This window comes from Cytobacillus sp. FSL R5-0377 (assembly GCF_038004385.1).
Classification (GTDB): Bacteria; Bacillota; Bacilli; order Bacillales; family Cytobacillaceae; genus Cytobacillus.
Genome location: NZ_JBBORA010000001.1, coordinates 4,665,755 through 4,781,097, shown reverse-complemented (window position 1 = coordinate 4,781,097; position 115,343 = coordinate 4,665,755). Strand labels below are relative to the sequence as shown.

Sequence of the window (115,343 nt, the reverse complement as noted above, 5' to 3'; positions counted from 1 at the left end):
AGCCAATGAAAATAGCACTTACAGGAATGATGAAACCATCTCACTTTTTAATAAGCACTTTACACTCGCTGACGTTATTACCGTGTCTGATGCAAGAGAGTTGAATGAAAGTGAACGGACACATTTAGTGCTGATGTCTCCCCTTGCCTGGGATGCCAATGAGACAGCTTTGCAGGCATTCGTCACCCAAAGCGGCCAAATCACAATCGACGCGGATATATTAATTGGATTAAACCAAAATGAAACGAGGTTATCGTAATGGAAAATGTCCTTTTTGAATTAAAGAATATAGAAGTTTCCTATTTAGATAGAGTGGTATTAAACATTCCCCGGCTGGCTGTTCATCAGTTTGACCGGATTGGAATTGTCGGCAAAAACGGAGCTGGGAAAAGCACTCTTCTGAAACTAATAGCTGGACAGATAAAGCCGGAAAAAGGACTTGTTAACAGCTTTGCTGATTTTGCCTACTTCGATCAGCTGTCAGCGCCGGAAGCGGGTGAAATAGACTATAAACTGGCGGGGAAGCTAGCGATTCCAGACACGGAAGTTGAAAACTTAAGCGGTGGGGAAAGAACGAGGAGAAAATTGGCGCACATGTTTTCCAGCTATTATGAAGGGTTGTTAATTGATGAGCCAACCACCCACCTCGATAAGGAAGGAATCCAATTCATTATTGATGAGCTGACCTATTATTATGGTGCCCTTGTGCTCGTCAGCCATGACCGGTATGTACTTGACCAGCTCGTTACAAAAATCTGGGAAATTGAAGACGGCTCTGTGACAGAATATACCGGTAACTATACTGATTACATGGAACAAAAAGAGCTGAAGCGAAAACAGCAGCTCCAACAGCATGAAAAATATGTGAAAGAGAAATCCCGCTTATTAAAAGCGGCAGATGAAAAAATGAAAAAGGCGGAGAAAATTACTCAAGCCAACGGCCATATCTCCAAAAAGGAAACAAAGGCCAAAGCCAATAAAATGTTTATGACAAAATCCAAGGATACAAGCCAAAAAGCGGTCCAGCGCGCCGCCAAAGCCATTGAACAGCGGGTACAGATGCTCGAGAATGTGGATGCGCCAAAGGAAGAAATGACGATTCGTTTCCACCAGCATCCTGCACTGGAAATGCACAATAAATTTCCCATCATGGGCGACCGGGTAACATTAAAAGCCGGAGGAAGAACACTTCTGGACGAAGCGAGCTTCCAATTCCCCCTTGGCAAAACCATAGCCATTACTGGAAAAAACGGATCAGGAAAAACAACACTGCTCAACTATATCCTGAACCGCGGCGAAAGAATAACCCTCTCTCCTAAAGCGGTAATTGGCGCCTATGAACAGATGGATTACCAATTCGATAAAAGCAAAACGGTGCTGGATTATATGAAAGATAAAAGCGATTATGATGATAGTAAAATTCGTTCGGTGCTGCACTCCATGAGTTTTACAGGAAATGACCTGAAAAAGGATGTGCGCAGTTTGAGCGGCGGAGAAGCGATCCGTCTCGTGCTATGCCAGCTTTTCCTGGGCAGATACAATGTACTGATATTAGATGAACCCACAAATTTTCTGGATATTTATTGCATCGAAGCGCTTGAACGATTTTTAAAAGCCTATAAAGGAACCGTCCTGCTTGTTTCACATGATACGGTATTTATTCAACGGGCAGCTGATTGCGTGTATGTGATAGAAGATCAGATGCTGGTTCTTAAAAAGAACTAAAAAATGGACCCGGCTGCTATTGCAGCAGGGTCCATTTTTTGTGGATTTTATTTCAAATCAAACTCCTTAAACCAAAACTTTAAGGCCTCCATTGGTTCATCTCTCGTATGAACATGATAGATTTTTGCTTCGGTTGGTTTTATGTTCTCCGTGAGTGCAAACGAAAAACTAAACTCCCTGGATGTCTCTATATCAAAAATTTGAGGATCTAATTCTGAAGGATGCTTATTTTTTATTCATTCTTGAACCGAATCTTCAAAGTAACGGCTACCCATTTTTTCATAATCCTTCGATCTATTTCGCTTAACATCCGTGGAAATCTATAAGCATCTAATGGTTTCTTCCAAACGCCTGTCACTGTATATGATTGATTTTCCTATTGGACAGTAAAATTCAATGAATCAGGTGCAGTATGATACCAAGAGTTACAAAACACTTATCCAACAAAAAGGAATATTGCTAATACAGGCAGTATAAAGAGCAGTGACACTATTCTGCTCGTCTTCCATAACCTGATTCCTAAAAATAATTAAACCAAAAAGGACGATAATTGCAAGGATAATAGACATTTAGTTCTCCATTTTCAATTATTCATTCTAATCCAGCTGACGGCAATAAAATAACCAATCATGGGTGAGATTCCATACCCCATGATTGGCATTGGAAAATGACCAAATAGAGTTACAATCATAGTAATTAAGAAATAAACCCCTAAAGATAACGATATAATATTACTTCTGCCGTAATAAAAGAATGGACTTAATAATAACAGCAGCGACAAAATACCTAAAATCAGCCAGACAATACCAAGATCTGCAACCAAAAAGATAATATCTTCTACATAAGGAACTGGTGCTAAATCATCGATAAAAATCCATGAAAGGATAACTGTGACAGCGCAAAGCATAGAGTTAACAACTTTAACTTCCAATTACCAATCTTCTTCCACAAAATAAGAGAAGCTGCACAAGCAAATGAAGTTAATTGACCTGCATCTGGATGGAATAGCAGGATTAATAAGGTTAAAAAATACAGTGCGATTCCGTAGCTAGCAGGATTGTTTAGTTTCCATAGCTGAATAATAATAATTGGCAAAATAATGCTTGCTGCATATATGTTAACCGGTCCTAAAGTTATCCAGCGATGAACACCGCCTGAACCATCAAACAGAAATGGAAGAACTAATAAGGCTACTGCAATGCAGGTTAGAAGAAGATCGCCTTTAATTAATCTTTTTTCCTTATTAGGAACTAAACAATAAGAACACAAAACAGCTCCCACAAACCAGATTAAGATGTTTTGAAGCGATATTCCGGGACTCAGACCATTTGCAGCCATTGCACAAGTTCCTATTAAGATAGCAGGAATCATTAGTAAATAAGAAATAGAATTTTTTAAAGTATTCATGTTAAAATCCCCTTTTGTTATCCTCGAAAATTTTAACATATTAGTCATCAGCTTATTTAATTTACTTAAATAAAAATGAATTATTTAGCTACTGCAGCAACCGCTTCTAACTCAACCAATTGGCCGCTATATCCCAAAACGGTAACACCGGACAATGTGCTCGGAACATCATGGGAACCGAATTCCTCTCTGACTGCCTGCCATGCAGCCACCAAATCTGCCTGATCAGCGGATGCAACAAGAACTCTTGTATAAGCCACATCCTTTAATTCAGCACCACATTCCTGTAAGGCTGCTTTCAGGTTTTCAACACAAAGCTTAGCCTGTTCTTCAATCCTGATTCCCTCAGGCACTCTCCCCTCTTGATCAAGAGGACAGGCACCCGCCATAAAATAAAGGTCCATTCCAGAAGGGACATGGGAGGCGTAAGCATAGTCAACAGCAGGTAAAACCTTAGAATGTATGAGTGAGATTTTCTTCATTTCTTAAATTCCTTTCCTTTAGCATTTTACTAATGTAATTCTAGCTATATATAAGATTTCCTTTTTCAGGTAAACTATTTTTAATAACCATCATAAAAGGCGGGTGGCATAATGCGGAGTTTAAGATTAGTAAGTATAATCGTAATTGCCTCTGTCAGCTTACTGTTTGGCTGTTCAGATAAATCGGTGGATCAAGGGGAATTCCCGCCAGAGAAGAAGGCAACTGCTGTAGTGAATGGAACAGAATATCGAATGGAAAAAGGAAACTTTCAGTGGGTCAGAAAAAAAGGCCTTGAAACGGAATCAATCCAAACTGATCATGCATCCCCGAATCAGATGGCAGTACAGCTTAAACCTATTCTTGTAAAACCGGACCAGAAAGTCAAAGTGAAAATTGAAGATGATCCAGTAATAAAGGTGTATTTATGGAATGAAACGGGAATAGAAAGTGAAATCAAGCTGGAGGATAATCAAATTAACATGCCTGCAGATAAAGGAAAATATATTTATGAAGTTTTAGCAGAATGGCAAAACGGTGAAATCTCTTTTACATTTGTGGCGGAAGTTCAGTAATAACAGGGAAACCAGGACATGGTTTCCCTTGATCCAGCTTACTGCTTAATAATTTTTCTCTCCTTCAATACTTCTAAAGCAATATTCCTGGCCTCAGTGCCTGTTCCATCAATATTCACAGCAAACACCCATGTGCCCTTCTCCGTTTCAACAAAACCAACATACCAGCCAAGTCCCATATCAGAGAGTCTTGTCCCTGTTTTCCCATGTAAAATGAAGTGATCCTGTTCATCCTGAATCATTATTCGTTTGACTGTTTTTTGGTTCTGTTTTGAGAATGGCAAGTCCTCTTCTACTAACTTTTCGATAAAAGCTGCTTGTTCTGCTGCAGATATTCTCAGACTGCTATTCAGCCAGAATCTATCAATTCCGCCAGATATGTCTTGGTTCCCATACCTTATTTTGGCTACGTAATTCTTCATTTTCTTTTCACCAATTGTCCTTGCCAGGTCCTGATAAAACCAGATAGCCGATTCCCTCATGGCAGAAGCAAGTGAGTGATCCCGGTTCCAGCTTTCGAATTCCCTTTCCACTCCATCCCACCGTTTCACTTCGTATTCATCTCTGACAGCAGCTGTTCCCAGCCCAACTAGAGCATTGGCGACTTTAAAGGTCGATTCTGGCGTCAGTCTCTCTTTGCTCCGCTCCTTGTTATAAACATACACCTTGTCATTATTAAGGTTTTTTAGGACCATCGTGCCCTCTTTACCAGCAAAAGCCTCTTCAATGCGCAGCTCTTTCGTATTTTCTTTTCCGCCTAATACATCAGCACCTGTTCCTGTCAGTAGCAATAATAAGGCAAGTACGGCTATTCCGGCTCTCCTCATCATTTTCATCTTTTCTTCCTCCTTTATAAAATAGGATTTCCGTCATGATGTCAGCCCTTTATTTGTCCCTTATACTATAAACAGCATGATGGATATAGAAAAGAAGCGTTTTGGCCGTCTGTACCCATACAAATCTTCAGCAAGGTGTGAATTCATGAGCACTAAATATGATGAAATCATAGGAGAAATCCAATCCAGACTGGATGATGAACAGTTGAAGTCCGGAGAAAAGCTCCCTTCCGTCCGCAGGGTTGCCAAAGAATTCAGCTGCAGCATCAATACTGTACTAAGAGCATACAGTGAATTGGAAAAGGCACATCTGATTTACTCTGTGCCCAAAAGCGGCTATTTTGCAGTAGGGACAGATAAACCCAAAAAACAAACTCAACTGAAAATAGACTTTGTTTCAGCAGGACCGGATAAAAGCAGGATGCCCTACCGTGATTATCAGCATTGCATGAATCAGGCAATTGAACTTTATAAGGAAGATATGTTTCAGTATTCCCATCCCCTCGGCTTGGCGAGTCTTCGGCATCAGCTTTCAACTCAGCTTCAGGACCTGCAGGTTTTCGCCCCGCCTGAAAGAATTGCCGTTGTATCAGGTTCCCAGCAGGCTTTGGATCTCTTAAGCTCACTGCCTTTTCCCAATCATAAAAAAGAGATTTGCGTCGAACAGCCTACCCATTTCAGTTTCATAGATTCTATTACCTCTCGCGGCTTGAAGCCTATCGGCATTGAGAGAAACCAGAAAGGAATAGATCTTAATTACTTAGAAAAGGTATTCAGAGAACGAAGCATCAAGTTTTTCTACACAGTTTCCAGATTTCAGAACCCGACAGGCTGCAGCTATTCCAACAAGGAAAAAAGCACATGGTCGAGCTCGCTCAGAAATATGATATCTATATTGTGGAGGATGACTATATGGGAGATCTTGATACTAGGAAAAAGGCAGATCCCATGTTTGCCTATGACCATTCCGGAAGAGTCATTTACACAAAAAGCTTTTCAAAGGTTTTGCTGCCTGGGCTGCGATTGGGATTGGCTGTTCTTCCGGAAGAGCTAATAAAAAGTTTCACACAGGCTAAATTTGCAGCGGACGTCCATACACCAGTCCTCACGCAAGGGGCTCTTGAAATCTATTTAAGCAGCGGTATGTTTAAAGCTCATATTGAAAAACTAAGGCGGCAATACAAAAAGAAAGGCACCATCCTCAAAAAGGCATACCTGAAGTATTTGCCTTCCGATGCTGATTTTACTGGAGGGGATTCCGGGTTTTATTCGACCGTAGAGCTTCCTCGCAGAATGAAAGCTAAGCGTCTTGTGGAATATCTCGAAAAGAAAAATGTACTGGTTCAGGATGCATCAGGAATGTACCTTCCTGAATATAGGGAGGAAAATCGTATTCGGTTAAGCGTGTCACAGGTGGATGACAGGAAAATAGATGTTGGGGTGAGAAAGATTGGAGAAGGGATTCGAAAGCTAATCCATTCTTAAGATGGCGAATAGCCATAAAGAAAAGAAAGCTCAGCAGAACTGAGCTTTCCAAGCTTTCATTGTTTTACAGCAACTCGATTAATAAAACTTCCAGCAGTCTTCCTCTTCCCTCTGACCCAAGCAAACACAATTGCCGCAATAAGTGTAAACCCTAAGTACCCCATTAGCGGATAAACCGTTCCAACCAAATTGATGAAGCCCATGAAACTGGCGCCAAAAGCGGCAGCACCGAATAATACAACAAAGACATTGAATTTAGGATTCTCTCTTTTCACAACCCTTGCCGTAAAAGCATACAGCATACCAACAGCAGTATTGTAGATCATGCCGAGCAGGACTGCGAACATTAACATTCCAAATGCAGGCGAGATTTCATTGGCGAGTGCGAGTATCGGCATTGGAGATCCTTCCACCACATCCATTTTTACGAGCATGGCTAGATTAATCAGTAAAATCAGGATACCCAGTCCCACACCTCCCAGAATGCCGCCCATCCCTGCCTGTTTTTCATCCTTTGTAGTGCCGCCCATGACAGCAAGCATCGCTGCACCTGCTGCAATATTGTAAGAAACATATAGTAATCCGCCCATAAACCAATTGGACGCAGCTGGCGTCCCGCTTTCCGCCAAGTTCTGAATTTCCGAGAAATCCAGCCCCATCGTGCTTAGAGCATAGCCGATAATGATGACCACCATAAGCAGGAGAAATGGAGTGACCAGGCTGATTATTGAAATGACTTTTTGGATATTGAGACAAACGGTCAGGATCGTTAACACTGCCATAATGATGTTCCCGGCCATGCTCGGGATGCCGAACTGCTCTTCGAAGATAGATCCAGATCCGGCAAGCATAACGACAGCCACTCCAAAAAGGAAAAATGTAATGATAAAGTCCACAGCCACCCCAAGATATTTTCCGCAAATATGGTAAATCACATCTTTATGCGAATCTGTCTGCAGCCGGCTTCCAAGCTGCGTTAAATTCATGCCAAGAAAAGCAAAGAAAATAGTCGCCAGCACGCCTCCGGCTAACCCCATCCAGCCAAAGCCGGTAAAAAACTGCAAAATCTCCTGCCCGGAAGCAAAACCCGCTCCGACAATGACTCCAATAAAGGCCCCGGCAATCTGAAAGCTCTTTTTCATACTGAATCCCCCTTCTGATATTTGAATTTTTTGACAACTTTATTTAAAAGAGAAAGAGAGAATCCTCTCTCTTTGAAGGCCATTGGAGCCTTGATCGTTTGATTTGAGTGGCACTATTCTGTTGAGTGCCAATTCGTGCTCAGTGATTCGGTATGAGCGGTATTATTCCACCTGTTATGGGCCGCTCGCGTTTGATTTTTTCGCTTGAGAGGCTGTATTCCTACCGATTAGTTCCTCTCAGTCTTACTTTTGCCACCCGAGCGGCACTATCCCCGCCGTTGAGGGCAACTAGCGCTTATCTACTAACCTTCTCCACCTCAAATCTCTTCTCAAAAACAGTAAACTCCCTAATCGTTTCATAATTCGGCTCATATCCAAGCCCCGATTTTTCCGGAACCTTAATCATTCCATCTTCAACGGTTACTTCGGGTTCAATCAGATCCTTTTCCCAATAGCGGGATGATGCGGCTGTGTCCCCTGGCATAATAAAGTTTGATAGAGTAGTTAACGCAATATTGTGTGCCCTCCCGATGCCGGCTTCCAGCATGCCGCCGCACCATACCGGGATGCCGCGTTCCTGGCAGAGGTCATGAATTTTCTTGGATTCTGTCAAGCCGCCGACCCGGCCGATTTTGATATTAATAATTTTGCAGCTTCCCAGCTCAAGCGCCTTGCGCGCATCCTCACAGGAATGGATGCTTTCATCAAGGCAGACAGGTGTTTTCAGTTCCTTCTGAAGGACAGCATGGTCAATAATATCATCAGATGCCAGCGGCTGCTCGATCATCATGAGATCGAATTCATCCAGCTGTTTTAGCAGTTCAATATCGTCAAGAGTGTAGGCCGAGTTTGCATCTGCCATAAGCGCTATATCCGGGAAATGCTTTCTCACTTCCCTCATGACATCCACGTCCCAGCCCGGCTTAATTTTCACTTTGATGCGCTTATAGCCTTCCTCTGCATATTCACCAATGAGGTTCAGCAGGTCTTCCACAGAATCCTGAATCCCGATGCTGATGCCAACTTCAATTTCATTCACTTTACCGCCAAGCGCCTTTGCAAGCGGAATTCCTTTTTGCTTGGAATACAGGTCCCAAACCGCCCCTTCAAAAGCCGATTTCGCCATATTGTTTTTCCGTATATAGGACAAGCTTTCGGACACTTCATCCGGATGCTGTATTTCTTTGTTTAATAGACTCGGAATAATAAAGTCTTCGAGCATATGCCAGTTCGTTTTCAGCGTCTCTTCGTTATACCATGGGGAATGAAAGGCAACGGATTCCCCCCAGCCGCTCACACCGTTCTCATCCTTCGCTTCCAATAGAAGAAACTCTTTATCCTGAAATGTCCCAAAGCTTGTTGTAAATGGTGCCTTCATTCTCATTTTCATATGCCGCAAAACAACTTCTGTCACCTTCATCTATATTCCCGCCTTTTCACGTTAGTTGAGTTTAAGCTGATCCTTCTGAACCAAAACATAGTAATGCACAAGGCCTTCCTGACCTTTTTGAAAATCTGCCATGGCGTACCCATTTGAAAATAACTTTTGAAAAATGGCTCTGGTTTTGAAGCGCCAATCCATCGCGAGTTCAAAATTTTGATTTTTAATAGCTTGAAAGTTTGCCGGGATCGGAACAATCACAGTTCTCTCAGCATCTTCCCACTCCGGATTTAATAAAACAGGAAAGTCGTCCTCCGATATTCCCCAAACGTAAGGATTGCATGCGTCTGCTGTCTCAATAACCAATGGCTCCTTAACATGTGAACTGGTAATCCACCATTCCACCTTTAAACGGTCAGTGGGCAGTCCATGATTCAAATTATCATCCATATCTCCGTAGCAATTTTCCACATATGTGGAGCAAACTGCATTCAGCTTGTTAAGATTCAAGTAAGCATTGCGGCTCTCAAGCGGATCAAACGTCCAGGTAATCAGGTCATAACCCATCTCAGCGGCCAGTTCCTTTTGCTTCTGCTTTAATAACGCTCCAAGTCCCTTATCCTGGTGATGGGGGTGAATGCCGAGCATATGAGAGCATAAATACCCTTTTCCCTGATGGAAGCCGGGAAATCCGTAGCTGAATCCCACAAGTTCATCTTCTATAAAAGCCCCGAGAAGCAGGCCGCCGTTCTGGGCAGCTGTGATGGTTTGATGAACCGGCAGGGGAGCCATGTTCCAGATGATTTCCTCGAGCTTCTGTATAAGATTCATATCGGATGCTGACTTTAATATCCGCAAATCCATTGTCACAGCAGCCATCCTTACTCCTCCTTTTCTAAAGTAACCATGACCGCCCTGGCCAGTATTTCAACTCCTGAATAGATGGCTTCGCGGTTGAACGTCATGTCAGGATGATGAAGCCCCGGCTGCAAATCACAGCCCAATCCGAGCATTGTGGCCTTAATATTCGGCTTCTTCAAGGTATAAAAATGGAAGTCTTCCCCGCCTGATGTCACGATTGGCTCCCGCAATTGGCCGGCTCCGAGTACATCGATGATGGCCTTTTCCATAAAAAACTGCGCTTCTTCATCTACTTGGGCAGCTGCCACATTCGCTTTCGTCTCCACCGTAATCCTGACTCCGTAGAGCTTGGATAAATACTCTGTGATCGTTTCAATTTTTTCGGACAGTGCGTTAATTACTTCATTTGTTTGTGCTCTCAGGTCTAAACTGAAGGAAGCTTTTCCAGGTATGATATTGCCTGAATCGCTGCCTGCATGGAACTTGGTCATCTTAGCGGTATAAGGGACCATTGGATCCAAATGAATGTTTTTGATTTCATGTATAAAAGAAGCGCCAATTTCAATGGCATTCTGGCCCAGATGAGGACGCGCCCCATGTGCGTCTTCCCCGATAATTTCCCCGGTCAGAAATCGGGCAGCACCATGGAAAATGGCTGCTGAAGCTTCTCCATCCCTTATCTCCTGAATGGGCCTCAGATGGACGCCGTAGAGGTAATCCACTTCATCCAGCACGCCTTGCTCAATCATTTTCAGAGCGCCAGTTCCCTTTTCTTCAGCCGGCTGAAAGATGAATTTCAATTTGCCTTTTCTAGGGTAGCCAGCCTTTTGAAGCAGCAGCATCGCCCCGACTCCCATTGTCATATGGGCATCATGGCCGCATGAGTGATTCGCCTGAAGCTTGCCGTTCACTTCCTGCCAAAGTGCGTCCATATCCGCTCTAAGCGCGACACACGGACTCCCATCCCCTATTTCAACAACTAAACCGGGGCAATCCCCAAACAGCTGAACGTGAAACCCCCGGCATTCCAGGAATTTCTGAAGGTACTCGGTAGTCTTATATTCCTTCCAGCTTACCTCCGGTTTATCATGCAAATGCGCAAATACCTTCTCTAACGTTGCTTTCAGCTCGTCTATTAAATTCTTCAATCCAATTTCCCTCCTGGCTGAATAAAAAAATGTTCACTTTCCAGCTTTTCATATTGTTCTTTCCTTGTTTGAAATCGTTCCTGATCGTGTATGGACACGCCCGCAATCACCGCATTCAGAAAGGAAAAAAGTGCGGGTGCTGCATCAATCGTCGATTTTTCGGATGAATGGATTTGAAAGAGCAAATCAGCATGCTCCTTAATGGGCGCGATCGGTGAATCGGTGATGCCCATCACAAAGGCTCCCTGCTTTTTCGCCAATTCCGCCATTTTGATCGTATCCTTCATATACCGGTCGAATGAAATGGCAATGAACGTAGAATTTCTATCCATTTCGGTAACCGTGAGCAGCAGATCATCCGTATCCGGCCGGATCAGCTTCGCATTTCCCCTGACCACACCAAGGGTAAAAGAAAGCCAGCTCGCTGCCGAGAATGATGACCTCAGCCCTGTCACATATATTTTTTTCGATTCGATCAGCCGTGCAACCAGGCTATCGAAATCCTCCTGACTTATATTCTGAATCGTTTCCCTGATATGGAGACAATCCTTCTCCATCACACTTGCCAGAAACTCCGGCTTTTCAGCCAATTCCACCTTGCTCGTAAAATATTGGTCCAGTGTGCTGTTTGCCTTCAGTAACTGTTCCCTTACCATCTTCTGCAGCTCAGAATAGCCGGAGAGCTGGATGGAATAACAAAAACGGATGACTGTCGTTTCACTGACCCCGATCCTTTTTCCAATCTCACCCGCTGACTTCACGGCGAAATCCTTCGGGTGATCCAGCAAATATTTAGCGGCTTTCTGCTGGCCTTTGGAGAGATTATGAAACTCTTTTTCTATTGTCTCTTTTAATATCATTTAAGATCACCTTATGAGTTTGAAGTTTGCGCTGTATTCTCGTAATTTATGAAGTCTGGGCTTCGTTTTAACTAAATTATCATATATTCATCCAGAAAACAATAATTATTCTGAAAATTTAACGAATAAAAGTGACACCCTTTTCGGATGCCACTTACTCCTATCATCTACAGGACTATTCTATAATCCCAGATTGAACAGCATGCACGTCTGCTTCAATCTTAATTTCCATTTGACTATACTGCTCTTTCCATTGTTGCCTATTAAAATCTGAGCGCTGCCTAGCCTTTTCGCCGATGCGAAGGGGATCTGTGTTCAATTCCTGAAACCTCTTGACCATTTTTTCGGCTCTCTCCGTTATTTCCTTTTCGACTGCTTTTTCAATTCTCTCAATCGTTTTCTTGTCTGTAAGATCTAAATCAACCCCTTCCATCGCTCTGCCGTTTACTTTCACTTTAAAAGTGGCTGTATATTTCCCATTCTTCTTGTCCACCATTATTTTTGATTTTGATGACAGGGTTTCGAGACTTACATCTTCTCCGCCGCTAAGTTCCACTTCAAATTGTCCCCGCCGGAATTTTTCATATAGTATCTTAAAGATATAGGCGTCACCAAAGCTGATTGTATCAACAAGCTTATCATCTTTAAAAATTGCCAGTCCGCTTACTTTTAAATGTTTACCCTTTTTTTCGATTAAAGGTAAAAAGGGATCTGCATCTTTGCTATAAAAGTGAACAAGAAATCGGTGCAAATTCACATTAGGAATAGTCTGTTCCAGATTCTGTTCTACCACATCGATTAAATATTGTGATACAGAATCACTTTGCGAGTAAGTTGAATCAATGATGTCTTTCGCCTTCTCCTTCGATACAACCAGCAGCAATTTCCGGCCAATACTGGGGTTTCTCTGCAGATTATCTATTTGATTTTCAATTCCATGCTCTGCGAGTTCCTGATTGAAAATGACCAGTCCAACCCTGCCAACAACTATAGGCCTTGCAGCTTCAGCCTGAATCTTCTGCCTGATCCGTTTACTGGTCTTCCCAGTTGCAGAAAATACCTCATTTACAGGCATCGACTGTTCACCTGGGGGTATATTGGAGGAGCCTGCAGTTCCCTCAAATTCCTCACTATTGACATAGTCATAGCCAAATGTCTGCACTAATTGGATATCCTCCAAAATCTTTGGACTTGGAGTACAGCCTGCCAGGAGGATTGGAATCAAGCTGCAGCAGCATAAACAGTATTTAACATTCATACTTTTTTCACCTTCATGATGATAAATTGTAAAACCAGCAAGACTGGCAAGTAAAAATAGATGGTATATAACCCGATTTGGGAGACAACTTTCTGCAGCAAATCAATTTGCTGTCTATCCGTTAAAAGAATACTGATGAAAAAAAGCAATAGGCAAAAAACTCTCAAGGCACTTCTCTGAGAGACAGGAAACAGACGGTTCATTCCCCTGCTTGCACACCAGAGGCCGATGCAAATATTCGGAAGAATGGTAAAGAACCATACGGAAATTCCTATGTATTCGAACCTTTCCACAATGATTAAGTCCACAATTTTCCATAGTGTAAGTGTAGCCCAAATGGTGCCTTTTAACTGTTCCAGGTTGAAGTAGACAAATGTAACTAAAGCAGTGAGCAGGTACATAAATATGCTGAACAGCACCCCGAAATAAGCCCACTTTTCCGATTTCGGCCCATCTTTTATAAAAGGATAAAACATAAAAAGCGTCTCGAATCCGAGAAAATTAAGGGTCATATCTTTTGAAGCTTTAAATAATTCTGCGGGTGTAGCATTCAGGATTGGCAATAGATTTCCATAATCAGCATATTGTAAGGGATAAATCTTCACCAGCAATAGCGGCAAGCCGTATAAAACACCTAAATAGCTTACCCCTGTTATGACCCGAAAACCTCCCGTGACATAGGAATAGGCTAAAAAAGTGATGATCAGTACGAATATCCATTCAGAGACTTCAGGAAAAACCCAAACCTGGAGCACTTCCACATATGATCTAAGTACAACCAATGCAAAAGCAAATAAGTATAACGAGAATAGTAAACTGAAAAATCCGCCAATCCATTTCCCCATAATTTCAGCGTGGATGGCTACAATGTCGTTGTTCCCCTTATTCAAGATTCGATAGGAAACCCATACCAATCCGATAATGCTGGCGCCGGATGTTAAGATCGCAATCCAGGCACTGTAGCCGGCCGACTGGACAATTGTCCTTTCGAAGCCCAGGATCCCTACACCTATCTGCATCGAATGGATTAAATAAAATACAAAATAGGGAGATACCTTTTTATCCTCTTTAGGCAATGGAAACATCGGCTAGCCTCCTTATCGAATAATTAATACTCCCATTAATCTTCTATATCTCTTCTCGATTTCTCGTGCTTTTTAGACTGAAAGCGAGTTCTTACAGGTGATCTCACCTGCATTGGCCGCTTCGTTTGCATGAAAAACGGGAGGCGGAAGAGGGAATCTCTTAAGTCATTCAGCCGTAAAGGATAGACAGGTGCCAAATAGGGGCGACCAAGGGACGTCATTTTAAGCAAATGGCTCAAAATGTATGAAAAGCAAAAGGTTACTCCCAGAAGCCCCCAAAACTGGGCAGTGATTAAAAAAGGAAAGCGGATTAAGCGGATTGTATTGCCCATTTGATAAACAGGTGTAGTAAATGATGCCAGGGCCGCAAGAGCCACGATGATCAGCAGCACATTACTGGTCAGCCCGGCCTGTACAGCCGCAGTCCCGATTACAATACCGCCTACGATACCAATCGTCTGGCCAATTTTGGTCGGAAGCCTTGCCCCAGCCTCACGCAATAGTTCTATGGTCAATTCCAGAATAATCGCTTCCAGTATAGGCGGGAACGGAATCCCGCTCCTTGAAGCAATAAGCGGATTAAGCAGGTTTTCCGGAATCATTTCGTAATGATAGGTTAGCACCGCGACATAAAGAGAAGTCGACAATACGGAAAAGAATACGGCAAACAAGCGGACAAGCCGAAAAATGGAGGCTATATGCCATGATAAAAAGTAATCTTCAAAAGCTGAAAAAAACTCTACGAGAGTTGTAGGGCCGGTGAGGGCATGAGGTGAGCCATCTACAATGATCGTAATTTTCCCTTCCGAGAGCACACTCGCCACCCTATCAGGCCTTTCCGTGTCAATTAAATGAGGAAATGGCGAATTATGGTTATCAGAAATGATCTGGTTAATAAAAGAGCTGTCCACGATCTGATCAAATTGAATCTCATTCAGCCTCTGCAAAATGGTATTCACGTTTTCTTTGTCTGAAATTCCTTCAATATAAAGAACAGCCACCCTTGTTTTCGTCAGACTGCCTATCTTTACTTCTTCCACGATAAGATCTGGAATAGGCAGCCTCTTCCTGACCAGATTGATGTTAGCATCAATCGATTCGACAAAAGCCTCCTTGGGCCCCACCACACTGTACTCGACTTCCGGCATACTGACGGGTCTCTTCTCACGCGTTACAGCTGAAATGACCAGAGCCTCCTGCAGTGACCCTTTGACTTCTATGACAACACAGCCTGTCAGCAGCTTATCCCTTATTTCATGAACATTATCGATAATTTCAGTATTATCTATGGGAATAGCCTGCTGGAGATCAAAAAGGGTTTTGCTCTCACTTTCATTGATATAGGGCAAGACATATTGATGCAAGATGTTGACGTCTACAATAGTCTGGTAATAATGGATATAAAATGGGCTGGATTCCGAAAATCTGTAGGAAACAAAATCAGCAGATTCTTTACAGCGATGAAGGAGTTCATCAATCCTTAATTCATGCTCAATATTTCCGGTTTTCTTTTGATTATTGTCCCTATTAAACCTTTTTAATTTCGATTTAAAAAAACCCACCGTACACTCCTCCAAAACTTAACAAATCATCGTTTTAGTATGTGCTGACAGGTTTTTATTATTCTTTTTCAATTTGGATGCTCAAGTTTTATTTTTAGAGTGTAAGTAATCCATTTTACCATTTAAGAAACCATTGACCTTTTCACTTTCTGCTGCGAATTGTTTATGTGCTCACACTCCTATGAGGTGAATGCTTCACAAGTAAAGCCATAAATTCTTCAGCAGTTGAGCTAGCTCCTCTCTCCGACCAATTACAATTCATAAACCTGCTTTTGCTTAGGAAGCAGTGACTTTACAATCTATCTTTTGATCATTTCCCTAAGATGTGAATCCATATCTTTCATCTTGCCTCTTGCCAAGGGAGAATCCTCACTTGCTCTTCAATGTTATATCTCTTCCTAAATTGTTTTGCACGTTGCCGCGAGTATTAAAAAAAACGCAATCCCTATATGGATTGCGTTCCTACCTAACAGATCCTTACTCTATATCCCGCCGATTAAATCCAATTAATCCCGCGATCGCCAATCCCCCGGCAATTAAACACAATAGAAGCAGCGGGATAACTGAAAATTCCTCTATCGGTGTTTGCGGCACATGGCCAAAAGGAGAAATACTGCCCACCCAGTCAGAGAATTGGAATAAGCCGCCTAAATACAGGACAACAAAAGAATATAAGACATAAAGCCAAATGAAGCCTGTGAACCTTGGCAGGAAGCCAATTAAGAATACGGCCAGACTGATCATGACCAGCATGGCTGGATAATAGGACAAGGCTGCCTCAAAGATCATACCGAAGGATAACCCGCCTTCAACCACAGCATCCCCGGCAGACCATAGCCCGAGTGCAGCCAGCGAAATCATGAGTAATCCATTTAAGACAGAAATGACGAAATAACTGCCTAACAGCCTGCTCCGTGAGACCGCTCTGCTCAAAAGATGAACCACTCGTTCCTTCTTCTCTTCACCTCGAAGTTTATTCATGGCCATCACTGGGGGAACCGTTGCCAGCAGTGAAATAACAATCATCAGCATGGGGATGAATTGTTCCACTAATGTCAGCCCTTCTGTTGGCTTTAGGAGCTGTTTCATGGCATCATTATCTGCGAAAAATGATTCCAGATCCCCTAATACAGAACCGTAGGAAGCCCCCAGCACGAACATGCCAATTGCCCATGATATAATTCCGGTCCGCTGCAATCTCAGCGCAAGGCCGATTGGACTCTGCAAAATGCGTGATGCATATTTTTTTCCGGGCCTTGATGGCAAAAATCCGCGGTCCAGATCCCTGATAGCGTTCAAGTAGTTCGCAGCAGCAAATAGAATCATGGCTGCAGCAATCATTAGAATAATAGGCCACCAATTATTAGAATCATAGACTTCAGCTTTGGTTACCCAAGCGAGCGGAGAAAGCCAGGACAAGGATTCATTGCTGATGTCTGTAATGGCTCTAAAAAGATAAGATAATAGAAGAATGCTGATTGAATATCCGATCGTTCCCCGTGAACTATCTGATGCTTGAGCCAATACGGCTGTTACACCTGCGAAAAATAAACCAGTCGCCCCTAGTGCTGCGCCATAAAGCAATGATCCTTCAAGATCCATGCTTTCAATTCCAAGGGCATAAAGGCCGAATCCATTAATCAGAGCCAGCCCGATGCAGGCTGCCGAAACAACAAGAAGTGAAGCATTTAAATAGGATAGGCGCCCTACTGGCAGAGAACGCAGCATTTCCAGGCGCCCCTCCTCTTCATCTGCCCGCGTATGCCGAGTTACCAGCATGATGCTCATTAAACCTGTCACAACAGCTGTCATAAGAAGCATTTGATGGGCTGTCATGACCCCAATGGTATAGTTGCTTAAATCCGCGGGACCAGTCATGGCCGTCATCGCCGGGTTGGCCATCGTCTGTGCCATACCATCCCTTTCCTGCTGGGAACTATATAGTCCTTCAAGAGCTGCTGGAACCATTATAGTAAAAAAAGTAAGTGCCAGTACCCAAATCGGAATCCGCAGCCGGTCCAAACGGAAAATAAATTTTGAAAGGAAAGCGGTCTTGGCCAAGTGGTTGCCTGCCATCAGCGCACACCTCCCGTATCCTTCTCCCCTTCATAATGGCGCATAAATAAGTCCTCTAAGGTTGGCGGAGCACTTTCCAGCCTGATGATGCCAAATGGGGAGATATGCTTGATTACATCATCCATTTCTGTCGTATCGACCTGGAATGTCACCCCATGCTCGCTTTCTTCAATGTCATGGATGCCTTTTAGTTCATGTAAACCTGTAATCGGCAGCTTCGTATCAACAAGCATTTGAGTCCGGGTTAAATGGCGAAGTTCACTTAATGTCCCAGACTCAATAATCCTCCCTTGACGGATAATGCTGACCCGGTCGCACAGCTTTTCTACCTCTGATAAAATGTGGCTGGACAAAAGAACGCTCTTTCCTTGTCTTTTCACTTCCATTACACATTCCTGAAAAACCTTTTCCATCAGGGGATCCAGCCCTGATGTCGGCTCATCCAGAATGAACAGGTCAGCATCAGAGGAGAAGGCTGCAATCAGAGCCACCTTTTGCCTGTTTCCCTTGGAATAGGTTCTGCACTTCTTGGATGGATCCAAATCAAATTTAGCAATTAACTCCTCCCGTTTCGCCTTATTCGCCCTGCCATTTAACTTAATAAATAAATCAATGACCTCTCCCCCTGTTAAGTTCGGCCATAAGTTCACGTCCCCAGGCACATAGGCAACCCTTTTATGGATATCAACGGCATCCTGCCAGGCATCCATATCAAAAAGCTTCACTTCTCCATCTGTTGCCTTTAAGATTCCTAATAACACGCGGATGGTGGTGGACTTTCCTGCCCCATTTGGGCCGATAAACCCCAGTACCTCACCTGCATTTAACTCTAGATTTACCCCATTCAATGCCGTAAATTTGCCGAATTTCTTTGTCAGGCCGGTTACTTTTAAAAGTCTCATGCTCATTCCTCCCCGTTTTTATAAAAACAGCGCTTAAGTATCTCCTTATAGCTGTCCCATTCGTTAAGAAGCTCGACACCGACATCCTCAAATGACTTGACCTTTGCGATTTGCATTTCCCCAAAGCCGGACATGGTCCAATTCAGGATGTTCATCGCTTTTTCAGGTTCGATCCCGTCCTGAAGCTTTGACCAGTCGATATTTTCATAAATTCTTTGCCAGCCGTCTTTTTGGATGCTGGAAATCATTTGGCTTATTTCGGACCTTACTTCCGGAGACTCTTCAGCGACCAGCGATTTTAAGAAATCAAATACAATCGGATATTTCCTTTGGATCTTAAATTTAATGGATCCAATTTGGCTGATTCTCTCAAAAATGTCTCGTTCATTCAGGTCTATTTCTTCATAAATTTGTTCAATCGTATTCACTGCCTGCTGAATCAAAAAGAAATACAAATCCTTTTTATTAGTGAAATAGTTAAACAATGAGCCTTTGCTTATTTGGGCATCCTTTACGATTTCATTTGTAGATGCTTTCTCGAACCCGCTTTTCACAAACTCCTTCATGGACGCATTGATGATCCGTTCCTGTTTTTCGGGTTTCAAGCTGTAAAAAGTAGTATTAATTATATTGCACCCCTTTCAGAAAGATGACCAAAGTGGTCAATATCATGATATAAAAAATGACCACTTTGGTCAATCTTAAATTAACAAATTTTATCAACTTATTATTTTTAGTTTTATTCATATTTACACGGGGATACAGTTAATAATAGGAGGTGAAAAAAGTGACAATCATTTATTACAAAGCGATGGAGGCTTTCAAAAAGGATGCTGAAAATCAGAAAAAAGAACAACAGCAGCAAGAACTTCTTAATGCTAAAAAGAAGTAAGATCCCCTGCATCTCTTCATCCTTTTTGGATGATTTTTTTTGCCCATATACTAAATGGTTTCTCTAATGATTTCCAAAAGCCTCTTATGTTCTGCATCTGATACATTTTCCCATAACCTTGCAGCCGCTATAATAGGCATCCACTGAAAGACTTCGTTTCTTGATATACCGGTAAGACTGCAATAAATATGAACATACCTTTCTGCCAGCTTGACGGAGGCTTCCGATATCAATAGATAAGTACGGATGACATCCGCACGGACATCGCCAGAGCTCGAATCAACCCAATCAATAACAGTGACAGTACTTTCACCTATAATGATATTAAAAGGATGAAAATCTCCATGGCATAATCCTGGTTGAAACATGATTGAATCCAGTTTTTTCAGCAGATTTCTTTTCTGAGCCTGATTCAATGTTTCTGCTATTTGAATCTGTTTATGCAGTTTGTCAGTCATAGACCCTATTACAGATGGATCAGCCGGCATAGCATGGATTTTAGCTGCATTTGTGCACATTCAGTTAAATAAAGGTCTGCTGATTCCATATTATTCAGTATGAGTTCACCTGCTGTTTTCCCTCTTACATACTCCATTATTATGGCCTGTCTGCCCTCAATTTTGGTTACGTTAAACACCTTGGGAACAGGAAGCCCGGATGAAAACGCATATTCCTGCTTGTTTGCTTCGTGTATATGTTCTAAAGGAGGTAAATGCTCTTTAAATACTTTCATAACCTTATCCTCAACTTGATAGATTTCAGCTGTATTTCCAACTGCGATTGGTTTGCCCAAGTTCACCTGTTTTCTCCCCTTGTTTAATAGTCTGTTAAGATGATTCGATCTCACTTGATCTGAATCCTCCCTGCAAAGAGATGCATGCGCTGAAACTTGACTACCCGAAAAACTTCCTGATATCCTAAGTCCGTTGTAAATGTCCTGTATTTTGGAGGGTTATTTTGAAAAACATTTCTGGAAACATCTATTTTTATATCATTTTGGCCATATGTATAGCAGCCTCGGTGCTGTTTGTACAAAATAATGATTCTTTTTATGAACGCACGATCGCGAAAGTGAAGGAAGTTCAGGTTGTTCAGTCTGAAAAAACAACAGATATTTATGATAACGAGGACCGTCTATATGAACAGCGGATCACGGCAGAAATTACAAATGGAAAGGCAAAAGGACAGGAGATTCTCTTAACCAATCAGTATTCAAAATCCAAAGCTTATGACTATGAAATTCAGTCAGGGCAAAAATTATTTGTGTCTATTAAAGATGAGGGTGCTGACCATTTAAGCGGAGATATGCTTGATCTGAAACGAGACCATTACATACTGTTGACAGGATGGATCTTTATTCTGATCCTGCTATTTGTCGGGAAAAAGCAAGGTCTTTTTTCGATCATCAGCCTAATCATTAATGCCGTGCTGCTTTCCTATGCGCTGGATGTCTATCTGAAGAATCCGGAAATAAGCCTGCTGCTGATAGGCAGTGCGGCTGTGATCCTATTTACCGTCACCTCCCTTCTGCTTGCAAATGGATTTAACGAAAAAACCTATGCAGCCATTATCGCAACACTTGCAGCAACATTCTTGTCGTTATTGATTACCTATCTGGTCATCTGGCTAACTGGCGGGAAGGGGCTAAGATACGAAGAGCTTCAGTTTATCACAAGGCCCTACCAAATGGTTTTCTTAGCCGGGTTGTTTATCGGTTCGCTGGGAGCGGTTATGGATGTGGCCATTACGATGTCATCTTCACTGTTCAGCTTATATGAAAAAAACAACAGCATTCCCGTGCAGGCCCTTAAACGTTCTGGAATGGAAGTGGGCAAAGATATTATGGGCACCATGACGAACATTCTGTTTTTCGCCTATATCAGCGGCTCCCTTCCTATGCTTATTCTTTATATTAAAAATGATTCGCCCCTCGGGTTCAGTCTATCGATGAATCTTTCACTGGAATTAGCACGGGCACTGGCCGGAGGAATTGGCATTGTCATGACCATTCCGATTGGCTTGTATACGGCCATTTATTTTATTACTAGAAAGAGGGCACAAATATGAATACAATACTGGTGCTGGCTGCGATCTTATTTATTCTGATGACCCTTATCGGCGGCCAAAAAGGAGCCCGGTCCTTTTTGGCGATTTTCCTTAACTTCGGGGTGATCATTTTCGTCCTTTTCTTCATGAATGATCCAAACATCAATCCGATCGCCGTTACTTTAATAGCCTGTGCCTTCATTAGCTGTGTCAATTTATTTTTTATTAATGAAGTAAACATCAAGACAATAACTGCATTTCTCTCTTCCATCATCACGACGGTCGTTCTCATTGCATTCATTGTCATCATGGCAGAAAAGGCGATGATTCAGGGATTTGGCGAAGAGGAAATCGAAGAGTTAAGCATTTTTTCCCTTTATATCGGAGTTGATTTTGTGAAGGTGGCTGCGTCGGTCATCATTATGAGTACAATTGGCGCCATTACGGATGCAGCTATGGCCATTTCTTCCCCCATGAGGGAAATACATTATCACCACCCGGATATTAGCAGAAAAGACTTATTCCAAGCAGGCATCGGAATCGGCAAGGATATACTCGGAACAAGCACCAACACGTTATTTTTTGCCTTTTTCGGCGGATATTTGGCACTGCTGATCTGGTTTAAAGACTTATCCTATACACCAGGTGAAATTATCAATTCTAAGATTTTCAGCGGCGAGATGATCACCATTTTCTGTGCCGGGATTGGTGTTACCATGGTGATTCCAATTACTTCCTGGATTACCGCCATGTATTTAGTGAAAAGAGGAAATTCTGCTGAATAGCATGAAATGTTGGGGTGCGGGGCCATTAATACAAGGATGAATTGCCTATTTCTTACAGATAATGGTATTTGATAAGGAATATCGTCCATACTAGGAAAGAGTAAAATGAGGTGAACCTATGCACTGCATCCTTGTATTATTGGTTGTCATTCTTTCTTATATAAAAGGCGACTGGAAAAATTGGGAGAGATATTATCCGACCATGCTATATATTTCCGTGGCCTCTTTCATATACGAATTTATTTCCCACAGCCATTTTCATTTATGGGAGCTTGAAGAAGGGATATTGGATCTGATGGGCACCCACCTGGTGCATAATATCGTGATTAATCCGCTAATCGGCTTTGTGTTTTTATCAAATTATCCTAATAAACGGAAAAGTAAAATCTGGTATTATGCACGGTGGATGGTTTTATTTTGGGCGGCTGAATGGCTGGCGTCCCGCTTTCACTTCATCAGCTACCATAATGGGTGGAATATCTGGTGGTCTTTCCAATTTGTCGCCATTATGTTTCCGATGATCCGATTACACTATCTCCACAAATTAAGGGCACTGATTCTTTCTGTTCCGATTGCTGCCTTTTATTTGTTCATGTTTGATTTTCTATAGAGTACATGCGGTTTGAGCTTGATTAGCTTAATTAGAAGTTATTTACCTGCCGTTTTCCCCTTAACCTGCTTAAGGGTCGCCACGATCAAGAAGCTGACTATCACGAGCAAAAGCCAGGAGCTCACCTTTCCCAGATGAACAAGACTCCATGCATCCGCCTGATTGGGGTATTCCCAGGCACTAAAGAATGTCGCTATATTTTCCGCTATCCATATGAAAAATCCGATAAGCACAAAAGATAGAGCAAGCGGCATTCTGTATTGACTTCCGCCTACCTCGTAGCTGACCCAGGATTTCCAAAAAACAATCAGGACCATTCCGGATAGCCACCAGCGGATATCGATCCAATAATGGTGGGTGAAAAAATTCAAATAAATCGCAGCGGCAAGAGGCACTACTGCCAAAAATGGCGGCCAATTGACCAGATCAACCTTCAGCCTCCTCCACGCCTGGCACAGATAACTCGCTACACTCGCATACATGAATCCGCTGTACAAAGGAACTCCAAACACTTTGGAATACCCCTCCTCCGGATAAGCCCATGAGCCCATATGCACCTTAAATAATTCCAGTGCAAGGCCAATAATGTGGAACAGCGTGATAACCTTTAATTCATCCTTTGTTTCAAGCCCCGATTTTACCATCGCCCACTGCATCAGCAGACAGATGATCAAAAGCCAGTCATACCGCGGTAAAATAGGCATCGGCAGAAATTTCGTTAAAGCTAAAGAAGCAAAAATGACAACAGGAAACAAGCAGGACAATGCCTGCTCCCAGCCGAAACGAAAGAGCTGCTTTAAGAGTCTCACCGGCTGAGCTTCCATTTTACGAATAGTTAAATGCATGTTACTCACTCCTTTTACCCAGTCCCACGCCTTTTAAGACAATCCGCCATACCATTTAATCGTCACTGCGGTATTCCAGGATATCGCCAGGCTGGCAGTCCAGTGCTTTGCAAATGGCCTCCAAAGTGGAAAATCTGATCGCCTTCGCCTTTCCATTTTTCAAGATAGAAAGATTGGCCATGGTGATTCCTACATTTTCTGAAAGTTCCGTTACACTCATTTTCCTTTTTGCCAGCATCACATCTAAATTAATTATGATTGTCATGTTCTCACCTCAGACCGTTAAATCATTTTCTGATTTGATATCTATTGCCTCTTTCAGGAGTTTCTGCAGAACAGCTGCAAAAACGGCAATCACCATTGAAGCAAAAGGAACAACCAATCCGACGAAGATGACCCCTGGGGCGTCGTCTAGTTCTGCAAAAATATAGAAGAGCGGCAGCACCAGTACATGCAAACAGGCAATCATGATGGCACAATATTTAATTTTCTTTAATGCGGCGACAGATAAATCAGAGAAAGCTTTATTTTTATCAATGTAGCGCAAAAGCTTGAAAGCCTGGTAAAGCGCATAATAAAAAGGGATCGTCGACCCATAGAACACGATGTAAACCCAATATTGAAAAAATGCAAACTCCGGCAGCATTTTCCCTGCCTCTTTTCCCAGTTCTGGCACCAGAAAAATACACAGTAAGAGAATCGGAACTCCTAATAGAATAACGGCTATTTTTAAAAACAGCGTTGTAACCTTTTCCATATAAAACACCTCATTTCTTATTTTCAATTTGATTTTAAACTATAATTTATCGTTTTTCAATAAATTTTTAACGTTTCTTATTATTATTTTGTTGATAAATAAAAAACATCACCCTTTTAGGATGATTTTTTATTATTTAAACACATAAAAACCCAATTCAAAAGTTTGAATTGGGTTTTACTTATATGGAGTACCTGGAGCATAGTAATACGGCGGCACCTTCAGCCATCCCCGCTTTTTCATCAGTGTTTTTAATGTGCCGCCAAATACCGTCCATTCTAAAAAAAATTCAGTCCACATATTGCCTACATCATTTCGGACAGAGTCTGATTGTCCTTTGGCACACGCTGTGGAACACGTCACCAATTTAAATGCGACGCCATTAGTAATTTCATCATCCGTAAGCTTTACTCCTAATGGAACCTCATTTGGAGAAGTATGCGGTTTTGCCGATGCTGTATCTGGCAAGGGAATTCCTTCTTTTCTCATAAAGGCACTTATTTTTTTGACCTGGGACTCACATATTTTTACTACATCGTTAAGCATTTCTATCACTTCATCATCTGTCGTCGTATTAAATCCAATTTCTTCGTACCGTAAAAATTCTTCCACTAAGGTTAAATACGACCATATATCCCCAACTTCTAATACATGCAAGGGAGATTTAGGTTCGTTTGTATTATCCAGGGCAACTCTGAGCATATTAAAAATTGCTTCTAAAGGATTTGCCATTTTCTTTACCTCCTATCCTGTATAGGTTGTGTATAGGATTAGAAAAAATTCATAACTTCCGTTAGATTCAAGCAAAGCCTTTGGAAAAGAAGAATCTTATAGTGAGGGAGATTAGTCATGGGGTTTGAAAAAGGACTGGACCAATCTGAACAGGCATATGAACAATACTCAAAAATAAGCTCCTACTTCGCGAATATCGTGAAGGACGAATTTCTCTTTACATGGCAATGGTGGCTCGGACTTGCTTTGTTTATCGTTCCCTGGCTGATTTGGTTCAAATATCGAAAGAAAGACAGCACCGGACGTCTTCTCCTGGCTGGATTGTTGATCATCATCCTATCCCTGACCATAGACCTGGCAGCACTATCATTAGGGTTATGGACCTACCCGATGACCATTATTCCCCTGGCACCTTTTCTATTTTTGCCGTATCACTTTTCATTGGCCCCGGTAGGTGTAATGGCGGCCCTGCAGATAAAGCCGCAAATGAATACATTCTTAAAAGGGATCATCTTCTCTGCCATGGGGGCTTTCGGAGGAATGAATTTATTTAATGCCCTTGATTTTTATAATCCCAAAAGCTGGTCCACTTTATATGACTTTTTCATCTTCCTCACATTATATTACTGCGGGTACTGGATAACGAGAATCGAGGATTTTCAAGAGCTGAAATAAGAAGCTGAAAAAGACTTTCCTTCAGATCAGAAAGTCTTTTTTTTATTGATATTCTGCGGTACAGCATCCGTTGTGACTGCAGGCCCCCCTGCCAATTTCCCGAATGAAGCAAGGCTTGAGGCAATCAGAAATTGTGCACCATAGTAAGTAGTCATGATCAGCACATCTGAATAAACAATATCTGTGACAAACATATTCCAAGAGAGGATGGAATCAGAAATTACAAACAATAAGCTTCCCGCAATAGCCTGCCTGTTTCCAGTTAGGATAGCTGATAAAGCCATTATGGAAATAACGAGCATATAAGCAATCACCGGACCAACTAATGCATGTTCCCCTTTCTCATTTAAAGAAGCTAAAAGCCCGCTGCCAATGATCAAAGAATACAAACCGATAGGTATAATGGCTGCAAGACGCCGCTTTGTCGTCTGAGCCAATTTCAAAAACCCAGATAAATAAAAAAGATGGCCAACCAGAAAGGCCCCAAGTCCGGCAGTAAATGTGACGGCAATGACCCCATCCCCGAGCATGCAGAAAAATAAGCCCGTCATCACTAAACGCATGGCAGGCGTTGGGCTGTGCGGGAGATGACGGAATGCATAAATAATGATGAGTGCCATAGGAATCAGCTTAAAGGTAATTTTGACTGCCAATGGCTCATGAGGAACGATGAAAATATATAAGAATGCCATCAGTCCAATTAAGAAAGGAATAAGCAATTTTTTCAATGATATCCATCTCCCTGTGTTTGTATGGAACCCGCGCATTAGAAAAGCGCAATTGGAATGCTCTTATTTTATTCGATAAAGAATTAAGGAGTCCTTCTCTCCAGCACACTATGTTTGACATTGATCAAAGATAAAAAATCTTTCTTTTCTCGAAATACTTATAAAAAACACTCATATTAAAGTAAATAATTAGGAAATATAGACATAACATGCAGTTAAAAGGGGTTCATTTGCCATGGAGGAAAACAGGATAAAAGATTTCGATCATATAGTCCAAATGGGTAAAAAGGGACAAGAAGCTCTAAATGATTACTGGGTGGAACACAGCATTTACACTTCTTTTGAATACTGGTTTATGATTATGCTATTTTTAGTCCCTCTCATAGTGTTATATTTCAAAATTGATAAAAGTAAACTGTTTTTCATGGGATTCTATGGTTATAGCATTCATATGCTTTTTGGCTATATAGACTTGTTCAATAAAAATTACGGGCTGCTGAATTATCCATTTCCTATGATTCCAATGGTTCCAGGTTTATCCCTTGACTCAAGTTTTGTTCCTGTCACGTTTATGCTGGTTTACCAATGGACATTGAAGCATAAAAAAAATTACTATGTTTATACTGGGCTGACCTCTGCTGTTTTAGCCTTTGCTTTTAAGCCCCTTCTTATCGGTCTCGGTCTTTTCAAGCTATATAGGAGCACGAATTATTTATATCTTTTTGTATGTTACCTCGTCGTAATTATATTAGCTAAGGTGATTATGAACGTTTTTTTATGGACAGAGCGTAAATTTAATCACCATGATCATGCAAATTAAGCATGAAGGATTACCATAAAAAAAGCTGCCGTAAATGGGCAGCATTTTTTTATGTATATAATCAGGCGGCTTATTAGCCTTCCAGCTCAGGTAAGTTTTGATTTCCTTTCAATCGATCCACAATTTTTATAAATCCAACAAACCCTCTAATAGTGAACAAGGTGAAATTCACACTGCCAAAGGTGTGGAAAATAGACCATTTTTTCCACTTGAACAGTCTGGTGTTTTTCTCCATGTACCATTGGGCAATGCTCATTGGAACACTGAAAATTAAGCTTTTGAGCAGGATATTTCTTAACTTGTCATGGTAAGAGATCTTAACCCAAATCACACTTAAAAGCGGGAAAAATAAAATATCATAAACCAGGTTAGTCTTGAAAATCTTTGGAAAAGGACGGACCGGATATTCAACCCTTTTCGTTCCAACAACATAGGCATCAACCAAAGTGGCCAAAACACCTTTCGAGAAGAATACAAGTAAAGTCTCCCTCATTTTCTTCCCTTTAAACATAAAAGGAACTGACACAATGCATAATCCAAGAAGCAGGTTTAATAATTTTTTCTCCATTAAGATCAGCCTTTCCTATTGCAGATATTAATAAATTCACCCATTATGAATTCATTTATTCCTGGACCTGGTATTTGTGTCTGTTTGTAAGCAAATATTGCTCCTGATTGATTTTTTCATGGGAGTGGTCAGGGTTCGGACTCTAACTAGGGTTATTCCGCCTTTTGTGTCAGAAGGTAGACCTGGTTCCGACTCTAGCTACTGGTTTCTCGCTTTTTGTGTCAGAAGGTAGACCAGGTTCCGACTCTAACTGACGGTTTCTCGCTTTTTGTGTCAGAAGTTGGACCAGGTTCCGACTCTAACTAGTGGTGTCTCACTTTTCGTGTCAGAAGTTGAACCAAGTTCGGACTCGAGCTGCCGGTTTCGCGCTTGTTGTGTCAGAAGGTTGCTCTGCTTCTGACTCTTACCCGCGATTTTCCCCCTTTTGTGTCAGAAGGTAGGCAAGGTTCCGACTCTAACTGCTGGTTTCTCGCTTGTTGTGTCAGAAGTTGGACCAGGTTCCGACTCTAACTACTGGTTTCTCGCTTTTTATGTCAGAAGTTGGACCAGGTTCCGACTCTAACTGCTGGTTTCTCGCTTTTTGTGTCAGAAGTTGAACCAGGTTCCGACTCTAACTGCTGGTTTCTCGCTTGTTGTGTCAGAAATTGGACCAGGTTCCGACTCTAGCTAGTGGTGTCTCACTTTTCGTGTCAGAAGTTGAACCAAGTTCGGACTCGAGCTGCCGATTTCTCGCTTTTTGTGTCAGAAGGTAGACCTGGTTCCGACTCTAACTGACGGTTTCTCGCTTTTTGTGTCAGAAGGTTGCTTTGGTTCTGACTCTTACTCACGGGTTTCCCCTTTTTGTGTCAGTAGTTAGGCCAGGTGCCGACTCTAACTGCTGGTTTCTCGCTTTTTATGTCAGAAGTTGGACCAGGTTCCGACTCTAACTGCTGGTTTCTCGCTTTTTATGTCAGAAGTTGGACCAGGTTCCGACTCTAACTACTGGTTTCTCGCTTTTTGTGTCAGAAGTTGGACCAGGTTCCGACTCTAGCTAGTGGTGTCTCACTTTTCGTGTCAGAAGTTGAACCAGGTTCGGACTCGACCTGCCGATTTCTCGCTTGTTGTGTCAGAAGGTTGCTCTGGTTCTGACTCTTACCCGCGATTTTCCCCCTTTTGTGTAAGAAGCTAGATCAGCCACCGACTCAAGCTGACGGTTTCTCGCTTTTTGTGTCTGAAGTTAACCTAAGTTGCGACTCTAACTCACTATTCCCATCCTTTGATGTCCGAAGCTGCCTGATCCTGCATTCCTGTTAAAACAGCCACTCGTAAGCTGTTCGGCTTCTAAGATCAGGTCTCAGCCAGAAAAGCCGCGCCAATGCCATAAATACAACGAACCCTGTTACCATCCTCCCCCACTTTTCATAAAATAGTCCAGAGCTAACTATGGGAGGGGCACATCTGTGACAGTATACAAAGTTTTCCACGGAACCAATTTATTTGCCGCTGCACTCGTTCAACAGTATGGTGTCAGTCTGGAAGCACAAAGATTGCTGACGGATTTCGGAAAAGGGCTGTATCTTACATTCAACTTCAAGCAGGCAGGCAGATGGGCAAGTGTCCGTGCAAGGAACCTGCAGGTATCTGCGGAGTTATTGAAAAAGCTCGGCATCGAGAAAAAGGAATACCTTCATCATCCTGCAGCAAGGATCCCTGCCATCATAAGCTGGGAAATTGATTTAGAAAAATTGACTCAGTTGAACGGGAGGATTTTCCCCTTTCCTGATCAGCCCTCATGGAAAAAGGAAAAAGCGATCTGGGAGGCCCTAGTCCTTAAATGCCGCAAAGGACATTCTCATAGCTATGATTTTGTTTATGGCCCAGTGGCAGGCGGACATTTTGAGCACGAAGAAAAGCTGACAGTATCAAAAACGAAAGATCAATTATCCCTCCATTGTGAACAGGCCATCCAATGTCTATCAAACATGAAAATCATCCCCGTCCTGGTTGAACAAGATTACAGGAAGCACGAACCGGAACTATGGAAAAGAATTCAAATGGCTTGCCTGGAAATACAGCCAGACGGATTACTCATGATTCGCTCACTATCAGATTCCTGGATTTCTTCCATCCACCCCAGCATGCTCTGGAGCGAATCACCTTATTATTGGGCTTTTAGCCTATTAAATGGAACAAATTCTTTATGGCACGATCAGTATGAATCCTGGCTTTTGCAAAAAAGAAATGCCTCTATTTCTTTTTAAGAAATTCCTCAAACAGCTTACAATCTTTCACTGTACAGGACGTGACAAGCTTCTTTCCTTTTTCAGTATTAAAAATATAATAATTATCAGCGAGGTCCCGGACCTGGATAAACGTTTTTGGAACCAGCTTATGTGTATTCGCGATGACTTTATCGGGAACAGCCCTTCCATCCTTCCGCGCCCGCTCAGCAGCGCGTTTCCTGGCTATTGAAAGTGAAGCATCTGCAATGTATAAATGAATGCCATACCCAGCCTTTTTCAGTTTAGTAAACAGGCTTTTATATTTTTTCGGCTTCGCCATTGTGCTTTCATAAACAAAACTCCTCCTTTTCTGAATCAGCTGATTGACCAGTTCATCACGAATATCACAAGACTCTTTATGAACCAAAAGAGCCGCCTTCTGAGGATACGTTTCTTTATAGATTTGATATTCAGGAATATATAGCTTTATCTCATCAGGATCCACCTGCACGGCACGAGACATGAGGTGCTGGTTTTCTTTTACGATGGTTTCTCTAAGAACGGATTTTCCTGTGCCGCTCCCGCCTCCAAAAAAGAATGCCTGTGGATTAATCTCATTGCCCTGAAAAGTGTTCTTTTGAAGTTCGGCTAAAATTTTCTGATGCAAAGCCCTTCTACCTGAAAGATAAGCTCCGTCCGCTTTTGAAAAAAGTGTCTTCGTATCTTTTATATTTGAGCTTTTCCCGCCCCTTGCATCCTTGTAAAAGATTTTTCCCATCCAGTTGCGAAATAGCAAATCAATCACCTCAGAAAAGCTTATGTATGCACCAAGAATGTATATGCAGTAGAACTGCACTAAATAAAAAAGACGCTTTCTCATAAAGAAAAAGCGCCTCGCATTCATTCGGTCGGATAAAGTTCCTGATAGGTTTCTACTGTAAGTTTTATTAAATCCTTAAGTACATCAGTATTGATATCAGCTAATTTATTTACATATATACAGGCCTTGCTCTTCGTGTACTTACCGAAGCCCTCTAATAATTTTTCTCGCTCCTCACTTTCATAGGACAAATATAGACTTATTTTCGCCTTTCTTGGTGAAAACCCCGCTAAAGGTGCATCCCCTTCGCGCCCTGATGCATACTTATAGTGGTACTTGCCAAAGCCTATAATACTGGGTCCCCACATTTTTGCTTCGTACCCAGTTACCTCCTCGAAAATTTCTAACAGCTGATAGGCATCTGCCTTCTTCTTCTCATTTTCCACACTTTCAATAAATTCAATTACACTTTTATTGGTTTCTTTCATCTTCGGTTCTGACATTTATTCGCTCTCCTATTCACTGAGTAGGTGTATTTTCTAATCCTTCTTCATTTTTCACTAATATATTCGTTAGATATACTCCATTCTCCTACCTTATTTCACTATACCTCCCTTTTTGTCAAATAAAAAACCGCTACATTCGGCAGCTGATTCATGGAAAGATATTATAGTAATCCTAACTTGGAACATAAGCGGTAGAAATAATATAAACCGCTTAACTGTTTTTGATTGCGTTTATTTAAAAGCACCTGGCACTCCTCGATTATATCCTTTACCCCTTCAACATTGTAATCCTCCAGATTTCTGATATTTCTCTTTAATTGAACCACTTTGTTTGAATATACAGCACCTTGGGCCACTTTCATTAACAAAACCTTCATAACCTGGTACGAATTAAAGCAGCGATAATGATTAGTTCCCCTCTTCGATTGTATATACCCTTCCTTTTCCCAGTACCTAAGAGTTGAAGCTGGTATACTTGTGTTTAATGAAACATCTTTAATCGGAAGGAGTTTTTCAAAATCTAGATGCTGCAGGTGTTCCTTCACTTGTTCAATGAGAGCTTTGTCCTCATTAGCAGCTTTTTGCGCACTATTGATGATCCAAAGAGCCGCATCCAATTTTTTTCGCTGCAGGGCTTTTAGTACAGCTGCAGTAGTATCTATTCCAAACCCAGGTGACATGGCTACAATACATTCAAAATAGGCCAAGTGTTTCTCAGTATATATCCTATACCCAGCAGGTGAACGTGATGGTTTTGGCACCAATCCCCTCTTCTCATAGCTTCTTAGAGTGCTGGTGCTAATATTTAATTTTTTCGCGATATCTATCGGTCTCATATTTTTCACTGAGCACACCCCTATATTTGATAACTGTACTCCTTTATAAAGTTTAATAGAAAAATACTTGAAATTCCGCGTTATATTTTCAGAAACTTTAGAATTGGCTTTAATGTTGTAAAATTGATGTATAAGACAAAAATAGAGGGAGTTATTTGGCCATGACATACTCAGCCGCAAAAAACAATCTCTGAGGGCATGCATAAATTTATTGGAAAAGAATAGCTTTGAAAGGATGGCGATTTTTATGGCAAATAATCTGCATGGTCCAAATCCGGACGATATATATCCAATTAAAGGAAATCAGAAGGTGCAATTTATTAAAAATACAATTACAAAACCTAACATTCGTGCAGGTGAATACTCCTATTACGATACCAGAAATGGCGAAACCTTTGAAGATCAGGTGTTATATCATTATGAGTTTTTCGGAGACCAGCTTATTATAGGGAAATTTTGTGCGATAGCACCCGGTGTTACATTTATTATGAATGGAGCCAACCATCGAATGGATGGCTTCTCAACCTACCCTTTCAATATTTTCAAAAACGGCTGGGAGAAGTATACACCGACTTTGGATCAGCTGCCATTTAAAGGGGATACCATCATCGGGAATGATGTTTGGATTGGAATGGATACAGTTATTATGCCGGGGATTAAGATCGGAGATGGAGCCATTATTGCCGCCAAATCGGTGATAACGCAAGATGTGGAACCTTACACGATTGTTGGGGGAAATCCTGCAAAGAAAATTAGGAAGCGTTTTTCAGAGGAAATGATTGCTGAATTGATGGAATTGAAATGGTGGGATTTAGATATTGAGATAATTTCTGCTCATATTGATGTGATTGTAAATGGTGATTTAGAAAAACTAAGAAGTTTAAAAAATACTAAATAAGAAGGTTAATAGTTTTAATAGGGAGGAATATCAATGGCTCCATTTATTGTATTGATTGGTTCATTCCTGTTTTTTCGCTTAATTGGATTATTAGGTGTTGCTTATTTGGATGGCTGGGAACCTTCTCTGCGAATCGCTGTTGCCCTTTTGTTCTTATTTGCGGCATCAGCGCATTGGGGAAAGCGGCGACCCGATCTTATCAAAATGGTGCCCCCTGCTTTTCCAAAACCAGGTCTCATCGTTACTATAACTGGAATACTCGAAATTATCGGTGCAATAGGACTGTTGATTCCAATTACTTCAAGCCTTGCTGCAGCAGGATTGGCTTTATTGCTTATTGCTATGTTTCCGGCCAACATTTACGCTGCTCGAAAAGGGAGCAGCATGGGCGGAAAACCAATTACTTCGCTTTTCCCTCGAACGATAATACAAATTATATTTATTACAGCTGTTATTCTTCTTATATAGCAGTAAAAACATCCGCCAGCTTTTGGCGGATTTTTTCTTTCGGCTCTTTTCGCACAAATTTTTGCTATTTATAAAAGATTGGCTTTATAAGTTTCATGGTGTACCTCTATTGATTTAACCTCTCCAGCAATGCTATAAAAAATCAAATACCATTACGGTTAACTTTCTGAGTTAGATTTCAGGTTGTCAAATATCATTCTATTTAAATAATCTATTTTGGCAACATCTTTATGATTGTTGTTATAAGCTCGATAACTATCCTTGGATGAAGATTCGTAAACGCGTAAATATTGTTTTGGATTTAGTAAATAATACTCTGCCTCTACATGGTGATGCATCTCTAAATGCTCTAACTGGACTCCTGCGAAACTTGGTAAGGTATCAATAATACCAAACTCAACAGATAATCCCTCTTTCGAAAACTCGTGTTCATGCAAATCTATCAAACGATATCCCAGTGAATTCATAATGCTCACGACATCATTCCAGTTATGTATATTTAATTCGGGTGGCACTTCCCATCCTCTTTTATCCCCAGGGATATGAATATCTAAATCTTGTGCATTCCAACTCTTTCCTGTAACAATCTCTAACCCAACTGATCCCATTAACAATGGTATAATTTCAATGTCATTGAGTTTCCTAGCGACTTTAATAAACTCATTAAACTTGTGATTTTCCATTTAACCCTCCATTTTTCTGCGTTTAGCTGTACGGCTATATATTGTCTTATACAAAAGCCTCAATCTTTACGACAAGAGCCTTCCTTCTAAGGCGCCGTTCCCTTTCACCCGATCCATCGCACTTAATTCAGAATCCTGGTTAAATATCAAAAAGGGCGCTTTCCCCATTGCGCCCCTCTAAAATCTTTTAAATTATAATAAAAAATACTAGTACTACCATTAATATTGCTATGATCACTGACAGCCAGCCAATCTTCATCCTGCTTAACAAACGATCAATGATAAAGAATAAGATAGCAGAACCAAGTCCAAAAACTTGTAATACGGCTCCGCAGCAGCAATGAATGATGAAGGAGGCTATCTCACGAGCAAGAGTTTTTTTAGCTATCACTCTGCTGAGCCAGTCACTGAAGAAGGAAGCTATAACTCCGTACGTAATGGCAAGCATTACGTTTAAATAATATAAATTTAAAAATAAATTTACAAATCGGTTCTCTTCAAACCCGCCAAGGATTGAAAAAAACAATGCAAATAAGAAACTGCTAAGAATAGCAGTTAATATTTTTCTCTTTAATATAATGGCTATTTCCCTCTCTCTACTGTCAATTCTGCTTCATTGTCCAGACAAGGAGCAGCAGAACTGTGCTGCTTTAAGACCAATCCACCCCAGCCCATGAGGATTGCAGCTTTCGCAAAAGAACAATTTGGCCGACATGATACGTATCGTGCATCATGATATTGCTAAGTAGTCGCTCCATAGAGTTACTGTTGGCTGCATACGGAGCTTTTAACTTTTCATCATTAAGTTCTGCAATGACTCCTTTTAAATTACTCAAAACTTCATTAAGACGCTGCACTGTCTGCGTCCATCCAAATTCGTCTTCTGGATCCCCCGGATTTTCAAAGGTTACTTCATTGTCTTCTGCCTTACGCGGATTCTCAGTACCCTTAATTCGATGGATTACGTCCTCATTCCAAAATATCAAGTGATTAACAATCTGCCAAATCGAATTGCTGTTTCCTGAACTTGTCCAAGCTGCCTCAGCTGCAGTGACTTCATGCAGCGCCTGATCTATAGATGCAAACCATTCATTCTCGTGCCAATGAATGTCGAGTTGTTCTTCAAACATGTTAGTTACAACTTGCATACAACCACTCCTCACTGTTAAGTGTAATCACAAAGTCGGTCCAAAAATAGGGTAAGCCCCTGGAAATCACTTTTTTCCATGCTTACCCCTATGACTTATTCGGCTCAGTTTGCTTTTATTCCTTCATTAGGACATAAAACTAATTCATTTTTTTCTGTGGATATTTTAAAAATCTAAAAAAATATACATCCATATTCTATTAACCATTTCATTACAAATGAAAAATTAGGATCATATATCCTCCAGTCTATTCATAAGAACCTCATTAAAATATTATTATTCGAATACTAGAGTATGGAAGACTCGAAAGCATGGAAAAATCATTAGTATTGTATATATCCATTTTCATGCCTCCGAGGAATTTATATTAATATCAATAATATCCCCTCCGTATTTTTGTGTTAGAAATCTTTCTCTATATAAGTAGTAGGCAGCTTCACAAACTTTATCTGTATAATAAATATTATAACCTCCACCTATAATTGCTCCTGTTGCAGGAACGATTTGAGCTAGCTTAGCTTTGGTTAACCTTTGGCCCAGTTTCTCTGCAATGTTCTTAATCATATTTACAAAGATATGTTCTTCTAATTGAGCCCATGTTCTTTTCCGTGCAATTTCTTGTGATATTTTAATCAATTGAGCTCTTTGCAACTTGTTTTGAGGCGTCACTTGGGCTAGAAGCAAGACCTAGAATATTTAAAGCAAATAATCTTTCGTGCTGTATGTTAATGTCAAATTCATAATACGTGGCATACTCCCCGATTGCTCGTAAGTTTAATCCTAGTAAAGCCACTATATCAACAGGGATACCAGCTATTCCTACAAATCCTGCAGCTGCCCCTTCAGTACCCGCTAAGGTTTTGTACTTTCCAGCTAACATTCCAACCACTCTATCAACATCGTTTAAATCTAGGGAAAAAATATTATTGCCCTTTGTAACTTCATGACCTTTTTGACGAAACTCTTTATAAATAGCATCGCTCCTTACAGACCATTGAGCACCTTCGTTAATAAGATTAATAATACCTCCAATGGACTTTTGGATAGCCACTTCTACACCTGGGACCTTGTTTACTAGTTTATAACCTTGATCAAAAGGAAGATTAATACATTCATAATTTTACTAATTGCGGTCTCACTTGGATTTTTCCAATCCACTATTTCTTCCAATATCTTCATTTCATATTCAGATGGTTTTTATTTACCAATTAAAGTATCCCCTTATTTGTATTATTTTAAGTTACTAGGAATAATAGTAACGTCAATAATAATTATATATGAGTATATGTTACTTTTTGTATGTTCACATCAATTGATACAGGGAGATTAAGGTTATAACAGAACATTAAAGTATTAGCACTGCTTCATGATTACCTTACTTTTAACACGATGTCGTTATCGCAGAGGGATCAATGTTTGTTTGATCCTTATTTTCATTAACAGCGGTCTACTTTCTAAGACAGACATTAACTTCTAAAAAATCAGCTTATATAATACAAACCCAACGATTAATACAACGATCAGTACCGCTGTACCCTTCCACCCCAAACCGCCAGTTAAACCCGTTAAACTCCCATTGCTTCCTCTATTTAGTGAATCGTTTAGCGCAGAAGTTGTTTTTAATTCACTTTGTTTTAGTCGTTCTCTTTTTTCCTCCGGTGTTTCATCTCGATTAGTCATAACAAACACCCCCTGCGAGCTGTTTCTAATGTGAATATATTCTGTATTTAAGCGCTTATACCTTTTATTCCAAGCCTGCCGATTTTCTCATTAACAAAGGCTGCCTGATTTGAGCAGGCAGCTAAGTGTGACACTCACACCACTTTTGAGAATACAAAAAAGACGCCTTCTTAAAGAAATGCGCCCGGTTGGATTATCCTGATTCACCTGAAGTTCATTCATTTTCTAATTGTTTATATATCAATTTTCTATAAAAATGAGAAGCCATTATGATAATGGAGTAAATAAGAGGTAAATTCAATGGATTTTTTATTTTCTCTAAATGCTTTCTAATTAAAAATAGATCAACCATCGACATAGTAAGAAAATTTAATAAGAGTGAAGTAAAGGTTGCTTTTTTAGTCCAGAAAGCAGTTGCTAAGGAAAGTAAAAAACCAAAGAAAGGGCCGACGATAAAATGTTCTTTCCACGATAAAAATTCAGGGAATCCATACCGAACCTTTCTGAGTAAAGCAAATAAATAAACCGTGTTCATCCATGTTACCTGGATAATGTTAAATAAAGAGATAAACATAATGAGAGGTCTTTTTTTCTTGAGCTGTTCATTCCAATAATCATTGCAGTAAAAAGAAATTAAAATGAAACAAAATGTATATCTCGTTTTCCACCACTTGTTTTTGAAAACACCCAAAAATATAAATAGCTTTTCGATTAGAACAAAATACAAGCTAAATAATACCTTCACCCTCCAGCCCAGGTTTAAAACGGTGATAAATAAGGCCGTTACAGGAACATAAAAAAACTGTGACCAAATGGCCCCGAAAATATTATCTAAATTTCTTTGTTTTATAAATTTGGGCTTGTAAACATATCCATCAAAAAGGGCTACAACAATATATTCAAAAATATAGGCCATTCCGGCGTAATTAAGGAAAAGGACCATGTCTCTCTTGCGGTTTCTGCTTTTAACCAGGGTTATAACAAGCATAACTAAATGGATACTTCCCAAAATAATATATGGATACTTATTTACTCGTCTTCTGCTTCTCATATTAGTCCAGCTTCCATTTAGAATTTGTTATATTTTTCTTCATTGGGATCTAATATATGTATCAATTTAATGCTGTGTTCTTCTTCCAATAGACTGCCCCGTTGTTCAAGAAAAATAAGTATTGCATACTCTTCTTCCAATGTAATATCAAATCCACCAATTTTCATTCTATCTGGTTAACTTTCTGGGTCATCCTTCTTACCCTGACATGGCTCCCCTTTTGTACAAAAAGAAAGTCCCCTGGATAAAGACTTACCCCTTATAACAGATATTGAAAAACCAACAGTCGGGCAATATAGGGGGTGATTTTTTATGGCCAAAAAGACCAAATCGCCAATGGGATTTGGTCTGAACGGCTTATTTGGCTTTTCCCTCTATAAAATCTATGCTTTATTATTTATCCCCTCTTAAAATAGGGACCTCTAAAGCAGGCAGGAACTCTTCGAATTCTTCTCTTTTGGATTCCAGCCAAGATGGCAGCATAAGCCTGCTGCCAAGCTCCTTTAGTGGTTCGTCAACCGTAAATCCTGGAGGGTCTGTAGCGATTTCGAACAAAATGCCTCCTTCTTCATGAAAGTAAAGGGCATTGAAGTAATTGCGATCCAAAATCTCTGTTGGATAATAGCCCTTCTCCTGAAGAAGGCTTCTCCACTTTTCATGATCCTCTTCGTCTTTAGCTCTCCAGGCAATATGATGAACTGTACCTGCCCCCATCAAACCTCGAACAGAGGGGGTAAGTTTTATATCGATTGTATTTCCAAGTTCAGCTTCTGATTTAAATCTTAAGAATCCCTCTTCCTGACCGAGGCATTCCAGCCCTAATACATTCTCAAGTACTTCAGCCGTTTTGTTTGGTTTTGCCGAAATCAGGGTTGCTCCTCCAAATCCTTTAATGGCTGCCTCTGGAGGCACGTCTTTAAAAGACCATGTGTTCAAAGGCCCCTCAGACCGCTCTACCAGTTCGATCTCAAGGCCGTCGGGATCCTGGAATTGCAGGTAGGTCTCACCGTAGCGGACCGTTTGTATAAACTTAACGCCAAATTGATTCAGCCGTTTTTTCCAGTGGTCAATTGAATGTTCAGGGATCACATAACTGGTCACCCCGACCTGGCCCGTTCCAATCCGTCCTTTTAGCTGCTTCTCCCACGGGAAGAAGGTCATTATCGTTCCAGGATCACCATTCTCATTTCCAAAATAAAGATGATAGACTTCCGGACGGTCAAAATTAATTGTTTTTTTTACTAGCCTAAGACCGAGTACCCCTGCATAAAAGTCGATATTTCGCTGGGCATCGTTCACCATGGCTGTAATGTGATGGATACCTGAAGTGATTTGCACATTCATCCCTCCCCTGCTTTATGCGTGATTTAAAATTTACTTTGGTCTTTCGATAGAAAATATATCTCCTATTTTTGCATATTGATTGCCAGCCAAACGGCTTACTGCAGCGAGCCCTCCTGGATCAATTCTTCCTTTTTCATAGATGTTTTCATCAATATGAAATTGAACAACTTTTCCAATGATAAGATCACAGCCAGGGGTATCCACACCCCCTATTCGAAGCGATTGTTCCAGGGTACACTCCATACGGATTTTCGCTTCCATCACTCCAGGTACGGATATTTTCGTACTTTCTGCAGGAGTCAATTGCGCTAATTCTATTTCACTTTGTTCAGGAGGCAAAGCTGCTGCTGTTTTATTTATTTTTTCTACATTCTCTTTATCGACAATATGAACAACAAATTCCTTTGTGCTGATAATATTTCTTGCCGTATCCTTCTGGGTTCCTTCATTCCGTTGAATCGCCAAGGATATCATGGGGGGATTGGATGTTACGATGTTGAAATAACTGAATGGTGCCCCATTCAATATACCTTCATTGGATACAGTGGTTACAAAAGCAATAGGCCTTGGTATGATGCTTCCTATTAAAAATTTGTAATTTTCTCTTTCACTATTGTCTGATGGGTCAATTGAAATCATAACAAGCATCACCTCTCAATCCAATTCCCTGACTGTTAACGGAAGCAAAAGACTTTCAATCTTTTCCCTTTGCATCTCATATTGTTCAGGAAGCATTAATTTCCTGCCCATTGTTTCCTGGGTTTCATCAAGGGCAAACCCTGGAGGATCAGTAGCAATTTCAAATAAAATATTCCCATATTCCCTAAAATAAATAGCATTAAAATAATTGCGGTCTCGAACTGGTGTAACTTCATATCCATTTTCGGCAACATACTTTTGCCAATCCAATTGATCCTGATTATCCACTGCCCTCCAGGCGATATGATGGACCGTTCCCACACCCAATCGCCCCCGTCCAACTGGAGTTAATTTAAGATCGATGATGTTTCCAATATCAGCAGAAGACCGGTAACGGAGAAAATCCCCTTCCTGACCTGCAACTTCAAGCCCCATAATGTTTTCCAGCAGATCAGCGGTCTTCGCTGGCTGTGTTGATAAGAGAACTGCACCGCCAAATCCTTTTATTGCTGTTTCAGGTGTAACCTCTCCGAAAGTCCAGGAATTTCCTTCCCCTTCTTCTCTTTCAACCATCTCCAAATGAAGTCCATGAGGATCATCAAATTCCAGATATTGCTCACCAAATCGTTCCATTTTTGTATAAGGAACATTAAATTTTTCAAGCCTATCTTCCCAGAACTTCATGGCACCTGGCGGAATGACATACGAAGTGACTCCTGCCTGGCCGTCGCCAATAGTCCCTTGACGCGCACCTCCCCAAGGAAAGAATGTAATGATTGTTCCTGGTTTGCCGCCCTCATTTCCAAAGTAAAGGTGATAGGTGCCTGGATCATCAAAATTGACCGTTTGCTTGACTAAACGCAATCCTAAAACTCCTGCATAGAAATCTGCATTCTCTTGAGGATGGCCAACGATTGCCGTTATATGATGAATCCCCATTGTTTTTTTACTCATAATTTTCACACTCCCCTACAATCACCCCGGTAAATGTTCTCCCTGACATGTTCGCTTTATTTTAGCTATATACTTATCATCTTCCTCAGACTCTAGAACAATCGAACAAACACAGAATTCTTGTTGGTTAACTTATAATCTTGTCGGCTGTAAGCAGAATGTTCCATGATGAATAAGAGGGCTCCTATTGCATGCAGGGATCCCCTATTCTCAAACGATTAGTCAGATGCCTAACCTGCTATCAATTCAGTAATACAATGTTTTATACAAGCTGAAAAGGAACAAAGATTAACAAACGAAAAGCATACTCTTAATAATTTTCATTCGAGGTCTTTTAGAATAAAAGGAAATCCAATGCATATCGGCCAGGGCCAATTAATGCGATACCTATGGCTACAGAGATTAAAGTTAAGTTATATTCATATCCATTAGATGTTGCCCATAAGCCATTTGAACCATGCACCTTTACGATTGCCATTAACATAGTTCCCGCAATCATTAGCGATGCCAATGGTGTTAAAAATCCTAAAGTAAACAAAATTCCCCCGATTAGTTCTGCTAGCCCTGCGAAAAGGGCCATTATTACTCCTGGCTTCATTCCAATGGAGTCAAACCAGCCTCCGGTTCCCTTTAATCCATGGCCCCCAAACCAGCCAAATAATTTTTGAGCTCCGTGACCAATGAATAATACGCCAATTACAAGTCTAATAATGAATAAGCCTAAGTCCATCATATTAAATTCCTCTTAATGTTATTTATCTCGAATTCAAGATATGTGACAAAAATTTAGTGACCTTTTACTTTCTTTTCCGTAAGCTGGCTAATGCCACAATTAAATTAACTAAGTGAATTTTTTGTTTCTTTTTGGAACCGATTTCCGCTATCTGGATAAAATGATTTACCAAATAGGTTTAACATTTTGTTTTCTTTGAGCACTCTTTAATTTTTCTGGAGTTACATCATCTCCTATAGGATCAATGACGGTTGTGTTTAATAGCAGTTCTTCCATAGATCCTCGGAATTTTTGAATATATTGACTGCGCAAAATGACTAATTCATCATTTTCAACTTGTGTTAAGCCTTCCTTTTTTCTTTTGCCTGCAAGTTCGTTTATTCGTATTAACATTTCATGCATAAGAATTACTCCTTTCCAGAAATAATTCGATCAAATATCTCGAAATCAGATATCTTGAATTAAAGATAATTTATTTTATTAAATTTGTCAACACTCCTCTCCTAATTATGCAATTTATCATTGTTTTTCGCCTCTGGAATGATAATAGCCCAAAAGTTTGCAGTTCTTTACCAACACGTTTTGTTATTCTTTGTGATGATCTGATGTTTTTAAAGCAGAGTTCAGACACTTGGATTATTTGACGAGGATAATGATATTCACTAAAAACGGCTCCATAAGTCTATGAACCTTCCGCATGATCGCGTACGATTCCTGTTATCGTTAACATCATAAACCGCACCTCCTTTTATATCGCCATCCGTTCATAATTTTTTCCAAAACCGGAAACAATAAGCGAAATACGACACATAAACAATAGTGCTCTTTGGGCTTTCTTTCAAAGTCGCTTTAAAGAATGAATTTCTCCGAATGGGAAAATCAGGGACATTAAATTGGAACCTGGTATGCTGGTTAGTACGCCCCCATGCTGTATCGTTCTGACGAAAAAACTGCACTTAAGCGATATTATCTGCCAAAGGCTGCAGTTTTGACTGAAGCGATTTAGCTCACATTTGAAAAGCATGCCGCTCTTGCTGCGGATCAGGGATCCTTTTCAGCTTAGCAAGAAATAGCTTTACCGCAGCCAGTGACCAATCACGAAACGGAGGTGAGCCAGATTCAGGAGCAGCCACTACCAGACAGATTGAAAATATCTCCATTTTTGGTTTTTTATTTAATTATTTCTATGCAAATTGGCATTGGAGTTCTTGGCTATCAGAGAAATATCGCAGAGAATGCAGGCTTTGATGCCTGGATTTCCATTCTGTTTGCCGGGGGATGCATACATGTCCTGGTTTGGATGATATATAAAATTGCCGAAACGGTTGATGGGGATTTTGTGACAGCCCATACGTACCTTTTTGGCAATTTTATCGGCAAAGCAATCAGTTCCATTTTCATAGGGTACTTTTTTTTGTATGTATTAGCTATATTACGAACCTTTATCGAAGTCATTCAAGTGTGGATGTTTCCGGATCTGAGCACTTTCTGGTACTCTTTTGCCTTCATGATACTTTGTGTTTACATCATTTTTGGCGGGTTCAGAACGGTAGTAGGGATAGCCTTTTTCGGCCTGGTATTGCCCGCTTATCTCCTCCTCACCTTTGGCTTTGCTGTTAAATTCTCTAATTTCTATGAGCTTCTCCCAATGTGGGATCATTCAGTGAAGGACCTTCTTGTCAGTTCCTATAAAATGTCACTTACCTTCATTGGATTTGAAATTGTTTTGTTCACTTATCCTTTTATAAAGGAACCTAAGAAATCCAAAAAGTGGGCCCACCTTGCTGTTTTCACCACTACCTTAATCTATACAGTGCTGGCAGTCATTACCTTTGCCTATTATTCGGAAGAACAGCTTGCTAAACAGGTTTGGCCCACTTTGACCATGTGGAAAATCGTTGAAATGCCATTTGTAGAACGTTTTGAATATATCGGAATTGCAAACTGGAATTTAATTATGCTTCCGAATGTGTGTATAGCCATTTGGATTTGTTCCAGGCTAATTAAAAGGATTTTTAATATTAAGCAAAAAATCGGTGTGTTTTTTATTGTCGGTGCTTTATTAATTCTGATTATCTTTGTTGATTCACGTGAAAAGATTAGTGTGCTTAATGACTATTTTGGAAGGGCAGGGTTTGGCTTTACATTCATTTATATCCCCTTGTTCTTTGTCGCCATCATGATTGCCAAGAAGGTAAAAAAGAAAGGGAAAAAGAAAAAGAAGGGAAAAGGATAATGGGGATGTAAGCAGTGGAACGTAGAATCCGCAGCGGCTAAGCGCCAAGGAGGCTCAAAGCCCGCCCGCGTTAATAATTATAACAACTATTTATATGAAAAGAGCATTTTAAAGCCTCCTGACATATGAGTGATTTTGCGTTCTTATGCATGGCTTCAGGACCGTCTCATTCTTTCAGGAGGCAATTTTTTTATTCTAATCCCCCGCATTACAGGATGCTGCATCTTTAGCATAATAATTATAGCAGCAAAAAGAGAGAAAGGATTTCTCCTCTCGAAGATACAGCCAGTCATATTGCCCTTGGTCGTCTATCAGCTATAATTACCATACCGGACAACACCAGAGACCATTAACAGCATTAACGCAAAAATAACTATCGTGCCGATAGCAGCTAAAACATTAAGGATTGTATTGGCATTTGTACTAAATAGCCTGCGCAATACAATATAAATCCCAACTCCAATAATTCCGCCTAATGTATTCCCCAGAAGGTCAGTTATGTCACTGCCTCCTATCGCAAAGATAATTGCAGTACTTCAAATAACAAGCTGGCACCGGCTACAGGCACTACCTTTTTCAAGAACGACCAATTTGGCTTCAGCATGCTGATATAAATGCCAAATGGTATAAACGCAAGTACATTTAAGATGATTTCATTACTATCGATTCGCCCTTCAGCATTAGCCGAACCTGCAAAAGGAATGAAGTTGATTTCCCTAAAATCCGTGAAATGACGCAAATCTTGGATTGAAGACTGCATTTTGAAGGGAATGATCCATATTAACACCAATAAATAGATGGCCAGCAGGACAGCCGTTATTTTAGTTTGATTCTGTTTCATACTTTCCATTGATCCCCTTATCTCCTCTATACGGTACTTAACGTATTTTCCATTCACAAACCATTGACAACTCATTCTCTTTTAAATGTGCAGTAAGATTGCCTCGCATCTTGGTCATGAGACTTTTAGCGATCGCCAATCCCAATCCTGTGCTTTTTTCAGTTCTTGTTTTGTCCCCTTTGTAAAACCGGTCAAAAAGATAATGGATATCTTGTTCATTCAGCTGATCAACCTGGTTGCTTATGATCAGTTGGACAGCTGCAGGCAGTTTTTTAAGGCGGATGGAAATGTTCCCCTTTGAATGTTTAATGGCATTGACCACTAAGTTTTCGATCACTCGTTTCACGGCAGAGACGTCCCCGATGATCGATATCTCTTCTTCCGGGATTTGAAGAGCAGGCTCAACGCCCTGCTGATTGAATTGCTCATAAAACCCTACCAGGACTTCTAAAAGAAGATGGTTCAGCACCATTTTTTCAGGTTTTAGTGGATAATCAGCAGATTCAATAATGGACAGCTCGAAAAAATCTTCCAACAAAGCCTTTAAACGTAAGGCCCCCCCTTTTACAACAGAAGTATACTCTGCTTTTTTCTCTGAGGATAATTCGTCTGATTCCAAAAATTGAATATACCCTAAAATAGACGTCATAGGCGTGCGGATATCATGTGATATATTCGCAATCGCCTGCTTCAATTCATTTTCTTTACGGCGTTTTTCTGCATTTGCCTGTTTGGTTACATCAATTTGCTGGTTGATTTCTTTCACAAGGTTTTCGATATCCTTGTCAAAAAAAGCAAGATCGAGTTTTTTCTCTGTTACACCCTTATTTAACTCGTGCAATTGCTTTCCAGCTCTTTTTATTTCTTTTTTCAGCAAATAAAGACGAGTGAGAATAAATACAGTTATGATGATTAAAGTGACAGCCAAATAAACGATGATTCCCACCCGCTTTCCTGCTTACTTAATTTCCTTCATTAAAAATATAAAACTGCCGATTAGCCCAGCAGCAACATAGGTTATCAATGGGACCAGCAACATCTTAAGGAATTCTCCAGACCCAAATTCAGGTTCTGAAATATCCAGATAAAGCTTAAACGCAGAATGATTATAGATGGTTTCAAATAACGAAAACTCCTGGCCCAGCATGTATAAAATACTGTCAATCAAAATAAAAAACAAGATTAGAAACCCAATTGTCTTTCCTGCATCCGTAAATATGCTTGCAGCCAATGCCATTATAGATGAGAATGCTGCTGCATATAGGATTGTTAATCCCAATGTTCGAAGAAAAAAACCTAAATCCGGCATGTCATGAAATCCAGATAATATCGCTGTAAGACCAGTCATCACAACAGGGAATATCACTGAAATAATGGCCGCTCCTAATGAAAAGACAAATAATTTAGCAGAAAAGAGACGAAACCTGCTATTCCCGGAAGCACCCATGCTTTTCATTGTACCAATTGAATATTCGCTGGAAATAAAGAAGCCTGCGAGAATACAAGGAACTAATCGTACAATATAATTATTTCCTCCAAGAGCTGTAGACGTGTAAAGATCTTTCACCGAAACCGGATCTGTTCCAAATGCTTCATCAAAGAAGATTAGCATTGGATAAAATACAGCAGCTGCGATAAGCCCAAACACCAATGTCCAAAATGCCCGGTCCTTCCTCAGTTTAAACAACTCAAATTTCAATAGATTACCCATGCTGAACACCACCGATCCGATTGGTAAAATAGGTTTCCAGGTCCTCACCCATCGGCATAAATTGCTCGATCAGCAACGCATTGTCTGTAAGTGCTTTTGATACTTTACTTGGAGCTTCAAGGTGGCTGTAAAGCTTTATGGTCCCATCAGGCAGAACCTCATAATGAGTGGTCCCGAGAACGGTCTCCATGATAGTGGCTGCTCTGTCTGGATTATCCACCTTTATGTGAATATACTGCTGACATTTTCCATTCAGCTCGCTTGCCGTTAATTGCTCCAGCAATTCCCCTTTATGAATGATTCCGTAGTGGGTGGCGAGTAAATGAAGTTCACTTAAAATATGACTTGATATCAATATTGTAATTCCATATTCCTGATTGAGCTTCTTCAATAATTCTCTTATTTCCACAACACCCATTGGATCAAGTCCATTAATGGGTTCATCGAGAATCAGGAATTCGGGTTCACCTAACAAAGCAATTCCGATCCCAAGCCTTTGTTTCATCCCTAATGAAAAATTCTTTGCTTTCTTTTTTCCTGTATCCTGGAGTCCAACTATCTCAAGTGTTTTTTGAATACATTCCTTCCCGGGAATCCCCTTTAACAGCCTGTGCGCTTCCAGATTATCAGCAGCATTTAAATGCGGGTACAATGCTGGACCCTCTATTATCGTCCCAATTCTTCTTCTGGCCTCAATCAGCTCTGTTTTATTACTTTGCCCGAACAGCTCGATCTTCCCTGTTGTTGGAAAAGCAAGTCCTGTTACTAATCGAATTAGTGTTGATTTACCTGCACCGTTTTGCCCGATAAAGCCATAAATGGACCCTTTGTTTATTGTAAGATTTACTTTATTAAGGGCCAATTGGTTTTTATATTGCTTGGTTAAGTTATTCGTTCGAAGCACGAATTCCTCCATATCGTTTCCCTCCTTTATGTGATGCTTTTAGTTTAGAAAGGAAATCATAAAAAAGAGTTAAGAAAAGTCTTAAGAAAATCTTAAGTTTTTAATTTATATCCTACTCCCCAGACAGTCTCAATATAGTCTTCATGCGGATTCGCTTTCGATAGTTTACTCCTGAGATTACTCATATGAACGCTGATGGTGTTGTCATCTCCATAGTATTTCTCATTCCACACACTCTCGAACAAATTGGCTTTCGTGAAGACTTTCTTTGGAGACGACAGGAGTAACGTTAAGATGGCATATTCCCGTGCTGTAAAAAGAATCTCTTTTTCGTTGACAACTACTGTTTGTGATTCTGTATTGATTCTAATATCTTTATAGGTCAGCTCTTTAATATGTAAAGTCTGATTCATGCGCCGATATCTGCGCAGATGGGAATCAATCCTCGCTGATACTTCTTCTATATCAAACGGTTTCGTTATATAGTCATCTGCTCCTGTTCGCAATGCCTCTATTTTGGTTTGCTGCTCACTTTTCGCCGATATGATCATAACCGGAACAGGTAACTGCTCACTTATTTTTTCAAGAAGCTCTTCTCCTGACATTCCAGGGAGCATTAAATCCAGCAGGACCATATCCCAGCTGCGTTTTTCCAAGTATAGCATCGCTTCGGTTCCAGAGAATGCAGGCTGTGGCCTATATCCGCTATTTCGTATAATGTTACATAACAATGTATTGATATCATTATCATCTTCTACAACTAAGATGTTTATTTCATTTTCCATATGATCGACACCTTACAATTAATTTAGCGACTCCTATTTTATACCACTACCGTGTGAATCGCCATTTTAATAATATGAGATTGATTTTTTTTTGAACGACCGTACTCAAATTAAAACATGAGTAAAAATTATCAGACAACTAACCAAAAGAATTGTCGTGGAATATGTGATAGCGACTATCACTTAATATGAGTACGCTTAAGCCTCAATAAAGAGGAATTGCTGGAGATAATCTTATTCATTCAAGTACTTTACGGCTTGCCAGGACTAAATAGTTCCACTCCTTCAAGCTCAAAAATCTCGAAAAAAAATGCTTCAGGTATATATTTAATCCAACCTTACTTTCATAGATCAAAACCGGCAGCTGTTAAAGATGTCGAAAACATTATTATTCTTCGTCAAAGCCTATTAATTGCACTTCGAACTTATCATCCTCAAAACTGACCATAGCATGAATCCTGTTGTCCTCATTCCCCTTTTCGTATCCAAAGAGAAAGATTTCGGTGCCATTTGTGCGAGTAGTAAACTCATGCTCATTTATAACGACATTCATCCCCTTTTTCTCGTTGAAATACTGAACTGCGGATTCAGTAGACTTCTCTATGATTCTTTCTTCTTCTTCCTTAGACATATCACTACACCCCTGCAAAATTAATGCTGCCATAATCAATAACAGGATTCTCTTTAACATCTCCATTCCCCCTACCACTTCGGACCGGAATTAATCTCAGCCCGCATGAGCGAATCCAGCCTCTTTCTAGTCTGGATTATATCATACCGTTTGTCTTCCAAACGATGAATCTTTTAAGAGAGCTCCAGGAAGAAATCTGCCGACCATTGACTTGCCCGTTCTTTTGCTTTTCCTGCTTTCCAGCTATATAGCTGTTCCATGCTATCCCTGTATTTAAGCTGAGTCTCTCTAAGTTTTCCTACGAAAGTATCAAGCTCACTTTCAGCAACACTATGATTTTGAATGTCATTTAGGTATTGAGATATATTTTTTTCATCCATCATACCAGCTTATCCGCCTCTTTAAATTCTTTTGCTGCAAATCTTAAATAATGGCTAAACTTTAACGTTTCTTCATTCAGTCAGTTCTCTAATCTTGTTATTTCATTAAGCAATTCATAGCCAATCTCAATCGTTTAGAAACTCCATACATCTCCCAATCCCAGCGGAACCGTTTTCCCTCTTCTAATCTTCCGCTGCTTTTGGTAAACCAGAATTTAGTAGTAATCGAAGGATCGATAAAAGCTTCAAAGACCTCATGAACAGGTTTTCTGATAAGCATTTCTACTTTTGAAAATGATACCTCGTTTAGGTTTGTCATTATGTATACTCCTTTATATCCTTTCAAATAATAACAAGATTATCCTATTCTTATATATATTTTCATATATAAACGAGCCAAAAAAAACGGCTTTGACAGTTTCACAAAGCCGTTTTTCTCCTATTGTATGTATTAACCGTGATGTCCTTCAGTATAAATTTGGAAGGTTACATCGAATTTATCTTTAATGACCCCGTAAGCAGGACTAAAACTAGTTTCTGATATCGGCATTAGAACTTGTCCGCCATCCTGTAAGGCTTCAGAAACTTGTCGCGCTTTGTCCGCATTGTCAAACGTAATACAAATAGTCACCAGGTTTCCCTCTTGAGCTGGCTGTCCTGGGAATGTATCTGAAAACATAATCGCTGATTCTCCAACCCTTATTGTACCGTGTGCTACAAGGTCCTTTGCATCCTCTGGTAAAGGAAAATTCGGGTCAGCAGGCATTTCACCGAACGTAATCACTCCTAAATTCTCGGCACCAAATACCTTTTCGTAAAATCCAATGGCTTCTTTTGCATTTCCGTTCAGCTGTAAATAAGGAATAAATTTCATTCTGTCAGCTCCTCTATCATATTAGAAGTAAGCACTCCAAGTAATATTATAACCAACACGCATAAAAAAGACACTAAGATTCTGAAAATTATAAATGTTTAGCTATTTCAAATCTATATACAAATTTGATACAATCAAATAGATTCTATAAAAGGAATGATTCGAATGAAGAAAGCAGACAACCAAGCCTCCTAAATTTACGTTAATATAAAAAGTTTAGGAGGCATGTATAATGAACTTTCATAAAATTGATTTAGACAACTGGAAAAGAAAAGAGATATTTAATCATTTCTTGAACCAGCAAACAACTTTTAGCATGACCACAGAAATTGATATAAGCAATTTATTCCGCCACATAAAACAAAAGGGATTTCTACCCAACATTTATTTTCTTAGCAGCAACTGTCGTAAATTCAAATGCAGCATTTAGAATGGCTTACAATAGTGATGGAGATTTAGGTTATTGGGAAAAGATAGATCCCCTATATACGATTTTTAATCGTGAATCTGAATCATTCTCTGGTATTTGGACGCCAATAGCGAATAGCTTTGAAGTATTTCATGATATGTACCTTGCTGATGTAGACCAATTTAATGGTACAGGAAAACTGTTTCCGAAAACCCCTATTCCAGAAAACACGTTTAGTATTTCGATGGTACCTTGGACCTCATTTACCGGGTTCAACTTAAATATCAATAATAATAGTAATTACCTTCTCCCGATTATCACAGCAGGGAAATTTATTAACAAAGATGATTCCATTTTTTTACCGCTGTCTCTGCAGATCCACCATTCCGTTTGTGATGGTTACCATGCAGCAATGTTTATGAATGCGATTCAGGAATTAGCTGATTGCCCAGATGACTGGATTAAATAGAAGAAAAAAGACCGGCTTTTTTAAAAAAGGATTCCGTTTTTTGAGGTGCTTTTCTAAAATTCCGCATCGAAATATTAGTTCTCTTGACATCTTAAATGACATATAAAAAGCAAAACTCGCCCCAAAACCGGGCGAGTTTTCTTTGTAATGAATTTCGATTCTTCTTAAACTAAAGCCCCCGATAGTTTAAGTGGAATTCTTCACAATCTTTTAAGTGGTAGCATACAAGAAATTAACATTTTTACTTTCTTAACTAACCGCCCCTTTAGTTGAACAAAAAAAGCCGCCTGATTTAGCAGCTGATCTTGAACAAAAGCCCCCTATTGTTTAAGTCATCCATTCTTAATATAACTCCATTCCTTTTAATTTGTTGCTCCAATATTTGAATGGATTAGAAACTCCTAAAAGAAAAAGGATACTAAACCATAACTGGGTGAATTTTTTATAAGAAATTTATTCCACTCCACTTTCCAAAATCCTAAAAGTCCTCTTTTCACAATTAATTTCTGCCAATGCTCCATATGGCAGTATGAACTTAGGTTCAGTATGGCCAAAATTCAAGTTATAAAGAATCGGCAAATCCTCCAAATCAAATTCATTCATTACTTTTTGAATTATTTCTTTATATTCCTCATAATACTTCTCATCTTGTGGTTTACCGAAAATGATTCCATTTGCTTTTTGTAGAATGCCTTGTACAGCGTAATTTCTCAGCCAATACTTAATATGATCTGGTTCTGGTTTTTCTTCCGATGTTTCAAAGAATAGTATGCTATTCTCCCAATATTTTATTTCAGGCCAAAGTTCTGTTCCTTTTGCAAACTCTAGTACCTCGATACAACCACCAATCAAATTTCCTTGTGCTACACCTGAACCTTGCAGTACCTCGTACCCTAAATTTGCCTGCATTGTTCGTCTCTGGTTCTTAAGCTCTTCTATCCATTCTAACCGCTCACTGGTCCATTCAATAGCTGGTTGAATTTCACCAATTACCTCATTTGAAAAGAGTGTTCGATTCACCATTTCAATCGTATATGGATCCATCTCCACATTTTCAGCAAAATCGGTTAAAATTGCTGGACCATAATAAGAAGAAATTCCGGCTTTAAGACAAAATAAATGTGAAATGGTCACATCAGAGTAGCCCATAAATATTTTCGGGTTTTCACGTATAACATCAAAATCAATATAGGGAAGTAAGCGAATACTATCTTCTCCACCAATATTTGCAATGATTCCTTTTATACTCTCATCCTTAAAAGCGTTCATCAAATCTTCAGCACGCGCTTGTGGACTTTTGTAAAGATAGTCTCCCCCTTTCAAACTATTTGGCATTGGAATAACTTTTAGTCCAAACATATCTTCTAATCTCTTTACACCTTGTTCATATCTCCATCTAAGTGTTGGTTCACCTGCTCCTCCCCAAGAAGGACTTACTGTTGCAACATAATCTCCCGGTTGCAATTTTTTTGGCTTAATTAACACATTAACTCCCACCCTTTAAATAACTGGATAATTTACGTATGGAATTATTTTATATAATCTGATGGTACCACTGAATCCATATTGTGGAAATAACTTTTTGAACTAACTGCCCCGTTAGTCGAATAAGAAAATGGATTGCCGCAGCACCCCTCCCTCTTTAACTCTTGCATCCGTTCGTTTAAGTGTAAAAACTCACAAACACTTAACTTTCTAACAAAACTTGAAAATCTTTAACATAAACTGCATTTCCAGTAATTTGAACATCAAATGATTCCTTATTTTTGGCAACTTGTACTACAATCCGACCATCTTTTTCAATTTCATGACCTTGTTCAACTATTAGATTTAAAGGTTCTATTAAATTGGTTTTTATGTATTTTGCATAATAAGCTCCCATTACCCCAGAAGCTGTACCAGTTACTGCATCTTCAATTGTTCCTGAATATGGTGAAGAGAAGTGTCGAGCGTGCATATCAGCATTAGAATCATACGTTTCAAGACAAAAAGGATGAACAGATGATTTTGGCATTTCCTTTAAAATTTTAGGAAACTGCTTATTATTTGGTTCCATTTTTTGAAAAGCATCAAGTTGTTTTATCGGTATTAGTAGAGTCCAGGTACCCGTACTTCCATAAAGTATTGGTAAATCATCATGAAGGTCTGATTCATTTATTCCTATTGATTTTGCTAAATCTTCTTTTGAACCTGTAAAGTCTTTGAATTGTGGAGGAGCCTGTTTCATCGTTATAAGTATTTCGCCATCAATAGATTCGTTAATTTTAATTGGTAGAATGCCAGCGTTTGTTTCGATTGTTAACTCTGTTTTATCCCCCAATATCCCTTTACTTTTTAATGCATAAACAGTCGCAATTGTGGCATGACCACATAAATTCATTTCATGACCTGGTGTGAAAAACCGAATTCTATGGTCAGCTACATCCGATTTAATTGGAAAAGCAGTCTCATTAAAGCCAACTTTAAAAGCTATCTCTTGCATTTCTGTTTCTGATAATTCAGCTCCATTTAACACTACTCCAGCAGGATTTCCCTTATTAGGTTCTTTACTAAACGCATCATAATGATAAACTGTTATAGATTTCATAACCCATCCCCCTAAATTCAAATAAAGTCTTTTTCATTATTTTACCATTACTTTTTAATTTCTTGTTCAACTACCCTGTCCCTTTTGTTAAATAAGAAAAAGCCGCCTAGTTTGGCAGCTGTTCTAAATATATGCAACAGTTAGCTTAATAAGCATTATTCTTCTTCAATGTCATCACCATCAACCAACGTATCATTTATTTGCGTTATGACAGTTCCTTTTGGTAAGTTCGCAATAAATTGATCAAGTGGAAAATATTTTTCCTCGTTGGAAAATAAATAAAAACCAGCTCCATCGTGAAAAACAGTAATAAAACTAGTTTCTGCTTCTATTTTGAAGGTCGGAATGGACCGTTTCCTTTTTCTAAACCACTCAATAACTTCCTCAGCTTTGAACTTTAAATTGTCGGAAAAGGAAATTGAATAAAACTCATTTTGAGTTGGAAGCCAATATGTTTCATTTATTAATTGAGCTAAAGAATCCGAATCATCAATCTTAGTAGTAAAGCAAGGTGGGTGATATTGGTGTTTCCCAGAGAAATCATAATAAAATCGCTTTTCTTTAAGGATGTTTAACCTAAAATCGATATTATTCTGTTTTAAAAAAGTGATATATTCTTCAGCTTGTTCCTCATAAACAATAAAGGTAATAAATAATGGATACCTATTTTGCTGAAATAAAAAATCCAGTAAAAAGTTTTTATTTTCATCCACATAATTTTCCCCATCAGCACCGACAAAATAGGCAGAATCCAATTTTCCATCCAATCTTATATAATGTCCTAAATTATCGAGAAACTCGTTTGAAACTGGTTCTTCTACAATCCATATTTCCGCCATATTTACTCCTCAGTATTTATTAAAGTCTGATTTTCTTTGATACTTACAAATGTTACAATCAAATTCTCCAGCTTCCTCTATTCCTTAAAACCTTCTAAGAGTTATATTTACACAAGAACAGATAGTATTCCTTCTTTAACTAACCTGCACCGTTAGTCGAATAAGAAAAAGGTCTGCTGGACCTAACTGGATATTCAAGTCTTGCACTCTTTAGTTAAAGAAGAAACTTTATTCGATCCCTTAAAGAAGCTTACACTTGCTTAAGCCCCTTTGTAGGATTCGATGCCTAATTCTTTTAAGTCCTTACACATTTATAATGTTCTTCCTGTTGCAGCAACAACATTTATTCCTTTGTTTTTCAATGATTTAATAGCTTCAATAGCCGAGTATGGAATGCTGCCATCTTCATGGCTTGTAATAGTTTAATAGGTCCTATAAAAAAAGAGCAACCAGTAAAAACTGGTTAACTCTATAATACGAACGCACCCCGTTAGTTTAAGTATCTAAAGAAATTTTTAATTGCATCCATACGTATCTTATGACTACAATCCTCGCAACAAAAAATCTTAGCCTTATTTTCCTTAAATTGTTTATAATTTAGTGAACCTTCGTATACTCTGAATATCCTTTTACAACTATAACAAAGTACCTCATAGTAAATCATTAGATCCTCCTAAGCGACACATTACTTTTTAGTTGATTTATCGAAGATTGTAACCAGTTCTCTAGTGTAATCCTTAACATCTAAATTAGGCTTTCTCGTTAATTCAAGGGTGAACCCGTCAATGGCACTTCTTATTGTTAACGCCATCACTCTTGCTGATGATTTGGTAAATTCTCTGAAAACTCCTTCTTGCATCCCTAGGGTAAGAATATTTTCAATCGGAAGTAGAATAGCTTCATCATGGTCTGCTGCAAACTGAAGTTTACCATCAGCAGTTCTCTTATTAGAAACCGTTTCAATAACAGCGAAAACATGCTGGCGATTTTCATCTATAAATGTAAGGTTGGATTCAATATACACCCGAAGCATGTCTTTAGGAGATTTTTGAGCTTCTATTCTTGGAGCAATATAGGCTTGCCAAGCCAAATAGTATTCGATAGGTATTTGCTCCAATAAGTCCTCTTTATTTGCAAAGTGATAAGAAATAACCCCCTTACTGATATTTGCACGCTTTGCAATTTGTCCTATAGAGGCTTGAGCGTAACCTACTTCTGCGATTGTTTCAATCGCACATTCCACAATTTGAGCTCTGCGGGCTTTTTCGATGAATGATAATTCTTTTTGGTTAGTTGGTTTGTTTTTTTTACTCATGCACTAATTTTAGTACAGTCGTACAAACAGTTCAAACAAAAAAAAACCATTTAGTTGAAGATTATCTAAATGGTTTTATGCAAATATCCTGGACCATTAGTTCAATAATACCTTAGTCCATAATATGGCCCGATTGTTGAACACAAGTTGAACATCGATCTTCAACTAAACTGCCCCGTTCGTATTATAAGGTTAGCCAGAATGCTAAATATTTCTGGTTGACCTTTTTTTATTGGGTCTTATTATATCAGTAGCCAGGGTAGAACGTAACTGCTCGTGGGGCTTAGACCCCGTCAGCTAAACGGTTCGCCCCCTACTTGTAGAAACATGATTGAGGCTGGTTGGGACTTTGATCTCGTATAACAAGCGAAGCTGTGACACTGCAAGGAGAAATTAGGGGTACTGGTAAATTACATGTTTAGGAGGAGGATTTAGAATGAATCCAGTCGTTGGTCTGGATATTTCAAAAGGGGAAAGTCAAGTTCAAGCATTTTTAGATAAAGGCAAACCATTCAGAAAGAGTTTTAAAGTATCTCATACAGTTGAAGGGCTAAGTTATCTTGTATCGTTTCTGGAGGATGTGAAAAAAGAGTCTGGTAAGAAGCCTTCAATCATTCTAGAAGCTACTGGGCACTATCAAACTCCTGTTGTTCATTATTTGGAAGAACGAGGTTATTTATTGATTATTATCAACCCGTTGATTTCATACAAGGCAAGAGGCTCAAGTTTAAGAAAAGTAAAGACAGATGCTGTAGATGCCTATCTTCTTTGTGAGTTATTCTACAAAGAGGAGTTAGAGCCTTATAAAAAGAGAGGTGTTCAATTATTAAACCTTCGAAATCTTACAAGACAGCATGAAAATATTACTGGAGTAACAATTCAAACGAAGCTTCAATTTCAAGCTGTTCTTGAACAAGTGTTTCCAGAATATAAGGGGGTTTTTGGAGATTTATATTCGGTGGTATCACTCTTAACGCTTTCAGAGTTCCCCTCTTCCGAGGATATTATTAAAGCAAGTGAAGAAACAATTACAGATAAGATACATGAATTATGTAAAAGTCGATCAATTAGGTGGGCAAAAGAAAGTGCGATTAAACTTAAGGCTGCGGCAGCTCGTAACCCTTTTGAAAAGACAGTCTACCAGAGTCATATTTTAAGCCTTGGTATGTATATTAATATGATTCTTCAATACAAAGAGCACCTATCAAAGTTGGAGTCGGAGATAGATGCCCTCGCTAAAGAAATTGAAGAATATAATATTATCAAATCTATCCCTGGTATCGGGGAAAAAATCGCTGCAACGATTATTTCAGAAATTGGAGAGATAGATCGATTTACTAATCCTAAAAAGCTGGTAGCTTTCGCTGGAGTTGATCCAAGTGTATTCGAATCTGGTAAGTTTACAGCCACAAAGAATCGAATTACAAAACGAGGGTCAAGTAGGCTTCGTCACGCCTTATATATGGCTGTTCGTTGTGCGATTCGTGATTGCCGTAAAAAGAAAACAACGGATGAAATCATCCCTCGCAACAAGAAAATGCGAGAGTTTTACGACAAGAAACGTGGCGAAGGAAAACCCTTTAAAGTAACTGTAATTGCATGCGTAAATAAACTCTTACATTGGATATTTGCCCTTTTAAAGAACAGAACCACTTTCCAAGATTTAGCTTAGAACCAAAAATAAACTAAATAACACAAAACCTTCCAAAACCAGAATAACGGAAGGTTATTTGGCATGCACATTTTTAGTATAGCATGAGATATTTTAAGTTTTTATTGAAAAATATTGACAAACTATTAGCTGGTTTAGTTGAAGAAGAAAAAAGAGCTAAATATCCAAACTGAATATTCAACTCTTGCCCCCGTTACTTAAATTTTTTACCCTTCACCGTAATATTCAGCAAAATGTAAAAATCCAAATTTCCTTACAAGATAGTTTCTTAACTCTCCTTGAGTAGCTTTTTCAATTGGTGGTTTTGTTAGGGTATATGCTTTTGCATTTAATTCAGCAAATCTAGCCTTATCTACTTCATTATGAAATTCATCATCAATAATCACTGATGTTAAAGCAGCCTTTGGATATCCCATAAAAAACACTTTTGTCCTTATTGCCGTATCTGGTTTTGAGTGTAATAATAAAAAAATTATTGCAATAACTACTAAAAAGACTACCTCTTTCTTTACAATTAACTTTTTGATGGACCTCATTACTTAAATAAATACCACCTTACTAAAAATATATTTAACTTTCTGCCCTCTAGTCGAATAACAGGCTGCCAATCCTCAATGAATTTAGCTCCTGCCAGCTATTATCTCTTTAGTTCATAAGGAAAAAGCTACCTAGTTTGGTAGCTAATACTGAACTAATATATTCTATTAAGAGTAAGTAATCCCCTTCCTAACATATGGGACTTTTATTCAACTAATCTGCGCCCTCGTATATTATTATTAACCAGATTTTTTCTGGTTTTTAAATCATTATACCTTTCCACAAGATATAATGATCGTATTCAGATAGAGGTTGTCGCTCGCGCCCTTGAAGCTACGTCTTCGTGTTAAAGACTGGCACCTCTTTCTTTATAGAACTATTCGAATGAGCTGGATGACACATAGTTGTCGTATATCGAACGAGGTTGGATATCTATAAAGTAAAAGAGGACCCCTTCCATCTGGATAATAATATTTAGGTGGTGTTATGTAATGTTTTATCTTGGCATTGATATTGGTAAACGTCATCACGAAGCTGGTTTGATTAATGAAAAGGGAAATCCCATAGGTAAAACCTTACGCTTTTCCAATTCCAAATCAGGAAGCGAAAAACTACTTGAATATTTAAACCGCCATGAGATTACACCTGATAATTGTACTTGTGGTATGGAAGCTACAGGACATTATTGGCTTTCCGTCTTCTCTTTTCTACATAAGCTTGGATTTAAGATTACTGCGTTTAATCCTATGCAGTCAGATGCCTTGCGCAATTTTTATATTCGCAAGACAAAAACGGATGTAAAGGATGCTTATCTTATTGCTCAAGTGATTCGAATTGATTCTCCAGACGAAACACCGTTTGTTGAGGAAGATTTGCTTCAACTTAGACAATTAGAGCGTTTACGTTATTCTTTAGTTGATCAAACTTCAGATGTTAAAAGGAAAATAATTGCGTTATTAGATCAGGTATTTCCTGAATATGAGGAGATATTCTCTGATGTTTTTGGCGCTTCTTCTACTGAAATACTTCTAAAGTATCCCTTACCAGAAGATTTATTAACCATTGATACAGACCAACTCGCTGAGTTACTCTACCGAGTCAGTAAAGGACGTTATGGTCAGTGGAGGGCTCGAAATAAAGCAGAACAATTGAAAGATAGCGCACAGAATAGCTTTGGCATTTCGATTGGTACAGACGTGTTTAAAATGCAAATACACCTGTTGCTTGAACAGATAAGTTTGTTTGAAAAGCAGCTAACGGAAATTGAAAATGCCATGATTGAACTCTCCAATCAACAAGAACATTTTCTCACGACGATCTCGGGTATAAGTGATGTAACAGCTGCCGTTATATTAGGTGAAATAGGCTCCATTAGCCGTTTTGAACGCCCTGGACAATTAGTGGCTTTTGCTGGACTAGATGCTTCCGTTCATCAATCTGGTGACTTTAATGGATCTAGCACTAAGCTCTCAAAACGTGGTTCTCCTTACCTCAGAAGAGCTATATGGCAAGCTGCATTTGTTGCTAGTTTTCATGACCCGGCACTCTCCCTTTATTATCAAAAATTACGGAATCGAGGAAAAGCACATGGTACTGCTATTGGGGCAGTTGCTCGAAAACTAACCCACATTATTTTTGCAATTTTGAGAGACGGACAACCCTATCAACCTCGTCTTAACGAAACAGAAAATAATTAACCTATGATAGTCATTTTTTAAAAATCGGCGACTCTAGGTTTTTTTGTCATGCCTAAATTCTATGATAATTTTTCGTAAGATAATGCTATTAGTTACTTGACTTTTTATAGCTGGTCTTTAACAGAAAATGAAAAGCTGTCAGTGTGACAGATCAGTACCTACCATATTTTATTCTAATCCCCAAATGCAAATATCCGTTTCTTTTTCTGTAAGGCTTCAATACATAGTTCTTTTAGCTTTTCAGCAAAATATCTTATTTTTTGGTCATTTAGATTGTTTGAATGGTATTTTATCGATAAACGATCGCAAATAACTATTAATTGTTGTATTTTTTTTTCGGTAAAGATTTTATCGCCATACGGGTCTAATCCTATGAGCAAATCAATCTCCTTTTTAGGCCCCTTTTCATGATAGCGTTGAATATATCGTTCTTTATTTATTAGATAACCGTGCAATTCTTCATTGAACTTAATGATGTTTTCTGATAATGCTGCTTCTTTTCTTGTAATGCCGATTGCAAAATCTATTCCTGCACCACTACTACATAATCCACTAGTAATTGAAAGATCCAACAGAGAAACCTCATTATGAAATTCATCGAATACTTTTATACCTTCTGTTTCTATTAAGATTCTTGCATTATTTTCCCCATTAAGTTCGCAGTTAACAACTACCCTACTATCGATTAAATAAGAATCATTTAATTCTATTTTATAGTTGTGTAATTCATTAATATTCTTGTATTCCCTATCCTCTTTACGTTGTACCTGAAATTCTGTGCAATTTATGAAATTGCACCTTAACAAGGAAAAACCGTCTTTGTTATATTCTGATAAATCTATAGTGACTAAGCATCCATTTTCTTTTTTACTAATATTAAGTATTTTTCCTCCATAGAAATCATTTATTACATCAACTTGTATACGCTTATCCAAATCATTACACCTTTTCTTTAAATAATGTTTTTATATTCCTACTACTTTCTCCTTTACAAAAGTCCCGCATAATTTAATTTTGGAGAAAATCTCCATCTATACCAAAACAGAGTTTGTTAACTAAGGGCATTCAACCAAAAAATTAATAATCTACTAATCGTCTTTTTTGTGTTTATCTGGTGGTTTAAAAAATACATCTTCTCCTGGATCAAACCCTTCTGGGTCCCAATAATCATCTAAGTATTTCTCTTTTTCAAAAATATTTCGTAAAAAGGTAATTGCTTCTCGCCAAGTTGAGAAAAGGTGAAAAGAATATGGAGGTTCACCTATGTCATTCCAAACTGCCCAAGTTCTATTTGGTAGCTCAGTGGCACTCCATTGAGCATCTTCAGGAATACGGAAGACATAATATGTATTTTCATAAGCTGATTTCCAATCAGGAAAACCCATTTCAGAGGCAAATTCTTCATATCTTTTAAAGAATAACTTTCTAAAAATTGTGCCCCACTCCTTTATTATAAAACCTGATTGTTTTATAACCTGCCATTAATTAATTCACTAGAATCCTCCATTCAATATATATGTAATGTTATAACAATTTCTTATTCAACAAACCTCCCTCAATAAAAGAAGCATACACACCCGATTACTCCTGATTTCTTAGATTTTCATAGCTATTTACCTGCCGGTAAATGGTTTCAATTGGAGGATAGTCACTGAAAAGGATATATTTAGACATACAGAGAAAAATGGGCTACAACCCACTAACCAATCTATTACAGAAATTGGTGGAGTAGTAAGAATATGACCGCACTGGTAGATGTCCACATATCTCATGGAGGTCAACCCTCCCATGCCTCACAGAGTCTTCGCTCTCAAATTCCTTCGTCCAACCTTTCCATGAGGTGGATGTCGGCCATGCTGCCCCACAGGGTCCATGCCCGTAATTTAGTTGCTTTGCCGACTAATCCGTGCTTCAAATGTCTCCAAAACTATAAGCCAAGAACTATTTCTAATCTAAACGAAACCAGAATTAAGCGGCCAGTTCTGCCTTCTTTGATCCTGCCAAGTGAGGGATATCTTTTAACATCTTTTCTTCACTAAATTCAAATTGCTTTTTACTTATACTAAAGAAAATACGAATCAATTTATTACACAAAGCGATAAGGGATTGCATCTTCTTTAACGGGTTGTCCGGCCGTTGTGTAAAGTAAGCATGCAGGGCCTTAAAAGCTGAATTTTTGGCAACTAGAATCATGCAAACCCTAAACAACAGAGCCCTTAGCTTCTTCCTGCCTCTCTTGGAGATGGTTGTTTTGCCCTTATGCTTTCCAGACGTATTTTCCTTCAGACTCAAGCCAGCCAGCTTAATGATTTGTCGGGGGTGAGAGTACTCACTTAGGTCACCCACTTCCGCAAAGAAACCAGCGACAGTATCTCTTCCAACACCCTTGATCGCTAACATTTGCGCTACACCTGGAATTTCATCAAGCAGGGAATCTACTTTTCCGTCCAATTCTTCGAATTCCTTCTGAATCAAATCATATTTAGCCAGAAGAGTTTTCAGCTCCATTTTTGCCATCTCAGAGCCTTGGCGAAGTCCGATGGACTGACTCGCTGCTTGCTTTAATTCCTGAATCTTATTAGCACCTACACTTCTTTTTACGGATTTTCTTAAATGGATAAGCAATTCATCTTCTGTGAAATTGGCTATTTCATGCGGTAGAGCATAAAGCCGTAAGAATTGTAATGCAGCCTTGCCCTCCCACTTCTTAAAGACCTTAAGAAATTCCGGAAAATACCGGTCAATCCAGTTATGCACCTGACCCTGGACCGTTTGAAGGTCCTCGGTTAAAAGATCGCGAATTTTCTTTGCCACACGGAGTTCGGCATAAACACCTTGCGGTATAGTAGGTTCGGCGTATCTTCCGTCCTTGACCAGTTGAGCAATGACCTTGGCATCTTTTACATCATTTTTAGTTGGAGAATTATCATCAAGTTCCTTGCTTTTCTTTACGTGCAAGGGATTTACAGCTACAAACTTAATCTCGTTCTCTTTTAAAATATGAGCCAGGTTAAACCAATAATGACCTGTTGGCTCCATACCGACAATCACTTTCTCCATACTACGTGCTTTCTTCGTTTCCGAAATCCAATTAAGAAAATGCTCAAAACCTTCTTTTGTATTTTCAAAATAACAAGGAGTTCCAAACTCCATTCCCCTGAAATCCTGGGCACGTGCCACATGCTTGAATTTCGCGATATCCACCCCTATAATCAGGGTGTAAGGAGTAATTTGAGCAATCTTCTTATTCTGGTTATAATTCATTTTAAAGCCTCCTGGTATTTGAGTAATGTCCTTTTCGCTTGCCGGCTTCAGGACTCTCTCATTCTACCAAGAGGTTATTTTTTTGTTCAAACTCCATTTTCCTTCATTACAGGAATGCTGCCCCGTTTGTTAAAAATGCAAAAAGATGTCTTAGCCTTTACATTTTGTAACAAAACCATTATCGTTTTATATAATGATAATGGTTAGAGGTGATAATAATGAAAAATAAAGCAGATATATTACTGCACCCTGTTCGAATGCGTATCGTACAAGCCTTGTTAGAAGAAAAATTGACAGTATATCAACTAGTTAAAAAACTAGGAAATGTGCCACAAGCTACCATGTACCGTCAACTAAGTACTTTAGTTGATGCCGGTCTGGTTCAGGTCAGTGAGGAAAGACTTGTAAGGGGAACACCGGAGAAGATTTACAGTGTGGTTGACGAACATCTCCAGCTTTCTCCTCAAGATATTGCCGCCTATTCACAAGATGAACACCTTCGTTTTTTTATGGTTTATAACACCCACCTTTTAATGGAAATGCAGCAGTACCTTTTGAGTCGTGATGTTGAGAACTATATAGAGGATGGGTTTAGATATGGAATTACCCCTCTTCACTTATCTGAAGAGGAGATGATAGAATTTTTTGATCGTTACCGTGTTTTAATTGGAGAATTTGTTAGTAAGAAACCTTCGCCTGACAGGAAATTGATCAAATTAGCAACCACCTTCATCCCAACTGGTGATTAAATTAACTTTAAGGGAAGCAGATTTATAAATTAACATTACTTATTATAGGAGGAAATTATGGATACTAAAGTAAGCGGTCAATGGATAAATATTGATGGAGCCGAATTATATTATGAATACCTTGGTGAGCAGAACGATGGCCCAACTATAGTGTTTATGTCCGGATATGGCTGGCCATTGGAGAATTGGCAACCGATTAGAGAAGATGTTTCAACATTTGCGAAGATATTTATGTATGACAGAGAAAGTGTAGGCAATAGTAGCCAGGGGAACAACTCCAAACATAGTTTACAAATCGTTGAGCACCTTAGAACACTGCTTCAAAAAGCCAATATTAAGCCCCCATTTATATTAGTGGGGCACTCTTTTGGGGGAGTAAACGCTAGATTATATACGAATATGTATCCAAAAGAGATAGCCGGAGTAATCCTATTGGAGTCTTGCCACGAAGACCAGAATAAAGTAATGGCTCCTTTAATATCAAAAGAGGCTCAGGAAGGATATTTTGCTCAATTCCACGTAGAAGGTATAGAAGGCAGCCTTACTGAATTTGAAGAAAGTCTAGAACAAGTTCGGGGAGCAGACATTGGGAATACTCCTCTTATGGTAATGACTGGCTGCACCCAACCTATTCACACAACAGACTCAATGGCCGTATGGATGAATTTTCAAAAGGAACTAGCAACTTTGTCAACAAAATCCAAACATATAATCATTAAAGAGGCGGGACATGCTATTCACATTGATAAACCAGAAGCTGTTATTGAAGCAATTAGGGAAATGGTCGAGATGGTAAGTAAGTAAGTATTTTGCATTTTGTAATTTCCACTGACACGGCAGGATGGGAAATATATTAGTATAAGTTTGAATCTTTTATTTAACTATCCTGCCCCTTTTGTTGCATAAGAAAAAGCTGCCTGATTCGCAGCTGATCTTGGACGAAAGCACCCTTTACTTTAAGTGTAACTCTTCACAATCTTTATCTATAGAACATTTCATTACTTTAGAATGTCTTGCAATGTCTTATCAAGTGTCTTAAAAGTAAACGTGTAACCTTCACGTTCTAACCGGTCTGGGAGAACCCACCGACTTTTTAACACCAATTCCGTTTCTGTTTTAATTAGCAATGAGCCAATCTCCAACATCCATTTGGGTGAAGGTAAACCGAATGGAACATTCAGCGTTTTTCTTAGTTCTTTCATTAATTCACGATTACTAACAGGTTGTGGTGAAGAGCAATTAAAAACACCACTTAGCTCTTCTTTATCTTTCAAAAAGAGAACGATTTGAAACAAATCGTCGATATGTATCCAACTAAACTTTTGGTTTCCCGTTCCATGAATCCCTCCAAGTCCAAACTTCACTAAATTTCGATAAGGTGTCATAACTCCACCATCCTTACCTAATACAATAGCTATGCGTAAGGCGATTTGCCTTGTTTTTGGTAAGTCAAAGGAAAAGAAGGTTTTCTCCCAGTTTGTTGCAACATTAACCGAGAATCCTGAACCAATTTCTCCTTTTTCTTCAGTCATTGGACGGTCTTCTGCGTGCCGATAAATAGTTGCCGTACTGGAATTCATCCAAATGGCAGGTGGATTAGTACACGCCTGTATAGCTTCTCCAAGTATTTTAGTTGTCCTTATCCTTGAATTCATAATTTCATTCTTATTTGCTTCATTGTATCGACAATTCACAGATTTCCCCGCAAGATTGATTAGTAGTTCAGTATCTTCCAATGCCTCTTTAATACTCAATTTATCTTCCCAAGAAATATGTTGCTTTTGCCTTGATATGATATGTACCTCATATCCTAATTCCTTAAATTTGTTCTTAAAAGATTCACCAATAAAGCCTGTTCCACCTGCTAAAACTACTTTCATAAAAAAACTCCAATCTGTTTTATAAATCGGCTTCTTACTAGCCTCCCATAGTTATACTCAAGCAATTTCTTCAAATATTATAAGAACCGTTTTCTTTCTTCGGGGGAAGGTAACATACAGCTTTCTTTTTTGCCAAACCATTTATATCTATTTTTAGCTATAAGCCCATAAAAGAAGTCTCTGATGGGTTTTGGGATAACTAACAGGACATAAGGTATCTTCCATGCTCCTTTCAAGTTTTTGCAAACTCGAAGGGCTGCCGATGATTTAAAGTAGCAATTGTTATCTTCTATAAGAACAAAACTATCTATATCCTCTGGAGCATTATGCTTATTCAATAATTCTTTTCCTAAATAACTTTGTAACGAAGCAAATTTAAAGTGTCCTTTTGGGTCTCTTTTGATGATAAATTGAACGCTTTGGTCACAAAAATTACACTCTCCATCAAATAAAATAATTCTTTCCATTCCAATCCCACCTTTCTTTTAGTATAACGTTTATTATTTCTATATTGTTTTACAATTTTAGTTATTCAACTAAACTGCCACGTTTCTACATTAAGAAAATTCAAGATCAAAAGGAATCAATCGTTCTTAGGTTAATGCCCACGTTCCCAGTTGAAGCACCTTGAAATCAAATATCACAATTCTCTAAATCAATTTCATACTCTTTAGGAATATAGTTTAACAATTTTATTGTGCTATTGATTCTAATATCGTTAGTAATTACGGTGTATCCAACTTTATGTATATCAATTAACGTTGCTACCTTATCCCAATTAAGATTAAGGAACTCAGTTGGATGGTCCCAATGCACATTTGGATATAAGTCTTTATAAAGGATGTTTTCACCTTGGAACATAAACGAACCAAAACTATTATAAGCAACCACTCACAATATTTGGTTATTAGTTTAAATTGAGCTTTAGAATCTACTTTAAGAATCACCCATTTACTATTTTTATTAATAAGATAATCGATTTGAAGCTGTTTCATCTTTCCTGTTTCTTCATCATCAATAAAAAACGTTGGTAAAACAAAGAATAAAGGAAACTTGAAAGTACCTTTTATAAAGTTATAGGTAAACCCTTCAAAATCTCTTAACATAACACCAATACTCAAAACTGCGAAATCTTTCTCTCTAAACTTAATTGAGTTAATTATGCTTTTATGACTATTTTGAATGAATACCGACATTTACATCACTTCCTACCATTACGTTAATCACTCTTACTATTGCTATCATCTATTGAATTATCCTGCCCCTTTTTCAAATAAGAATAAGCTGCCTGGTTCGGCAGCCGGATCTTAAAGTTATGCACCCTATTGTTTAGGAGCATTCACAAATTTTGTTTTATTTCAGGATACAGCACAGTCAAATGATTTGACAAAAAATCCTATTTATGCTATAATTTACAAGTTACAAACCTCTGTGTATAATAAGATTCTCCTGGCCGGGGAATCTTATTTTCGTTTAAGAGGAGGCAATTGAATGAAGCCCAATGAATCCAGTTTAACGTCCTTAATATCAGCGTTTGGTCGAGCATACCACAGTCAATATGACACACCTAAAATTTTTGATGATTATGTTGCACAAGAACTAATTTCCAAAAAAGAGATTTCAGAAATCAGTGAGAATATGATTAATGGTATACAATTTTTTAACGAAGGTATTGCTCAAACGTTGCAAGGTAAATCGGAAGAAGTCTTAAAATGGATTACACAAGTCCAGCTTTCTCCTACACCTCTAGCTCGTGCAGCGTATTGCGAAAAAGTATTATTAAATGAAATAATGTTAGGATTAAAACAGTACGTAATACTTGGAGCCGGCTTAGATACTTTTTGTTTCAGACATCCTGGATTAGAAAAAATATTAGAGATATTTGAAATTGACCATCCATCTACACAGGAATTTAAAAAGAAAAGGCTTGATAATGCCAACCTTATAACCTCGGGGAATCTACATTTTGTTTCAATGGACTTTACCAAAAAGTTCTCCTTTCAAAAACTTATAGATGAAGGCTTTGAAAACAAAAAGACTTTCTTTAGCCTTTTGGGTGTGTCTTATTATTTGACTAAAGAAGAAAATTCACGTTTAATAAGTAGTCTATTTGCTAAAGCCCCAATAGGAAGTTCTATCGTTTTTGACTATGCGGATGAAAACCTCTTTGAAGAAAAAGGAATCTCTAATAGAGTCGAAAATATGGTGAAAATGGCTTCGGCAAGTGGAGAACCAATGAAATCCTGTTTCACTTATAATGAGATCGAGAATATGTTAGAAAAATCAGGGTTACTGATTTATGAACATTTGTCACCAGTTCAGATAAATGACCGTTTCTTTAGTAATCGGACGGATTATTTGACTGCATTCGAAACAATTCACTATATCCACGCTGTAAAAAAATAATATTCTTATTTGCCGCTCAACACGATTGATGATTGAGCGGTTTTTAATTTCTCTAAAAAGGAATCCCAGTTAATATGTCCTATTAAACAAACCTGCCCCGTTTGTTTAAGAAAAAGCCGCCGATTGGCAGCTGATTTTTAACTTTCATTCCTACTATTTTATTGGAACTGCTTCTTTAATTAGTTCGTTATCATTCGAATCATAAGCCATCAGGAAGTATTCCCCACTGTTCAATGTAATTCCATTAAACCTAGCATAGGACATAACCCCTGGACTATTTGAATTAAAAGCCGAGCTAAACTCCCCAATTGTTCCCTCTTGTGTTTGGATTTTAAAACGTATATCTTCACTGCTGCTTTGGGACAAATTATAATAAACTGTTGTTGACATTGGTGTTGTGACTACTTTTTGGAGAGTAACAATTTCCCCATTATTCAGCGTTAATTGCGTATTCATATCGAACACTTTTTTCTCTTTCATTAACCGTGATTGGCTGACTCCAATTTTAAAGACCCAAGGTTGATCAATAATTGTACGATCCCATCTGTCGTAAATAATTTCAATATCAACTTCCTCTGTTTTAATTTCCTGGCTTAATTCTATATCGTTAAATATGGTAAACATATTATTACTTAATTCAATTGTTTCTCCACCAGTTGTAAGTGAAGTATCTTGCCCATTTATCTTTACTCTGGGTGTAATAGCAGTTTGGTAATCCACATCAACATTTTTTGTTGGCTGGAAGGTAGAACTTACATATATACGTTGATCGTCAACAATTACTTCATTTAATGTTAATTTACCAAGCCCATTTTCTGCAGTACTCCCTATGTTTGTTTTATATGAGGAATAATCAAGATTTTCGTTAATATTTATATATTTTTCTATCTTTTCTCCAATAAAGGGCATATCTGCAACAGTCTCTTTATCGATTATTAAAACAGCACTCATGATAATAGCAGCCACACCCACGCTTATAGTTACCCATTTTTTTCGAGTTCCACCTAAAGAGATGTCCTTTTTAACTCTCTTCAAAATTCGTTTCTTTTCCAATTTTGAAAGTTCAATTTCTTCAAATTCATCCAAATTGATTTCTACATCGTTAAGCTTGTTATAAATAGTCATTTTTTTTCACCTCATTTCTCATTAATATACTTCTTAATTTTTTTCTACCCCTGGAGAGCTTATTATGCACCCAGGATTCTTTTGTATTAAACTGCTTTGCAATTTCCCTTGAAGGAAACCCTTCTATATAATATTTTTCAAATATTGACCGTTCTAATTCAGGAAGTTCATCTAATAAATTTTCCGTATCAACTTTGTTTTTATCGGAAACGAGTTGTCCCAAATTTCCCTCCGACAATTCAGCTTTACTCAAATATTGCTTTTCCTGTTCTGATTTCCTCAGATAATCAATTGCTTTGTACTTTGCAATAGCTGCAATCCAATTTTTAAATTCGTTTCTTGAAGGGTCGAATGAATCAATATGGTACCAGATTGATACCAGAACATCTGCCATACATTCCTCAGTATCTTGACGATTTTTCTGAAGATATTTTTGAATTATTGCATTTAGCAATCCGCCATACTTATCAAGTATATTAGAAATGCCTTTTTCATTTTTTAACTTTATTTGTTCAACAAGAAATTGTTCTTCAAGACTCAACTTTAACCCCCCTTGTCACTTTTTTGTATTCATATATTAAATACGTAATTTGACTAAAAATCCTATCACCCAAAAAAAATAAACCGATAGAAAATTCTATCGGCAAATCATAAGCATAAAATTCCATTAAATAGTTCGACTCTTTTTGAACAAATACCTTCTTCAACTAACCTGCCCCTTTGGTAAAATAAGAAACAGGATTAGAACCCATAAGTTTCTAAAATCACTTCCCTAACGTGTAATGCCTTTTCCTTTTGTAAATTTCTTAAGCTAAATCAGATTAATTTCATTAAATTCTAATTCAATTTTAATACAATTCTCATTTTTACTGGTTATCATCGAATATGAAGGGGGATTTATATGGAGTTTACTTTAAAGGAACAAATCAGGTGTATTAATGAGATTGATAAAAACGAAAAAACTATATTCTTAATTAAAGCAATTGAAAGCTTTCTGAACATAAGTTTAGTTGTAGAAAAAGTTATAAATAAGTACACGACACAGAGGGAAGATATAAATAATTACTTAAGAAGTATAGGCTTGGAAATTATAGATGAATTCAGAAACCACGATAATTACATATTTTTTGAAAAAAACTTAAAAAAGTATTGTGGTTTTCAAGAAGATGATGAAGCATCTTCCGATATTATTTTTGAATGTTGTAGTGATGAAACGGTAGATATATTAAAGCTAAAAAGGAATTAATAGATGCTGCCAACTCCCTTAATGAGCAAAAACAAAATGAAAAAGAATAAATATTGGATTTAGGTGTATCAATTTTAAAGTAAAAATCCACCCTGTTGATGTTAGGGCTTAGATTATTTTTATGAATAAAAAATAAACATCGGAGAAGAAACGGGGTACTTGCTTTCTATAGAAGCTCCTGATAGGTTCTTAAAGAGTGGTTTTTGATGCAGTCCCTTATTCAATAAACCTGCCCCTGTTAGTCCAATAAGAAAAAGGCTGCCTTTTTGCAGCCTTTATTTTAATAAGTTGAACATGGTCGAATATAAGTTAAGTGCTACCAATAAGTCAACACCCTATTCCACTTTTTCCTTATTTAAATGCTCATAATCTAATAATTCCACTTTGAAACCATGACTACATCCAATTTTGGGGCTATCGCAGGATGGAGATACTCTTACTTTAACCAAGTCATGTGCATAGTTGCCAGGTGCATTTTTTTCGTCAGGAACGTGAATACTTATGGAAATATCATAAGAATGATTATTGTTATAAACAATACCAACAATCCTTTGTGACTGCCAACCAAAGGTAGCAGCATCATTACCTGGATACTCTTGCATCACTCTTTTATCAATGACTGGAAATATAATATCCCGAATAATATCTTCTGGTGTAACATACCAATCTTCTGCATATGGTTTAATTTCCTTTGGCTCTGGAGGTTTGGCATTAACCAAGTTATCTGTGGCAAACATTAATAAAATAGTAAAAGGAACAATTGTTTTCTTCACGATGCTCACTCCCATAAAATATCTACAGTTATATTTCGCATCTTCAATTAATTTTATCCACAACAACCAACCCGCATTTCCAAGCCAAGGTGTTTCACTAAATGCCCTGTTAGTTTATAAAGAAAAAACTGCTCGATTAGCAGTTAATTTTGACAAAAGTACCCTTTAGCTTACGGTGAACCCTTCGCAACTTTCTTATATTTTACTAAAAAAGGCGAGAACAAAGAACCAATAATCGCAGTGGCGATACATATAACAATTGTAGTAAAAACATTACTGAAAGGAGATGCAAACAAACCATATATCCACATTGGTATTATTGTAAAAGAGACGCAAATAAACCTAGAAGGAAATGCTATCTTATATTCTGTGCCGCATCTGTCGCAGTTTATTGTGCTGTAAAACCAATTAGCTCTAAAAATTTTAATCCACTTAAATGGATTGTTGCAAGTATCGCATTTTTGTATTGTAATCACCCCTATATTTCTTTTTAAAAATATATATTCTCAAGTCTTATTCCAATGTCCTACCTTATTTCACTAACCTGCCCCTGTAGTTCAACAAAAAAATAGCCGCCTAGTTCGGCAGCAGTCCTTGTACATAGGGCATTCCATAGCTCAATAAAATCTCAGATTAACTTTGGTGAAGTAGATATTGGTGATTTTTGTTTTTGCCATTCGGTCGGTCCCTCATTAGGTTCAATATATTTCGAAAAATAGTCTCCACTTTGTTTATCAAAAATAATGATGTTACTATCATTTGGGGAAATTAATTCATACCGAAATTGTTCTTTCTGTGATGTTTTAAATTGATTGGATTGTATAGATTGTAAAATAAACCAAGAACCTACAAGAATACATAATCCTAAGAAGATAATAGAATAAGACATAAGATTTTTATTCCTATGCTGCCCCTTTAAAAAAATAATAAATTCATTATAACATTTTACTTTTATTCTTCTTGCACTAAACTGCCCCCGTTTATTGAATAAGGGATTCAATCAAAAAATAAATAATTAATCGTCTTTTTTGTGTTTATCTGGTGGTTTTAAAAATACATCTTCTCCTGGATCATATCCTTCTGGGTCCCAATAATCCTCTAAGTATTTCTCTTTTTCAAAAATACTTCTTAAAAAGGTAATTGCTTCTCGCCAAGTTGAGAAAAGGTGAAATGAATATGGAGGTTCACCTATGTCATTCCAAACTGCCCAAGTTCTATTTGGCAGCTCAGTGACACTCCATTGAGCATCTTCAGGAATATGGAAGACAAAATATGTATATTCACAAGCTGATTTCCAATCAGGAAAGCCCATTTCAGAAGCAATCTCTTCATATTTTAAAGAATAACTTTCTAAAAATTGTGCCCCACTCCTTTATTAAAATACCTGATTGTTTTATAACCTGCCATTAATTAATTTGCTAATATAAGAATCCTCCACTAATAAATATGCAATGTTATAACAAGTTCTTATTCGACAAAACTGCCCCGTTAGTTAAGTAAGAATAGGCCACCATTGTGCAGCTTGATGTTAAAGTAATGCCTACATTTACCTTTTGTATAACATCCTCTATTGGAACTAGCTGTTTTTTCGAATTATTTAAACACAAAAGGGTGTCCTTATCAAGACACCCTTTTGTTCAGCTATTAATAATGTACAAAGTAGTAATAACCATCTGCTTCACCAGATGAGGTTTTTCTCGGAGAATAAGCATAAGCTGATTTACTAGATAGTAAACCATCCCAATTTGAATATCTTTTTAAAGTTCCAGAAGTTTTCTTTAAGTATGGCTTGAATCCAATATAGCCAGAGTCACCTTTTGATAGTGTGAAAGAATATGTGCTAGAGTCAGATGCGCTACTAGTCCATGAAAAGCCTGCATTAGCCTTAATCGCATCTTTTTCTGCTGTTAGAGAAACACTATACGTAGCGGATACTGTTACACTAACTGCTTTATCAATTCTACAAGTAGATGTAGTACAACCGATGTCTGCAGTTACCTTTTTAGTACCACCAGTCACATTGGTAGTTGAAGAAGGAGTGTATCTGTAGTATTCGTAATAATCCCTTAAGATTGATACATCACCATCACCAGTTGCATCCTCATCAGTAAACATACCCTCAGTGTCAACTTCTTCAGAATTTTCAATCTCATTTACATATTCTTCTTTTGAAACTGGAACTAATTGTCCATCTACTTCCTTAAGAGGTGTTACATACTTTCCTAGAGATTCATCATAAATGGCATTTCTCTTCTCGATTTTTACAGGTTTATTAGCATCCTTCGACCCTGCAGCGAATGTAGATCCTCCAAATCCCCCTAAAAAAACAACACTCAAACTTAAGACAGCAAAAACATTTTTAATACTTCTTCTCATACTTTTCCTCCTTTACCAGAATTATCTAAATTATCCAATTTTGTTAAAATTTGGTAAAGGGTCTTTGGGCCTATTTAGTTGGTTGGATATAAAAATAAATTCCTGTTTTGTTGTCAATTGTGGGACTTACTTCGCCAGTTTTTGTTTTAACGACAGGAGCTTCTGCTTCACTTACTCCGGTATAAATTGTAAAAGTTTTTCCTGACTGTGTTTCTGTTCCCCAACTTATTTGAGAAGAATATTGTTTGACCTCATCATTCTTAACAAGTACATCTTGATCAGGATCATACCAGGCATATTGCCCTTCATTTTCACTTATGCTTGATACACCTACGCCTAAGCCTTCCTCTAATTGTTTCTTATAAATAATAAATGTTTCTCCGTTTTCACTAACTTTCCCAATAATGTCTTCTTTTTTAATCTTTTCTTCTTTAATGCCATAATCAATTGTTTCTTCTTTGGTTTCAAACCATTTCGTTTCAGTAGATTCATCACTTGCTAATGCAGAACATCCTGTTAGTGCAAGCAGGGCTATTGCAAAAGGCAATATTACTTTCATTTAAAATCCCCCTTTAAGAAAAGATGTAATATCTCCATGATACATTTCTGACGATATAAATTACAATATTTAGAAATTTTTTATGAAATATCGAAGTATCCTTTTCGAATTGTACTTCTTATTAGTTAAAGTTGATACGATTATTTCCCCATTTTACGAGTTGCTGTTGCCCAGGCCAAACCCTTCTGCCACAACCAACCATATAATTTCTTTTTAGTATGACCTTCCTATCCCCTCCTCGCTTCTGAATTTTTTACACTTTATAGGGATCTTACCTATGGTAAACATAATAAGTAATGTAAAAAAGCCACTTATAAACAAATTAACAATATTTACGCCTTACGATTAATTAGACGATTAAGACGATAGAAGGTATCATCATTGCACCAAACCTGTAAAATTTAAATTTTTCCCTCCTTAAACAAACCTCCCTCAATAAAAGAAGCATACACACCCGATTACTCCTGATTTCTTAGATTTTCATAGCTATTTACCTGCCGGTAAATGGTTTCAATTGGAGGATAGTCACTGAAAAGGATATATTTAGACATACAGAGAAAAATGGGCTACAACCCACTAACCAATCTATTACAGAAATTGGTGGAGTAGTAAGAATATGACCGCACTGGTAGATGTCCACATATCTCATGGAGGTCAACCCTCCCATGCCTCACAGAGTCTTCGCTCTCAAATTCCTTCGTCCAACCTTTCCATGAGGTGGATGTCGGCCATGCTGCCCCACAGGGTCCATGCCCGTAATTTAGTTGCTTTGCCGACTAATCCGTGCTTCAAATGTCTCCAAAACTATAAGCCAAGAACTATTTCTAATCTAAACGAAACCAGAATTAAGCGGCCAGTTCTGCCTTCTTTGATCCTGCCAAGTGAGGGATATCTTTTAACATCTTTTCTTCACTAAATTCAAATTGCTTTTTACTTATACTAAAGAAAATACGAATCAATTTATTACACAAAGCGATAAGGGATTGCATCTTCTTTAACGGGTTGTCCGGCCGTTGTGTAAAGTAAGCATGCAGGGCCTTAAAAGCTGAATTTTTGGCAACTAGAATCATGCAAACCCTAAACAACAGAGCCCTTAGCTTCTTCCTGCCTCTCTTGGAGATGGTTGTTTTGCCCTTATGCTTTCCAGACGTATTTTCCTTCAGACTCAAGCCAGCCAGCTTAATGATTTGTCGGGGGTGAGAGTACTCACTTAGGTCACCCACTTCCGCAAAGAAACCAGCGACAGTATCTCTTCCAACACCCTTGATCGCTAACATTTGCGCTACACCTGGAATTTCATCAAGCAGGGAATCTACTTTTCCGTCCAATTCTTCGAATTCCTTCTGAATCAAATCATATTTAGCCAGAAGAGTTTTCAGCTCCATTTTTGCCATCTCAGAGCCTTGGCGAAGTCCGATGGACTGACTCGCTGCTTGCTTTAATTCCTGAATCTTATTAGCACCTACACTTCTTTTTACGGATTTTCTTAAATGGATAAGCAATTCATCTTCTGTGAAATTGGCTATTTCATGCGGTAGAGCATAAAGCCGTAAGAATTGTAATGCAGCCTTGCCCTCCCACTTCTTAAAGACCTTAAGAAATTCCGGAAAATACCGGTCAATCCAGTTATGCACCTGACCCTGGACCGTTTGAAGGTCCTCGGTTAAAAGATCGCGAATTTTCTTTGCCACACGGAGTTCGGCATAAACACCTTGCGGTATAGTAGGTTCGGCGTATCTTCCGTCCTTGACCAGTTGAGCAATGACCTTGGCATCTTTTACATCATTTTTAGTTGGAGAATTATCATCAAGTTCCTTGCTTTTCTTTACGTGCAAGGGATTTACAGCTACAAACTTAATCTCGTTCTCTTTTAAAATATGAGCCAGGTTAAACCAATAATGACCTGTTGGCTCCATACCGACAATCACTTTCTCCATACTACGTGCTTTCTTCGTTTCCGAAATCCAATTAAGAAAATGCTCAAAACCTTCTTTTGTATTTTCAAAATAACAAGGAGTTCCAAACTCCATTCCCCTGAAATCCTGGGCACGTGCCACATGCTTGAATTTCGCGATATCCACCCCTATAATCAGGGTGTAAGGAGTAATTTGAGCAATCTTCTTATTCTGGTTATAATTCATTTTAAAGCCTCCTGGTATTTGAGTAATGTCCTTTTCGCTTGCCGGCTTCAGGACTCTCTCATTCTACCAAGAGGTTATTTTTTTGTTCAAACTCCATTTTCCTTCATTACAGGAATGCTGCCCCTTTTGTTGAATAAAAAGGACAGTTGTAATGGCAGCCGTTCTTTAAGCAGTGCACCCATTAGTTGAAGTAAATTTTACTTTTTTAAAACTACAACGACCATTTTTTAGAAGTTTATTTCTTATGGACCTTAACATACACACTTCCGAATAGTTTATCTCCAATATAAGCATCTAATTTCCACATACCACTCTTTGGCAATGACATATTAGATGGAGCGTGTCGGTCTGCTCCGTTATTATCACCACCTAGTCCGCCTTCTGCCACAGTTATTTGCTCTTCTTCATCATTCTCATGTATAGCAACTATTTTAAGTTTTCCGTTAAACTCTTGTTCTTCTCCCCAAAAATGCCACATATATTTTTGAGTTTTATTTGGATAAAATCTAACAACCTCAGTATCATCATAAATGAAACCTAAGCGCCCTTTTTCACCAATCATTGTGTAATTACCAGATTTGAATAGAGGGCTTTGATTCCATTTTTGTGCTAGATTATTTTCCACATTTGTAGTTATGGCTTCCTTATTCTTATTTGTACACCCAACAGTAGTTAAGATAACAATAATCGAAATAATTGAAACGAAACTTTTTTTAAACATAAACACCACTCCACTCTTTTTATGAATCCCAGTCAACTTCAAATATCCTTTATTATACTAACCTGACCCGTTAGCTATTGATGGCCCATACCATGAAATTTACAGCAAGCTTGCTTTCCTAACCTTTTTAACCTGTAAATCACTTAGTCCTGACGAAGTAAGGTATAGGGAGAACAAGAACAGAATGTAGGCCAGAAGAGGGAATAAGATAATCCAATGAGAATGATACATAAAGCCTCTCGCCTGACCAATTAGCCCTGACCACTCGTGAGTTACAGACAGGTAAATTGTGGGGAAGAATTGCTGGTGAGTGCCTCCAAAGAACAAATTGAATATGCCTAATTGTCCAATTAAATGTAAAACCAGTATGGCTTCGTTTATTAAGATAATCATAATGTTCCCTTTTAAAGCGGGCCAAATATGCTTCACCATTATATGGTTGTTTGATGCTCCAAGGGATTTTGAAGCAACGACATATAATTCTTTTTTTATTTCAGCTGTTTTCGAAAAGATCACATTATAAACGCTGCTTACACCCAGGAAAATCATTAATACGCTTTGAATCAGAATCAGTCCCCATATAGGAATGCTGGGATTAATATTAATCCCAACCATAATGAAATAGATAATAACAAAGGTTGGTATGCCTGACCAAACTGAAATTGTCGCTTTTCTTAGTGTTCTTTTCTTTTTATGAAGACCCATTAATATCCCTGCAATACCTCCAAGTAAAACTCTCGCAATCGCTATTAATAAGGTTCCGAGCACTGTATACTTTGCACCGTGAAGCATTAGTGTCAAAATATCGTATCCCCATTTATCTGTTCCGAATTTAAATTCCTGTGATGGCGGGAATGGAGAGGAAACCAATTGCTGGCCTTCTGCAGTCTGGGTATATCCAATCTTCTTATTGTAGTCAACTTCATATGGAGCAATCAGTGGGCCTATTAATGAAATCAGAATAAAACCACCAAATAAAAGGACACCAAGGACTAACTTTATATTCATACTCTTAAGCATGCCTCAGAATCCTCTCTATGATAGATATGAACAGTTTATATGTATAGAAAACGGAAGTATAAAGCAGCATTATGCTTATTAAGCAAAGAACAACTAAATTGTACTGATATCCAAACTTCACTTGAATTTGAAACAGCATAGTTGTAACTCCCCTGGTATTGTACAGATATTCAACCACAAAAAGATTACTGATCATGATTCCTGTAATTTTTTTCAAATCCGCCTTTAAATAGGGAAGGACATTGGTTGTTACATGAAATAAATATATTCTCGGCTTGCTTAACCCTTTTCCTATTGCGGTTAGTATATAATCCTCCGATATCACTTCATGTGTATGTTCATTCAGTGCCCTTATTAAGTAAATAAGGGGGATAAGAACAAGAGTAACAATCGGAAGAAATAATGCCGGGTCGTCCATGCTGAGCGAAGCTACCTTCACAGTCTTGATCCCTGTAGTTTTATAAATAAAGTTTACTAGTAATTGCATTAGTAAAATAAAGATAAAGTCAGGGATCATCCCCAGAAAACTCAATGTGCCGTTCAGGTACTTGACACTCGTCTTCCAAAACCATATTCCAAACAGAAAAGATAAAGTAATCACAATCAATCCAGACGAGGTTAAATAAAAATAAGACGATTTAAAATAGGCAACAATATCAGCTGGAAAAAACCTTGTATTGCTACCAGTTTTATAATAAAAAGCGTCCAATGAAAAAATTCCTGCTATAAAGTCTTTTATTAGAATTACAATCTGTTGGGGGTGAAATATAATTTGTTGTTGAGACTGTAAGGGATCCCCTGTATTATGGAAAACCAAAGGAATTGCAGCTAATATGAGCAATAGAAAAAAACCGATAAGTTGCTTGATTAAACTTTTAAAAGAATACAACTCAACTTTTCTCCTTTTAAAATTGAGATTCTTGAAGTTATTCTCCAAAGACTTCTACAATCCTTTTATTTGTCATTTCAGATTCTGCAAACAACCCTTAAGCTAAACAAAAAAGCCGCCTGGTTCGGCAGCTGGTCTTGATCTAAGCACTGGTATATTTAGCTAGAAGTTATGCTTATTGAGTTAATTTTTCTTTGAAGATCTGTTTGAAATACGGTTTAAAATCAATTTCAATACTTTGTTGAGAGTCCTCATTAATGACTGTTAATAGTATACTGGCACATTCTTTTTTATCTGCTGTAATTTCAAATTTTTTGACCCGTTTTAGGTCTAAAATTGATATCAATCTATTTGAAATACGTTGAGTTACTTGTATTTTAACTTCACCATAGGAAGGGGAAAGCTTAACAATAAAGTCCTCCTCTCCATTAGAGAATCGGTATGTGGTTTCATTATAATAGAATGGTAAGTCTTTTGAAGTAGTATCTAATAATGTTGGTTCACATTCAAATAAAGAAAGAAAGTCGTTCTCTTCTGGAAATTTAGGCATTTTACTATCACCCTTTTTATCACTATTTTAACATTTCTACTTCAACAAACCTCCCTCAATAAAAGAAGCATACACACCCGATTACTCCTGATTTCTTAGATTTTCATAGCTATTTACCTGCCGGTAAATGGTTTCAATTGGAGGATAGTCACTGAAAAGGATATATTTAGACATACAGAGAAAAATGGGCTACAACCCACTAACCAATCTATTACAGAAATTGGTGGAGTAGTAAGAATATGACCGCACTGGTAGATGTCCACATATCTCATGGAGGTCAACCCTCCCATGCCTCACAGAGTCTTCGCTCTCAAATTCCTTCGTCCAACCTTTCCATGAGGTGGATGTCGGCCATGCTGCCCCACAGGGTCCATGCCCGTAATTTAGTTGCTTTGCCGACTAATCCGTGCTTCAAATGTCTCCAAAACTATAAGCCAAGAACTATTTCTAATCTAAACGAAACCAGAATTAAGCGGCCAGTTCTGCCTTCTTTGATCCTGCCAAGTGAGGGATATCTTTTAACATCTTTTCTTCACTAAATTCAAATTGCTTTTTACTTATACTAAAGAAAATACGAATCAATTTATTACACAAAGCGATAAGGGATTGCATCTTCTTTAACGGGTTGTCCGGCCGTTGTGTAAAGTAAGCATGCAGGGCCTTAAAAGCTGAATTTTTGGCAACTAGAATCATGCAAACCCTAAACAACAGAGCCCTTAGCTTCTTCCTGCCTCTCTTGGAGATGGTTGTTTTGCCCTTATGCTTTCCAGACGTATTTTCCTTCAGACTCAAGCCAGCCAGCTTAATGATTTGTCGGGGGTGAGAGTACTCACTTAGGTCACCCACTTCCGCAAAGAAACCAGCGACAGTATCTCTTCCAACACCCTTGATCGCTAACATTTGCGCTACACCTGGAATTTCATCAAGCAGGGAATCTACTTTTCCGTCCAATTCTTCGAATTCCTTCTGAATCAAATCATATTTAGCCAGAAGAGTTTTCAGCTCCATTTTTGCCATCTCAGAGCCTTGGCGAAGTCCGATGGACTGACTCGCTGCTTGCTTTAATTCCTGAATCTTATTAGCACCTACACTTCTTTTTACGGATTTTCTTAAATGGATAAGCAATTCATCTTCTGTGAAATTGGCTATTTCATGCGGTAGAGCATAAAGCCGTAAGAATTGTAATGCAGCCTTGCCCTCCCACTTCTTAAAGACCTTAAGAAATTCCGGAAAATACCGGTCAATCCAGTTATGCACCTGACCCTGGACCGTTTGAAGGTCCTCGGTTAAAAGATCGCGAATTTTCTTTGCCACACGGAGTTCGGCATAAACACCTTGCGGTATAGTAGGTTCGGCGTATCTTCCGTCCTTGACCAGTTGAGCAATGACCTTGGCATCTTTTACATCATTTTTAGTTGGAGAATTATCATCAAGTTCCTTGCTTTTCTTTACGTGCAAGGGATTTACAGCTACAAACTTAATCTCGTTCTCTTTTAAAATATGAGCCAGGTTAAACCAATAATGACCTGTTGGCTCCATACCGACAATCACTTTCTCCATACTACGTGCTTTCTTCGTTTCCGAAATCCAATTAAGAAAATGCTCAAAACCTTCTTTTGTATTTTCAAAATAACAAGGAGTTCCAAACTCCATTCCCCTGAAATCCTGGGCACGTGCCACATGCTTGAATTTCGCGATATCCACCCCTATAATCAGGGTGTAAGGAGTAATTTGAGCAATCTTCTTATTCTGGTTATAATTCATTTTAAAGCCTCCTGGTATTTGAGTAATGTCCTTTTCGCTTGCCGGCTTCAGGACTCTCTCATTCTACCAAGAGGTTATTTTTTTGTTCAAACTCCATTTTCCTTCATTACAGGAATGCTGCCCCTTTAATTCAAAAAGGAATTCAACAAAAAAGGCGTTAATCCTCCCCTAGATCAACGCACCCGATAGGTTAATAAAAAGCCTCTCAAGATTTTTTGAAATTACCTGGGATTTTAACGAGAACATAATTTCCAGTCCACATTTGAGTGGTAGCAATTAATATCCTTCCGTCTTTTTCAAAGAACAGACCAGCACCATCTCTTTCTTTAAATTCCCATCCATTTGAACTAATCATTTGTTTTATATTTTCATCAGCAATCGAAACACCTTGGTTCTCACTACTTGTGATATACCAAATAGAATCGCCTTCTACTGCAATTTCTGCTATTTTACTTTCCGATTCTTTCAGTATATCAATCGCTTCTTTTGCAGACGTATCAGCTATCGGAAGAGAAGGGTAATGCAATTTATTTACAAATACGAACACTGCAATAACGGCTATAAATAAACCTAAAATCATTCCACCCTTTTTCAATTCATTACCTCCTTTCTAACAAGACGCTTATCACTTATCATAAGTTCCTAAGCATTTGAACTTACCTTTGGATTAGCTTCTTCAACAAACTTGCCCCTTTAGTTAAACAAGAAATCATTCTTTAACCACTTTCCCTATTATTTCTTCTCGACTTTAAGAACCTTTATTTTGGCAGGATGTGATTCCAATACTTCACCGAACCAAACCTTCATTTTTTGACCGTCTTTATACGGGGAAAAAGAAAATGGAACACTATCTAATTTATAAATTCCTCCATAGCTTCGGATGAATTCTTGATTTGATTGTTCCTTAGCAGTTTTAACATCAAAGTCCTCATCTGTAATCAAATACCATACTCCTTCTTTATTTAGGATATATCCTTCTACTGTCATTTTTTCATTTGCACCGATTTTATTAACGAGGTCACCAAGGATAATAATTGCAAATAGAATTACCAAAAGTATCACTAGTTTTTTCATAGCTAACCCATTTATTCACTCCCTTGATTTCAATTATATGAGTATTTCAACTCCTATCCTTAGATTCCTCTTTTACTAAACTGCCCGTTCGTATTATAAGGTTAGCCAGAATGCTAAATATTTCTGGTTGACCTTTTTTTATTGGGTCTTATTATATCAGTAGCCAGGGTAGAACGTAACTGCTCGTGGGGCTTAGACCCCGTCAGCTAAACGGTTCGCCCCCTACTTGTAGAAACATGATTGAGGCTGGTTGGGACTTTGATCTCGTATAACAAGCGAAGCTGTGACACTGCAAGGAGAAATTAGGGGTACTGGTAAATTACATGTTTAGGAGGAGGATTTAGAATGAATCCAGTCGTTGGTCTGGATATTTCAAAAGGGGAAAGTCAAGTTCAAGCATTTTTAGATAAAGGCAAACCATTCAGAAAGAGTTTTAAAGTATCTCATACAGTTGAAGGGCTAAGTTATCTTGTATCGTTTCTGGAGGATGTGAAAAAAGAGTCTGGTAAGAAGCCTTCAATCATTCTAGAAGCTACTGGGCACTATCAAACTCCTGTTGTTCATTATTTGGAAGAACGAGGTTATTTATTGATTATTATCAACCCGTTGATTTCATACAAGGCAAGAGGCTCAAGTTTAAGAAAAGTAAAGACAGATGCTGTAGATGCCTATCTTCTTTGTGAGTTATTCTACAAAGAGGAGTTAGAGCCTTATAAAAAGAGAGGTGTTCAATTATTAAACCTTCGAAATCTTACAAGACAGCATGAAAATATTACTGGAGTAACAATTCAAACGAAGCTTCAATTTCAAGCTGTTCTTGAACAAGTGTTTCCAGAATATAAGGGGGTTTTTGGAGATTTATATTCGGTGGTATCACTCTTAACGCTTTCAGAGTTCCCCTCTTCCGAGGATATTATTAAAGCAAGTGAAGAAACAATTACAGATAAGATACATGAATTATGTAAAAGTCGATCAATTAGGTGGGCAAAAGAAAGTGCGATTAAACTTAAGGCTGCGGCAGCTCGTAACCCTTTTGAAAAGACAGTCTACCAGAGTCATATTTTAAGCCTTGGTATGTATATTAATATGATTCTTCAATACAAAGAGCACCTATCAAAGTTGGAGTCGGAGATAGATGCCCTCGCTAAAGAAATTGAAGAATATAATATTATCAAATCTATCCCTGGTATCGGGGAAAAAATCGCTGCAACGATTATTTCAGAAATTGGAGAGATAGATCGATTTACTAATCCTAAAAAGCTGGTAGCTTTCGCTGGAGTTGATCCAAGTGTATTCGAATCTGGTAAGTTTACAGCCACAAAGAATCGAATTACAAAACGAGGGTCAAGTAGGCTTCGTCACGCCTTATATATGGCTGTTCGTTGTGCGATTCGTGATTGCCGTAAAAAGAAAACAACGGATGAAATCATCCCTCGCAACAAGAAAATGCGAGAGTTTTACGACAAGAAACGTGGCGAAGGAAAACCCTTTAAAGTAACTGTAATTGCATGCGTAAATAAACTCTTACATTGGATATTTGCCCTTTTAAAGAACAGAACCACTTTCCAAGATTTAGCTTAGAACCAAAAATAAACTAAATAACACAAAACCTTCCAAAACCAGAATAACGGAAGGTTATTTGGCATGCACATTTTTAGTATAGCATGAGATATTTTAAGTTTTTATTGAAAAATATTGACAAACTATTAGCTGGTTTAGTCGAATAAGAAAAATGTTCTGCCGGTCCTAACTGGATCTTCAACGCTTGCACCCGTTAGTGGAATATAAATTTTTAACTGGTTAGCATCGAATAATAAAACTTCGCATCCTGTAATGCAGTATTTAGGTTAATAGAATTTTCTATTGTATAGTAAACTGCAATTCCTGCAAGTATAGCAATAATTGCACCACTACTTTTAGGTATTTGTTTGGTCTTCTTATAGAAAATTAGCGTTGTTATAACAACAATTAAAAAGTAGGATGCAGATAGTATTATTTCAAATATATCCATGTTAACATCCTCAACAGCGGTTCTAAAATGCTCCAAATCCTCTTTATTATCCATATTCTCTACAATAGTAGATATGTTGCCTTGGTGACCAATTTTCCAAGTAAATGAATTTTGTTCTTTTATTACAGTGTATTGATAGCCCCCTGCCTTTTCTTCACCAATAACAAAAGGTGAACTCGCAAATACAATTGGAACAACTACTATGAAAAGTAAAATTAACATAGAAAACATTACTAAAAACTTCTCTTTCAATTGCATATCCCCCATATCTCATTCACAATAATGACACTACAATATGTTTAATCCCCTCTTAAAGAAACCTGCCCCGTTTGTTGAATAAGGAAAATGATATTGCCGGCAGTTCATGTGGCATTGAAAATTGACAGCTATTTTTGCACTGCATTTAAGAGGACAATACTTATTGTCCAACATAGAATATGATGTCAATTGCTATGTCAAAAATGATGAAAGAGGCTAAAAACCGAAATAAGGAAAAGGACGTGTGCCAATTCACAGGTCATTTTTTTTGCCATTTATCAGCCGAAAACGCAGCCCTTTATTTTTTTCAGGTGTATAAGTTAAATATGCTTATCATCATTAATGATTGCCTCCCGGACTTCCTCTTTCGTGCTGTTAATCTTAAATGGAACTGACTTCTTCTGGTCCATTCATTACTATTTACTTTTTCAAGTTCAAAGGAAAACTTTTATTTTGGGATTTATGAACAATACAAGAAAATCTAAAATCCTATCTATCATTGAGGTTCTCATCAAAAACCGATAGTATAGGTTATAAAGCATCAGATTTTTCTTCCAGTGTAATTGAAGGAGCGTGCGGAAATCATGAATACTGTTCTTACATACTTTATTTCGCTTTTTGTCATTGTGATATCAGTATTTACGACCCTTTTTATCAAAAATGAACTGGAGCAAATGTTTCGGGAAAAGCATAATATGATCCCTTTTCATATATGTAATATACTTATCACCTTTATGGTTTCCATTGTAGCAGATGCCGTATTGACGATTTATATCTTTGGCGAGAATTACAATTGGCTGCTGCAGCTGCTGACCCTTCTATTCATGATCTTACCGATTTATTTCTTAGGTCACCTGGCATTTGAAAAATATAAATCTGTGTATAAAAAATACATACCTGCTGAGAGCGGGAAGATATTAGTACTTAATGAAAAGTACTTAAAAAAGAAAAAATGGCCTTCAAAATTCAAAAAATATAATGACTTTTAATAAAACTGAATTTAGGGATTGGAGCATGTAAGATGAAGAATGAACATTACTGGGTTTCAAAGCTTGGACTAACTCCTCATCCAGAAGGAGGATATTATAAAAGAACCTTTCACTCAGAGGAATGTACGTCAGATCAGGAATTGTCTGTGAAATTCGAGGGAACCCGCAAGCTTTATACAAGCATTTATTTCTTGTTAACTTCCAATGATGTGTCCCACTTTCATCGATTGAAGTCGGATGAATTATGGTATTTTCACGCCGGAAGTCCATTAACCATTCATGTCATCACCGAAAATGGTGAATATGAAGAAATGAAATTAGGGTTAAATCTTGATAATGGAGAAGTACCTCAAGCTTTAGTGCCGAAAAATTCAATCTTTGGTTCCTCTATTATGGAGGAAGATACATTCTCTTTAGCAGGCTGTATGGTTTCTCCAGGCTTTGAATTTCAGGATTTTGAAATGTTCACACAAGCAGACCTTTTATCCAAATATCCTCAGCATAAGGAAATTATTTTGAAGTTAGCCTATGAAAAGATTCCTGAATAGCGATAAATGCAGTTCATAATAACTTGCATTATGACGTTTTATAAGAAGTATTTTTAGACAACTCACGTGTGATCAAAATTACCCGATAGTGAACTATAAACTTAGTTTCCTTCGAGATTAATGATGCATTCTTAACAGAGTTCACTTCCCCTTCGATTAGCTGACCATGACGATATGACAGTAACTAAAATGATTGTTTAAAGTTGCCTGTTCTCAACAAAAACCAACTATAATAAACTGAAATTATCATAATTCCCAAATAATTTGTTGTCGGTTCCTTTATGCCTAAATTAAGGGGTGTAACAATGAAAAAAGGTTGGATTTCAATTTTAGGTAGATTGATTTTAGGTTTAATCTTCTCATTCTTTATACTCGAATATAAAGGCTGGCAATATATACGACACAATCGTAACGGAGAAGTAGAACAAGTCATCCAACACATAAATGTTTGGAGTTATTTTTATCATCCCTTTTAGACATACTATTCACTAGGAGGGTGTTTATATATGGAAGAACGTAAAGTAAAATTAACAACGGCTGAAATCGCAGCTCTTTGGAAAATATACCAGTCAAACACTGCAGTAAGATGTTTTTACAAACATTTTCAGCAGCATCTTCAAGATAAGAAAATAAAGTCAATCATTGAAGAGGTTTTGGCTTTAGTTGAATCGATTATTGAAAAAATCGAATACATATTCAAAGAAGAAGGGTTCCCAATACCAGATGGGTTTTCAGATAAAGATATTGATTTATCAGCTCCTCCTTTATATACAGAATATTTCGCATTAAGCTTCCTTTATCGCGGAGGGCAGGTTATTATCCCTAGTTATGCAAATGTTATACAAAGAGTTACGCGATTAGATTTATATAAATTTTTCAAAGAGTGTCTGTACCGTGAGACAGAAATACACCAGAAAGCATTAGGCATTATGCTCTCAAAAGGTATACTCGATCGGGCTCCAAGCATGGAATATCCGGAGAATGTTCAATACATTCAGGAACGGCCATCAATACTATCTACCTGGTTTGGTGAAAAAAGACCTCTAAATTCGATTGAAATATCCGAGCTTTTTGTTGAAATTGAAAGAAATGCTATTGGGTTAATCCTATTAATGGGATTAATACAGGTAACCAAAGATAAGGAAATAAAGAATTATTTATTAAAAGGAAAAAAACTGGCTGAAAAGCAAGTGGATTCGTTTGAAAAATTATTGAATGAAAGTAATCATTATACTGGCTTCCCATTGCCTGTGGAAGTAACGAATTCAACAGTTTCTCCGTTTTCTGACAGGTTAGTGCTTTTTATAATAGCTACTGCTAACCAAATTGCTGTGTCAGCACTTGCGGATGCATTATCTGTCACCATGCGGAAGGATGTAGCCCTCCATTATTCCTTAATTACTACTGAAGTTTTAAAGTACGGTGAAGAAGGACTGAAACTTTTGATTGAACGAGGCTGGATGGAGCAGCCGCCTCAGCCCATTGACCGAAATAAGCTTTCTGAATCCTAACTCATATTGAGGTTAAATAAGATCAAGTTACGTTCTTATTTTTCAGTAAAAACATCCATCTAATGGTTTCCGGTGAATTCCCGGATTATTGAAGTATAAAACATAGACCTCTCGAAAAAGAGGTCTTTTTGCTTGCAACAGAATCAAGAGATACCCTTGCTATAAACGTCCCCCCACCTTTTCCACCCAATGAATTTACTCAGACAACATGAATTCTGTAACTGCTTTTAATATTTTTAAAAAATCATATTGACTCTCACGTTACAGGATACTTTATAGTAACTAGTGAAGGGAGCGAAACACGATGAAAGTAAAGGAAGTAGCTGAATTAGTGGGAATTAGTGTGCGCACACTGCATCATTATGATGAAATTGGGTTATTAACTCCAGATGAAACCACTGAGGCCGGTTATCGGGTTTATTCTGACGAGAATCTCGAGACCCTGCAGCAAATCTTATTTTTTAAAGAGCTCGGCTTCCCTTTGAAAAAAATCAAGGAAATCATTGATAGTCCTTCTTTTGACCGGGAGGAAGCGCTGATCATGCAGCATAAGATGCTTCTCGAGAAAAAGAGACGGCTCGAAAAGATGATCGGGACTATTGAAAAAACCATCCAACATTCGAAAGGAGAAATACAAATGTCTAAACAGGAAAAGTTCGAAGGCTTTGACTTTAGCCATAACCCATATGAACAAGAAGCAAGAGAAAGGTGGGGTGACAAGGCAGTTGATGAAGCAAATGAAAAAGCGAAAAACATGACGGCTTTCGATCAGGAAAGGTTCAACGACATTTATCGCAGCCTTGCCTCCATTCGCCATCTCTCACCAGATTCCAAAGAAGCTCAAGAAGGGATTAAAGAGTGGTATCAATTCTTAAATAAGTTGGGGAACTACTCTCTTGATGCATTCAAGGGATTGGGGCAAATGTATGTTGATGACGAGCGCTTCACGAAGAATATTGACAAATTTGGTGAAGGCTTAGCACAATTCATGTGTGACGCTATGGCTGTATATGCGGATAAAAATAAAAAATAATGTCCAATAATGGCTATGGCTTTCCGCTATAGCCTTTTATAATGGTTCTTTTAAAAAGATTCTTGTTTTTGTTTATGAAGTCCGCCCGTTGATTTTTGTTCCAATCAACTCAGCAAATTAAAACAGCTTTGAAAAAGCAACAAACTTTATCAAAACAGCCTTTGCAATAAAAGACGCATTCCTTTTTATGAATGCGCCCGCTTGTCATAATTCCTACTTAAGTTTTGCCGCTGCTTTCGCTGGCAGTTCCCCCGCTTGCACCTCTTCCCACTCATCTACGAAGGAGCCTTTCACTTCTACTTTTAAAAAGGCATTTTCCCTTAATACTTTCCCGGAGCCAAACGTAATTTCCTTTTCTTCGCCTTCTTCGTTATATCCGATCAGTGTATACTCATATCGGCTGCCCTTTGGAACAGCTTCCTCATTAATCTGTACATACACTTCGTCTTTAGCTACTAATGGGTTAAAATGATCCATGTCTTCCTTTGGAACAATAATAAACAATCCAGCAATCAAAATAACGATTGCAAATAAAACCCCAACAAAACTTTTCATTAATAATCTTCCCCTTTATCTATTTTTTGTGGATGGAGCGCATCCAAGAATAAAAAACCTTAGCAGATTTGATCATTTAATTCAGCGGCCGCCCGCTTTCCATCTACAAGGACTACAACAATCGCAAACAGGAGTTCGAATAGCTTTTTCAATACTGTCCTCTCCTTTCTTTTAACTACTTGATGATTTCATTATAAAAAATAGCGGGTATTCTTCCTATCGATTTGGATTACATAAACATTACATTGTTGTAAGATAAGCACTTTTCGGGGCATTATTGATATAGCCCGAAGCCGAGCTATACTTTGCGAAGAGACAGAGAAATTAAAATAAATCATTAAACTGATAACCTTCCAAATATTATCAGTCCAGGTATGTCATGCATTCTAAATAGCCATTCCCCAATTGGACGGTTTTCTTAGGTAAGAAGACGTTTTTTGATTTATCCCTGCACATTAAGGGAGTAATGTTGAACTTAAACTATAAAGTGATTTTGTTTAAAAAGAGCCGGAATCTATAACAAAGAAAACTCGCCCAGTTTTGGGGCGAGTTTTGCTCTATTATAGCCATTGGAGATGTCAAAAAGAACTGTCAATTCGGTGCATATTTTTAGAAAAGCACCTCAAAACGGAACCCTTTAAGTTTACAGGTAAGCTCTCTTCTATATTTAAATTTTATTTATGAGAGACAGCATTTGAAAACTCCTCAAAGCTCATTTCTCCTAATGCAAATTTCGTACTTTCTGCAAAAATCCGTTCATTTTTCGTCAGTTCACGCTTTGCTGCCTTTTCGATCCATTCCTCTTCTCTATCCAAACTATCTAAAACATGCTTTTGTTTTGAAAAAGCTTCATAATATCTTAATCCAAATTTCCTTTGGGAAACAGCATCAGTATGTATGCCATCTGGATTTGCCGTCAAGCCTTTTGAGGTTACAAAATAGCAATTCTTTTCGGAATGAGCCACTTTAGATAAGATCTCGTTTATTTGTTTAAATTCTGCCGCACTTTTCCCGAATCCCGACTGTCCCAGATAATGTCCCAGCTCACCTATTATGATAGGAATATCCTTTGCATTCAATTCTTCTCTCAAATGTTTAAACAATGAAAGCAGTTTAGTTTCATATGTTTTATAACGTTCTCCGTAACTGTCGCTTTCACCCTGATGCCACAGGATTCCCACTAGTTCACTTGTTTCCATTGCGAATCTTGCTTCAGAAATCGCGTGTCTTGTTAATACTCCATCAATGGCCCATTCATCAATAGAACTGCCTCCCTCTGCACAAGGAATAAGCCCGATCTTCTCGCCTGGATGATCCTCTGTCCAGGCCTCGGCAAAAGAGGCTGCCGGCCCAACACCAGCTACGTGGCGATCAACATTTATTGGCTCCGCCATCATCTGCCATCTTCCGTTTCGCAGCATACTAATGTTTTCATTATAAATTGGAGGCACATCTTTCAAAAATCCTCTGCCAGCCATGTTGGATTGTCCGATTAATAGTATAGACTTCATATGGGATCCTTTCTTTTTCCGAGTTTTAATTCAATTTAGGCATGATATTGAATTGCTCACCGCATTTGTACATCTTTTAGACTTTCAATGTAATACATCAAACCGCATTTTTACAATACAATTTTACTAGGTACCCTAGAAAGTATACTGCCCTTTTCTTTATCACTCTACCATGCAGAATGAAGCCATTTCCGACCCGGGTGAACATTTACTAAGCAAAAAGGACACTTTCAATGCAAAAGCGCCCAATAACTGTATTAGTATGAAGGATCTTACTGGTCTGCCTATGAAGTATTAGTTGCTGAATAGGCGGACTAAAAAACCATCTTCTTCGACATGAGGCATAAAATAGGTGATTCCATAACTTGCAGCTACAGAGATAATGACTGTCCAAAGGAATAAACTGGCCAGCATCCAGCCGGTTACCCTCTTTCTTGTCGAACCAAAGCTCATACCCATAAACGCGGATATATGAGATCCCACGAAAAAAGGGCCAATGATCGCTAAGCCGGGTAAGCCATATTTGTCAAAAAGTGCACGGGCACGCTTGCTTTTTTTCGACTCTTCCATGCCCTCAGCATCTGCTTGGGCTGCTGCAACTTCTTCCACATGCATTACATCTTGCATACGCTTCTTTTGTTTTCTCTTTTTCATCCATTTCTTCACTTGATCCACAAAAACAATTAACAAAACCACTGTCAGAGCATTCCCTAAAAAGGCAACTATCGCTGTCAGTACTGGCGATAAACCACCGATGATAGCCAATGGAATCACAGTTATAAGTTCAAATAACGGAATTGCTGCCAAAAGAAATACAAATATATATGATAAAATCATTTCACACGTCCTCCCCTTTATTCATAAAGTTTTTTAACTTCCGACCAAAAAATAAAATACTGCCCAATGCCAAGTATAGTCAAAGCGATGACAGGGAGCAGCTCGACATCTCTAAACAGTGTCACCGCAACAATTGCTGCCGGTATTGCAAAATAGTAATAAATATACACCTTTCGGCAAGCCCGATACGTAATATATTGATGTCCTTCATCTTCCTCCTTCAGTTCATAAGGGATGAAGGTAAGAATACGAATCTTCCGGTCTGGGTACTTACGGTTAAAATAAACCATTGTTCCGAAATAGATGATGACAAAAATAGCATAAGCAATAAAAATCATTGTTGTCATGTAATTCCGCTGCTCTAAAACGATGCTCATTGAATAAATGACCGCAAGCCCAATCAGAAACACGCTCATTGTAAAAGGTGAACGCAAAAACCGTTCCATGATCACTCCTCCTCCCCTTCAATCCAAAACACTTCCTCTAAATCGACATGCAGTGCTTTAGCGATTTTCAATGCTAACAGCACAGAGGGTGCATAGTCCCCTTTTTCAATCATGCCAATGGTTTGACGGGTGGCACCAGCCAATTTAGCTAAATCAGATTGTGTATAATTATGCCTCGCTCTTAATTCCTTCACTCTATTCCTCAGCATATTTAACATCCCCTATTACCATGTCCTTCTTCTTTATTGTAAAGTATTCTTTACATTAGGTCAAACATATTTGTCATTTTGTTAAGAATTCATAGCATATATCGTAGTTACTCATAATTCAAAGCCTGGTGCAATGATAGATAATGAAGTGCCCTGGCCTTTAAAAAGTCTGCCACCACAAATCGCATTACTACAAAACAGCTGTTACTCATCAATCTGGTCCTTTTCATGAAGAAGGCGCTTTTCCTCATTTCTGAGAAGCGCCAGTTTGTAAAATATAAGGTTTAAGTTAAGATATTTAAAGAGTTAATAACTTCCACTAATTAACTCCATTGATTTTAATTGCAAAGTGTTTCTAAATGAGTCCGAATTACTTCCTTTACCTTTTCCGGAGTATACACATCAGGTCTTAACAAAGCATGGATTGACAATCCGTCAATCAATGCCGATAGCCTTATTTTTTCTAATTCAACATTAATGGAATCCAATAAAATCCCCTTTAGAACTAAGATCTCGAGCATTGATTTCGCTAATTCATATGTACCGTTAGTCATTTCATCTTTCTTTTCTTTTAATGTATCACTTGTAAGTGAACGCAGTGCAAATATCCACCAGACACTCGTTTCAGCCTTCTTTTCGTCATCAATTGGTACAAGCTCTAATAGTACTTCTTCTACTGCCCGCAATGGTTTTTCCGACCACTCTTTGTTTTGAGAACGTTTTTTTCCTTCCTCTAAGTAGTAATTCATGATAAACAATAACATTTCGTCTTGAGTAGAAAAGTAATGTCTTAACGCTCCTGCAGACATCCCTGCTTCTGCTGCAACCCTGCGTATAGATGCACTTTCAACCCCCTCTTCCTTAATAATATTCCATGCTGCTTCGGCGATTGTTTTCCGTTTTTGTTCGTGATTAACGATTCTTGGCATGATAAAACACTTCCTTTTTTTAGCACGGTGTGTTATTATATTTTTAACACAGTGTGTTATTATAATACCACCTTTTAAGAAAGGGTACTATTGATATGTTTGAAACAATGAACTATTGATGCCTTCTTCATCCATAGATTTATCGACAACCCTAATGTATATTTCCATTTGTGCATTCATTGATATATTAAGCCCTGGAGTACTTGCTGTAACAGCTTATATGATATTGTCACAACCGAATCAATTATCTTCACGTTTGCTTGTTTTTTTGTTTATTACACAGTTAGGGTATATTACATTAGGTTTGCTGCTTTACTTTGGTGGAAATTCACTCTTGAAGAAGGTAGAACAATTATCAGAATTTGACTTTATTAATTGGTTTTATATCCTATTGGGTGCTGTTCCTGCAATAATAAATTTTAGTAAACCACAAGAATCCACAAAGAAATGTTTCATTTCAATTATCTCTAATAATATAACCCTTAAAGGGATGATTGTAGTGGGAATGGTTGTTTTCCTAATTGAATTTGTAACTGCTTTGCCTTATTTTTATTCAATCTTTTTAATGAATCATCTAGATATCAAGACTGCACCTTCTGTCTTTATAATCATTGGGTACAATCTGATCATGATTCTTCCTTCTCTGCTATTGTTAGGGATTAATTGTAGGTTTAAAGAGAGGCTTCAGCAATTACTTAATAAAATCCAAATTCAAATTAAATGAAGCTCCTATTTCTTCACTCCTGGCCGCAACAGGTGTTGCAGGAGCAATTTTTTTCAATATTGGACTTAGAGGCATATTAAATTAAAAGAAAGTAAGAGGTGTTCATCATGAAAGAAATCATTAATGGAGTTAGTCTGCTCTTCCTTATTCAAGGTGTAGGCGGATTTATTAATCATTTGACTAATGGCGGAAAAAGCTGGTTTTTAGTAAATTATATTGGTGCATTTCAAGGGTTTGAAATCGTTATCGACATTCTATTAATTGTTATTGGAGGAATTATCGCTTTATATTCTCGTAAAATACCATCAAGTAACACCGATAAATAAATTTTATAAAATAATATAAATACAAAGTGAGAACTTCTCCCTATGTATTATTTGATTAATAGTAGTAAAAGAGCCCCACTCGTTTGGAAAAGGGGGCCTTGCTTTAAATTAGAACAGTATTGCTGCTATCTAATTAAAAATTAGCACATGCTGGGAGGAATATTTTGCGGATTCATCTTTAGAGCTTGTGGTGGAGTATTAAAAATATATGGCGGCGCCGGTTTTAGTTTTGGTGCCTTAGCAAATGGAAGCGGATGTTCAACATAATTGAAAGTACCCTGACAATCCATGCTCGTTCCATGTGCCCACCTTCCCTTTGCACTATCATTACCTTTTGAAAAGTTAAATAAAGTATAAGAGACTTCACGTTTTTCAAGTTCTTTAGGAAATGCTACCGGGACAACAATTCCTCCTTCTGCTTCCTCAAGTTCCTTAATAGCCGCAATCCACTGGTTTTGATGCATCGTGTCGCGCGCAATAAGAAAAGACAGCATATCCTTTACGCCTCTGTCATTTGTAGACTCGTATAAACGAACTGCCTGGAGCCGCCCTTGAGATTCAGCATTTAAATTAGCTCTGAAGTCAGCTAAAAGGTTGCCACTTGCAGCAATATAGTCTGCCTTCCAACGGTTACCGACACTGTCAGATGGCATTGCACCCAGTCCTGACACAATCGCATGCTGCGGGTTCATACCACCCAGAATAGCTCCTAAGACTGGATCTTTCGCGGCCTCTTCCAGGTCTCCTACTGGCGCATTATCTAACAAACGGGCTATCATAGTTGCCAGCATCTCTATATGTGCAAGCTCTTCTGTCCCAGTATCCATTAGTAAATCTTTATACTTTCCATTCCCTCTTACATTCCACCCTTGAAATAAATATTGAAGTGCAACAGAGATTTCACCAAATTGCCCTCCCAGTACTTCCTGTAACTTTTTTGCAAAAATTGGATCAGGCCTTTCAGGTTTAGCCTGATACTGCAATTCTTTTATATGATAAAAAATAGGGATCTCCTCCTCTTTTTTTCTGATTACCCACCAATCCAACTTATGCAATTTTTAAGCATATTGCTCCTGTACACTTAAAAGTATTTTAGGAACTTCTTATTAAACTAACTGCTCTTAGCTCAATAAAAAAAGCGACACCTCATATTGAAGTATCGCTCCCGCTTTTTCTAAAACAAGCCGTTCTCCCATAAGGAAACCGCTTGTTTATGGTCATCTCTAATTTCCAGTCTGTGTTTGCTCTTTTAATGAATTCATTTTTAAAGCAGAAGCTAGTATGATGGCCAAACTTACTGCTCCAATCCATACAAGGGCAGATAAAGGGGAACTCCAGGTTAGTCCCTTACCAAAGAAGAATAATTCACGCAAACCTTCTATCATAAAACGCATTGGCAGCCAAGAATAAATCCACTCTCGATATATTGGAGACATCATTTCAGGTGCCAGTGCCAGTAAAGGTGCGCCAAAGAATAACAATAAGGCAAAGACTGGGATACCTTTAATGCCAACGAATGAAAGTACAGCTAAAATCATTAGGATAAAGCTGAATGAAGTAACTGCTAAAAATAATGCTGTATCAAGGAAATCCGGTATATTAAATCCTACCATTCCCTCTGCTAACCACGTTAATCCAAATCCAATGACAAGGGAAATCATTGCAGCCATTAAAACTTGCACTGCCTTTGCCCTAAGGTTCTCTTTTCGATTAGCTATTGGCAGTTTACTAACGGCAAGAAAGAGAATCGCTGCACTTGCTAAGCTGCCAATCCATAACGGCTGGAATAAGGATACAGGAGAATTGCCATTTGCACTATTAGTACCGATTTCATTCACATTCGTAACTTTTTTTGTAATAGGAGCTGCTAAGCTTGCGGCTTGTTTCGCTGTAAGGGTTGCTCCCTGTTTTTCAGCACCATCAAAGAGTTCTTTACGGATATTGTTATTCATATTGTCAACTATTCCATTCAATAACTGTCCTGCCATTGTAGAAGCTGCTGTATTCATTCCCTGGTTAATATATATTTGAATTTCAGGTGAGGAAGGTGCTGCCGTCTTGAAAGAAGCCTGTTTCACACTGAAATCTTTCGGAATGACTAATGCTGCATAATATTTTTGATGATCCATTCCTTTTTGTGCCTCTTCTGCTGTTTTTACTTTTACCCATTTCACAGCTGGGTCTTCACCATCTGCAGAACCTGAATTCTTTTGTATCATTTCAATTATCGTTTTCCCCATATTCAAATTTGGCTGATTTGGAACTTCCACTCCGTCGTCCTCATTTACGATGGCAATCGGCAGATTTTTCGGTTGTGGCTGTACTGATGGAAACAATGTAAGCGAGAATATAAAAATAATGGCCAATGCGATGATTGGAGCAGCTAATAACAGTTTGTTTTTGAACATATATTTATTCCTCCCCGTATTTTTTGTTATAATAACGAACAACCTGTTGTTTATTATACTTCTAATCTTATTATTGAATTGCTTACTGCTCAATCATCAACAATGTCAGATGTGTTGGTTACGGAACACTTTATATAAATGTGTTGGATAATATTTTTGGGAGGGAGTACCTTGCGTGAAAGTAATACGGATTTACGGGTCATTCGGACAAAAGAATCCATCCGGGATGCACTCGTAGAATTAATCGAGGAAAAAGGTTTCGAGGCGATTACAGTTAAAGACATAACAACCAGAGCAAGGATTAATCGAGGTACATTTTATGCACACTATCAAGATAAATTTGACTTAATAATGAAATGTGAAGACGAAATTATGCTTGAGATGTACCGAATTGCCAAACAGAACTTACCAGGAGTTATTGCCATACTTGAAGCCAATTCGGCGACGTTAACACCACTTCCCGCTGCTGTTTCAATTTTTGAATATATAGATCAAAATAGTGATTTTATGAAAGCTGTATTAGGCCCTAAGGGAGACTTATCATTTCAATCCAGGCTGAAACATTTTATTTGGAAAACAATGTTTGGAAATAATCCGGATGCATTGATTAAGGAAGATGATTTACTGGTTCCAGGACAATATTTAGCTTCCTACGTCGCATCTGCACATATAGGAGTCATTCAGCAATGGCTGGATAGTGGCAGGAAGGAATCTCCCCAAGAAATGGCACGGATTCTATCAACTATGACTGCTAATGGCCCCCTCTTTGCTGCTGGGTTAAAAAATGATAAAAGGGACCATACCTAAAATAAGGTACCCTCCCTTTTTTTTGCTGATTAAACTAAGTTTGTTAAACCAGGATAGGAGATTACAAACCGAAATTAACATATTTACCCAGATTTTTTAAATGTTTTGGTGTGCTTATCCTAATTGGCGTTTAAATACTTTGATGGCAATGAAGTATGCGATGAGCATGATGCCGACGCACCAGACTAGGGCGGTCCAGATACCATCGCCAGCTTCTCCTTCATACAATAGGGCTCTTATTGAATTTACAATTGAGGTCACTGGCTGATTCTCAGCGAACAAACGAACTATTTTAGGCATGGTTTCAGTAGGGACAAAAGCAGAACTGATAAACGGCAGGAAAATAAGCGGATACGAGTACGCTGTCGCCCCTTCCATAGACCCTGCTGTCAATCCGGGAATGACCGCAAGCCATGTTAGTGCCAATGTAAACACCCCTAGTAAACCCACTACCCCAAGCCAATCCAAAAGATCAGCGTTAGGCCGGAAGCCTATTAAAAGGGCGATGAGAATAACCAACATAATAGTGAACGCATTGGAAATAAGCGAGGTCAATACGTGAGCCCATAATACGGAAGATCGTTTTATTGGCATGGTTATGAAACGCGCCATCAGACCGCCCTTTACATCATTAAATAACCGCAAGGAAGTATAAGCAACACCTGATGCAATCGTGATTAGCAGGATTCCCGGCACTAAATAATTCACGTAGTTCTCCGTTCCTGTCTGAATAGCTCCGCCAAATACATAGACAAACAGCAGCATCATCATAATCGGTGTAATGGCAACCGTGATAATTGTATCAGGACTGCGCATGATATTTCGTATTAATCGCCCTAATAAAACCCCAGTGCTGCTTTTCATTTTAATCCTCCTTTATTGCCGATAATCGCAAGGAAAATTTCCTCCAATGCCGGCTGCTTCTCAATGTATTCCACTTTTACTGGAGGGAACATCTCCTTTAGTTCAGTAAGAGTACCGGTCTTGATGACTCTTCCCTCATGCAGGATGGCAATTCTATCTGCCAATTTTTCAGCTTCCTCCAGGTACTGGGTCGTCAGAAATATGGTGGTGCCTCCTCCTGCAAGCTCTTTGATGGTATCCCAGACCTCAATCCGGGCTTCAGGATCAAGCCCTGTTGTCGGTTCATCCAGGAAAATGACCGCTGGCGTCCCGATCAGGCTCATTGCGATGTCTAGCCGTCGCTTCATTCCTCCCGAATACTTTTCGGTTCTTTGATTGGCAGCTTCAGTTAGACTAAATCTTGCAAGCAGGTTGTCTGCGACTTGAGCCGGTTTAGAAACTCCCCGCAACTTTGCGATCATTATCAAGTTTTCTCTCCCGGTAAGTATGCCGTCTAAAGCTGCAAACTGTCCTGTCAGGCTAATACTCTGGCGAACATGTTCTGATTGAATTTGGGTGTCATATCCACAAATACACACTTCGCCTCCATCTGGTTTCATCAGAGTCGATAGGATGTGAACTGCAGTTGTCTTGCCTGCTCCATTTGAACCAAGCAGTGCGAAGATTTCACCTCGACTCACTTCAAGGTCCACGTCCTTTAAGACTTCCTTGCTGTTAAAAGATTTTTTTAATCCTTTTACTGAAATGGCTGGATTACTCATATTTTTTCCCTCCTATATACAAGGCTCATATACTACACTACTCAGTATCACTTGTAATCTGTAATACTTACTACCGGTCAAAAAATATAACTGAATAGTGTAATTGAAACATCGGTAATCAACTATTCAGCCGAAATTATCTACTTGATCCTTTGGAACTCGCAGTCACCCGCGATCTATCGTGTCGTTTAATTTTTTTCTATATTTGTCCTTCCAAGTTTCCTCATCCTTCACCAGCTCGTCGCAGAAAGCAGCCACGTCCTCTCCGGTAAGATCTGTAACCTTCTTTCCTTCAGCTGCTCCTTCTTCGAAAAGGTCGAGAATGCCAATAAAGATACGGCTGCTATCCTTCCAATCGGTTGGAGCACCGCCGGCAGTCCACATATATTTTTGGATAGCTTTGTAAGCGGTACGGTATTCATTGGGAAGTGCCTTCGCACGTGCCTCCATGTCCCTCCATTCCCGCTTACCTTCCAGGCTTCCGATAATTTTCTCAAAAATGTTCATATTACTTCACTCCTTTTAATTTTTTACTCTTAAGTTCGTAAATTTTACTTGAGACGAAATCCCATTTTTTCCAAAATAGCTCGAGGTGCTCTTTACCAGCTGCGTTGAGTGTGTAAAATTTTCTTGGCGGCCCCATATTGGATGGCTTTTTCTCGATATCCACCAATTTATTTTTCTCAAGCCGCATGGTAATGGTATAAACTGTGCCCTCAACTACATCAGTGAAGCCAAGCTCTCGCAGCTGCTGTGTGATTTCATAGCCATAAGTTTCACCGCGGCTGATGATTTCAAGAACACAGCCTTCAAGCACCCCTTTCAGCATCTCTGTAATATTTTCCATTATTTTCCTCCTTTCTGATATAACTTTAATTAAGGGTTTTAATTATGGTATTATGTGTTACTGGTATTCATTATCACTGACTACTACTATATAGTATTACAGATTAGTGCTATTTGTCAAAAAAACTTTTCGTCAAAAAAGCCCTTTTTTCCCCCTAGAGTATTATAGGCTTTTTCATCCTCAGGAAATTAAGCAGCATGTAATCTTCTTAAGCAGAGCGATTCCTTCAGATTTCACATTGCGAAATGATGGCGGATTAGTACGCACGCAGCGTTTGTGCTAGTCTTTGATTAATAAAAAAAAAGACCGATAAATAAACATCGATCTTTTCAATGATATACCATTTTTACATGCCTAACAGCTGTTCTCCCAATTTCGTATTAATGCCTTTACCATATCCTATAAATTAGTTGTCTGTTTTCAATACATAAAAAAACAGACACCCTTTTATTCTCCTATCATCCCATCGTTATCACGATCGTCCATATAAGGATATAGCCAATGATCGCTCATAATGGACATGCTGTAACCTGCATCTTTTGCTTCTTGTATAGTCACTTGGCCGTTACCATTTGTATCGACACTAGAGATATCATCTTTTTTGTTGTCCTCGTTGATTAATCATCTTCAAATAATTTTTCTCCTCGGTGGAGTCGTATGGCAATTTGTGCTGTATGCGGCATTTCCCTGGCAGTTGGGGCATGGCCTGCCAGATAACGTGTTACCGCGAGAATCAATGTTTCCTGTGCATACCTGGCAAACTCGGAATCCTCTTTTTCCCAATGATCATGTTCGATCATTGCTGCTTCATACATTTGAAATGAATGAAACTCTGCATCCTCCCTTAGTAAAGCGTGTCCCAGCGTATTTAAGAGTTGACTTTTATCACCGCCGCGTGCAAGATAATTTACTGCCCATCTTGCTGATTCTGAAACCTGCTGCTGTTGATTCATCATCTCCAATAATTCTGAATGATTCTGCGGTTCAGTTTCTCCATCCTTTGGTTCCGGTCTTCTTGCAGACGGTGTATTGAGAAAACGGTCAAGATACACACTCATTGCTCCGTGGAAAACAGCCCTGGTCAATTCAGGTGTTGTAGAGCGGCGTAACGATTCATGTACCGCATGTGCGTGAGTAAAAGTATGAAGTACGGTAATCCAATCCCTGAAATCATTTTGAACATGGAAACGGGAAATCCGGTCTGCAGCCGCTAAGGTTACGATCTGGGCCAAACGGGAAGGAGTGACGCCGTTTTTAAGTACATCTACCATGGTATTTACCGTTTTGATAGGATCATCAGATAAAATTTGTTGAGTCAAGGCTGTTTCATCTATATAATTGCCCCCTGGTGAGGTGTCATCAGCAAGGATATTAGGTAATTTCCGGAACGCTTCCATTAATGGTTTGACCAGGTTCACAGGAGATTGCCAGCTATGGGATTCTTCACTGCGGGATACATCACCGATACCAGGTATCAAGGATGACAATACATAGGGCCGATTCTCAAAACCAATCTGATTTAAAATCTCGAATGCTTTATTATGAAAATCAAGAGTATGACCAGTATTTACATAAAAATGATCCGTGACCGCTGTCATCATCATGTCAGCAAGCTGTTCTTCCGAGAACCCCAATTCTATCGCGGTCAATAGCACCCGCTCTGCTCCCTGCGAATCACGCACCTCCACACAATGACGATACCATTCTGATAATTGTTCGAATGATTGGGTATTCTTTTCATTTAATACAGGAAGGGATCCAAGTAAAAAGCGTGTTCCCATTCCGGCACTTTCCCGTGCAACATGAACCAGGCCTTGAAACATAGCCATTATCTGGCCAGTTTTATCCAATTTAGGCAATACATTTGTCATGGCTGTTAAAATCGTTAATCCCGATCCCCATCCACTCCTTCGATGTGTTGTTCCGAAATCGACACCGATTTTTGCAATCTCTGTCGCCGGATAACCCGCTTCCATCAATCCTACAACTGCTTTGGCGATGACAAGACTAATATTTTGCTCAAGGCCGTCACGTAATCGCTTCTTTAATTTTTCGATTGTCACCTTGTTAAATGGAACCGGGTGAACCCAAACCTCATCTGCCTTAATCTCGACAGGATAAGCAGGGACATCATCTGCCCAAGGATCCAAGGTTCCGCCGCTTTTTATATCAAAGCGCGCATGATGCCAGTGACACGTCAAAATCCCATCACATAGGCTTCCTGTATGGAGGGGAAAACCCATATGCGGGCAGCGGTTATCCACCGCATAGACTTGTTTTTCGTAAACAAATACGGCAATTGCATGACTACCAGCTTTAATTACCTTTGCACCTTCATCTCAAGCGTCTTTAACGAGCCTGCATAAATCAATTCTGACAATGGAATCACTCCCTAAAATGAAATTTATATGACCCCTCTAGATTAGGATAGAAAGCTTACTAAAATGGTTATCTACAACTTTATATTATGGATGAAATACAGGAATCCTTCATAAGTGGGGACTTTTTCTCATCCAAAAGGCTGATAGATGGATTAACTATGCTCTCTCCACAAAGGGCCTTTCGTCGAAAGAACATCATCTTCATGATCAAAACCAGGAGAGTGGCCAACCTCATGTCCAGCAGTTTATTTTTTCCTGGCATCACTTAGTGGGCAGAAAACTGCCCAATACTTAATATTTGACCAATCACTATAAACACATCGGCACGAGCTAATGTAACCGCTAAGTCGGAGCTGAACAGTTTCTGATAGATAGGACTGACGCTTTTTTCCATTTTGAAGCACCTGCTTTCATGGAGAGGCTGGTATGATCGGCATATTGACTGTGCCACTTCAAAAAAATAACGGATAACTTTACATCAAATACTGTAAAGTTATCCGTTTTGACTAGTTAAAAACAGGTTATAATCCAACGCAATTTCATTAAGTTCTCCAAAGTAATCCACTTAAAGTCTTTAGTAAACCAATAGTGGATAAAATATACAGGCTTAGGATAACTTATTCACTATACCTATCACTTATTATTTTTTTTCAAGGACATAATTCGCCTCTTGTATACCTATTTTATCGCCAATATTAAAAGACATGAGGTCCTCACCAATAACAACCTGTCCATCGTATACCTTGCTCGTTCTAACTGCTAAATTACTCTCTGCATCAGTTAGACCACCAAGCAATACAATATGAGAATATACGGCGAGTTTGGGCTTAACTTTACTAAATACTTTTCCAGCTTCCTCAGGCGTGGTGTGTATATCAAGGATCTTTTGTATTGCTGCCAATTTATTATCTGGCCTGGCTGCAGCAACCTCATGGATGAGCAGGTCTGTCCCCTTGGCATAACGGATCAGATTTTTGCTGTATCGTGTATCTCCAGATATGACTACGGAATGTCCTTGATAATTTACTCTGTATCCATAACTTGGTTCCATTGGACCGTGATCAACTAGAAAGGCTATTACTTCAACTCCATTTTTCTCATATACTACACCTTGCTCAATATCATGTCCAATTGCATCTAAGCCTTCGAGATTTTCGTTTTGATTGGCATTGCGTACTTTGATATCTGCCTCAAAGGATTTTTCCATATTATCCATCATATCCTTGGTTCCTTCAGGCCCCCAGATCTCAAAAGATGTTTCTCTTTTACCTGCAGTAGGTAATGAGCCAGTCAACCAAACATCTGGAATGCCAATCGTATGATCAGAGTGCAAGTGGGTAAGAAACAGCTTGTTAACCTTGCCTGGCATCGTATTGGTTTGGCTCAGCCGTAATGCAGCTCCTCTGCCTGCATCAAAAAGTAATCTTTCATCCCCAGCTTCCACTAGGGTTGCAGGACCAAACCTCTCCATACTTAAAAGGGGGGAGCCGGTTCCAAGGAGGGTAACCCTAAAATTGCTTGTCTTTTCCTCTTGTATTTTCTGTACCTGCTCCTTTGATATGTGGTCTCCCTTTGGGATTATTTGGGGAGAAAATATTCCTGCCCCCAGTAATAAAGAAATAGTGAGTAATCCTATACTATTCTTTTTCAATTCCAACCCCCTCCAATTTACACCGGAATCTCATTTTGTTATTAATTACATCTGCAAAATCTGCTCATAAAGATGCGATAGGTGATAACCTGATTTGATGTTTTAAATACAAAACAAGGTTTCAGTTTATAAAAATTATAACAATATTCTGAAAGATATGTCAATTATGTATATTCTAAAGACGGATACCACCAACAGTTGAAATGTTGGCGGATTGACATTATCGAATGCATCAACAATCTTATTCCCTCTTAAAGTATAGGTGTACTGATAATGTGAAGGAATCTGCGTTTCTGTATCAGGATATGTGATAATTGCTTCAAAGTCAGTAGCTCCACCCGCTTTACGAATTGAGTCTTCCAGATAAGCCTGGTCACCGTGACGATTGAGTGTGCTTTCTTGTGGAGTAATATTGTAAGCATTAGATACTCCACCCGTATAGGATATTCTTTTAAGAGATAAAACCTTTTAGCTGTTGATACACCTCAATTTGAGCGATGAACAAAACTAAATGATGAACAAAACTTGAAATTCCTACACTTTTATCGTAGGGTTAGTGTAAGAAAGATGCGTATTTACAACCTTAAAGAATATGCACGAATTTATGCAACGACATCAACGCTGTATTATCACTAGAAAACCCTCAAATGCTGTAAGTGGCTTTGTAGAGAAATGCATAAAATACCTTATAAACAATGTTCATATAAAAATCCTAGAAATACTATTAAAGCAAGATTTCTAGGATTTTCGTTTGCGCCCAAACTTTTATTTGGGAACGTTATTTTGAATAATTTTGCATACTTTATAAATCTTTAATGAACTAAGGTATCTTGAATTTAGAGGCGCTTCTTCAACAATTGCGCCCGATTGTGAAAGAGCATTTTCTATTGCAGAGTATATTTGTACTGCGCAGCAACGTAACTATATTTTGTTATTTGTTCTTCTTCACTAACATCCAATAGGTTATCAAGAAGTTAATCTAATAAATTCTTCTGCATCTTTCACGCATAATTCCATTCCTTTTTCCCAGAAATCCTCTGAAGTAATATCTTCTCCTAAATGCTTCATAACTAAGTCTTCTACAGTCATACTTCCTGAATCACGAAGTAAGTTCAAATAATCTTTCTCAAAATCTTTACCTTTCTCTTTTGCCTTTGCATAAATACCTAAAGCAAATAAATACCCAAAAGTATACGGGAAATTATAAAAAGGCGATTGAGTAATATAGTAGTGTGGTGTCCAAACCCAAGAATAAATGGAAGGTTCTTTAAGGGAACCAGCATATGCTTCATTTATTGAGTCTTCCATTAACTGATTTATTCGATTGGGTGAAATAATCCCTTCACTACGTTCCTCGTATAATCTCTGCTCAAATATGAATCTCGAATGCATATTCATAAAATTCATGACACTACGCTTTAACTTTTCATCAAGTATAAACAATTTTTCTTCTTTTGAATTTGCCTTTTTCATTGCAGCATCAAAAATAATCATTTCGGAGAAGGTTGAAGCAGTTTCAGCAATACTTAACGGATAACGCTTATTCAATCCATTAACAGTTTTCATGGCGTGATTATGAAAAGCATGCCCCAACTCATGAACAAGAGTTAACACATTTAAAAAAGTACCGCTAAATGTCATAAAAACTCTTGATTCACCTGTGAGTGGAAAACTAGCACAAAACGGAATAGCTGACTTATTTTGTCTGTCTTCTGCTTCAATCCAACCTTCTAAGAACGCTTGTTTAGCGAAGCCTTCTAATTCTGTTCCAAATTGACTAAAATGTTCTGTAATAAGGTTAGCAGCATCGTCGAATTTTATTTCTTTATTACTTTTTATACTTGGAGCCCAGAAGTTATAAGCTTTCATACTAGAACCGCCTATCATTTCCGCTTTTCGCTTCAAGTAATTAGAGAAAGGTTGTTTATATTTACTGATCACTGTCCACATTGTATTCAGTGTCTGTTCCTTCATTCTGTTATTTTTCAAAGGATCTTCAATTGCACTTTTTATCCCACGTTTGTTATTTACTTGTAAACGAAAGCCAGTAATATGATTTATTATTTTAGCAAATAACTCTTCTTTCTCTTTCCATTTAGATTCTAATATATAATGTGCTTCCTTTCGCACCTTTTCATTATGGTGCGATCGCAAGTTAATGGCTTGTCCAACTGATAGATTTTCTTCTTTACCATTAATCATAATTTTCACGTTAATACTACTTACTAGATCTTTATAGAATTCTCCCCATGCATGATACCCATCAACCATAAGATCTGAAATTAAATTTAGCTCTTCTTCAGACAAAATATTATCTACATTTTTTCGCCATTCGTTTAGAATAAATCTATATTCTTGTAATTCTTTGGTTTCTAGTATGCCTTCCCAAACATCTTCCTTTATACTAATTAGTATCTTCTTTACTTTCGATAGTTCTTTTTCAAAGCGGGATTCTTTTTTGGCAACTTCTCCTCGTAAAACCGCCGCATCTTGATCCTTTGGATTTTCCGCAAGAAGGCAAGTGATAAACGAATGAGCTTGAGATAAGTACAAGCGAATGTTTCCGATATTCTCTATTAAATTGACCACTTTAATTATTTCTTTTTTTGAAAGCGGAGTAATTAATGTTTTAATACTACCTTCTAGTTCATATACAAGAGTTTCTAATCGATTGATATGAACTAAAAATTGACTTGATTTGCTCCCCCCCATAAAGACCGTATCTAGATTCCATACTTTTGAATAGCTTACTTTCTCCATTTGTTACCTCCCCTAATAAGTATATTTCACCAAACACGAACGTACATTCTCATCATAACATATTGTAAAGGAAATTAATTCCTAACTTAATAAGAAAAATTTTTATGTAATAGTAAAGTCTCTTATTAAATTATTAAACAGAATCGTTAGCTAAAGTACATCTATTCTCAAAGTCACCTAAAAGGTGAGTTCTTTGTTGCACAGAATAGGTCTACTACGACATAACAGTTGCTCCACAATCTGGACCGTTTGTTGAATAACGAAAATGCACCTAAAGCGCTGTTTGGGTGCGTTACTTCGCTTAACATTGTAAATCTACACAAATCTAGTGGAATGCTCTCATAGCAAAATGTCCTCTATTGAAATGTTTATTTATCTGTTCCTCAAAATTTCACAACTGTAAATTGTCTAATCGGAATTCTTCTCTATTCCTCCAATTACAAATAAGACCGTCTACAAAAACCTCACCTTGATAACTATCTGTTAATGTCAATTTACCGGGTTTCTCACCATAAAAACTAACATATGTAGTCAGCCTACCATCCTTAGCTCGTATAATCACATAGTTAGCAACCTCGATATTAAAGAAGCAATAGGAACCTCCGTTTAATAGAAGGAATTTTCATTTTTATAAACATTCGAATTATAAGATTAATTTATTATTTGAATAAATCCTCAAATTCATCGTCAATTTCTTTAAATTTCTTTTCCGCATCTATGACATTCTCCTTTAACTGAAAGTTTTTACGACTAAGAAGAGAAGTGCTATGCAATGTCATCGATTCGTATTTTTCTTGATAGAATGCAGATTGCTTTTTCAGAGCGTCGATTTCTTCTTTTAGAGAGGCTATTTCTTTCTCCTTAGTATTTAGTCTATTTTCTAATTCAGTTGTCTTTAACACCTGTTCAAAAGTAGTTTGATATGCGTCAAGGACTTGTTGAACCCTTGTGATTAGTAGGTTTTTATTGTGATAATTAGAATTTACTAAATCCTCAGCCGAAGGAATTTTTACATTCTCTTTCATTAAACCCACGATTGCCATAGGGGTTTGATTAAGCTTTTCAATGTCTTCTCGAATTTTTTCATTATTTCTCCATACGTACCGAGGAAACTTCGTTTCGCGCCCTAAATCTGCGAGAGTAATTAATTTCCCACTATTTTTGTTTGCGTATTCGAATAAAACAGATCTTAGTTCCTCATATGGATATTTTTGCGGTCTGCCTCCCTTAGACTTTTCAGTTGTCATCTTGTACCTCCATTTTTTTTTGCTAGATGCGCCTCTAACATTGCTTTTCTATTTAATAAAATTGCGAGATTTGCGCTGTTTCGTTCAAGGTCTTTAGAGTTTTTTTCGTTATTATCGAACTCTGACTCCTTTTTCCTATAAGCTGATTGATAATATTTTTTGATGAAATTTAATTTAATTTGTATTTCATCTTGGATTTTTGTGATTTTGTTTGCCAATTCGGATTGTTCTAGAGTGGTGTGACTGCTAAACTAAAGTAGACAGTTTTTGCTAGATAAGATGAAACACTTATTTACCCTAATATACCAGTAAAATATATAGCTCCTCCATTGTATGATGATGGTTTGATTCTTAAATCATTGGAGGGCTGAGAAAAGGTGGATAAGTGGGAAATGTATATGGAAATTCAGCAGTTACTCAAGAAAGGTTTTAGTAAATCCAAAGTAGCAGATAAACTGGGGGTATCCAGGGCAACTGTATATCGGCATCTTAAGAGATCTCCTTCGGAGATGGCAGAATGGGTTGAATCTTTACAAACAAGAAAGAAAAAGTTGGATCCTTATAAAGAGTTAATCTTGAATTGGTTAAGGGAACATCCTGATCTTTCAGCAGCACAAGTAGAAGATTGGTTGATGGAAAGGTATAAGGAACAACTTGAAGTGGGTGAAAGCACAGTCCGTGCTTACGTAAGGGAGCTAAGAGTTGAATATAAAATAGCTAAGGAATCTTCACCAAGGGATTATGAAGCAATACCTGATTCACCAATGGGGGAACAGGTCCAAGTTGACTTTGGGCACACCAAGCAGAAAACGTCTGATAATAAAGAAGTAAAGCTGAACTTTATTGCCTTTGTGCTATCTAACTCGAGATACAAATATAAAGAGTGGTTAGATCGCCCCTTTACAACTCAAGATGTCATTCAAGCTCATGAAAATGCTTTTCAATGGTTTTGTGGGATCCCAGGAGAACTCGTGTATGATCAGGATAGCTTAATTGTGGTGAGCGAGAATGGCGGAGATCTCATTTTAACGAAAGAGTTTCAGCACTATAAGCAAACTCGAAATTTAAACCTTCGGGTTTGTAGGAAAGCCGATCCAGAAAGCAAAGGGAAAATAGAGAACGTTGTAGGATTTATTAAGTACAATTTCGCCAAGTATAGAGTGTTCAATAATATTGATTCTTGGAATGAGCAAGGATGGGAATGGCTAAATCGTACAGGTAATCGAAAAATCCACAACACAACAAAAAAAAGACCGGTCGAAGTGTTCTCCTTGGAAAAGCAACACTTAAGACCAGTCTCAGGAAACATTAATTTCCTAAACAATCATGAAAATAGTATAACAAGAAGCATCCATAAGGACAATACCATACGGTATTTATCCAATAGGTACTCCCTTCCACTTGGAACTTTTCATAAGCATGAAATGGTCTCAATAAAAGAAACAAAAGACAGAGAACTATTAATCTATAACTCTGAGACAGGAGAACTCCTGGCCAAACATCAGATTCCGGATGGTAAAGGACAATTAATTAAAGACAGAAAGCATACAAGAGATCGCTCAAAAGGAATCGATACATTTATTGATACTGTGGCAAAACGATTCGAAGAAACAGAAACGGCCTACGATTACTTGGATAAACTTCGTGAGAAGTACCCACGGTATATTCGTGATCAGTTACAAATGATACTAAAAGAAACAAAACAAAATAACGAGCAGCTTCTAACAGCAGCCCTCTCGGAATGTATCAAGAGAAACTTATATAGTGCAACAGATTTCAGCGATATCATTTTATACCTCAAGCGACAACGACAGGTTCATGATACAACAAACGACAAAGCTGAGACTGTTTCACCATTAAATAGCATATCCGGTTGGATAATAGAAACAGAAGCACAAAAGAGAAATGTAGATGCCTATACGGTTTTACTGGAAGAAGGTGATCAAAGTTGAATCAGCTTCAGGAGGTCCAAGATAAATTAAGGTCCCTTCGGTTAGCTGAAACAGCTGATCGATTGCCAGAGTTAATAAGAGAAGCTGAGAAAAGGGACTTGTCCTTTACTCAGTTTCTACTAGATGTAGTAACCTATGAACAAAAACGCAGAGATGAAAAGCAGCTGGAAAGGCGATTTAAGTGGGCGACGTTTCCCTTCCATAGTACTGTGGATGAGTATAATGTGAATGAGCAAAAGTCTTTGAGCAGTAAGAAGTTAAACCAGTTAAAAGATTTAACATGGATTGAGCAGCTATATAACATCATTTTTCTAGGACCGCCAGGTGTCGGTAAGACCCATCTTTCGATAGGTTTAGGAATAGAAGCTTTAAACCAGGGATATAAAGTGATCTTTACCACTATGGGAGATTTAATTCAGGCATTAAAGACTGAAGAAATAACGAGGAAATCCAAAACAAGAATGAAGCGAATAAGAGAGGCAGATTTGGTTATTATTGATGATTTGATGTTTATGGCAATGGATAAACAGGAAGCTAATATGTTCTTCCATCTCATTAACACCCTTTATAACCAAACCTCGATTATACTTACATCTAATAAAGGGCCTAAAGAATGGGGTGAGCTATTGGGCGACCAAGCCATCACGACAGCTATACTGGACCGGATCTTACATCGAGTGGAAATAGTTCATTTAAATGAAGATAGTTGGAGAATGAAACATCGAAAAACGATTTTTGGTGAACAAAGTGTCTCAAATTAATCAGCAAAAATTGTATCATTCTACTTGACGGTCACAAGTGGTCAGATTAGATAAATCTATATGAATCTTATTACAAAAGATACAATCATCTTCGAAACATTCGTACGGAAAGTTTTTTGATTGGCAGTAACCATAATCTATTTTCTTTTCTTTAGAGTAGTCAGAATTCCAATAAGAGAATATCTGCTTTTGACGAAATGTAAAATGCTCAAATCCTGAAGTATTTAGGTTTGTCATACTTCGTTGGATATCCTTAGCTAGTAAATTAGAATAAGACCTTTGAAAATCATCGATATGAGATGCATATGCGGATTGAGTTTCAATCTTATTATGACCTGCCATTTGAGCGATCGTTAATTCGCTGAATCCTTGCATCATCATTGAACAAATAGCGAAATGGCGAGTATCCATTAGATTAAAGCGAGTAATGGTTTTGTGTGGGTTTTCTAAATCTAATTCGTCTCTTGAATTTACAATGTTAATACCCATTCCGTCTTGTATCACTTCATCGAAAAATGAATCCAATAGCTTTGTCATTAAAGTGGTTGTTCGATGGTTGGCATGAATTATTGTTTCCCCTCTATTTATGAAGCTACTACGATTAGGCATTTTTAAATGTTCATAATGGTGAGAGAGATGAAATAGATATTCTTCGTTCTCGCTATTAGTTATCTTTCTATAATCTTCTATAATTTCGAATACTTCCTTGTTTATCTGAATTTCGTGGGGGATGGCGACGTGATGCTTTCCTTTTTCTTTTTTGGAAGGGGATTGCTTTCTTTTCCCTTTTGTAAGGTAATATTTTTCTTCTTTCGCATCATACCGTATATCGTTATTTTTTATTGTAACGAGTTCTATTGGACGAATAGGTATGATTGTCGATAATTTCCACCAAATAAAGATTGGATAGTATTTTGATCGCATATAATTTGTTGCTTTGATCATGAAATCGTTAATTAAAAAATCAAAACGGACGAATTCTTCATAAGTAGGTATTTCTCTGACCGCATTCCAATCAGCGCCCTGTATGGATTCGAATAAAGGGATATAATCAGACGCGTCGTTTATGGGGTTAAAGTACAAGAATCCCAAGTTATAGGTTTTGTATCTATCTAAATTAATTTTTGATGACTCCTTTTCTAACTTCCATTCTTCGAATTCTAGTAGTTTTCGATTGTCATAACAACTTGTTAATCTAATGATGTTTAAAATGTTGTGAAACCCCTCAAACATGCTATCTGGGGATATATTTCGGTCATATAGTTGTACAATTACGTAGCATTTTAAAGATAAATAAAGCTCTTTATTATATTCTATTTCCGTAAAATCAAGACTCCTATAATATTCGCGTCCTATTACGTTCCATTGGTGGTCAAGAAATTCGGATGTGGATTCAATAATCCCATCGTCTTGTAAAAGCTCGAATTTTTCTTGATACTGAATTAACTCATCTTTGTTGTACTTGAGGTACTTTTTTTCTGCAACTGAATTGGAAGTCTCTTCGTAAATAAGTAATCCTTTATCTATATTACCTACTTTTAATTTTTTTACAGCCATCAATTATTCACCTTGTCTATAGTTAAAAATTTTGTGACATTTAATTCTCTGATATTTAATTGCAACAAGTCCAAATCTATGAAACTGCGAATATAATTCGTATCAAATTGGTCGTACATTCTTTTGAAATCCATTAGGATATACAAAAGCGATTTAATCATGTGTGTATATTTGATGCGTGTGATATGTTCATCTTGATTTGTTTTTTTTAGTCGTTCAATCAAAGAAAATATTTTCACATTCACAATATCTAAAATATAATTTGTATCGATGCGATTTTTGCAACCGAGACATGGCATTTCTAGATTATATTCAACCTCTTTTTTAAACGGACAATTTTCCAAACCTACGAGACATTGTGAATGGTCTAGCAATGAAGGGGAGCGTAATCTGGAAATCTCCTTTAGTTTGTCTTTTAACTCTTGTTTTGGAATTTTCATAAGGTCTTTTAATAATGCAATTGATTGCTCGTGCCTAGTGACAGCAAATCTTGATAATTCGTTTATCATTACAGGTGAATATTCTTCGTTGATATTTGTTATGGCTGTTGTCATTTCTTCTAAGCTCATCGGTTCATTTTCATTTATTGCGTCTATCATAACTTTTACTTGCCATCCAAAAATCCCTCTATCGAAGGCGTGACGAGCCATTTCTTCAACATCTACATCAGTATTTCGCGTTACTAGATATACCTGAGTGATAGAGTTAGGCATTGCAATTTTATGAGTGTGAGAACGAGAAAAACCACTAAGCCAATAAGCTAATACGCCTTTACCGTTTTTTACCGCTGTTTCCCAACCGTAAGTCATTAAAGATTTGTTACTCATTTTATTTTTGAACTTTGGCAAATCTTCTCCGAAGAAATAATTAGTATTTTTGTAACTTATATTTTTAACTAATATTTCGCTATTAGCGTTTTCTTTTTTACGGTGTAGTTCGCTAAGAATGAAGGCTAATGCCGTAGGCATTTCAAAAATAAAAGGGACAACGAATACGGTTTTTTGTTTTTTCTTTCTTGATAAATTTTCTTGCATACTTCTTTCGACTGTTTTTAATATGTTTTGAGCGTCTTCTAATTTCAATGTGTGTTCGTTGAACCATTCAAAGTCATCAATGCCAACTATATCAAGTGATATCGGTTTAAATGAAAACATATCTGAGCGTCTCCACGCCAATGAAAAATGCAACAAGCAGAATAGCCATGTATTAGCATACTCTCTGTTTTTAACTGCATTTTCGAAATGTTTATTCACATCTAAAACATGAAGGATTAACATTTTCCACTCTTCTTTGGTATACATTTCATCATCATCGGCATTTAAGGTCTTTTTAAAAACATAATCGCCACTAAAAGCACAATCAACTTTCTCTTTGCAATAGTCAAGAAATTGGGTAACTCTACGAGTTTGATCTTTATGGAGTGATTCAAATAATCGTTTTAATTCTAAATCTGTATATTCCATCAATTCATTAGTTAGTTGAGATGCTAAAACCTCTAAAACACGCAAATAATGAAGGGTGATTGTTTTGAGTGGCTGTGTGCTTTTCTTTATTTTTTTTCTAGCCCATCTGTTATATAAATCCACTGTAAGGTTTATATTGGCTTTGTTCTTAAAGTAAGTGATACTGTCTTCAAACAATTGATGATAGTTAGTTTCTGCAAGATGGTTATTATGATTGTGCTTGATTTGTATCGCAGCGTAACTATTTATAAGTTCATCAGCTTTTTCTCTTTTGATGTAAAAATCTTTTTTGTTATCTGGAAGAAGAATATAGTCGTCAGAGTTAAAAAATTTCCTTATAACATTCAAAGATGTGTTCATCTCCAATGCTAATTGCTCAATTGGAATTAGTCCACGTTGCTTGTACTCATCTAAGTAAGCAAGATGCGTTCTAACACCCCTAGCGTTCGCGGTAAACGATTTTATGTGTTTCTTACGCCATAACATCTGCATCACTTCTAAAGGCGTATTTAGATACCTAGAAGCCTCTTCAACATCGACTAATCCCTTTTTGTATTCCTCCCAATCTTCAATTTTAATTTGGTAGCTTTGAGCCTCTTTGTATACAAGTTTCGATAAAAGAGGATCGTTAAATATAAAATTAACTATAGTATGTCTATCTGTTGATACACTTAATTCTTTCTTGATTAATTTGACTAGACTAACTGCTCTTGTTTTTCTGTTTATATATTTTTCAACTTCTTTTTTTGAAAAATATAGAATTGCCTCAAAAAGCAGGACATCCTCGAATACTCCTGTCTCTTGTAAAATCTTTAGTGTTTTGTCTGATACATTTAGCATTCTTTTAACTTCGGCTTTTTTGTAATAATCGTTTGAAAGTTTAGCTTGCAAGGATAGTTGCTGCTCAACATAGCTTGCATGAATCAAATATTTGGTGCTTCCAGAAGAAAGTGCCGCTTTCAAAAACGAATCGGGTATTAACCCTGTTCGTGCGTGTCTTCGTAATGTTGAAGCATTTCTATTGATTAATTTAGCTACTTCTTCGGTTGTATACCATTCTGACACCTTTAATCATCCTTTTTTTTTCGATTCCGACTGTTTAATTTTAATTCAGAAATAATCTCTTCCTTTACTTCTAATAAATCCATATACATATCATCGTAGTTACCCTTTAGAAGTCTAAGTATTTTATCTGTATTGTTTAGATACGTTATACTGCTCATGGGGTTGTCATCTCCTCGTGCTGTCATAACTTGAAGTACATTGGTTGCTTCTGCTGCAATCAAATTCGAGAAGATTCCACGTCCGATGTGAGTAGACCACTTAGCGCTACTTAATTCCAATCCGTATGTTCTAAGTAAAGGATCTTTA

The 115,343-nt window shown here is 38.1% G+C and carries 120 protein-coding genes and 7 pseudogenes (2 of these 127 running past the window's edge); 31 read left to right on the top strand and 96 right to left on the bottom strand.

From position 1 onward, the window contains the following. Together NSQ49_RS24200 and NSQ49_RS24195 are read left to right on the top strand one after the other, a co-directional pair. Window positions 1-259 carry the 3' end of a putative RNA methyltransferase gene (locus NSQ49_RS24200; protein WP_251284649.1) on the top strand. Its footprint begins 611 nt before the window's first position, so 259 of the gene's 870 nt are visible here — the last part of the coding sequence; the start codon falls outside the window, past its left edge; the stop codon is at window positions 257-259. Next, a complete protein-coding gene (locus tag NSQ49_RS24195) occupies window positions 259-1,725 on the top strand; it encodes an Msr family ABC-F type ribosomal protection protein (protein WP_251284648.1) in 1,467 nt (488 codons plus the stop codon). The genes NSQ49_RS24200 and NSQ49_RS24195 overlap by 1 nt, the downstream gene beginning before the upstream one ends. Window positions 1,726-2,308: 583 nt before the next feature. Here NSQ49_RS24195 and NSQ49_RS24190 read toward each other — a convergent pair. The 3 genes from NSQ49_RS24190 to NSQ49_RS24180 form a co-directional block, all read right to left on the bottom strand. Further along, on the bottom strand, window positions 2,309-2,656 hold the full coding sequence (locus NSQ49_RS24190) for a hypothetical protein (protein ID WP_341071495.1): 348 nt from the start codon (window positions 2,654-2,656) through the stop codon (window positions 2,309-2,311). Continuing rightward, complete coding sequence (locus tag NSQ49_RS24185) at window positions 2,581-3,132, bottom strand: hypothetical protein (protein ID WP_251284646.1); 552 nt, start codon at window positions 3,130-3,132, stop codon at window positions 2,581-2,583. Before NSQ49_RS24185 ends, NSQ49_RS24190 begins: the two co-directional genes overlap by 76 nt. Before the next feature lie 80 nt (window positions 3,133-3,212). Next, the gene (locus tag NSQ49_RS24180) at window positions 3,213-3,614 is read right to left on the bottom strand and encodes a RidA family protein (protein WP_251284645.1); all 402 of its coding nucleotides are present in this window, start codon (window positions 3,612-3,614) and stop codon (window positions 3,213-3,215) included. Between the two features lie 111 nt (window positions 3,615-3,725). Between NSQ49_RS24180 and NSQ49_RS24175 the strand changes: the two genes are divergently transcribed. Then, on the top strand, window positions 3,726-4,187 hold the full coding sequence (locus NSQ49_RS24175) for a hypothetical protein (RefSeq protein WP_159865635.1): 462 nt from the start codon (window positions 3,726-3,728) through the stop codon (window positions 4,185-4,187). Window positions 4,188-4,225: 38 nt separating this feature from the next. On the opposite strand, the gene blaOXA is transcribed toward NSQ49_RS24175, so the two are convergent. After that, on the bottom strand, window positions 4,226-5,023 hold the full coding sequence (gene blaOXA, locus NSQ49_RS24170) for a class D beta-lactamase (RefSeq protein WP_251284644.1): 798 nt from the start codon (window positions 5,021-5,023) through the stop codon (window positions 4,226-4,228). 76 nt (window positions 5,024-5,099) lie between these two features. Here blaOXA and NSQ49_RS24165 point away from each other — a divergent pair. Together NSQ49_RS24165 and NSQ49_RS24160 are read left to right on the top strand one after the other, a co-directional pair. Next, window positions 5,100-5,816 (top strand): annotated as a pseudogene (locus NSQ49_RS24165) (aminotransferase class I/II-fold pyridoxal phosphate-dependent enzyme); the annotation flags it as partial. A 68-nt stretch (window positions 5,817-5,884) separates the two neighbouring features. Beyond that, window positions 5,885-6,508, top strand: a complete 624-nt coding sequence (locus NSQ49_RS24160) for a PLP-dependent aminotransferase family protein (RefSeq protein WP_311315959.1) — start codon at window positions 5,885-5,887, stop codon at window positions 6,506-6,508. A 56-nt stretch (window positions 6,509-6,564) separates the two neighbouring features. On the opposite strand, the gene NSQ49_RS24155 is transcribed toward NSQ49_RS24160, so the two are convergent. From NSQ49_RS24155 to NSQ49_RS24100, 12 genes and pseudogenes are all read right to left on the bottom strand, one after another. After that, window positions 6,565-7,650 carry a YkvI family membrane protein gene (locus tag NSQ49_RS24155; RefSeq protein WP_251284642.1) on the bottom strand — a complete coding sequence of 362 codons (1,086 nt, stop codon included), beginning with the start codon at window positions 7,648-7,650 and terminating at the stop codon, window positions 6,565-6,567. 295 nt (window positions 7,651-7,945) lie between these two features. Beyond that, window positions 7,946-9,070 carry an o-succinylbenzoate synthase gene (menC, locus tag NSQ49_RS24150; protein ID WP_251284641.1) on the bottom strand — a complete coding sequence of 375 codons (1,125 nt, stop codon included), beginning with the start codon at window positions 9,068-9,070 and terminating at the stop codon, window positions 7,946-7,948. Window positions 9,071-9,091: 21 nt separating this feature from the next. Then, entirely contained in the window at window positions 9,092-9,910 is an 819-nt protein-coding gene (locus tag NSQ49_RS24145) for a GNAT family N-acetyltransferase (protein WP_251284640.1), read from the bottom strand. 2 nt (window positions 9,911-9,912) lie between these two features. Further along, the gene (locus tag NSQ49_RS24140) at window positions 9,913-11,040 is read right to left on the bottom strand and encodes a M20 peptidase aminoacylase family protein (protein ID WP_251284639.1); all 1,128 of its coding nucleotides are present in this window, start codon (window positions 11,038-11,040) and stop codon (window positions 9,913-9,915) included. Continuing rightward, entirely contained in the window at window positions 11,037-11,900 is an 864-nt protein-coding gene (locus NSQ49_RS24135) for a MurR/RpiR family transcriptional regulator (protein WP_251284638.1), read from the bottom strand. Before NSQ49_RS24135 ends, NSQ49_RS24140 begins: the two co-directional genes overlap by 4 nt. Window positions 11,901-12,075: 175 nt before the next feature. Beyond that, entirely contained in the window at window positions 12,076-13,158 is a 1,083-nt protein-coding gene (locus NSQ49_RS24130; RefSeq protein ID WP_251284637.1) for a Ger(x)C family spore germination protein, read from the bottom strand. Beyond that, window positions 13,155-14,243, bottom strand: coding sequence for a GerAB/ArcD/ProY family transporter (locus NSQ49_RS24125; RefSeq protein ID WP_251284636.1), 1,089 nt, complete (start codon window positions 14,241-14,243; stop codon window positions 13,155-13,157). The genes NSQ49_RS24130 and NSQ49_RS24125 overlap by 4 nt, the downstream gene beginning before the upstream one ends. A 35-nt stretch (window positions 14,244-14,278) precedes the next feature. Beyond that, the gene (locus tag NSQ49_RS24120) at window positions 14,279-15,805 is read right to left on the bottom strand and encodes a spore germination protein (RefSeq protein ID WP_159865608.1); all 1,527 of its coding nucleotides are present in this window, start codon (window positions 15,803-15,805) and stop codon (window positions 14,279-14,281) included. 477 nt (window positions 15,806-16,282) lie between these two features. Then, window positions 16,283-17,881 carry an ABC transporter permease gene (locus NSQ49_RS24115; protein ID WP_251284635.1) on the bottom strand — a complete coding sequence of 533 codons (1,599 nt, stop codon included), beginning with the start codon at window positions 17,879-17,881 and terminating at the stop codon, window positions 16,283-16,285. Beyond that, the gene (locus NSQ49_RS24110) at window positions 17,881-18,783 is read right to left on the bottom strand and encodes an ABC transporter ATP-binding protein (RefSeq protein ID WP_251284634.1); all 903 of its coding nucleotides are present in this window, start codon (window positions 18,781-18,783) and stop codon (window positions 17,881-17,883) included. The genes NSQ49_RS24115 and NSQ49_RS24110 overlap by 1 nt, the downstream gene beginning before the upstream one ends. Window positions 18,784-18,785: 2 nt before the next feature. Beyond that, a complete protein-coding gene (locus NSQ49_RS24105) occupies window positions 18,786-19,388 on the bottom strand; it encodes a TetR/AcrR family transcriptional regulator (RefSeq protein WP_251284633.1) in 603 nt (200 codons plus the stop codon). Window positions 19,389-19,725: 337 nt separating this feature from the next. After that, window positions 19,726-20,474 (bottom strand): annotated as a pseudogene (locus tag NSQ49_RS24100) (aminoglycoside phosphotransferase family protein). Between the two features lie 155 nt (window positions 20,475-20,629). On the opposite strand from NSQ49_RS24100, the gene NSQ49_RS24095 reads away from it, so the two are divergent. The 3 genes from NSQ49_RS24095 (at window position 20,630) to NSQ49_RS24085 (ending at window position 23,116) form a co-directional block, all read left to right on the top strand. Continuing rightward, window positions 20,630-21,742 carry a YibE/F family protein gene (locus tag NSQ49_RS24095; RefSeq protein WP_251284657.1) on the top strand — a complete coding sequence of 371 codons (1,113 nt, stop codon included), beginning with the start codon at window positions 20,630-20,632 and terminating at the stop codon, window positions 21,740-21,742. Further along, entirely contained in the window at window positions 21,739-22,506 is a 768-nt protein-coding gene (locus NSQ49_RS24090) for a YibE/F family protein (protein ID WP_159865593.1), read from the top strand. The genes NSQ49_RS24095 and NSQ49_RS24090 overlap by 4 nt, the downstream gene beginning before the upstream one ends. Window positions 22,507-22,624: 118 nt before the next feature. Continuing rightward, window positions 22,625-23,116 (top strand): CBO0543 family protein, encoded by a 492-nt coding sequence (locus NSQ49_RS24085; protein ID WP_159865590.1) that lies wholly within the window; start codon window positions 22,625-22,627, stop codon window positions 23,114-23,116. Between the two features lie 38 nt (window positions 23,117-23,154). Here NSQ49_RS24085 and NSQ49_RS24080 read toward each other — a convergent pair whose 3' ends face one another. From NSQ49_RS24080 to NSQ49_RS24065, 4 genes are all read right to left on the bottom strand, one after another. Beyond that, entirely contained in the window at window positions 23,155-23,925 is a 771-nt protein-coding gene (locus NSQ49_RS24080; protein ID WP_251284656.1) for a DUF817 family protein, read from the bottom strand. A gap of 91 nt (window positions 23,926-24,016) precedes the next feature. After that, the gene (locus NSQ49_RS24075) at window positions 24,017-24,226 is read right to left on the bottom strand and encodes a helix-turn-helix domain-containing protein (protein ID WP_159865584.1); all 210 of its coding nucleotides are present in this window, start codon (window positions 24,224-24,226) and stop codon (window positions 24,017-24,019) included. Between the two features lie 9 nt (window positions 24,227-24,235). Continuing rightward, window positions 24,236-24,718, bottom strand: coding sequence for a DUF2975 domain-containing protein (locus NSQ49_RS24070; RefSeq protein WP_251284632.1), 483 nt, complete (start codon window positions 24,716-24,718; stop codon window positions 24,236-24,238). A 177-nt stretch (window positions 24,719-24,895) separates the two neighbouring features. Further along, a complete protein-coding gene (locus NSQ49_RS24065) occupies window positions 24,896-25,450 on the bottom strand; it encodes a DUF3231 family protein (protein ID WP_251284631.1) in 555 nt (184 codons plus the stop codon). A 117-nt stretch (window positions 25,451-25,567) separates the two neighbouring features. Here NSQ49_RS24065 and NSQ49_RS24060 point away from each other — a divergent pair, with 117 nt between their 5' ends. Continuing rightward, window positions 25,568-26,125, top strand: coding sequence for a CBO0543 family protein (locus tag NSQ49_RS24060; protein WP_251284630.1), 558 nt, complete (start codon window positions 25,568-25,570; stop codon window positions 26,123-26,125). Window positions 26,126-26,151: 26 nt separating this feature from the next. On the opposite strand, the gene NSQ49_RS24055 is transcribed toward NSQ49_RS24060, so the two are convergent. Further along, complete coding sequence (locus tag NSQ49_RS24055; RefSeq protein ID WP_251284629.1) at window positions 26,152-26,853, bottom strand: lysoplasmalogenase; 702 nt, start codon at window positions 26,851-26,853, stop codon at window positions 26,152-26,154. A gap of 235 nt (window positions 26,854-27,088) precedes the next feature. Between NSQ49_RS24055 and NSQ49_RS24050 the strand changes: the two genes are divergently transcribed. After that, window positions 27,089-27,673 carry a hypothetical protein gene (locus NSQ49_RS24050; RefSeq protein ID WP_251284628.1) on the top strand — a complete coding sequence of 195 codons (585 nt, stop codon included), beginning with the start codon at window positions 27,089-27,091 and terminating at the stop codon, window positions 27,671-27,673. A gap of 73 nt (window positions 27,674-27,746) precedes the next feature. Here NSQ49_RS24050 and NSQ49_RS24045 read toward each other — a convergent pair whose 3' ends face one another. Next, the gene (locus tag NSQ49_RS24045) at window positions 27,747-28,241 is read right to left on the bottom strand and encodes a CBO0543 family protein (RefSeq protein ID WP_159865566.1); all 495 of its coding nucleotides are present in this window, start codon (window positions 28,239-28,241) and stop codon (window positions 27,747-27,749) included. A gap of 1,439 nt (window positions 28,242-29,680) precedes the next feature. Between NSQ49_RS24045 and NSQ49_RS24040 the strand changes: the two genes are divergently transcribed. Further along, window positions 29,681-30,481 (top strand): DUF3990 domain-containing protein, encoded by an 801-nt coding sequence (locus NSQ49_RS24040; protein ID WP_251284627.1) that lies wholly within the window; start codon window positions 29,681-29,683, stop codon window positions 30,479-30,481. Here the strand turns inward: NSQ49_RS24040 and NSQ49_RS24035 are convergent. The 3 genes from NSQ49_RS24035 to NSQ49_RS24025 all read right to left on the bottom strand — a co-directional run bounded on the left by NSQ49_RS24035 (window position 30,468) and on the right by NSQ49_RS24025 (window position 32,604). Then, window positions 30,468-31,322 carry a zeta toxin family protein gene (locus NSQ49_RS24035; RefSeq protein ID WP_159865560.1) on the bottom strand — a complete coding sequence of 285 codons (855 nt, stop codon included), beginning with the start codon at window positions 31,320-31,322 and terminating at the stop codon, window positions 30,468-30,470. The two genes, NSQ49_RS24040 and NSQ49_RS24035, sit on opposite strands and share 14 nt — an antisense overlap. Window positions 31,323-31,342: 20 nt before the next feature. Then, window positions 31,343-31,765, bottom strand: a complete 423-nt coding sequence (locus NSQ49_RS24030) for a DUF1801 domain-containing protein (protein WP_159865557.1) — start codon at window positions 31,763-31,765, stop codon at window positions 31,343-31,345. Window positions 31,766-31,929: 164 nt separating this feature from the next. Further along, entirely contained in the window at window positions 31,930-32,604 is a 675-nt protein-coding gene (locus tag NSQ49_RS24025) for a MerR family DNA-binding transcriptional regulator (RefSeq protein WP_251284655.1), read from the bottom strand. A gap of 247 nt (window positions 32,605-32,851) precedes the next feature. On the opposite strand from NSQ49_RS24025, the gene NSQ49_RS24020 reads away from it, so the two are divergent. Both NSQ49_RS24020 and NSQ49_RS24015 read left to right on the top strand, forming a co-directional pair. Continuing rightward, the gene (locus tag NSQ49_RS24020; RefSeq protein WP_251284626.1) at window positions 32,852-33,502 is read left to right on the top strand and encodes a Vat family streptogramin A O-acetyltransferase; all 651 of its coding nucleotides are present in this window, start codon (window positions 32,852-32,854) and stop codon (window positions 33,500-33,502) included. Window positions 33,503-33,535: 33 nt separating this feature from the next. Continuing rightward, window positions 33,536-33,970: a DoxX family protein gene (locus NSQ49_RS24015; protein WP_251284625.1), complete on the top strand. Its 435-nt coding sequence runs from the start codon at window positions 33,536-33,538 to the stop codon at window positions 33,968-33,970. Between the two features lie 158 nt (window positions 33,971-34,128). On the opposite strand, the gene NSQ49_RS24010 is transcribed toward NSQ49_RS24015, so the two are convergent. The 11 genes from NSQ49_RS24010 to NSQ49_RS23960 form a co-directional block, all read right to left on the bottom strand. Next, the gene (locus NSQ49_RS24010) at window positions 34,129-34,653 is read right to left on the bottom strand and encodes a phosphoribosylanthranilate isomerase (RefSeq protein ID WP_159865545.1); all 525 of its coding nucleotides are present in this window, start codon (window positions 34,651-34,653) and stop codon (window positions 34,129-34,131) included. 187 nt (window positions 34,654-34,840) lie between these two features. Further along, window positions 34,841-35,179 (bottom strand): hypothetical protein, encoded by a 339-nt coding sequence (locus tag NSQ49_RS24005; RefSeq protein ID WP_201306543.1) that lies wholly within the window; start codon window positions 35,177-35,179, stop codon window positions 34,841-34,843. A 124-nt stretch (window positions 35,180-35,303) separates the two neighbouring features. Further along, window positions 35,304-35,801 (bottom strand): DinB family protein, encoded by a 498-nt coding sequence (locus NSQ49_RS24000; protein ID WP_251284624.1) that lies wholly within the window; start codon window positions 35,799-35,801, stop codon window positions 35,304-35,306. Between the two features lie 345 nt (window positions 35,802-36,146). Further along, complete coding sequence (locus NSQ49_RS23995; protein ID WP_251284623.1) at window positions 36,147-36,437, bottom strand: EcsC family protein; 291 nt, start codon at window positions 36,435-36,437, stop codon at window positions 36,147-36,149. Beyond that, on the bottom strand, window positions 36,430-36,852 hold the full coding sequence (locus NSQ49_RS23990) for an EcsC family protein (protein WP_251284622.1): 423 nt from the start codon (window positions 36,850-36,852) through the stop codon (window positions 36,430-36,432). Before NSQ49_RS23990 ends, NSQ49_RS23995 begins: the two co-directional genes overlap by 8 nt. Before the next feature lie 422 nt (window positions 36,853-37,274). Further along, window positions 37,275-37,481 carry a DUF6366 family protein gene (locus NSQ49_RS23985; RefSeq protein ID WP_251284621.1) on the bottom strand — a complete coding sequence of 69 codons (207 nt, stop codon included), beginning with the start codon at window positions 37,479-37,481 and terminating at the stop codon, window positions 37,275-37,277. A 1,444-nt stretch (window positions 37,482-38,925) separates the two neighbouring features. Continuing rightward, on the bottom strand, window positions 38,926-39,876 hold the full coding sequence (locus NSQ49_RS23980; RefSeq protein WP_251284619.1) for a ring-cleaving dioxygenase: 951 nt from the start codon (window positions 39,874-39,876) through the stop codon (window positions 38,926-38,928). 30 nt (window positions 39,877-39,906) lie between these two features. Beyond that, window positions 39,907-40,515, bottom strand: coding sequence for a flavin reductase family protein (locus NSQ49_RS23975; protein WP_251284618.1), 609 nt, complete (start codon window positions 40,513-40,515; stop codon window positions 39,907-39,909). Between the two features lie 15 nt (window positions 40,516-40,530). Next, window positions 40,531-41,469 carry a ring-cleaving dioxygenase gene (locus tag NSQ49_RS23970; RefSeq protein WP_251284617.1) on the bottom strand — a complete coding sequence of 313 codons (939 nt, stop codon included), beginning with the start codon at window positions 41,467-41,469 and terminating at the stop codon, window positions 40,531-40,533. 334 nt (window positions 41,470-41,803) lie between these two features. Next, a complete protein-coding gene (locus tag NSQ49_RS23965; RefSeq protein ID WP_251284616.1) occupies window positions 41,804-42,202 on the bottom strand; it encodes a DoxX family protein in 399 nt (132 codons plus the stop codon). 165 nt (window positions 42,203-42,367) lie between these two features. Beyond that, the gene (locus tag NSQ49_RS23960; protein ID WP_159865524.1) at window positions 42,368-42,604 is read right to left on the bottom strand and encodes a DUF896 domain-containing protein; all 237 of its coding nucleotides are present in this window, start codon (window positions 42,602-42,604) and stop codon (window positions 42,368-42,370) included. Between the two features lie 715 nt (window positions 42,605-43,319). On the opposite strand from NSQ49_RS23960, the gene NSQ49_RS23955 reads away from it, so the two are divergent. Continuing rightward, the gene (locus NSQ49_RS23955) at window positions 43,320-44,438 is read left to right on the top strand and encodes a GerAB/ArcD/ProY family transporter (protein ID WP_159865819.1); all 1,119 of its coding nucleotides are present in this window, start codon (window positions 43,320-43,322) and stop codon (window positions 44,436-44,438) included. 511 nt (window positions 44,439-44,949) lie between these two features. Here the strand turns inward: NSQ49_RS23955 and NSQ49_RS23950 are convergent. The 9 genes and pseudogenes from NSQ49_RS23950 to NSQ49_RS23910 all read right to left on the bottom strand — a co-directional run bounded on the left by NSQ49_RS23950 (window position 44,950) and on the right by NSQ49_RS23910 (window position 50,564). Further along, window positions 44,950-45,288 (bottom strand): VanZ family protein, encoded by a 339-nt coding sequence (locus tag NSQ49_RS23950; RefSeq protein ID WP_251284615.1) that lies wholly within the window; start codon window positions 45,286-45,288, stop codon window positions 44,950-44,952. A gap of 28 nt (window positions 45,289-45,316) precedes the next feature. Further along, entirely contained in the window at window positions 45,317-46,225 is a 909-nt protein-coding gene (locus tag NSQ49_RS23945) for a sensor histidine kinase (RefSeq protein ID WP_311315957.1), read from the bottom strand. A gap of 12 nt (window positions 46,226-46,237) precedes the next feature. Beyond that, window positions 46,238-46,990, bottom strand: coding sequence for an ABC transporter permease (locus tag NSQ49_RS23940; protein ID WP_251284614.1), 753 nt, complete (start codon window positions 46,988-46,990; stop codon window positions 46,238-46,240). Then, entirely contained in the window at window positions 46,983-47,906 is a 924-nt protein-coding gene (locus NSQ49_RS23935) for an ABC transporter ATP-binding protein (protein WP_251284613.1), read from the bottom strand. The genes NSQ49_RS23940 and NSQ49_RS23935 overlap by 8 nt, the downstream gene beginning before the upstream one ends. Before the next feature lie 80 nt (window positions 47,907-47,986). Further along, on the bottom strand, window positions 47,987-48,679 hold the full coding sequence (locus NSQ49_RS23930; protein ID WP_159865512.1) for a response regulator transcription factor: 693 nt from the start codon (window positions 48,677-48,679) through the stop codon (window positions 47,987-47,989). Between the two features lie 388 nt (window positions 48,680-49,067). Then, window positions 49,068-49,370, bottom strand: coding sequence for a hypothetical protein (locus tag NSQ49_RS23925; protein WP_159865509.1), 303 nt, complete (start codon window positions 49,368-49,370; stop codon window positions 49,068-49,070). Window positions 49,371-49,483: 113 nt separating this feature from the next. Beyond that, window positions 49,484-49,693 (bottom strand): hypothetical protein, encoded by a 210-nt coding sequence (locus tag NSQ49_RS23920; RefSeq protein WP_251284612.1) that lies wholly within the window; start codon window positions 49,691-49,693, stop codon window positions 49,484-49,486. Window positions 49,694-49,826: 133 nt separating this feature from the next. Beyond that, window positions 49,827-50,009, bottom strand: a pseudogene (locus tag NSQ49_RS23915) (polyketide cyclase); the annotation flags it as partial. A gap of 132 nt (window positions 50,010-50,141) precedes the next feature. Beyond that, on the bottom strand, window positions 50,142-50,564 hold the full coding sequence (locus tag NSQ49_RS23910; protein WP_251284611.1) for a VOC family protein: 423 nt from the start codon (window positions 50,562-50,564) through the stop codon (window positions 50,142-50,144). A 232-nt stretch (window positions 50,565-50,796) separates the two neighbouring features. On the opposite strand from NSQ49_RS23910, the pseudogene catA reads away from it, so the two are divergent. Then, window positions 50,797-51,548 (top strand): annotated as a pseudogene (gene catA / locus NSQ49_RS23905) (type A chloramphenicol O-acetyltransferase). A gap of 347 nt (window positions 51,549-51,895) precedes the next feature. Here the strand turns inward: catA and NSQ49_RS23900 are convergent. From NSQ49_RS23900 to NSQ49_RS23875, 6 genes are all read right to left on the bottom strand, one after another. Next, the gene (locus NSQ49_RS23900) at window positions 51,896-52,927 is read right to left on the bottom strand and encodes a S66 family peptidase (protein WP_251284610.1); all 1,032 of its coding nucleotides are present in this window, start codon (window positions 52,925-52,927) and stop codon (window positions 51,896-51,898) included. A gap of 202 nt (window positions 52,928-53,129) precedes the next feature. Then, the gene (locus tag NSQ49_RS23895) at window positions 53,130-54,029 is read right to left on the bottom strand and encodes a PhzF family phenazine biosynthesis protein (RefSeq protein ID WP_251284609.1); all 900 of its coding nucleotides are present in this window, start codon (window positions 54,027-54,029) and stop codon (window positions 53,130-53,132) included. 155 nt (window positions 54,030-54,184) lie between these two features. Further along, a complete protein-coding gene (locus NSQ49_RS23890; protein ID WP_251284608.1) occupies window positions 54,185-54,868 on the bottom strand; it encodes a hypothetical protein in 684 nt (227 codons plus the stop codon). Between the two features lie 311 nt (window positions 54,869-55,179). Next, window positions 55,180-55,287, bottom strand: a complete 108-nt coding sequence (locus NSQ49_RS23885; RefSeq protein ID WP_311315960.1) for an HAD hydrolase family protein — start codon at window positions 55,285-55,287, stop codon at window positions 55,180-55,182. 71 nt (window positions 55,288-55,358) lie between these two features. Then, window positions 55,359-55,532, bottom strand: coding sequence for a hypothetical protein (locus NSQ49_RS23880; protein ID WP_019383338.1), 174 nt, complete (start codon window positions 55,530-55,532; stop codon window positions 55,359-55,361). Between the two features lie 21 nt (window positions 55,533-55,553). Further along, on the bottom strand, window positions 55,554-56,183 hold the full coding sequence (locus NSQ49_RS23875) for a TetR/AcrR family transcriptional regulator (protein WP_251284607.1): 630 nt from the start codon (window positions 56,181-56,183) through the stop codon (window positions 55,554-55,556). 436 nt (window positions 56,184-56,619) lie between these two features. Between NSQ49_RS23875 and NSQ49_RS23870 the strand changes: the two genes are divergently transcribed. Next, the gene (locus NSQ49_RS23870; RefSeq protein ID WP_251171169.1) at window positions 56,620-57,855 is read left to right on the top strand and encodes an IS110 family transposase; all 1,236 of its coding nucleotides are present in this window, start codon (window positions 56,620-56,622) and stop codon (window positions 57,853-57,855) included. 206 nt (window positions 57,856-58,061) lie between these two features. On the opposite strand, the gene NSQ49_RS23865 is transcribed toward NSQ49_RS23870, so the two are convergent. Beyond that, on the bottom strand, window positions 58,062-58,391 hold the full coding sequence (locus NSQ49_RS23865; protein WP_251157597.1) for a hypothetical protein: 330 nt from the start codon (window positions 58,389-58,391) through the stop codon (window positions 58,062-58,064). 492 nt (window positions 58,392-58,883) lie between these two features. On the opposite strand from NSQ49_RS23865, the gene NSQ49_RS23860 reads away from it, so the two are divergent. Further along, the gene (locus tag NSQ49_RS23860) at window positions 58,884-60,089 is read left to right on the top strand and encodes an IS110 family transposase (RefSeq protein WP_251285006.1); all 1,206 of its coding nucleotides are present in this window, start codon (window positions 58,884-58,886) and stop codon (window positions 60,087-60,089) included. Window positions 60,090-60,262: 173 nt separating this feature from the next. On the opposite strand, the gene NSQ49_RS23855 is transcribed toward NSQ49_RS23860, so the two are convergent. The 3 genes from NSQ49_RS23855 to NSQ49_RS23845 all read right to left on the bottom strand — a co-directional run bounded on the left by NSQ49_RS23855 (window position 60,263) and on the right by NSQ49_RS23845 (window position 63,353). Further along, on the bottom strand, window positions 60,263-61,024 hold the full coding sequence (locus tag NSQ49_RS23855; RefSeq protein ID WP_251285004.1) for a hypothetical protein: 762 nt from the start codon (window positions 61,022-61,024) through the stop codon (window positions 60,263-60,265). A gap of 153 nt (window positions 61,025-61,177) precedes the next feature. Further along, complete coding sequence (locus NSQ49_RS23850; protein ID WP_251285005.1) at window positions 61,178-61,474, bottom strand: hypothetical protein; 297 nt, start codon at window positions 61,472-61,474, stop codon at window positions 61,178-61,180. Window positions 61,475-62,057: 583 nt separating this feature from the next. Next, a complete protein-coding gene (locus NSQ49_RS23845; RefSeq protein ID WP_341071464.1) occupies window positions 62,058-63,353 on the bottom strand; it encodes an IS110 family transposase in 1,296 nt (431 codons plus the stop codon). Between the two features lie 218 nt (window positions 63,354-63,571). Here NSQ49_RS23845 and NSQ49_RS23840 point away from each other — a divergent pair, with 218 nt between their 5' ends. Next, window positions 63,572-64,102, top strand: coding sequence for a helix-turn-helix domain-containing protein (locus tag NSQ49_RS23840; protein WP_159865371.1), 531 nt, complete (start codon window positions 63,572-63,574; stop codon window positions 64,100-64,102). 57 nt (window positions 64,103-64,159) lie between these two features. Next, complete coding sequence (locus tag NSQ49_RS23835) at window positions 64,160-64,906, top strand: alpha/beta fold hydrolase (protein ID WP_159865368.1); 747 nt, start codon at window positions 64,160-64,162, stop codon at window positions 64,904-64,906. 194 nt (window positions 64,907-65,100) lie between these two features. Here the strand turns inward: NSQ49_RS23835 and NSQ49_RS23830 are convergent, their stop codons facing one another. The 3 genes from NSQ49_RS23830 to NSQ49_RS23820 all read right to left on the bottom strand — a co-directional run bounded on the left by NSQ49_RS23830 (window position 65,101) and on the right by NSQ49_RS23820 (window position 67,178). Then, window positions 65,101-65,982, bottom strand: a complete 882-nt coding sequence (locus tag NSQ49_RS23830; RefSeq protein WP_251284996.1) for a TIGR01777 family oxidoreductase — start codon at window positions 65,980-65,982, stop codon at window positions 65,101-65,103. Window positions 65,983-66,059: 77 nt separating this feature from the next. Continuing rightward, window positions 66,060-66,449 (bottom strand): thiol-disulfide oxidoreductase DCC family protein, encoded by a 390-nt coding sequence (locus tag NSQ49_RS23825; protein WP_159865362.1) that lies wholly within the window; start codon window positions 66,447-66,449, stop codon window positions 66,060-66,062. A gap of 297 nt (window positions 66,450-66,746) precedes the next feature. After that, window positions 66,747-67,178 (bottom strand): hypothetical protein, encoded by a 432-nt coding sequence (locus NSQ49_RS23820; RefSeq protein WP_159865359.1) that lies wholly within the window; start codon window positions 67,176-67,178, stop codon window positions 66,747-66,749. 295 nt (window positions 67,179-67,473) lie between these two features. Here NSQ49_RS23820 and NSQ49_RS23815 point away from each other — a divergent pair, with 295 nt between their 5' ends. Beyond that, the gene (locus tag NSQ49_RS23815) at window positions 67,474-68,388 is read left to right on the top strand and encodes a class I SAM-dependent methyltransferase (RefSeq protein ID WP_159865356.1); all 915 of its coding nucleotides are present in this window, start codon (window positions 67,474-67,476) and stop codon (window positions 68,386-68,388) included. 153 nt (window positions 68,389-68,541) lie between these two features. On the opposite strand, the gene NSQ49_RS23810 is transcribed toward NSQ49_RS23815, so the two are convergent. From NSQ49_RS23810 to NSQ49_RS23800, 3 genes are read right to left on the bottom strand one after another with little or no spacing between them, the layout of a single operon-like run. Next, window positions 68,542-69,513: a DUF4179 domain-containing protein gene (locus NSQ49_RS23810; protein ID WP_159865353.1), complete on the bottom strand. Its 972-nt coding sequence runs from the start codon at window positions 69,511-69,513 to the stop codon at window positions 68,542-68,544. Continuing rightward, entirely contained in the window at window positions 69,500-70,054 is a 555-nt protein-coding gene (locus NSQ49_RS23805; RefSeq protein ID WP_159865350.1) for a sigma-70 family RNA polymerase sigma factor, read from the bottom strand. The genes NSQ49_RS23810 and NSQ49_RS23805 overlap by 14 nt, the downstream gene beginning before the upstream one ends. Then, the gene (locus NSQ49_RS23800) at window positions 70,044-70,220 is read right to left on the bottom strand and encodes a hypothetical protein (protein WP_159865347.1); all 177 of its coding nucleotides are present in this window, start codon (window positions 70,218-70,220) and stop codon (window positions 70,044-70,046) included. Before NSQ49_RS23800 ends, NSQ49_RS23805 begins: the two co-directional genes overlap by 11 nt. Window positions 70,221-70,414: 194 nt before the next feature. Between NSQ49_RS23800 and NSQ49_RS23795 the strand changes: the two genes are divergently transcribed. Next, the gene (locus NSQ49_RS23795) at window positions 70,415-70,759 is read left to right on the top strand and encodes a hypothetical protein (protein ID WP_159865344.1); all 345 of its coding nucleotides are present in this window, start codon (window positions 70,415-70,417) and stop codon (window positions 70,757-70,759) included. Between the two features lie 335 nt (window positions 70,760-71,094). Here NSQ49_RS23795 and NSQ49_RS23790 read toward each other — a convergent pair whose 3' ends face one another. The 13 genes from NSQ49_RS23790 to NSQ49_RS23735 all read right to left on the bottom strand — a co-directional run bounded on the left by NSQ49_RS23790 (window position 71,095) and on the right by NSQ49_RS23735 (window position 82,626). Then, the gene (locus NSQ49_RS23790; RefSeq protein ID WP_251285000.1) at window positions 71,095-71,532 is read right to left on the bottom strand and encodes a hypothetical protein; all 438 of its coding nucleotides are present in this window, start codon (window positions 71,530-71,532) and stop codon (window positions 71,095-71,097) included. A 170-nt stretch (window positions 71,533-71,702) separates the two neighbouring features. Next, entirely contained in the window at window positions 71,703-72,008 is a 306-nt protein-coding gene (locus NSQ49_RS26760) for a TIGR04104 family putative zinc finger protein (RefSeq protein ID WP_159865337.1), read from the bottom strand. Window positions 72,009-72,547: 539 nt separating this feature from the next. Further along, a complete protein-coding gene (locus NSQ49_RS23785) occupies window positions 72,548-72,844 on the bottom strand; it encodes a hypothetical protein (protein ID WP_019379509.1) in 297 nt (98 codons plus the stop codon). 332 nt (window positions 72,845-73,176) lie between these two features. Beyond that, window positions 73,177-73,908 carry a DUF6060 domain-containing protein gene (locus NSQ49_RS23780; RefSeq protein ID WP_019379510.1) on the bottom strand — a complete coding sequence of 244 codons (732 nt, stop codon included), beginning with the start codon at window positions 73,906-73,908 and terminating at the stop codon, window positions 73,177-73,179. Between the two features lie 70 nt (window positions 73,909-73,978). Further along, window positions 73,979-74,467 (bottom strand): hypothetical protein, encoded by a 489-nt coding sequence (locus NSQ49_RS23775; protein ID WP_071157477.1) that lies wholly within the window; start codon window positions 74,465-74,467, stop codon window positions 73,979-73,981. Window positions 74,468-75,312: 845 nt separating this feature from the next. After that, window positions 75,313-76,608 (bottom strand): IS110 family transposase, encoded by a 1,296-nt coding sequence (locus NSQ49_RS23770; protein WP_341071464.1) that lies wholly within the window; start codon window positions 76,606-76,608, stop codon window positions 75,313-75,315. Window positions 76,609-76,843: 235 nt separating this feature from the next. Beyond that, window positions 76,844-77,329, bottom strand: coding sequence for a hypothetical protein (locus NSQ49_RS23765; RefSeq protein WP_061794368.1), 486 nt, complete (start codon window positions 77,327-77,329; stop codon window positions 76,844-76,846). 99 nt (window positions 77,330-77,428) lie between these two features. Continuing rightward, a complete protein-coding gene (locus NSQ49_RS23760; RefSeq protein ID WP_192908172.1) occupies window positions 77,429-78,349 on the bottom strand; it encodes an ABC transporter permease in 921 nt (306 codons plus the stop codon). Then, window positions 78,342-79,058 carry an ABC transporter permease subunit gene (locus tag NSQ49_RS23755; protein ID WP_226280679.1) on the bottom strand — a complete coding sequence of 239 codons (717 nt, stop codon included), beginning with the start codon at window positions 79,056-79,058 and terminating at the stop codon, window positions 78,342-78,344. The genes NSQ49_RS23760 and NSQ49_RS23755 overlap by 8 nt, the downstream gene beginning before the upstream one ends. 355 nt (window positions 79,059-79,413) lie before the next feature. After that, window positions 79,414-79,788, bottom strand: coding sequence for a hypothetical protein (locus tag NSQ49_RS23750; protein ID WP_192908171.1), 375 nt, complete (start codon window positions 79,786-79,788; stop codon window positions 79,414-79,416). A 468-nt stretch (window positions 79,789-80,256) separates the two neighbouring features. After that, window positions 80,257-81,552 carry an IS110 family transposase gene (locus NSQ49_RS23745; RefSeq protein WP_341071464.1) on the bottom strand — a complete coding sequence of 432 codons (1,296 nt, stop codon included), beginning with the start codon at window positions 81,550-81,552 and terminating at the stop codon, window positions 80,257-80,259. Window positions 81,553-81,757: 205 nt separating this feature from the next. Beyond that, entirely contained in the window at window positions 81,758-82,147 is a 390-nt protein-coding gene (locus NSQ49_RS23740; RefSeq protein ID WP_251157295.1) for a hypothetical protein, read from the bottom strand. 137 nt (window positions 82,148-82,284) lie between these two features. Continuing rightward, complete coding sequence (locus NSQ49_RS23735) at window positions 82,285-82,626, bottom strand: DUF3221 domain-containing protein (protein WP_251174105.1); 342 nt, start codon at window positions 82,624-82,626, stop codon at window positions 82,285-82,287. Between the two features lie 345 nt (window positions 82,627-82,971). Between NSQ49_RS23735 and NSQ49_RS23730 the strand changes: the two genes are divergently transcribed. Continuing rightward, entirely contained in the window at window positions 82,972-84,207 is a 1,236-nt protein-coding gene (locus NSQ49_RS23730) for an IS110 family transposase (RefSeq protein WP_251171169.1), read from the top strand. A 211-nt stretch (window positions 84,208-84,418) separates the two neighbouring features. Here NSQ49_RS23730 and NSQ49_RS23725 read toward each other — a convergent pair whose 3' ends face one another. Next, window positions 84,419-84,889 (bottom strand): geobacillin-26 family protein, encoded by a 471-nt coding sequence (locus NSQ49_RS23725; RefSeq protein WP_251284948.1) that lies wholly within the window; start codon window positions 84,887-84,889, stop codon window positions 84,419-84,421. A 590-nt stretch (window positions 84,890-85,479) separates the two neighbouring features. Here NSQ49_RS23725 and NSQ49_RS23720 point away from each other — a divergent pair. The 4 genes from NSQ49_RS23720 to NSQ49_RS23705 all read left to right on the top strand — a co-directional run bounded on the left by NSQ49_RS23720 (window position 85,480) and on the right by NSQ49_RS23705 (window position 88,976). Then, window positions 85,480-85,884 carry a hypothetical protein gene (locus tag NSQ49_RS23720; RefSeq protein ID WP_159865491.1) on the top strand — a complete coding sequence of 135 codons (405 nt, stop codon included), beginning with the start codon at window positions 85,480-85,482 and terminating at the stop codon, window positions 85,882-85,884. Between the two features lie 32 nt (window positions 85,885-85,916). After that, window positions 85,917-86,432 carry a cupin domain-containing protein gene (locus NSQ49_RS23715; RefSeq protein ID WP_159865488.1) on the top strand — a complete coding sequence of 172 codons (516 nt, stop codon included), beginning with the start codon at window positions 85,917-85,919 and terminating at the stop codon, window positions 86,430-86,432. Between the two features lie 506 nt (window positions 86,433-86,938). Further along, complete coding sequence (locus NSQ49_RS23710) at window positions 86,939-87,943, top strand: DUF3231 family protein (RefSeq protein ID WP_159865485.1); 1,005 nt, start codon at window positions 86,939-86,941, stop codon at window positions 87,941-87,943. A 304-nt stretch (window positions 87,944-88,247) separates the two neighbouring features. Continuing rightward, the gene (locus NSQ49_RS23705; RefSeq protein ID WP_251284947.1) at window positions 88,248-88,976 is read left to right on the top strand and encodes a MerR family transcriptional regulator; all 729 of its coding nucleotides are present in this window, start codon (window positions 88,248-88,250) and stop codon (window positions 88,974-88,976) included. 213 nt (window positions 88,977-89,189) lie between these two features. On the opposite strand, the gene NSQ49_RS23700 is transcribed toward NSQ49_RS23705, so the two are convergent. The 6 genes from NSQ49_RS23700 to NSQ49_RS23675 form a co-directional block, all read right to left on the bottom strand. Next, window positions 89,190-89,531, bottom strand: coding sequence for a YxeA family protein (locus NSQ49_RS23700; protein ID WP_251284946.1), 342 nt, complete (start codon window positions 89,529-89,531; stop codon window positions 89,190-89,192). Between the two features lie 674 nt (window positions 89,532-90,205). Further along, complete coding sequence (locus NSQ49_RS23695; protein WP_251284945.1) at window positions 90,206-91,042, bottom strand: sialate O-acetylesterase; 837 nt, start codon at window positions 91,040-91,042, stop codon at window positions 90,206-90,208. Window positions 91,043-91,336: 294 nt separating this feature from the next. Beyond that, complete coding sequence (locus NSQ49_RS23690) at window positions 91,337-91,879, bottom strand: small multi-drug export protein (RefSeq protein ID WP_251284944.1); 543 nt, start codon at window positions 91,877-91,879, stop codon at window positions 91,337-91,339. A 17-nt stretch (window positions 91,880-91,896) separates the two neighbouring features. Further along, the gene (locus tag NSQ49_RS23685; protein ID WP_251284943.1) at window positions 91,897-92,325 is read right to left on the bottom strand and encodes a hypothetical protein; all 429 of its coding nucleotides are present in this window, start codon (window positions 92,323-92,325) and stop codon (window positions 91,897-91,899) included. 2 nt (window positions 92,326-92,327) lie between these two features. Further along, the gene (locus NSQ49_RS23680; protein WP_251284942.1) at window positions 92,328-92,534 is read right to left on the bottom strand and encodes a helix-turn-helix transcriptional regulator; all 207 of its coding nucleotides are present in this window, start codon (window positions 92,532-92,534) and stop codon (window positions 92,328-92,330) included. 338 nt (window positions 92,535-92,872) lie between these two features. Next, entirely contained in the window at window positions 92,873-93,463 is a 591-nt protein-coding gene (locus tag NSQ49_RS23675) for a TetR/AcrR family transcriptional regulator (protein WP_251284941.1), read from the bottom strand. Window positions 93,464-93,581: 118 nt separating this feature from the next. Between NSQ49_RS23675 and NSQ49_RS23670 the strand changes: the two genes are divergently transcribed. Next, window positions 93,582-94,187, top strand: coding sequence for a GAP family protein (locus NSQ49_RS23670; RefSeq protein WP_251284940.1), 606 nt, complete (start codon window positions 93,582-93,584; stop codon window positions 94,185-94,187). Between the two features lie 107 nt (window positions 94,188-94,294). Continuing rightward, on the top strand, window positions 94,295-94,513 hold the full coding sequence (locus NSQ49_RS23665) for a hypothetical protein (RefSeq protein WP_159865461.1): 219 nt from the start codon (window positions 94,295-94,297) through the stop codon (window positions 94,511-94,513). Window positions 94,514-94,653: 140 nt separating this feature from the next. Here the strand turns inward: NSQ49_RS23665 and NSQ49_RS23660 are convergent, their stop codons facing one another. Both NSQ49_RS23660 and NSQ49_RS23655 read right to left on the bottom strand, forming a co-directional pair. After that, window positions 94,654-95,517, bottom strand: a complete 864-nt coding sequence (locus tag NSQ49_RS23660; protein WP_251284949.1) for a manganese catalase family protein — start codon at window positions 95,515-95,517, stop codon at window positions 94,654-94,656. A gap of 219 nt (window positions 95,518-95,736) precedes the next feature. Continuing rightward, a complete protein-coding gene (locus NSQ49_RS23655) occupies window positions 95,737-96,921 on the bottom strand; it encodes a YhgE/Pip domain-containing protein (protein ID WP_251284939.1) in 1,185 nt (394 codons plus the stop codon). 171 nt (window positions 96,922-97,092) lie between these two features. Here NSQ49_RS23655 and NSQ49_RS23650 point away from each other — a divergent pair, with 171 nt between their 5' ends. Beyond that, window positions 97,093-97,728 (top strand): TetR/AcrR family transcriptional regulator, encoded by a 636-nt coding sequence (locus tag NSQ49_RS23650; RefSeq protein WP_251284938.1) that lies wholly within the window; start codon window positions 97,093-97,095, stop codon window positions 97,726-97,728. 114 nt (window positions 97,729-97,842) lie between these two features. Here NSQ49_RS23650 and NSQ49_RS23645 read toward each other — a convergent pair whose 3' ends face one another. The 10 genes and pseudogenes from NSQ49_RS23645 to NSQ49_RS23605 all read right to left on the bottom strand — a co-directional run bounded on the left by NSQ49_RS23645 (window position 97,843) and on the right by NSQ49_RS23605 (window position 108,239). Next, window positions 97,843-98,592, bottom strand: a complete 750-nt coding sequence (locus tag NSQ49_RS23645) for an ABC transporter permease (RefSeq protein WP_251284937.1) — start codon at window positions 98,590-98,592, stop codon at window positions 97,843-97,845. Next, on the bottom strand, window positions 98,589-99,353 hold the full coding sequence (locus NSQ49_RS23640; RefSeq protein ID WP_159865449.1) for an ABC transporter ATP-binding protein: 765 nt from the start codon (window positions 99,351-99,353) through the stop codon (window positions 98,589-98,591). Before NSQ49_RS23640 ends, NSQ49_RS23645 begins: the two co-directional genes overlap by 4 nt. Window positions 99,354-99,518: 165 nt before the next feature. Continuing rightward, on the bottom strand, window positions 99,519-99,860 hold the full coding sequence (locus NSQ49_RS23635; RefSeq protein WP_251284936.1) for a DUF1048 domain-containing protein: 342 nt from the start codon (window positions 99,858-99,860) through the stop codon (window positions 99,519-99,521). 1 nt (window position 99,861) lies between these two features. After that, the gene (locus NSQ49_RS23630; protein ID WP_159865444.1) at window positions 99,862-100,200 is read right to left on the bottom strand and encodes a PadR family transcriptional regulator; all 339 of its coding nucleotides are present in this window, start codon (window positions 100,198-100,200) and stop codon (window positions 99,862-99,864) included. A 447-nt stretch (window positions 100,201-100,647) separates the two neighbouring features. Further along, window positions 100,648-100,803 (bottom strand): annotated as a pseudogene (locus NSQ49_RS26755) (DNA/RNA non-specific endonuclease); the annotation flags it as partial. 14 nt (window positions 100,804-100,817) lie between these two features. Continuing rightward, window positions 100,818-102,580 (bottom strand): annotated as a pseudogene (locus NSQ49_RS23625) (Rieske (2Fe-2S) protein). Window positions 102,581-103,221: 641 nt separating this feature from the next. After that, window positions 103,222-104,232, bottom strand: coding sequence for an MBL fold metallo-hydrolase (locus tag NSQ49_RS23620; RefSeq protein ID WP_251284935.1), 1,011 nt, complete (start codon window positions 104,230-104,232; stop codon window positions 103,222-103,224). Between the two features lie 210 nt (window positions 104,233-104,442). After that, a pseudogene (locus tag NSQ49_RS23615) lies at window positions 104,443-104,667 on the bottom strand (DNA/RNA non-specific endonuclease); the annotation flags it as partial. A 531-nt stretch (window positions 104,668-105,198) separates the two neighbouring features. After that, complete coding sequence (locus NSQ49_RS23610; protein ID WP_251284934.1) at window positions 105,199-106,992, bottom strand: M3 family oligoendopeptidase; 1,794 nt, start codon at window positions 106,990-106,992, stop codon at window positions 105,199-105,201. Between the two features lie 659 nt (window positions 106,993-107,651). Beyond that, the gene (locus NSQ49_RS23605) at window positions 107,652-108,239 is read right to left on the bottom strand and encodes a hypothetical protein (RefSeq protein ID WP_251284933.1); all 588 of its coding nucleotides are present in this window, start codon (window positions 108,237-108,239) and stop codon (window positions 107,652-107,654) included. A gap of 377 nt (window positions 108,240-108,616) precedes the next feature. Between NSQ49_RS23605 and istA the strand changes: the two genes are divergently transcribed. Next, window positions 108,617-110,191 carry an IS21 family transposase gene (gene istA / locus NSQ49_RS23600; protein ID WP_174752390.1) on the top strand — a complete coding sequence of 525 codons (1,575 nt, stop codon included), beginning with the start codon at window positions 108,617-108,619 and terminating at the stop codon, window positions 110,189-110,191. Further along, complete coding sequence (gene istB / locus NSQ49_RS23595) at window positions 110,188-110,952, top strand: IS21-like element helper ATPase IstB (protein ID WP_174752389.1); 765 nt, start codon at window positions 110,188-110,190, stop codon at window positions 110,950-110,952. Before istA ends, istB begins: the two co-directional genes overlap by 4 nt. A gap of 15 nt (window positions 110,953-110,967) precedes the next feature. Here istB and NSQ49_RS23590 read toward each other — a convergent pair whose 3' ends face one another. The 3 genes in view from NSQ49_RS23590 to NSQ49_RS23580 are tightly spaced (at most 2 nt apart) and all read right to left on the bottom strand, a layout consistent with a single transcriptional unit that may run on beyond the window. Beyond that, entirely contained in the window at window positions 110,968-112,509 is a 1,542-nt protein-coding gene (locus NSQ49_RS23590) for a hypothetical protein (protein ID WP_251284989.1), read from the bottom strand. Then, entirely contained in the window at window positions 112,509-115,037 is a 2,529-nt protein-coding gene (locus NSQ49_RS23585; RefSeq protein ID WP_251284990.1) for a helix-turn-helix domain-containing protein, read from the bottom strand. The genes NSQ49_RS23590 and NSQ49_RS23585 overlap by 1 nt, the downstream gene beginning before the upstream one ends. Before the next feature lie 2 nt (window positions 115,038-115,039). Beyond that, window positions 115,040-115,343, bottom strand: the 3' portion of a protein-coding gene (locus NSQ49_RS23580; RefSeq protein WP_251284991.1) for a hypothetical protein. The gene runs 1,058 nt beyond the window's last position; 304 of the gene's 1,362 nt are visible here — the last part of the coding sequence; its start codon lies beyond the right edge, outside the window; it ends in the stop codon at window positions 115,040-115,042.

What these genes read in the sequence shown, in the direction of transcription:
- NSQ49_RS23935 (WP_251284613.1), bottom strand. Translation starts at nt 47,906, where the DNA reads ATGGAGGAATTCGTGCTTCGAACGAATAACTTAACCAAGCAATATAAA.
- NSQ49_RS23920 (WP_251284612.1), bottom strand. Translation starts at nt 49,693, where the DNA reads ATGATGGATGAAAAAAATATATCTCAATACCTAAATGACATTCAAAAT.
- NSQ49_RS23780 (WP_019379510.1), bottom strand. Translation starts at nt 73,908, where the DNA reads ATGAGAAGAAGTATTAAAAATGTTTTTGCTGTCTTAAGTTTGAGTGTT.
- NSQ49_RS23640 (WP_159865449.1), bottom strand. Translation starts at nt 99,353, where the DNA reads ATGAGTAATCCAGCCATTTCAGTAAAAGGATTAAAAAAATCTTTTAAC.
- NSQ49_RS23655 (WP_251284939.1), bottom strand. Translation starts at nt 96,921, where the DNA reads ATGTTCAAAAACAAACTGTTATTAGCTGCTCCAATCATCGCATTGGCC.
- NSQ49_RS23940 (WP_251284614.1), bottom strand. Translation starts at nt 46,990, where the DNA reads ATGGGTAATCTATTGAAATTTGAGTTGTTTAAACTGAGGAAGGACCGG.
- NSQ49_RS23715 (WP_159865488.1), top strand. Translation starts at nt 85,917, where the DNA reads ATGAAGAATGAACATTACTGGGTTTCAAAGCTTGGACTAACTCCTCAT.
- NSQ49_RS24160 (WP_311315959.1), top strand. Translation starts at nt 5,885, where the DNA reads ATGGTCGAGCTCGCTCAGAAATATGATATCTATATTGTGGAGGATGAC.
- NSQ49_RS23960 (WP_159865524.1), bottom strand. Translation starts at nt 42,604, where the DNA reads ATGCATGAAATGTTAATACGAATAAACGAACTTGCAGGCAAAAGAAAA.
- NSQ49_RS23670 (WP_251284940.1), top strand. Translation starts at nt 93,582, where the DNA reads ATGCCTTCTTCATCCATAGATTTATCGACAACCCTAATGTATATTTCC.
- NSQ49_RS23695 (WP_251284945.1), bottom strand. Translation starts at nt 91,042, where the DNA reads ATGAAGTCTATACTATTAATCGGACAATCCAACATGGCTGGCAGAGGA.
- NSQ49_RS23750 (WP_192908171.1), bottom strand. Translation starts at nt 79,788, where the DNA reads ATGCCTAAATTTCCAGAAGAGAACGACTTTCTTTCTTTATTTGAATGT.
- NSQ49_RS23685 (WP_251284943.1), bottom strand. Translation starts at nt 92,325, where the DNA reads ATGGAACGGTTTTTGCGTTCACCTTTTACAATGAGCGTGTTTCTGATT.
- NSQ49_RS23845 (WP_341071464.1), bottom strand. Translation starts at nt 63,353, where the DNA reads ATGAATTATAACCAGAATAAGAAGATTGCTCAAATTACTCCTTACACC.
- NSQ49_RS23865 (WP_251157597.1), bottom strand. Translation starts at nt 58,391, where the DNA reads ATGAGGTCCATCAAAAAGTTAATTGTAAAGAAAGAGGTAGTCTTTTTA.
- NSQ49_RS23815 (WP_159865356.1), top strand. Translation starts at nt 67,474, where the DNA reads ATGAAGCCCAATGAATCCAGTTTAACGTCCTTAATATCAGCGTTTGGT.
- NSQ49_RS24125 (WP_251284636.1), bottom strand. Translation starts at nt 14,243, where the DNA reads ATGTTTCCATTGCCTAAAGAGGATAAAAAGGTATCTCCCTATTTTGTA.
- blaOXA (WP_251284644.1), bottom strand. Translation starts at nt 5,023, where the DNA reads ATGAAAATGATGAGGAGAGCCGGAATAGCCGTACTTGCCTTATTATTG.
- NSQ49_RS24135 (WP_251284638.1), bottom strand. Translation starts at nt 11,900, where the DNA reads ATGATATTAAAAGAGACAATAGAAAAAGAGTTTCATAATCTCTCCAAA.
- NSQ49_RS24025 (WP_251284655.1), bottom strand. Translation starts at nt 32,604, where the DNA reads ATGAGACCGATAGATATCGCGAAAAAATTAAATATTAGCACCAGCACT.
- NSQ49_RS24145 (WP_251284640.1), bottom strand. Translation starts at nt 9,910, where the DNA reads ATGGCTGCTGTGACAATGGATTTGCGGATATTAAAGTCAGCATCCGAT.
- NSQ49_RS23705 (WP_251284947.1), top strand. Translation starts at nt 88,248, where the DNA reads ATGAAAGTAAAGGAAGTAGCTGAATTAGTGGGAATTAGTGTGCGCACA.
- NSQ49_RS23680 (WP_251284942.1), bottom strand. Translation starts at nt 92,534, where the DNA reads ATGCTGAGGAATAGAGTGAAGGAATTAAGAGCGAGGCATAATTATACA.
- NSQ49_RS24065 (WP_251284631.1), bottom strand. Translation starts at nt 25,450, where the DNA reads ATGGCAAATCCTTTAGAAGCAATTTTTAATATGCTCAGAGTTGCCCTG.
- NSQ49_RS24195 (WP_251284648.1), top strand. Translation starts at nt 259, where the DNA reads ATGGAAAATGTCCTTTTTGAATTAAAGAATATAGAAGTTTCCTATTTA.
- NSQ49_RS24045 (WP_159865566.1), bottom strand. Translation starts at nt 28,241, where the DNA reads ATGGAGAAAAAATTATTAAACCTGCTTCTTGGATTATGCATTGTGTCA.
- NSQ49_RS23890 (WP_251284608.1), bottom strand. Translation starts at nt 54,868, where the DNA reads ATGGCGGAAATATGGATTGTAGAAGAACCAGTTTCAAACGAGTTTCTC.
- NSQ49_RS24020 (WP_251284626.1), top strand. Translation starts at nt 32,852, where the DNA reads ATGGCAAATAATCTGCATGGTCCAAATCCGGACGATATATATCCAATT.
- NSQ49_RS24075 (WP_159865584.1), bottom strand. Translation starts at nt 24,226, where the DNA reads ATGACAATCATAATTAATTTAGATGTGATGCTGGCAAAAAGGAAAATG.
- NSQ49_RS23765 (WP_061794368.1), bottom strand. Translation starts at nt 77,329, where the DNA reads ATGTTTAAAAAAAGTTTCGTTTCAATTATTTCGATTATTGTTATCTTA.
- NSQ49_RS23610 (WP_251284934.1), bottom strand. Translation starts at nt 106,992, where the DNA reads ATGGAGAAAGTAAGCTATTCAAAAGTATGGAATCTAGATACGGTCTTT.
- NSQ49_RS23950 (WP_251284615.1), bottom strand. Translation starts at nt 45,288, where the DNA reads ATGGAAAGTATGAAACAGAATCAAACTAAAATAACGGCTGTCCTGCTG.
- NSQ49_RS23760 (WP_192908172.1), bottom strand. Translation starts at nt 78,349, where the DNA reads ATGCTTAAGAGTATGAATATAAAGTTAGTCCTTGGTGTCCTTTTATTT.
- NSQ49_RS23930 (WP_159865512.1), bottom strand. Translation starts at nt 48,679, where the DNA reads ATGGAAAATGAAATAAACATCTTAGTTGTAGAAGATGATAATGATATC.
- NSQ49_RS23730 (WP_251171169.1), top strand. Translation starts at nt 82,972, where the DNA reads ATGAATCCAGTCGTTGGTCTGGATATTTCAAAAGGGGAAAGTCAAGTT.
- NSQ49_RS24015 (WP_251284625.1), top strand. Translation starts at nt 33,536, where the DNA reads ATGGCTCCATTTATTGTATTGATTGGTTCATTCCTGTTTTTTCGCTTA.
- NSQ49_RS23910 (WP_251284611.1), bottom strand. Translation starts at nt 50,564, where the DNA reads ATGAAATTTATTCCTTATTTACAGCTGAACGGAAATGCAAAAGAAGCC.
- NSQ49_RS23770 (WP_341071464.1), bottom strand. Translation starts at nt 76,608, where the DNA reads ATGAATTATAACCAGAATAAGAAGATTGCTCAAATTACTCCTTACACC.
- NSQ49_RS24090 (WP_159865593.1), top strand. Translation starts at nt 21,739, where the DNA reads ATGAATACAATACTGGTGCTGGCTGCGATCTTATTTATTCTGATGACC.
- NSQ49_RS23635 (WP_251284936.1), bottom strand. Translation starts at nt 99,860, where the DNA reads ATGAACATTTTTGAGAAAATTATCGGAAGCCTGGAAGGTAAGCGGGAA.
- NSQ49_RS23795 (WP_159865344.1), top strand. Translation starts at nt 70,415, where the DNA reads ATGGAGTTTACTTTAAAGGAACAAATCAGGTGTATTAATGAGATTGAT.
- NSQ49_RS23700 (WP_251284946.1), bottom strand. Translation starts at nt 89,531, where the DNA reads ATGAAAAGTTTTGTTGGGGTTTTATTTGCAATCGTTATTTTGATTGCT.
- NSQ49_RS23720 (WP_159865491.1), top strand. Translation starts at nt 85,480, where the DNA reads ATGAATACTGTTCTTACATACTTTATTTCGCTTTTTGTCATTGTGATA.
- NSQ49_RS23840 (WP_159865371.1), top strand. Translation starts at nt 63,572, where the DNA reads ATGAAAAATAAAGCAGATATATTACTGCACCCTGTTCGAATGCGTATC.
- NSQ49_RS24185 (WP_251284646.1), bottom strand. Translation starts at nt 3,132, where the DNA reads ATGAATACTTTAAAAAATTCTATTTCTTATTTACTAATGATTCCTGCT.
- NSQ49_RS23710 (WP_159865485.1), top strand. Translation starts at nt 86,939, where the DNA reads ATGGAAGAACGTAAAGTAAAATTAACAACGGCTGAAATCGCAGCTCTT.
- NSQ49_RS23965 (WP_251284616.1), bottom strand. Translation starts at nt 42,202, where the DNA reads ATGATGGACTTAGGCTTATTCATTATTAGACTTGTAATTGGCGTATTA.
- NSQ49_RS23875 (WP_251284607.1), bottom strand. Translation starts at nt 56,183, where the DNA reads ATGAGTAAAAAAAACAAACCAACTAACCAAAAAGAATTATCATTCATC.
- NSQ49_RS24050 (WP_251284628.1), top strand. Translation starts at nt 27,089, where the DNA reads ATGGAGGAAAACAGGATAAAAGATTTCGATCATATAGTCCAAATGGGT.
- NSQ49_RS23605 (WP_251284933.1), bottom strand. Translation starts at nt 108,239, where the DNA reads ATGACAACTGAAAAGTCTAAGGGAGGCAGACCGCAAAAATATCCATAT.
- NSQ49_RS23825 (WP_159865362.1), bottom strand. Translation starts at nt 66,449, where the DNA reads ATGGAAAGAATTATTTTATTTGATGGAGAGTGTAATTTTTGTGACCAA.
- NSQ49_RS23590 (WP_251284989.1), bottom strand. Translation starts at nt 112,509, where the DNA reads ATGGCTGTAAAAAAATTAAAAGTAGGTAATATAGATAAAGGATTACTT.
- NSQ49_RS23785 (WP_019379509.1), bottom strand. Translation starts at nt 72,844, where the DNA reads ATGGGCTTTCCTGATTGGAAATCAGCTTGTGAATATACATATTTTGTC.
- NSQ49_RS23745 (WP_341071464.1), bottom strand. Translation starts at nt 81,552, where the DNA reads ATGAATTATAACCAGAATAAGAAGATTGCTCAAATTACTCCTTACACC.
- menC (WP_251284641.1), bottom strand. Translation starts at nt 9,070, where the DNA reads ATGAAGGTGACAGAAGTTGTTTTGCGGCATATGAAAATGAGAATGAAG.
- NSQ49_RS23895 (WP_251284609.1), bottom strand. Translation starts at nt 54,029, where the DNA reads ATGAAATCTATAACAGTTTATCATTATGATGCGTTTAGTAAAGAACCT.
- NSQ49_RS23675 (WP_251284941.1), bottom strand. Translation starts at nt 93,463, where the DNA reads ATGCCAAGAATCGTTAATCACGAACAAAAACGGAAAACAATCGCCGAA.
- NSQ49_RS23835 (WP_159865368.1), top strand. Translation starts at nt 64,160, where the DNA reads ATGGATACTAAAGTAAGCGGTCAATGGATAAATATTGATGGAGCCGAA.
- NSQ49_RS24130 (WP_251284637.1), bottom strand. Translation starts at nt 13,158, where the DNA reads ATGAATGTTAAATACTGTTTATGCTGCTGCAGCTTGATTCCAATCCTC.
- NSQ49_RS24110 (WP_251284634.1), bottom strand. Translation starts at nt 18,783, where the DNA reads ATGAGACTTTTAAAAGTAACCGGCCTGACAAAGAAATTCGGCAAATTT.
- NSQ49_RS24115 (WP_251284635.1), bottom strand. Translation starts at nt 17,881, where the DNA reads ATGGCAGGCAACCACTTGGCCAAGACCGCTTTCCTTTCAAAATTTATT.
- NSQ49_RS23775 (WP_071157477.1), bottom strand. Translation starts at nt 74,467, where the DNA reads ATGAAAGTAATATTGCCTTTTGCAATAGCCCTGCTTGCACTAACAGGA.
- NSQ49_RS24035 (WP_159865560.1), bottom strand. Translation starts at nt 31,322, where the DNA reads ATGAGAAAGCGTCTTTTTTATTTAGTGCAGTTCTACTGCATATACATT.
- NSQ49_RS24085 (WP_159865590.1), top strand. Translation starts at nt 22,625, where the DNA reads ATGCACTGCATCCTTGTATTATTGGTTGTCATTCTTTCTTATATAAAA.
- NSQ49_RS23985 (WP_251284621.1), bottom strand. Translation starts at nt 37,481, where the DNA reads ATGACTAATCGAGATGAAACACCGGAGGAAAAAAGAGAACGACTAAAA.
- NSQ49_RS23630 (WP_159865444.1), bottom strand. Translation starts at nt 100,200, where the DNA reads ATGGAAAATATTACAGAGATGCTGAAAGGGGTGCTTGAAGGCTGTGTT.
- NSQ49_RS24010 (WP_159865545.1), bottom strand. Translation starts at nt 34,653, where the DNA reads ATGGAAAATCACAAGTTTAATGAGTTTATTAAAGTCGCTAGGAAACTC.
- NSQ49_RS24155 (WP_251284642.1), bottom strand. Translation starts at nt 7,650, where the DNA reads ATGAAAAAGAGCTTTCAGATTGCCGGGGCCTTTATTGGAGTCATTGTC.
- NSQ49_RS23860 (WP_251285006.1), top strand. Translation starts at nt 58,884, where the DNA reads ATGTTTTATCTTGGCATTGATATTGGTAAACGTCATCACGAAGCTGGT.
- NSQ49_RS23690 (WP_251284944.1), bottom strand. Translation starts at nt 91,879, where the DNA reads ATGATTTTATCATATATATTTGTATTTCTTTTGGCAGCAATTCCGTTA.
- NSQ49_RS24180 (WP_251284645.1), bottom strand. Translation starts at nt 3,614, where the DNA reads ATGAAGAAAATCTCACTCATACATTCTAAGGTTTTACCTGCTGTTGAC.
- NSQ49_RS23980 (WP_251284619.1), bottom strand. Translation starts at nt 39,876, where the DNA reads ATGAATGTGCAAATCACTTCAGGTATCCATCACATTACAGCCATGGTG.
- NSQ49_RS23645 (WP_251284937.1), bottom strand. Translation starts at nt 98,592, where the DNA reads ATGAAAAGCAGCACTGGGGTTTTATTAGGGCGATTAATACGAAATATC.
- NSQ49_RS23850 (WP_251285005.1), bottom strand. Translation starts at nt 61,474, where the DNA reads ATGGGTTTTCCTGATTGGAAATCAGCTTATGAAAATACATATTATGTC.
- NSQ49_RS24030 (WP_159865557.1), bottom strand. Translation starts at nt 31,765, where the DNA reads ATGTCAGAACCGAAGATGAAAGAAACCAATAAAAGTGTAATTGAATTT.
- NSQ49_RS23870 (WP_251171169.1), top strand. Translation starts at nt 56,620, where the DNA reads ATGAATCCAGTCGTTGGTCTGGATATTTCAAAAGGGGAAAGTCAAGTT.
- NSQ49_RS23830 (WP_251284996.1), bottom strand. Translation starts at nt 65,982, where the DNA reads ATGAAAGTAGTTTTAGCAGGTGGAACAGGCTTTATTGGTGAATCTTTT.
- NSQ49_RS24060 (WP_251284630.1), top strand. Translation starts at nt 25,568, where the DNA reads ATGGGGTTTGAAAAAGGACTGGACCAATCTGAACAGGCATATGAACAA.
- NSQ49_RS23975 (WP_251284618.1), bottom strand. Translation starts at nt 40,515, where the DNA reads ATGATTTCAATTGACCCATCAGACAATAGTGAAAGAGAAAATTACAAA.
- NSQ49_RS23970 (WP_251284617.1), bottom strand. Translation starts at nt 41,469, where the DNA reads ATGAGTAAAAAAACAATGGGGATTCATCATATAACGGCAATCGTTGGC.
- NSQ49_RS23925 (WP_159865509.1), bottom strand. Translation starts at nt 49,370, where the DNA reads ATGTTAAAGAGAATCCTGTTATTGATTATGGCAGCATTAATTTTGCAG.
- NSQ49_RS23820 (WP_159865359.1), bottom strand. Translation starts at nt 67,178, where the DNA reads ATGTCGGTATTCATTCAAAATAGTCATAAAAGCATAATTAACTCAATT.
- NSQ49_RS23880 (WP_019383338.1), bottom strand. Translation starts at nt 55,532, where the DNA reads ATGATTTACTATGAGGTACTTTGTTATAGTTGTAAAAGGATATTCAGA.
- NSQ49_RS23735 (WP_251174105.1), bottom strand. Translation starts at nt 82,626, where the DNA reads ATGAAAAAACTAGTGATACTTTTGGTAATTCTATTTGCAATTATTATC.
- NSQ49_RS23665 (WP_159865461.1), top strand. Translation starts at nt 94,295, where the DNA reads ATGAAAGAAATCATTAATGGAGTTAGTCTGCTCTTCCTTATTCAAGGT.
- NSQ49_RS24175 (WP_159865635.1), top strand. Translation starts at nt 3,726, where the DNA reads ATGCGGAGTTTAAGATTAGTAAGTATAATCGTAATTGCCTCTGTCAGC.
- NSQ49_RS23810 (WP_159865353.1), bottom strand. Translation starts at nt 69,513, where the DNA reads ATGACTATTTATAACAAGCTTAACGATGTAGAAATCAATTTGGATGAA.
- NSQ49_RS24000 (WP_251284624.1), bottom strand. Translation starts at nt 35,801, where the DNA reads ATGCAAGTTGTAACTAACATGTTTGAAGAACAACTCGACATTCATTGG.
- NSQ49_RS24070 (WP_251284632.1), bottom strand. Translation starts at nt 24,718, where the DNA reads ATGGAAAAGGTTACAACGCTGTTTTTAAAAATAGCCGTTATTCTATTA.